Below are 92,032 nucleotides of genomic sequence, written 5' to 3' on the forward strand. Positions count from 1 at the left end.
TAACTTAAGAATCTTTTGTCGAATTTGATGCTAAACTAGGTAGTGTAAGCCTAGAAATTCAGTATTTTTGCACGGATTTTTAAAATTTTGTTTCTATGTTATCTGTTTCTAATCTTTCTGTTCAATTTGGAAAACGAGTATTGTTTGATGAAGTAAATGTTGCTTTTACGCAAGGTAATTGCTACGGTATTATTGGTGCCAATGGTGCAGGTAAATCTACTTTTTTGAAAATTCTTGCTGGTCAAATGGATCCAACCTCTGGTCATGTTCATTTAGAACCAGGTAAGAGAATGTCTATATTAGAACAGAATCATAACTCAGCTGATGACTTTACTGTATTAGAGGCGGTGGTAATGGGTAACAAACCGTTATATGAGATAAAAAAAGAAATCGATGCTCTTTATGCTGATTATGATGATAAAAATGCAGATAGAATAGGGGAGTTACAGGTAAAATTTGAGGAGATGAATGGTTGGAATGCAGATAGTAACGCTGCTGCATTACTTTCTAACCTGGGTATAAGTGCCGATTTGCATTCTACTTTAATGTCTGAGTTAGACTCTAAATTAAAAGTACGTGTACTTTTAGCGCAAGCATTATTCGGTAATCCTGATGTTTTGATTATGGATGAACCTACCAACGACCTGGATTATGAAACAATCAGTTGGTTAGAGAACTTCTTGGCAGATTATGAAAATACGGTGATTGTAGTAAGTCATGACCGTCACTTTTTAGATACGGTTTGTACTGATATAGGTGATATTGATTTCGGAAAATTGAATTTATATTCTGGTAACTATACGTTTTGGTACGAAAGTAGTCAGTTAGCGGCTCGTCAACGTGCACAACAAAACAAGAAGGCAGAAGAAAAAGCAAAAGAACTGCAAGAATTTATTGCTCGTTTTAGTGCAAACGTTGCAAAAAGTAAACAAGCAACTTCTCGTAAAAAAATGCTTTCAAAATTAAAGATTGATGACATTAAACCATCAAGCCGTAGGTATCCTGCAATTATTTTTGACAGAGAGCGTGAGGCTGGGGATCAGATTTTAAACGTTGAAGGACTTTCTGCTTCTACAGATGAGGGCGAGCTATTATTCAGCAATGTAAACATCAACTTGGCAAAAGGAGATAAAATTGCCATAATATCAAGAGACTCTAGAGCTACTTCAGCATTCTATGAAATCATAAACGGTAACAAAAAAGCAGATAAAGGTACTTTTCAGTGGGGTATCACTACTACACAATCTTACTTGCCAGCAGATAATTCAGGTTTCTTTACCGGTAATATCAACTTGGTAGATTGGTTACGTCAATACGCTAAAACAGAAGAAGAACGTGAGGAAGTATACATTCGTGGTTTTTTAGGTAAAATGTTATTTAGTGGAGAAGAAGCACTTAAAAAATGCACTGTTCTTTCTGGTGGAGAAAAAGTACGTTGTATGTTAAGTAGAATGATGTTAATGCGTGCCAATGTATTAATGTTAGATGAACCAACAAACCACTTAGATCTAGAAAGTATTACGGCATTTAATAATTCTCTTAAGAATTTTAAGGGTACTGTAATGTTAACTACACATGATCATGAGTTTGCGCAAACTGTTGCAAATAGAATCATAGAATTAACGCCTAAAGGCAACATTGATAGGTATTCAACGTTTGATGAATATATGTCTGACAAGACATTGAAAGATCAGCGTAACAAAATGTACGCTAATTAAGCATAGAATAGATTAACCCAAATCGATGTTTTATGAAAACCTACAAATATGTGGCTTGCTTTGTGCTAGCCTTTAGTTTCTTCGCATGCGAAAAATCTTCAGATCAAGTTGATGAAGAAATAGCTACTAATGTACAAGTTGACTACACCGTTTTTTTACAAGATAACAATCAGTTAAATGGTATTGTTGTGGGGTCTGCTAATGATGAATTTGCTGTAAAAAGCACTGTAAACTCATTTAGTAACATTCCATCGAATGCTATAAAATATCGTACTACAACCGATATAGGGTATTATTCCACTACTAATTGTCAGGCAACATTTCAAAGGTTTAATGCAGAAGGTTCTTCTTCAGGGTCAGTATCATTATTTAGTGATATAGATGTATGTTCTATAAATGTATTTGCAATGGCATATTCAAGTGAACTTGCCGCTGTTGCTTATGAAAGAGAGCTATTGGGTAAAGACAAGCAATTTGTAGTTCGCATAAATTCAACTAATGATGCAACAGTTAGTGCTGTAGAAATTTCTTTGGATAAGAAGCCGGTGGATATGGTTATTTCATCAAATCGTTTGTTTGTGTTAACGTTAAATGAGTTTGTAAGTGATGAATTTCATTTATCGGTAATTGATTTGGATGATAATGAAGTTTTAATGGAATTAGATTTAGGATTAGATGCCCAGCGTCTATTTACCAATAACAGTGGTAATGTGATAATTAGCTATCCAGAGTTACATACTACTTTAGATCCCTTTACTTTAGAAAAAACGTACACCACATATGGTGAGAATACAGAGCCTGGATTTGTTACAACACAAGATTTTTTCTTAGATAGCGCAGGTAAATTTTACTTTCAAAAAAATATACCAAGTGCAGAAATTGAAGAAGTACCAGCGATATATGATTTTGAAAAGAATAGCACTGTAGTATATCTATTTGAAAATTTCTTAACTGAAACTGAACTGAATATGAAGTACAGTATAGACCAAACCACATCAATAGCATACGATGAAAAGAACAATTATGTTTTAATAGGATATCAGAAAAAAGGACAAGTAGATAAAGGTGGAATTTTGAGAATAACTCCTTCACCCGATTTCAAGCTTATTGATAATATTGATTTAGAGGGCGTTCCAAAAACCATATTTGTAAAGTAGCACTAATAACTAGCTATTGAAATATTTGCTGTTCCAAATAGCAGGGTTAAAGTTTTTGCCCATTGCAAATCCGTAGAAAATTACCACAGAAGCAATACACTTGAACATAAAAAAGTTTAGAATCCAAAATTGAGCATTTGAATTGGTTTTTGAGAATAGTCCGTCTGGTATCAACATCGTTGTAATGAAACTCATCAATAAAACTAAAATAGCAAGGTTTACGATGCTTTTAAAAGGCCACATTAACAACTTTCGTAATGGGTGAAGGTCATTTCCCCATTGATGTATTAAATAATGATATCCATTTTCGATAGGGGCAAATAGCAAAGGATCATCTTTATCTTCAAGTTTAAAGAGTTTAGAAGGGGCTATTATTTTAAATCCCTGTATTTCTAAGTTATGTTCTTTTTCTAAACTTTTAATTTTTGACAACGCTTCTGTTGGTATTGTTCCTTTAAAATATTTGGTATCTAAAAAGCGTAAACGATAATCTATACAAATTTGCTTGATTTCATCTATGTGATAAATTTTAGAACTTTCTAATTTATCTACGTTAAAATTATTGTTAGGTATACTCTTACTTGTCGTAACGTTTTGCTCAATTCTATTAAATTCATCATCTACATTTGAAAGAATATTATAAACCTCTTTCATTCTCGCGTCTTCCGTTGAATTCTGCTTGTTTCTAGCTTTAGAGAGTTTTTGTTCAATGTTTGTTTTAGATAACAGCATATTCTTTTTTTAGCAATACACTCAAAGTTAGTTAATTAGTTATTTTATCAAAATCTTGTTTAACTTAATTAAAAGTTAATAAAATGTTAAAATCGTTCTACTACCTAATTCACACTAGGTGTCAAAGACATCTAATTGTATATTGACGACGAAATCGAGCCGTTTATCGATTTTAAGAACATTTGCCCCTTAATAACCACCTATTATGAAAAAATGGACATCCCTCATGTCCTTGTGCACCCTATTTTTAGGGGTTCAGACCTATGCACAGGACAACGCGATTGATTTTAAATTTGAAAACCTAATATCAACTATTCAATCGGAAAAATCTATTATAGAACGCACGGCAACCTTCGAAAATCATTCTTCATTGTTAAATGCCCTCAGAGCCACAAATTTAGATAAGGTTTTAGATTATACCGGAGAATTTACTGTTTTTGCACCATCTAACCTTGCATTTGATAAGCTGTCAAAAGCGACAATCGATAAATTATTTGATCCTGAAAATAAAAAGGCATTAAAAGCGATGCTTTCTTATCATATAATTGCAGATAAATTATCGGCTTCTAGTATTTTAAAAGCGATGTGCAGAGGTAATGGGATCGCAAAATTTACTACCATACAAGGAGATAAAATAACAGCGACTATGAAAGGTATAGACATTGTTCTTACAGATAAATCTGGTAATAGTGCTATAATCACAATTGCAGATACTAATCAATCTAACGGCATCATTCACGAAGTTGATACCGTTTTTGTTCCAGAAAAAATGTTTTAATTAACGCAATATTGCTCCTAAATTACGTTCGTAAGTACTTTGTAATTGAGACATAATCTTTTCTATTTGCTTTTCTGTCAATGTGCTTTTATCATCTTGCAAAGTAAAGCTCACTGCATATGATTTCTTGCCTTCTGGTAAATTTTCACCTTCATACACATCAAAAAGAGTCATGTCTTTTAAATATTTACGCTCTGCACCAAAAGCAAGGTCATGAAGTTCACGATACGTAGCTTTATTATCTAACAGTAACGCAAAATCTCTTTTTACTTCTGGGTGCTTAGGTATTCCTTTAAAGGTGACAGGTGTTGTTGTAATTTGTTTTAAAACAGCTCCCCAATCAAAATCAGCATATAATATATCTTGTTTTATATCAAAATGCTTTTGAATAGACTTTTTAATCAACCCGAAAGAAACCAATTCTTTTTTCTTGTTTGTAAATGTTAAGCCTTCTGAGAAAATTGTAGAAGTGGTAGGTTCGCTTTTTAAATCAGACAAACCAAGTCTTAATAATACCGATTTAACAATAGACTTTAATTCAAAAAAGTTCGTAGGCACAGCTTTTGTTGTCCAGCTATCTTGAACAGAGTCTCCTGTTAATAAAATACTCAGGTATTTTGGTTCTATTCGTTTGTCACCTTTGGCGTAATATGTTTTACCAAATTCGAACAATTTTAGATTACCTCTTCTTCGGTTAATATTATAACTAGCAGTTTCTAAAGCAGAGAACAAAGAAGTTCTACGTAATACAGAAAGATCACCACTTAATGGGTTAATAATTTCAATAGACTGACGTTCTTCATCCTCATCTTTTAATAATGATGTATAGTCAGGATTCGTTAGACTATTGGTTAAAATTTCATAGTAACCTTTTGCTGCCAATGCATTGCCAATGGTGTTTTGAATGGTGTGGTCTGCAGTTGCCTCTGTAGTGGCTATAGAAGCATTCAATTTTTGACTAAAAGCAACATTGTTATAGCCATAAACCCTTAATATTTCTTCTATAACATCCACCTGACGCTGCACATCAACTCGGTACGATGGTACTTCAAGACCCATACCGGCTTCAGTAACATTTTTAACTTTAATATCAAGAGATGCCAATATAGATTTAATGGTGTCTTGTGGAATTTCTTGACCTATAAGCTTGTTGATTTTTTCAAATGCAAGAAAAACTTCAAAATTAAGGTGCTTTTTCGGGTATAGATCATAAACGTCAGATGTTATCTCACCACCTGCTATTTCTTTAATCAATAAGGCAGCACGTTTTAAACTGTATTCTACATTTTCAATATCGATACCACGTTCAAATCTAAATGAAGCATCTGTATTTAAACCATGCCTTTTGGCCGATTTTCTAATAGAGACCGGATTAAAGTAAGCACTTTCTAAAAATATAGATGTAGTTTCTTCTGTTACTCCTGAACCTAGTCCGCCAAATACACCAGCTAAACACAAAGGTTTTTCGGCATCACAAATCATTAAGTCATCTTCATGCAAGGTTCTCTCAACTCCGTCAAGCGTAGTAAATTTTGTGTCTTTTGGTAATGTCTTAACTATAATCTTATTACCCTTTATTTTTGCGGCATCGAAAGCGTGTAACGGCTGCCCAAGTTCGTGTAGCACATAATTAGTAGCATCTACAACATTGTTCTTCGGTGTAAGACCTATAGACTTAAGTTTATTTTGAAGCCAGGTAGGCGAGGGCTGAACAATTAAATTGCTTAATGTAATACCACAATAACGTGGAGCTAATTCAGTTTTTATTACGTCAACATCAATTTTTAGTGATCTATCGTTTATATTAAAATGACTTGTAGAAGGGGTAATCAGTTCTTTGGTGATTTCCTTTTGTTTAAGTCCTGCTTTTAAATCTCTTGCTATACCAAAATGACTCATGGCGTCAGCACGGTTTGGTGTTAGGCCAATTTCAAAAACTTCATCCTCTTCAATATCAAAAACTTCTGAACAAGGAGTTCCGACTTTTAGATTTTTATCAAGTACCATTATACCATCGTGACTACTACCAAGACCTAATTCGTCTTCAGCGCAAATCATACCAAAGCTTTCTTCTCCTCTTATCTTTCCTTTCTTAATTGTCCAGGCTTCACCTTCAGCGGTATAAAGAGTTGTACCAATTGTAGCTACAGGTACTTTTTGACCGGCAGCAACATTCTTAGCTCCACAAACAATTTGTACAGGTGCTTCTATGCCAATATCTACCATAGTGACATTTAGCTTATCGGCATTGGTGTGTTTTTCGCAACTTAATACGTGTCCCACAACAATACCTTTTAATCCGCCTTTAACAGATTCAAATTTCTCAACGCCTTCAACTTCTAAACCTAGATCGGTTAAAAGTTCTCCGGTTTTTTGTGATTCCCATTCTATTTGTATGAACTGTTTAAGCCAGTTATATGATATTTTCATTCAAAAAATTTATAGGTTGCAAAGATAAAACAATGCCCTAATACATTCAATAAGCTATGAAGTCTTTATTTTAATTTTTAATTCTGCAATTTTAATTGTTTATTAGAAGTTAAATTAAAAAAAAAGTATGAGATATAGTTTTGCTTTACTATTTGTTTTATTGTTTTTGGTTGGGTGTAAGCAGAATACACAGAAAGTGATTTTGTCTGAAGGTATTTGGCTTGTAGAATTAGATGTTATGGATAATCAAGTATTACCTTTTGATTTAAAAGTGAATAAAAATGAAGATGGAGGTTATGCAATGCAAATTATTAATGCGAAAGAGGTTATTGATATAGATGAAATTGAAATTAATGGTGATTCTATATTTATACAGATACCAGTCTTTGAAGGGTATTTGGCGGGTACTTTTACTGAAAATTCAATACAAGGTCAGTTTATAAAAGAAAGTTTAGATAGAATAGTGTCGTTCAAAGCTATGTATGGTTCTAAAGAAAGGTTTAAAGTTAAGAAAGAACGTACTGACCTTAATGTAACGGGTATCTGGGAAACCTATTTTAGTCCAGATTTAAAAGAGGAATATGTTGGTAAAGGTATTTTCTTGCAAGAAGATAAACGAGTTACGGGTACTTTTAGAACTACAACAGGAGATTATAGATATTTAGAAGGCATACTTGATGGAGATTTGTTAAAATTATCTGCTTTTGATGGTGCCCATGCCTTTCTTTTTAATGCAAAAGTTACCGATTCTACCATGAATGGAGTTTTTTACTCAGGTAATCATTTTAAAGAGCCTTTTGTTGCTAAAAGAAATGACGGATTTGATTTACCTGATCCTGATTCTTTGACTTTTTTGAATAAAGGATATGATAAATTAGCATTTACTTTCCCTGATGTAAAAGGGAATATGGTTTCTTTAAGCGATAAAACTTATCAAGATAAAGTGGTGGTCGTTCAGTTAATGGGTACATGGTGCCCAAATTGCTTGGATGAAACTAAATTTTTGGTAGATTATCTTGAAGGTAATAATGAGATTGAAGTAATTGGTTTAGCTTTTGAATCGGCAAAAACCAAAGAAATAGCAATAAAAGGTATAGAAAGATTAAAAAATAGAATAGGAGTAGACTATCCTATTTTATTGGCGCAGTATGGTACTTATGATAAACAAAAAGCACAAGAAAAATTGCCTATGTTGAATCATGTACTTTCATACCCAACCACTATTTTTATTGATAAAAAGGGGGGTGTTCGAAAAATTCACACAGGGTTTAATGGTCCCGCTACAGGTGAGAAATTTGTGGAATTCAAAAAGAATTTCAATGAATTAATTACCGAGTTGGTTAGTGAATAATTTAAATAATAGTAGATTTTCCTAAGCCGATGTTTTCATCGTTTATACTAAAATTACCATCTAATTCCATGATATTGTCGGCTATAAAATCGCCAACATAGTTAGTGCCATATTTTGAGCTTCCTAAAATATCTGGAGTTACTATTTTTTTAGAAAATGATTTTAAAACTGCAGCTACAACGGCATCAGACTCTTCATTCATTTTAAAATGTTGCAATAACATGGCCATACTTAGGATAGAAGCTACTGGGTTTGCAATGTTTTTACCTGCTGCATCGGGGTAAGAACCGTGAATTGGTTCGAACATAGCATGTTCAAGTCCGACAGAGGCTGAAGGTAAGAGTCCTATTGAACCTGCAATTACACTACCTTGATCAGACAGAATATCTCCGAACATATTGTCTGTTAAAATGACATCAAATTGAGCCGGATTTAAAACCATCTGTACGGCAGCATTGTCTATCAATTGATAGTTAAGCTCTACATCTGGATAGCTCTCGGATATTTGCGTTACAACACGTCTCCATAATCGCGAAGTTTCAAGTACATTGGCTTTGTCAACCAAGGTTACTTTCTTTTTTCTGGAACGTGCAGATTTGAACGCTAAATGTGCAATTCTACTAATTTCAAATTCACTATAGGAACATATATCAGTTGCAATATTTTTTTCCTCGTCAAAAGTTTTTTCGCCGTAGTAAATTCCTCCAGATAATTCTCTAAAAATTACTAAGTCTGTATCTTTTACTTGAGCTTTTGATAACGGGGATTGCTTAACTAAAGAAGGAAATACTTTAACAGGTCTAATATTTGCAAATAGACCTAATTTCTTACGTAATTTCAATAGACCTTGTTCTGGCCAAACTTTTGCTTTGGGGTTGTTATCAAATTCGGGTAAACCCAAAGCACCAAATAAGGTAGCATCGGTACTTTTACAAAGTTTAAGAGTTTCTTTTGGTAATGGACTGCCGGTCTTCTTAATCGCAGAAGCACCAATGAGTCCTTTTTGAAAAGTAAAACTATGACCAAAAGTTTCTTCAACAGAACGCAAGCACTTAATAGATTGTGCTAGGACCTCTGGTCCAATTCCGTCTCCTTCTAAAACAGCAATGTTTAAATGCATAATTAGCTAATACTTTGTAAATCTATATTTGAAGTTTCTATAATTTGATGAATATCATCATCTTTTACTTCTTTTCTAGTGTCGGCATACTTTAAAAACTCTTGATAAACATCGTCAAGTTGAACTTTAGATAACTCGTAACCTACAATTTTAGCTCTATAAGCTAGTGCAGCTCTACCACTTCTAGCGGTTAAAACAATAGATGATTCAGTGACGCCAACATCTGCAGGATCTATGATTTCATAAGTTTCTCTATTTTTTATAACACCATCTTGGTGTATACCAGAACTATGTGCAAATGCGTTGGCACCAACAATTGCCTTATTTGGTTGTACCATCATACCCATTTTACTAGATACCATCAAACTGGTATCATATAGTAATTTGCTGTTTATGTTAGTGTCATAATTTAAATCTGGGTGTTGACGTAAAATCATTACAACTTCTTCTAAAGATGTGTTGCCTGCACGTTCACCAATTCCGTTAATAGTACATTCAATTTGTCTTGCACCATTAATGACACCAGAAATTGAATTTGCTGTAGCCAAGCCTAAATCATTATGACAGTGACAAGATAAAATTGCTTTTTCTATGCCTTTTACATTTTCACGTAAATATTTTATTTTGGCACCATATTCGTCTGGTAAGCAATAGCCAGTAGTATCTGGTATATTTAAAACGGTAGCACCTGCCTTTATGACCGCTTCACAAACACGAGCTAAAAACTCGTTATCTGTACGACCGGCATCTTCGGCGTAAAATTCAACATCTTCTACGAAAGTCTTTGCGTATTTAACAGCATCGATTGCACGCTCTATAATAGCATCTCTGTTAGAATTGAATTTAAATTTAATATGAGAGTCAGATGTACCAATACCAGTATGAATTCTTGGCATTTTAGCATATTTAAGAGCTTGGGCCGCAACTTCAATATCGTTTTTGACCGCACGGGTCAATCCACAGACTGTAGCATTTTTAACGAGCTTGGCTATGGCTTCGACAGATTGAAAATCTCCCGGGCTAGAAACAGGAAAACCGGCTTCGATCACATTAACACCTAATAAATCTAGGCGTTCAGCGATGACCAATTTTTGTTCCCGGTCTAATTTACAGCCCGGTACTTGCTCTCCATCTCTTAAAGTAGTGTCAAATATTTGTACTATCTCTTTACTCATTATATTTACGTAGTTTTACTCGTCAAACGAATATATAACCTAAAATATAAGTTACTTTAATGTTGTTAACTTGTTTACAACGTTAAGTCAGTTTTTTAGGTATGTAAAAAACTGATTAGCAACTATTTAAACTCTTATTATTACGATGACAAATGCGCATAAAGATGCTTTGTTCGTTTTGGTTAAGTCACTTTCTAAATCTGAAAAGCGTCAGTTTAAGCTTTATGTGGGTCGATTAGGTGTAAACACAGATGCCAAATTTTTGGCGCTCTTTAATCTATTAGATAAAATTAAGCAATACGACGAGAAAACTATTTTGGAAAGTGGTATTGTTAAGAAGGCCCAACTTTCTAATCTTAAAGCACACTTATATAAACAGATTTTAGTGAGTCTAAGGCTAAATCCTGTGAACCAAAACATAAGGGTTCAGATACGTGAACAGTTAGATTTTGCTACAATATTATATCAAAAAGGACTCTATAAACAAAGTTTAAAAATTTTAGATAAGGTAAAGGGTATAGCTATAGAGAATGAAGAGAAGAATATAGCTTATGAAATTGTTGAGCTCGAAAAGATAATTGAAACTCAGTACATTACAAGAAGTATACCCGATCGTGCCGATGAACTTGCTATACAGGCAAAAGAATTATCTGGACATAATGTAATGACCAGTAAGCTGTCAAATCTTTCTTTACAGCTTTATGGAATGATGTTAAAAGTTGGGTATGTAAGAAGTGATGAGGATTATCAAAAAGTGAAAACTTATTTTAATAATCATTTGCCGTTATATAATATTGAGGACTTAGGTTTTCGAGAAAAATTATGGTTATATAAAGCCTATTTGTGGTATAGTTTTCTTACTCAAGATTTCTTATCGTGTTTTAAATACGCCAGTAAATGGGTCGATCTATTTTATGATCATAAAGACATGATTTATTTAAATCCTGTTTTCTTTTTAAAAGGGAATCACTATTTGCTAGAATCTCTTTTTTATGTGCAATACAGTTCACAGTTTAAAGAAGTTTTAGAACGTTTAGAAACGACTATTAAAGAGAAAGAATTTCCTGATAATGATAACATCAACTCCTTGGTATTTATGTATTTAAATGCCAATAAATTGAACTTGCATTTTCTTGAAGGTACCTTTGAAAAAGGCTTGTACTTGGTGAAGATTATTGAATATGGTATAAATAAACATAGAGATCGAATTGATGTGCACCACGTCATGGTGCTCTATTATAAAATAGCCTGCCTGTACTTCGGTATTGGAGATAATAAAACCTGTATTCAATATCTTAAAAAGATTATTGATAATAAGAATTTAAAGATGCGTGAAGACTTAATGTGTTTTGCACGTGTTTTGAGTTTAGTTGCTCATTATGAGGCGGGTATGGACTATCATTTAGAAGTTCAATTAAAAAGTACATATAAGTTTCTTTTAAAAATGGACGATATGCATGCAGTACAAAAAGAGATGATTAAGTTTCTTAGAAGTCTAGGTGGTATCTATCCTAACCAGTTAAAAGCAGAATTTCAGAAGTTATATAACGAACTTAAAAAGTACGAAGATCATCCGTACGAAAAGAGGGCTTTCTTGTATTTAGATATATTATCATGGTTAGAGAGTCATTTACAGAATAAACCAGTTTCTCAAATTATGAGAGAAAAAGCGCTGGCTAAAATACGCTAAGCGTAATTTGTGTAGATGAAAAGTAATCACGTTCAGCATTTATTAGAAATTAACCTTGCTATGCTCTTTGTAGCTACTTCTGGGGCATTAGGGCGTTATGTTCAGCTACCAGTGCCAGTTGCTATTGGTTCAAGGGCGCTATTAGCTTTTGTAGCGCTGTTTCTTTATTGTAAATGGAAGGGTTTCAATTTAAAAGTTGATAAAAAAGATATTCCGGTAATATTGCTCAGTGGAATATTAATGGGTGTACATTGGGTCACTTATTTTTATGCTTTAAAACTGTCTAATGTCGCAATTGGTATGCTTTCTATATTTACATATCCTGTAATAACGGCGTTTTTAGAACCCATTCTTTTAAAGACAAAGTTTGAATTAATGCATTTACTACTAGCATTTTTGGTGCTTACTGGTATGTATTTTTTGAGCCCTACATTAGATTTTGAAAATTCATATACCATAGCCATTGGTTTCGGTGTATTTTCAGCTTTTGCATATGCACTTAGAAATATACTTTTGAAAAAGAAAGTGGCGAAATATAATGGGTCTATGCTAATGACTTACCAAACGGCAATTGTCGGGGTTATTTTATTCCCCTTTTTATTTTCTGTTTCAGCAGATACAATTATAAGTCAATGGGAAGTTCTTGTTGCGCTTGCCGTTTTAACTACAGCCATTGGTCACACGATGTTTTTAATGACCTTCAAGCATTTTAATATTACGACAGTAAGCATTTTAAGCAGTGTACAACCTGTTTATGGTATCATAATCGGAGCGCTTTTTTTGTCGGAAATACCAAAGGGAACTACTATTTTAGGAGGAATACTAATTTTAAGTTCCGTGGTAATAGAAAGCATCCGTTCTAAAAAACCAACTTAAAGATTCGTTTTAATTTTGAGAATTGATTCCTGGCGTACTAGCTCCAAACTGACTGATTATATTATCTCCGAATTTAGTAAACTGTTCGTTTTTAGCCATCTCTCTAACTTTTGCAGGGTCAAAATCACCATTGAAATATAAAAAAGAACCTGTTTGACTGTTGTTATTATAGATCAGAATTTCTTTGACTAGATTTTTTTTCTCTCTTACTGAAACAACATTGCGTTTTAAATCATCGTTCTTTCGAAAAACTTCAATAAATGAGTTTCCGGTAATACCGTTCATTTGTTGATTCAAAAACTGAGTTTTACTCGCTGTAGCACTCGGAAACTGCATATACCGCAAATCTTTGGCATTACCGACCATAGCCTTCATCTCTAGTGAAATTTCGCTGATCATTGACAGCATAAATTTCGGAACTCGAACAGCGGTTACTTGGTTGTCATTTTTATGGGCGTTATAAAAGGTGTCAATAGAGTTATAGCTGCCGCACGAAGTAATTAATAGTAATGCGCTTAGTGCGTAAATTTTCTTTAACATGGTTATAGTGTTTCTTTAAAAGTAGTGAAATTAAAGACACGCATTCCAAATAGGGTCATTTGGAGGTGGAGCAATAATTTCTAAAGGTTCTTTTTTTACCGGATGCATCAAACGTAGTTTTCGTGCATGTAAATGTATACTTCCGTCAGCATTGCTTCTGTCAAATCCGTATTTTAAGTCGCCTTTAATAGGGCTGCCAATGGCAGTAAGCTGTGACCTTATTTGATGGTGACGACCAGTTTCCAAATCAACTTCCAAAAGGAAATAGCGGTCTAATTTCTTTATGATGCGGTACATTAAAATTGCCTTTTTGCTATCTGTAACCTCTTTAATATGGGCATAAGATTTGTTTTGTTTCGTATTGCGCTTCATATAATGAACCAATCTTTTCTCAGCTTCGTTCGGACAATTTTTCACCACTGCCCAATAGGTTTTTTTTGCATCTTTCTCTGCAAACATTTTATTTAGCCTAGGTAAAGCTTTAGAGGTCTTTGCAAATACCACGATACCCGATGTTGGGCGATCTAGGCGGTGCACAACACCTAAATAGACATTGCCGGGTTTGTTATACTTTTTCTTTAGAAATGCTTTTACGGTGTCACTTAACGGTCTATCGCCAGTTTTATCACCTTGTACGATATCACCAGGGCGTTTGTTTATTACTATTAAGTGATTGTCTTCAAATAGTACTTGAAGATTATCTACGGTTGAATGTTGTTTTTTCGACAAATTTCAGTCTTATCTTATTAATTATTGTACTGCCTAAATTGCCAGTTTTTTTCCTCTTATGATTAAAAATATAAACATAAGAACGCCGATAGTAACAGCAACGTCTGCGATATTGAATATTCCCGTTCTCAATACGCCTAATCTAATCTGAAAGAAATCGTTTACGGACCCATAAGCAATTCGGTCTATTAAATTTCCTAATCCGCCACCTATGACCAAAGCAAAAGCAACAATCAATAAAAGATTTAAATTGGGTTTGCTCATAATTCTATAGAGCATTATCAATAGTAATAACATTGGTAATGCCTGTAGCAGAAATCTCTTTAAAATAGGAGGGAAGTCCAGTCCAAAGCCAAGCATAGCACCTGTATTCTCCACATTTGTAAGAATCAAATGATTTTTTATTACGGGAATAAAAACTTCTGGCTCTACTTTTTGGCGTGTTAGTTCTTTAGATACTTGATCGCAACCAACCGTCATTAAAACAATGATTAGAATCAAAAATTTACTAAAATATTTAGAACGCTTCAAAAGTGTTTGTTAATTAATACTGCTCATCATCATTCGGGAAATCTTGACTTTTTACATCGCTAACATAGTTAGATATAGCTTTACCCATTTCTTCATAAAGATTCATATACCTACGTAAAAAACGAGGGTTGAATTCATGCGTCATTCCTAATAAATCGTGAACTACAAGTACTTGACCATCAGCATGTTTTCCGCCGCCAATACCTATAGTGGGTATGGTTAGACTTTCAGAAACTTTTTTGGTAAGCTCAGCTGGTATTTTTTCAAGAACCAAACCGAAGCATCCTAGTTTTTCTAGAAGTTTAGCGTCTTCCATTAATTGTTCAGCTTCTTCCTCTTCTTTTGCACGAACGGTATATGTTCCGAATTTATATATAGACTGCGGCGTCAAACCCAAATGACCCATAACAGGTATGCCGGCAGCAAGAATTCTTTTTACCGATTCTTTTATCTCTGCGCCTCCTTCTAGCTTTACGGCATGTGCACCACTTTCTTTCATGATTCTTATTGCAGAACGAAGAGCTTCTTTTGGGTCACTTTGGTAGCTTCCAAAAGGTAAATCAACAACAACCAATGCTCTGTCAATAGCTCTAATAACAGAAGATGCATGATAAATCATTTGATCCAAAGTTATAGGTAATGTGGTCTCATGACCTGCCATGACATTACTAGCAGAATCACCTACCAAAATAACATCAACCTTAGCGGCATCTACAATTTTGGCCATTGAATAGTCGTATGCAGTAAGCATAGAGATTTTCTCTCCATTCTTCTTCATATCCACTAGTGATTTTACAGTGACCCTTTTATATTCTTTTTTAGCTACAGACATATTCTAATATTGATTAAGAACTATAAAAGTAAGGAGTTTTAATGAGATTAAGCATTCACTATATCATCCATTTAAAAGTGAGCATTTAAAATTTATCTATTTTTATGCTTAGTACTTTAAAGAAGTTGAAATATGAAATATAGCTATGTCCTATTTGCTTTATTTGCATGTAGTATGGTCATGCGCAATTAGAAGAAAAAGTGAGGGTTAGGGTTGCGGTAGAGCGATTCTTTTATGCTTTCAACAATCGAAATGAGCTTGCGATAAAGAAACTTGTTAGTCCTGATGTTTTGATACAGACCATCGGTCAAAACGTACAAAACAATATGATAGTTAGAACCGAAAATTTTAATGATTTAATAAACTTCATAATAACCACACCCGATTCTATAAGTTTTAAGGAAAAGATACTAGATTATAACATACAAATAGATGGTGGTATGGCGCACGTTTGGGCACCATATGAATTTTGGTATAATGAAGAATTTAGTCACTGTGGGGTTAATTCTTTTCAGCTATTTAAAGATGATGATACTTGGAAAATTATATACTTAATTGATACCAGAAGAAAAGAAGAATGTAATCAAGTTTCAGATAAAAACTAATATTCTATTTCCAAGATCTTGAATTTGAAGCATCCGCAGAAGGAAAATCTTTAGGCACCGTTTGTGTAACCTCTCCTGTGGCTGCCCATTCTGTACCTCGCTGTAAAGTTGTAATAAAACCTACACATTCCATTGAATAATCGAAATGACCTAGCGTAGAATGAAAAACACGACCTTTTCCATAATTAATTGCCATAAGTTGAGGCACGTTCTGTCCTAAACCTGTTACATTAGGATCCCATGGTGGAGCATTTTTTTCTACATCGGCATAAGCTGTTGTTAATATTGTAGCATTTTCAAACGGTCCCCTCATGCGTTCGTACATTTCGTCTGGTGTGTGCAACCATTTCTCAGGTATGCCTTTCATTATAGGATGCTCCGGAGCTCTAGTTGTTAATTGAAACTCATATTCAGGTCCGTGAGAACCACAAACTCCTTCAGAAGAATCTTTTATTAGTTCACCAGCATCATTGTAATATACGTAAGGTCCAGATTTTTCATCTCGACCTCCCCAAGCACCTAATCCGATCATTTTATTAAATTCGTCCCAATCACCCCAGGCATTGTTTGCGGCATGCACTACTACTAAACCACCACCATTGTTCATATATGTTTCAAAATCATCTCTGGTTTTCTCAGGCCATAAGGGAGAATCAGCGCCAAGGTTAGAAATAACAACATCGTAATCATTGAAATTAAATGTAAATTCTGATGTCTGAATTGGACTCTCAGATATATAATAGGTCTTATCTTTTAATGGGTAAGTTTCTATAAATGAAAGGTACGCTTCTGGTCTATCTTTATTGTATTTAATACCCAACCACATTGAATCCATTCTTTGAATATCTACCGTAAATAGCTCGGTCTGTTCTAGGTAATCTTTCATCATCATGGTCGTTTTTGGCCATATGTAATGATTGTTTTGTCCGTCAATAATCAAGGCTTTTAGTTTCGCTGTAGGTTGAACTTGTTCGGCTACTTCTTTCTTTTTTTCTCCGCAAGACGTTAGCGCTAAACTTAATAATACAACTATCATTAAATTTTTCATGCTGAAGGTTTCATATAAATGTTGACTTTAAATGTACATGAACTAGATAAGATGACAAAAACCAAATTAAAAATAAGTTAGATGTAAAAAATGTAATTCTTGTTGCGGATGAAAAAAACTGCTATTAAATTAGCGTAAAACAAAAGATAGCATAAAATGAAATTATTAGGAATAGGGTCTAGAATTCTACATAAAGAATTAGGTAAAGGTGTAATTACAAATGTTTCTAGTACCATGTATTGGGTTACATTCATGGATAATGGTCTAGAAACCATCGACATAGATTCTGAATATGAGGTGATAGATGCTATTGAAAATGAGGTAGATACCGTAAGTTTTTTCGATGTAGAAAGTTCTTTGGTTGCTATTCTTCAAAAGTGGAGCGACACTACGCAACGTGTTGCCATTGCAGATAAATGGAAAGGTGGAAATATAGTTTTAGAGCCTGGTGAAAGCGGCGGTAGTAATAAAGAAATACCAATAAATACTTTCTTTCATAAAATAGTGATCGTACGTGATCGCATACGTGTTATGGAGCAAAAAATAAACTCGAGTAAGAATTTAGATGATCAGGAAAAAATAGACCTACAGCAATATATTACCCGTATTTACGGAAGTTTAACAACGTTTAATGTACTGTTTAAAACCAAAGGAGATCAGTTTATTGGAGAAAAAGGAGGGAAGTAGTTTCGTTTTTAATTTTGAACGCTAAGCGCTTTAACAATTTCGTATTGTTTATCAATTATAGCTTCGTTAAAACCATGGGCTGCATTAGAAACAGTGTAATATTCTTTTCTTGGAGCCCTAATTTTTTCAAAATAAGGCTTGTTAAGTTCCGTAGAACATATTATATCATGCTTGCCTTGAATCATAAAAACGGGTAATCGAAAGACAACTGCGGTATTATTAAGGTTAATATCACTAACCATTGATTTTACTCTAATACGTTGGTCTCCAACAAGGTTTAGAAATGAGTAATCATCACCATTATATCGATCTCTACTATCTTTATTATTTTCGTATTCGGAGGCAATTTTCCACCAGTTAGAAGGTGCAGGTTTAGAATGTTCTTTTTCAAACTGTTTTACTACACGTAAAAGCTGACCGTAGTTTTTGGCAATTTGGTATGGCGGTGGACCTAAATCTTTAAGTTTTAAAAGCACTTGTTTGTCCTCATTTTCTTCAGCTAATTTGTATGCTTCTAAATAGGCATTTTTTATGTTTTTAGAAAAATTCACAAATTGGGCATGACCAACATAGGCATGAAATAAATCTGGATTCTTTTGTGCCATCTGTGTAGCTAGAATAGAACCCCAAGAAGTGCCCATTAATATTACTTTTCTTTTGTCTAAACGTTTCAGTAAATATTCGGTGACAGCAATGCCATCATTAGTCATATCTGCTACAGATAGCAGGTTATTAGCATAAAATTCATCATTAATTTCTTTAGGACAATTTCTGCCAAATGTTCTGCCGGCACCTCTCTGATCCCAATGAACAATAGTAAACTCTTTCATCCATTCAGCATATACATCATCTTTATAATGACTCATAGTGCTACCTGGTCCGCCATGTATCAGTAGAACAACTGGGTTGCTGGTGTCATTACCGTTAATGGTAATCCACTGTTCAATACCACCTATGCTTATGAACTTATTTTCTGCAATTTTATTTTGACTAAAAGATGTATTAGCTGTCAATAATAGAAAAAGAAAAAGCGAGGTTTTTAACTGCATTTTATAGATGATTTGAAGATGAATAAATAAGATACTAAGATATCTTTCATTATTCTATTTATAGTTATAAGGTGTCCGTCTTAACTTTTATTTTACTTTATGATATATTGCATAAATTTTTATACCTCTAATAGAAAACGTAAAACGGTTTTTAGTTTTTCTTCAGCAACATTTCTAAAATCAGATAAATAAATTTCTTTATGAACTTTAGACTTTCTTTTTAGATTTTTTGACATGGCAAAAGCTTCCATTTTTTCAAAGGTTTCAATTTCATTGTCATAACTGCCAATATGTAGCATTTGAATACATGGGCCTTCGGTAATTTCTGTAAACTGTATACGTTCTAAAAGTCTTTGTGGTTTCTTTTTTTTAGTATGCTCAAGCATTTCATTAAAAAAATCAATAGATATAAATGCCGGTTGCCTAATCATTAAATTATAAACCAGTTCATCTTTATTTAGTACGCCTTTATAGTTCTTTTTTGCTCTTTCAGAAATATCCCATTCGCCTTCTAATGGGTAAACCGTCCAATCAATATAGTTTTCAGGTACAACTGTCTTTTTTTTCAATGTCATTTTTATTGCATAGGCGACACTGTATAAAGCTTGAATATGTTCTGTGAAAAGTGGACTATTTGGATTTCCCTCTCCGTGTATGCTCAAATATTTAAACTTTGGAATGGTAATTAGTTCGGGTGTAATCTTGGGCATATAAATACCTTTTTCCGTTTTTCTCCATTCATGTTTTACAATCGGCTTCATATAAACAAAGTAAATAAATAAGACAGAAGGTTGCACCTATTGCATAAGTATTGTACAAAATGTAGTATTTCAATATAGTTTTGTTGCATAGTAATCATTCATTTAACTCTTGTTTTGATATATTTTTTAACAACCATGGTTATTAATTGTGCATTAGTTATTTTAGGATAAAATTTATAATATGGGTCAGGTCATAACATTCGGTGAAGTATTAATGCGAATTTCACCAAGAGGTAACAAGAAGTTTGTTCAATCTAATATTGTAGAATTTTATTTTGGAGGAACAGAATTGAATGTAGGTATCTCCATCTCTAATTTTGGGGGCAGCGTAAAACATATTAGTGCAATTTCTGATGACTTTATTGGAGATACTGCAATGACTTATATTCAAAAGTTTGGTGTAGATACTTCGGCAGTGGTAAAATCAAGAAGACCTTTGGGAGTCTATTTTCTGGAAGTAGGCGCAGTTATTAGACCAAGTATGATATCTTATAACCGATCACATTCGGCATTCTCTGAAATTGAACCTTCAAAGGTGAATTGGGAAAATGCATTAGACGATGGAGAATGGATGCATTGGACAGGAATAACGCCAGCCTTATCTCAAGGAGCTTTTGATGTTTTAAAGGACGGTTTAAAATTAGCAAGACAAAAAGGACTTACCGTTTCTGCAGATCCCACGTACCGCAGTGGACTATGGAAATATGGTCAAGACCCAAAAGTAGCGCTCATAGAACTATTACATTATTCTACAATATTTATTGGCGGTGTAAATGAGATCAATGAGGTGTTGGGCACAGATTTTAGCTACAGTAATGAAGATTTTATTGAAGCTAGTAAGCAGCTAATAGCAGAGTTTCCATCCATAGAAAAAGTATTCGATAAAATAAGAACTTCTTTAAACTCTTCATGGCATAAAATTAGAGCTAGAATGTGGAATGGTATTGAATTTAGAGAAACTGAAGATATTGATATTACCCATGTTGTTGACCGTATTGGTACAGGTGATGCATTTGCGGCAGGTTTAATTTATGGATTGCAACAATATGATGATTATAAAGCAATGGAGTTTGCAAGTGCCGCATGTGCTTTGAAACATACTTATGAAGGTGATGTAAACTTTGCTACCGTTAATGAGGTCAACAATATTATTGCAGGAAATATTACCGGTAGATTAATGCGTTAAATTATTATTAGAATTATTTCCACTTACGTAACCTTAGTATCGCTTTTAGTTTATGAATACTTTTAGAAAAACCAAATGAAAAAGCAAAGGTGGTTAACAGCGCAATAAATGCTAGAGCACCAAGAGCACCACCAAAGCCTTGAAATAAATTATTCTTATTAATATATATAATACTAAATAGACAGCCTGCTATTGCTAAATGAATATAACTTCTTCTGGTCGTTGTTGAAATCATACCTATAAAAGAAGTTCCTATAAATACAACAGGTATATTTTTTGTTAGGTAAGTATTTAGCAAATCAGGGAAACAGTAAAAAAACAAGCCTATTAATAATGATAATAGTGCAGATGCTCTTACTGCACCTTGATTGTGATGATGACTAACGTAAAAAGTCATTGTTGCACCTAAAATGCCGATTACTATTATGATGAAATTATTCATTACGCCATGAGGTTAATTAGATATACAATAAATACACCTAGAAAAGCCATGGTGCCTAACTTACCACCAATACCTATAAATAGGTTTTTTGATAGTAGAAAGAATAATCCGGCGATGATACCTGCAGATAATACAAAGCCTATTGTTGGTGTAATGGTATTACTTGACATACCAACAAATACTCCACAATAAATGGCTCCTGGGAGTTTTTTTAAGTAGCTAGATTGCTTATTGAATATAGGAACTAGCGAACCTAATGTCCCAATAATTCCTGCAGATAAAACACTGCCTAATTCATAATTTACATTTAGTAAATGGCAAGCAATAGCTCCTACTGGTACCCAAATAACAACAGATAATTTCTCATAATCATATTTGCTATGATGTAGGTCTAAGTAGCTATGCCCAAACAATACCGTAGCAGAAATAAAAAGTATCGTTATAATGGCAAAATAGTTACTAGTGTCGTAATTACTTTTTAAAATTAAAAATAGAAATACAATTTGTATAATTAAAACAGTAGCTAACGTAAACGTACGGATTGCTTTGTTTTTCTTCATCAGGTAATTTATATTTTACTATTACGGTAAAATGTTTCTAAGCTCTCTTGCAAAGTTTATAAATAACTTTTAATTCAACTATTCGTAGTTTCATTTATTTTAATAAAACATTTGTTTTATACAATCTTCTCATCTTTTTAGATAACTTATAGGTTTAAATATGGAAGATCAGAGTTGTTGAAGTTTAGATTATTGATATTAAAGCTATTAAAACAACATTTTTTAATTAGTCATTTATAGTTCTTGTAATAGTACCATTTATAGTACATATCTGTTTTACCGTATTGTAAATAGTCCCGTGCTTTTCAATATTTTTTTGAAGTAAATCTATGTTTAGTTTAGTATCATTACTATAAATGTTTAAGTTGTACAGAATGTTATCCATTCTTGGTGGGTTATCTAACCTTTCAGCTTTTACCTCTAATGTAGTATGGTTATATTTAAATTTCATCAACAAAGAAAAGCGCTCTACATTTTTTAGCATACACGAAGCAAAAGAGCCTAAAAATAACTCAGCAGGATTTGGTAGTGACTCTGAAGTCTTACTGGTAGAGCCAAAGACAATATTAGATTCCTTTATATGTATTTCGCCATCATTATTGAAATCTGAGATAGCATTTATTTTATAATTCATAATTGAATTTATTTTAAAATAAAAATTAAAGAAATTCAGTAGTACCCATTAAAAAAGGAAATGAATTAGTAAATGCAAAATGATACATCGAGCTTATAGCTATGCACCCGAAGCAAATCTTTTCATTACGTTATTTTCACCTAAAAATAGATATGGTCTAAATCTCATTTAAAAACAATGCTAAAAGTACAATGCGAGGTTTATTAAATTTATGATTTAAGTCAGCTACAGTAAAACTAAATTAAACCGCTTCCTTTTTTTCGGACAAGTATTTCCAATAACGCTTTGGTACATGTTGAACATGTAACTTATTATTGATCCGAGATTTGATAGTTGTACTTTTAAAGTAGTTGTTCCAAAGGTCTTGATATTCATATTCCACTTCTGTAAATGCAGAACTTTTTTCAATACTATTTGAGTGAATATCTGTTAAGTCAAGTGATATAATTTCAACAGTGTTCAAATCATAGAACAATCCGTATTTACGCTTTAGATCATAAATTATCCATTGTTGGTCGGCGTAACGATTTCTAAAATGCTTAGAGATTAACGGCAATACATCAAAATCTGGTTCTATGTTCGCAAAATAAACATCGTCTTTTGTTAATTGAAATCTTACAAAAGCTTCCATGCGATGCTTTTCTCTCCCGACCTTATGTGCAAGTTGATTTATCTTTAAAACTCCATCATCACTAAAATCAGTTGCTCCCTTATATTTACTTCCCATTAACTTTTGAATATAACGGTAGATTAAAGCTTCCATATTATTCTGTTCGCTCAAGAAGGCAAAATAAATATTTTTAATAGCAGTATTACTTTTGTTCCGTACTCCGTTCCAAACCCGTTGTGCTTTTTCAATATTTGTAAAAATAGTTTCTGTTTCAGCAAAAAGTCCGCTTTGTAATTGCCCTTGTTTTTGAATATCGGCATGTGTAAGCTTTTGTTCAAAGCCTATAAATACAGCAGTTAAAAAACCATTAAAACTACCATCGTAAACTAAAGTTTTTGAAGCATTCATAATAACCAGTTTTAGAAGTTGAAGAAAAAGATTCGTGATACAATTTTTAGTCTTTTTTTAATCTTAGTTTTTAATAATACCATTTGGTATCCTATTGCTAATATTTGACTCTGACTACGGTCAATTATAGTATTTAAAATTGAAATATTTGTCGAGTTCAATGTGTTATTAATATTTTCCATAGTCATTTGGTTTAATTAAATTATTAGTTTAGTTAAATAAGGATAATTGATTTTTGAATTTGCTATTTTGAGATTGAAGAATCATTCCTTTTATGGTAACTGCGTCTAAATCTCTTCGTTCCCAATCAGAAGAGTTACAGATAATAAAATACTTTGCTCGATTGAGTGCAATTCCCATTTTTTTTAGATGCTCCCAACTTAATCGGCGGTATTTTCTTCCGCTTATAATTTTATGAACAGAGCCCATACCTATACCCGGAATTCTTGCTAATATTCGTGGTTCTGCCTTATTAATATCTACAGGAAAATGATTTAGATTTCTAAGTGCCCACATCAATTTGGGATCGATATCCATATCTAAATTTGGATTATCTCTATCTAAAATTTCATTGACACTAAAGTCGTAAAATCGAAGTAACCAATCTGTCTGATATAATCGGTTTTCTCTAAGCATGGGTACTTCAGAACCCAAAGAAGGTAATCTGCTGTCTGTAGAGATAGGAACATAACCAGAATAGTAAACCCGCTTCATCTGATAGTTTTTATAAAAGTGAGTGGCAGAATACATAATATCTTTATCACTTTCACCTGTAGCACCTACAATCATTTGCGTGCTTTGCCCTGCAGGAGCATATTTTGCAGTGCTTTTAATAATTTTACTTTCTTCCTTATAACGTATAATTTCATTCTTCACCTTCAGCATTGGTTTAATGAAATCTTCATGTTTTTTATCTGGAGCTAAAAGTTTAAGGCCGGAGATAGTGGGGATTTCAATGTTAACCGATAAACGATCAGCATATAAACCGGCCTCATACATTAATCCATCACTTGCACCAGGTATTGATTTAAGGTGAATATACCCGTTGAAGTTTTCTTCTTTGCGAAGTTTTTTTGCAACAGCTATCAAACGTTCCATAGTATGATCTGCGCTTTTAAAGATGCCTGAACTTAAGAATAGCCCTTCTATATAATTTCTCCTATAAAAATTAATGGTAAGATCTACTACTTCCTGAATTTTAAATGCAGCTCGTTGAATATCATTGCTTTTACGGGTAACACAATAGGCGCAATCAAAAATGCAATGATTAGTCAGCAAAATCTTTAAAAGCGAAACACAACGACCATCTTCTGTATAGGTATGGCAGATGCCATTACCAGTATCACCTAAGCCATTATCCTTGTTTTTGCGGTTGCTGCCACTACTTGAGCAGGACACATCATATTTAGCGGCATCGGCGAGAATATTTAATTTTTCTTTTATTCTATTAAAATCCATAGTAATTGGTAATTAATCCAAAATTATGGAAATATTCCTAATTATGGAAATAATCCAAATAATATTTTGGATATAATCCATAATCACTATATTTGAAGTATAAAGAAGTTTAAAAATCTTTATTGAAGCGGAAAAGATTATGGAAAACGAATTGACATTAAAGCGATTTACTGATTTAAGAAGAGAGCTAGGCTATACTCAAGCAGATTTTGCTACACTAATTGGTGTTTCTAATACAACAGCAGATATAGAGCGAGGTAGAACTAAACTTTCTGGTAAAGTTGTTTTAGAGTTGTTGAAGCAATTTAAAATTAATCCGCTTTGGTTGTTTGGTGAAAGTGAAGAACAGTATTTAGAGACTTCAAGAACTAGTGTTATACCTAAAGTGGTAACGGTTGATTCTGCAAATCGCGAAAATATGGTTTTGGTGAATGCAAAAGCAGCAGCCGGTTATCCTCAGAATATATCAGATACTAGTTGGTATCAACAATTACCTGCATTCGATTTACCTATTCCTGAATTTAGAAATGCAACCTATAGAGGATTTCAAGTAGAAGGTGATAGTATGTTACCTAATTTACATCCAGGTGAATGGGTTTTAGCAAGGGCAATTGAACATATAGATTATGTGAGTGCAAATAAAATGTATGTTGTTGTACTTCAAGATTCCATTATGGTTAAGAAAGTAGAAAAACGACCGAACTCAAATAATATTACCTTAATCTCTTTAAATGAAACCTACCCGCCTTATGATATTAAACCATTTCAGATTCAAGAAATATGGGAGGTTAGTAGTAAAATTACTTTTAATGTAGATGCTACTACAGATAATAGTCTTTTACGTCAGTTACAAGAATCAATGAAGGAGTTAAAAGATCAATTACAACACGTTAAGAAGGTTAACTAAAAGTAAAGCTTTAATATTTTTTAATATACATTCCGCTCTCTTTTAATTTAAAACCTAAACTTTTATAAAGAGAAATTGCTGCGGTTCTGTGGTGACCACTGAATAAAAGAACGTCGTCAAGTTTTGATATTTCTGCCTGTTCTAAAAGTTTTTCCATTAGCTTTCTCCCAATACCTTGACCTCTGTATTCAGAAGAAACGACTACATCTTCAATCATTCCTTTGTGTCCAGATACCACTTTATATTTTGCCATCATAGCAATACCAACTAATTTATCATCGTCCAAACAAATTACAACATCTGTAGTGTTGTAATCAGAAAGTACGGTTGCCAAATCTAATTGCGTTAACTCAGCATTTAATTGTTTATAGAGTTCAGTAAGTTGAGATTGTAGGTCTGCTGTAACTTCGTTGAAAGTGATTAGTTTAATATCCATATGCCAGGTTGCTTTAAGAGCCTAAAATTACTTCATTTTAGGTGAATAGGTTAATCTGTCAATACTTTCTAAAATGATTATATTTAAAAGAATGTAAACCCCACCATTTTATGAGAATTCTTCTATTAGTCATCGTGTTATTTATTTCAATCTCGGCAAGTAGTCAAGTTGATGGTGAAAAATTACGTATTGGTTATACCGCTGCTGCACCTTTTATAATTGAGAACGGAGAGGATGTGGAGGGACTTAATGTCTGGTTATGGAAAAGGGTGGCTAGTGATTTAAATATTGAATATGAGATGATACCAATGGAGTTTTCATCTTTGTTAGATTCTCTTCGCACTGGTGGAATTGATTTAAGTATTAATCCGCTAACCATTACTAGTCAGCGTAGTAAAGAGATGGAGTTTACACATTCTTTTTATGCTTCTAATGCCACTATAGCTATTGCCGAAGTTTCTTCTTTTGATAGATTGAAGTCATATTTAAGTGGTTTTTTAAATGTCGGCTTTCTAAGCGGCTTACTGATTTTGCTATTTATTATCTTTTTATTTGGGGTGCTAGGGTGGTTGTTTGAGCGTAAAAAGAATCCGGAGGCATTTAGACCTGGAAGAAGCGGACTATGGGATGGCATGTGGTGGTCTGCTGTAACTCTGACTACTGTAGGCTATGGTGATAAGGCACCGGTCACCAAATTTGGTAAGATAACCGCCTTGGTTCTAATGTTTGGTGGACTCCTATTTATTTCAGGATTAACAGCGAGTATAGCATCGAGTTTAACCGTAAATCAACTTACTACGAATCCTGATGGTTTTAATGAATTTAAGGGCAGGGCAGTGGGCACTATAACTAACTCTGGTACTGAAAATTTCTTATCAGAGCATTTTTTTAAAGATATTCATACATATTCAAATGTACCAACTGGTTTAAGAAATTTGGACCAAGGTAAAATCAAGGCTTTCATATACGATGAGCCTATTTTAAAATATGCCATTCAAAGAGATTCTACATTACATGAATTAGAGTTACTACCGATTAAATTTGATATTCAGTTCTATGCCTTTGCACTCCCAAAAACACATGTAGAATTAGAGCAACGAATTACTCAGCGAATTCTTGAAATAATAGAAACCGAAGAATGGGATATTGTTTTAAATGAATATGGCTTGGCTGAATTTTAGCCTTTACGGCGTTCTAGTAATACCATCATCATTAAGCTTAATATGATAATATCATCATCATTACCGTTCAGTTTTTTTACTTCACTAACCTTAAAGCGACGACCAACTAATGATTTCTCTTTAGACAATCGAACTACGGTTTCATTGTTACCATTGATTACCAAATAAGCTGGGTTTAGAAATAGTCCTGTAAATAGGTTAATAATAGGTATTTGCCCTACTAAACCATCCATCACTTTTACCCATGCATTCTCTTCTCTAATAGTATACTTCAATTGCTTGTTTTCGTCAAAAACTTCGTAATGTGCTTTCCATAAAGAAGCCCATCCCTTGCGACCGATTTTTCCAAACTCTTTACCTGCCGTATCTGAGAAAGAATAGCATGCAGAAAAGTCGATCCACCTATCTGCTTTGATGTTGTAAAGTAAATTAGTTTTACTGTCATTTTGATAAACACCAACGTTTTCTTTAAACTTGAAAAGCTTTTGTTTTACATAAGCTACCATTTTACCATTGGCATCTACAGCTGAAAAATCGTTCGACAGTGTGCCGATATGGAAAGTAAAATCTAATGGAAATTTATAATCTTGCATAAAATGGTTTTTTAGGTAAAATGGTTAAACTTTAATGGAGTAATTATATGTTAATAGGTAGCTTTAACTTCTCCCATTGATATGGAAAACGGACCAAGTTTATGTTGGGTAGGTAAGAAAACGCCGCTATCTGTTTCAATCCAATCTTGCCATGTCGCTTCAACACCACCAATTGGGATAATTTTTGTCCAAAGTTTAAAACTCTTAGGTCTTCCGCTAGGTTCTATTAACCATAGATATGAATCGCCAGGTGTATCGCCACCTTGGGTGTAAGTTACAAGAAGCGCTTCAGAACCATCTTCCATATCTACTAAATAGCGCTCGGTGCCGCGGTCAAAAGCTTTAAAGGGTGCTACTAGCCAAAAAGAATCATTATTGAAATAGCTTTGGGCATCTTCAATAAGGTCTTGTGTTTCTTCATAAGACGCAAGTTTATTATTAATCGTAGCAGTACTTGAATGCGGAGTGATTAAGTCTAAGTTTACAACGATGTCATCATAACTTACTATTACAATTTGCTTTTCTCTATCCCATTTATAGGTGTGGTCACCTCGAAAAGACCATTCTAATACTTTAGTTTTATTGAAATTTTTGTAATTAAGTGCGTCAAACATTCTGTACGCCAAAGCATCAGCTTCGGGTCCAGATTCACCAGTAGGTACAGGTTCATTATAGAGGTAATATAAGAAGCTGTAGCCTATTATCGCAAGTAAAATAACTATACCAATAAACTTAAATAATTTCTTTAGCATAATGTATTCAAATAATTCATTAATAATAAATTGTGACTAAAATGTAATCGATTAAAATTAGATTTATTTAAGACTAAAATCCTATTGCGGCATCATCTCCACGTTTATCGGCACCCCCTTCAAGTTTCCCATTTGCTAAAACGCGAATAGCATCAACTTTACCTATAATAGGGGTTCTTTCTTCATTAATAATATATCCTTTAGATTTCATTTCTTCTTTTAATTCTGCAGAAAATCCGTCTGGTTCAAAGATGACCATATCTGGTAACCATTGATGATGAAACCGAGGAGCGTTAACGGCATCTTGCATGCTCATTTTAAACTCATATCCATTTAAAATAGTTTGTGCTACAGCGGTAATAATTGTGGATCCACCCGGTGTGCCAACAACCATCCATAACTTACCATCACGTTCAACGATGGTTGGGGTCATGCTACTTAGCATTCTTTTTTCAGCAGCAATACTGTTAGCTTCTGCGCCAACTAGACCGAACATATTCGGTACACCGGCTTTAGCGCTAAAATCATCCATTTCGTTGTTTAAGAAGAAGCCAAGCTCATCTGAATATAACTTAGAGCCATACGCGCCGTTTAATGTAGTTGTTACAGAAACAGCATTACCTTCTTGATCAACAATAGAGTAGTGGGTAGTTTCCATACTTTCTACAATCTCAATATTGCCATGTTCCACTTCAGAAGACTTAGTGGCCTTGTCAAAAGAAAAGCTTGCCATTCTTTCAGCGAGGTATTCATCACTTAATAATTTGTCATATGGTATTTCAACAAAATCAGGATCACCTAAAAAGTAGTTTCTGTCGGCATAGGCTCTTCTTGATGCTTCAGTAAACAATTGTACCATTTTAGGAGAATTGTGACCGAGTTTGGCAACATCATATTGCTCTATCATTTTAAATATCTGATTGATGGTTACGCCACCACTACTAGGCGGACTCATAGAAATTATATGCAAGTCTTTGTAGTTGAAAGTGATAGGATCTCTCCATACTGCTTGGTATTTTTCTAAATCTTCTTCTGTTACGTACCCTCCTTTTTCTTGAATAAATGCAGCAAGTTTTTGTGCTACTTCACCTTTATAGAATCCGTCTCTACCATGCTTTGCAATACTTCTAAAAGTATTTGCCAAAGCAGGATATTTAATGGTATCGTTCAATTTATATTCGGTCGCAAACTTGGTACTGTCGCTGTTTACCTCAATAAATTTATCGCGTTGGCTTGCTAGTCTTTTTTCTTGATTGGCGGTTACCACTACGCCACGCTCTGCTAGAGCAATAACAGGAGCCATAATTTCTTCAAGTGGGAGAGAACCAAATTTTTTGTGCACCTCAATTATACCGGCAACAGTACCTGGAACACCAACTGCCGTAGCCCCTAATGTGCTTTTACCTGGTATTACATTACCCAATGAATCTAGGTACATGTATTTGTGCGCAGATAATGGTGCTTTTTCGCGGTAGTCTAAAGATCCTGCTTCACCATTTGCTTTTCTGTATACCATAAAGCCGCCACCTCCTAAATTACCTGCAAAAGGATAAACGACAACTAAAGCCATTTCGGTTGCAACCATAGCGTCAAAAGCGTTACCACCTTGTTGCATAATATCACTGCCTATTTTAGAAGCTTCTTCACGAGCTGATACTACCATTGCTTTTTCTGTAACCGTACCCGTTGGTACTGCAGGATTCTCTTTGCAACTGCTGAAAATTACGAATGCGGTAAGCATTAATACTAATTTTAGTTGGTTCATAGTTAGTTAAATTTATAGTTTAAATAATTGAGTTTAAAATATTGGTTAATAGATTTTAATAATTATTTTTTATTTGTAAGTGAAGTATATTTTTGTTTTGAAAAAGTAATAAGTTCTTCGAAGAACTCGGTAAATTCAGCCTCAAAGGCATCATAGTGTTCTTCGAGGTCTAGAATGGCAAAATTCATTTTAGATTTATTATTCGTTCTACGATTCATACCATTTAGTACACGAGCGATTCCGTCCATTTTAGAATAGTTGAATATCCAATTATCGCTAATCATATAAGGCATCATTTTTTTGACACCGATAGGTAGAATTTCGTAATTATCTTCTAAAAGGTCATAGAAATTATCCACAAAAACATCCAACGGTACATCAGAATACTTAGACCAATTTTTAGCTAAGAAGTGATCGTAGTAGATATCAACGATAACTCGGCTGTAATGACTGTAATTTGCATGAAGCCTTTTGCTGCTAATTTTTGGTATCGCATGGCTATCGGTATACGTGTCTATATGACGGTGAAGTTTTATGCCTTTCTGTACTTTTATCGGAAGGTGGTCAAATTTATTGGCACGAATGCTATCGGCTATAAAGTTGCCTATGGTAATATCTTTGTCATTAAAAGACAGGTAAATATGAGCTAAAAAATTCATTCGCCTAAATTATGCTTAGTAGTTCGAATTTACAAAGATGGGCAATAGTGATAAGTATGATACGTTTATATTTGCAAAAAACTTATTAAGATTATATGACACTAATAAAATCTATTTCAGGAATACGAGGAACAATTGGAGGTAAACCAGGAGACAATCTTACACCTATTGATGCAGTAAAATTTGCTGCTTCGTACGGAATCTGGTTGAAAGACTATTCTAAAAAAGATAAATTAAAAGTTGTTATTGGTCGTGATGCCCGCTTATCTGGCGAGATGATGCAGAACCTTGTAGTGTCTACTTTGGTAGGTTTAGGTATTGATGTTGTTGATTTAGATTTATCTACAACACCAACTGTAGAGATTGCTGTACCAATGGAGAACGCCGATGGGGGAATTATATTAACAGCAAGTCATAATCCAAAACAATGGAATGCCTTAAAGTTGTTAAACGAAAAAGGAGAATTCTTAGATGCTGCTCAAGGTGCTAAAATTCTTGAAATTGCAGAAAAAGAAGATTTCAATTTTTCTGATGTTGATGATTTAGGAGTTATAAATAAGAACGACAGTTATATTGACATACATATAGATGAAGTTTTAAACCTTTCTTTGGTTGATGCCGAGGTGGTTAAAAAAGCGAAATTCAAAGTTGTGGTTGATGGGGTGAATTCTACAGGTGGTATTGCAATACCAAAGCTTTTAAAGGAATTTGGAGTAGAAGTGGTAGAATTGTATTGCAAACCAACAGGTCATTTTCCACATAATCCAGAGCCATTAAAAGAGCATTTAAAAGATATTTGCGATTTAGTTATTAAAGAAAAAGCTGATTTCGGTATTGTAGTAGATCCAGATGTAGATCGCTTGGCATTCATTAGTAATGATGGTGAAATGTTCGGTGAAGAATATACGTTGGTCGCTTGTGCTGATTATGTTTTAGGTAAAACAAAAGGCAATACGGTTTCTAACCTATCGTCTTCTCGTGCATTGCGTGATATTACCCAAAAACATGGTGGTACATATGAAGCTGCTGCAGTAGGTGAAGTAAACGTAGTTACGAAAATGAAGGCTAATAACGCTATAATTGGTGGCGAGGGTAATGGAGGTATTATTTATCCTGAAAGTCACTATGGTAGAGATTCATTAGTAGGTACAGCTTTATTTTTAATGCTGATGGCTGAAAAAGGAGGTACAGTAGCAGAATTAAGAGCTAGCTACCCAAGCTACTTTATGAGCAAAAAGAAAATTCAATTAACACCTGGGTTAGATGTTGATGGAATTTTAAAATCTATGGCTGAAAAGTATGCAAATGAAGAGTTGTCTACTATTGATGGTGTAAAGATTGATTTTGCAGAAAACTGGGTTCATTTAAGAAAATCGAATACCGAGCCAATAATAAGAATTTATACAGAAGCTAAAAGTCAGACAGAGGCTGATGGATTAGCAGATAGAATTATTGGTGAGATAAAATCTATAGCCGGTTTATAAAAATCATATTTGCCGATAAAAAAACCGGAAGCAGTTCAACTGCTTCCGGTTTTTATTTTCAATAGTCTTAACTAACATCAGCAAAAGCTGCAGGTTTTTTACCTCTATGTTTCCAACGTTTGTGGGTCCATAGGTAGTATTCAGGTTTTTCCCGAATTTGCTCTTCGGTGAGTCTTAAGAATTTGTCCGTGATTTCATGTTCTTTGGTCTCTTTGCTATTTATAGAGATAGGGGTGAATTCTGCTTTGTAGTGTCCGCGTTTTACTTTGCTTACTTTTAAGAATACCGTTGCTAATCCTGTCTTTCGTGCTAGCGCTTCACCACCATTAAATATTGGAACAGTAATGCCCATGAAATCTGTCCAATAATGTGCTCTATGCGCTTGTGGTGACTGGTCACTTACCATACCGTACGTAGCACGGACATTATTTCTAAAATTATGAATGACTGTTTTGGCGGTCTGTGCTTGGGTTATTAAAGTAGTATTCCATCTAGCTCTAGTTTTTCTAATAAAATTATCAAAATAAGAGTTGTTTATTTTCTGGTAAACGGCATACCCCTTAGAGTTTACGTAGTTATTGATGCTTACGTTCCATTCCCAATTGGCATAATGTGCACATAAAATAATAATACTTCGTTCTTTTTCGATTTCCAGTAAAACTTCAGGATTTACAAGGTGGTATTTTTTAGCGACAGCCTCTTTACTAAGGTTCATGGTTTTGACCATTTCTAAAAACATATCACAAAGGTGTTTGTAGAATTCCTTTTCAATACGATGAATTTCATCAGCAGACTTATCTGGAAAGACCAAATTCAAATTCTCTTGCACCACTTTTCTTCTATAACCGAATACGCGATATATGAAGAAACAGGCAATATCAGATAAACCATAAAATAAGCGATGTGGCAAAATAGAAACAACCCATAAAAAGGGATAGATCAAAACAAAGGCCAGTAGTTGCATTTTCAAAAAAAATTATGGGCAAATATAGTTATATTTGACGCCAAATAAAGGGCAGATAATGTACAACATTGATATAGCGACCATAGCAATAATAGCGGCAAATGTATTAGTGTCAATGAAGGGATTCAATGATACTACTTTTTTTGAACGCTACAAATTTAGTATTGGGGCAATTAAAGCGGGTCAGAAAGAACGTATGGCAACATCGGGATTTCTGCATGTAGATATTTCACATTTATTGTTTAATATGCTTACGCTTTATTTCTTTGCAGGCGTAGTCATCAATTGGTTTGGAACAACTCAGTTTTTAATCATTTATGCCGTAAGTCTTATTGGTGGTAGCTTGTTGGCATTAAGTTTTCATAAAGACGAACCTTATTATTCTGCGGTTGGTGCAAGTGGTGCGGTAACGGGTATATTGTATTCGGCGATTCTCTTACAACCAAACATGCAATTGGGTATTATGTTTATTCCAATTCCGGTTCCTGCGTATGTTGTGGGTATTGGTTATTTGCTTTATTCTATTTATGGTATGAAAAAGCGATTAGGCAATATTGGACATACTGCTCATTTTGGAGGAGCGATTGGAGGGTATGCCTGTACCTTATTATTCATGCCTAGCTTATTGCAGACAGAAACTCTAATGGTAGGTTTGCTGGCATTGCCAATACTACTATTATTGGTACTTGAGAAAATGGGTAAGATTTAGATTACTTTCCTGTTTTTTAACCGATAAAGTGTATTATTAACCCTAATAAAGTGTATTTCATCGTATTTCTCTGTGTATAGACAACAAGAGGGCAATTCGGGGCGTTAGTGCAAAAAACCCGATTAAAATGAAATCAAACCTATCTGTAAGAAAAGTATGGCTAATGGCTATAACCGCTTCGCTTTTTATAGCAAGTTGTAGTGATGAAACCACCATTTTTGAAAACCCAGAAGATAATTTAGTAAGTGAAACCGATCAATCTAAGCTAGATAATAGTGTAAACTTTGATCGAGCCGGTGTTTTAGACATTTTTGAAGATCCTATCGCCAGCGCAAAAAGGTCGAGTATAACAGGCAAAGATGCAGAAGCTGGTGATTATCCACTTTCTTTAGTTGCTCAAATTGCCCCTCCATCATTTACAAATGGAGAAAATTTAGCTGCTACCCATGTTGCCTTAGATGGTGATTATGGTTATGTGTCTTACAATACTGTAGGTCAAGATTATGTTGGTGCTATTGATGTCATCGATATTAGTGATCCTACCAACCCAAGAGTTACATCAAGAGTGTACTATACAAATGCAGATTTGAATTCTATAGCTTATGATAATGGTTATATATATGTCGCAGGTGGCGTAGATGCTGAGCAATCTGTTACCGCAACGGCAAATTCATTAGTAGCTAAAATTGCTGTTAGCGGAGGTAGAATGAATACTTCTAATATCGCTTACGGTTTTCAAGAGGGCTTTAATGCAACAGATGTTAGAATTATAGATAACAACGTCGTGGTAACTAGTGGTCAAGATGGCTTGGTGGTTGTTTATGATAAAAATAATTTAACTACTTTAAGTGAAGCGCCTTTTTCAGATTTACGTGCTGTAGCGTATAGTGGTAATGAAATCGCTGTTTTAGATGCTGCACAAGGTGTAAGCTTCTTGGATCAGAATTTAAATACCCTTCGTAGCATAGCTATAGAATCTGATTTCGGTATAGATGCCAAACGTACTTTAGATTATTTAAATGAAAATATAGTTGTTTCGGAAGGAACAAAAGGAGCTGGAGTATATAATGCAACATCAGGAAGCTTTGTAGAATACTTGCCTATTTTAACTAGTCCGGAAAATGCAGAGCCAGGTGAAATTGTAACCAATGGCGTTGCAGTGAACGAAAATGTTCTTTTGATGGCTAACGGTGCTGGCGGATTAAGTCTTTCAGAAACTAATGATAATAGTACTGTTGGTGTTGGTGTAATTGAGCTAACTGGTTCGATAAATTATGTAGCAACAAAAGATGATTATATTTTTGCTGCATCAGGTAAATCAGGATTTCAGATTATTAAACTTAATAGACCTAGCGATAGCTTAACAGATCGTTGTTCAGATTTAGAAAGTTATTCTGGCAGTGCAAATTTAAATGTAAATAGCGGAGACGATTTTGCATATAGAGGGTCAAAAAGATTCAATAGTATAAACATTGGTGGCAATTTGTTGCTATGTGGCTCTTGGACCGTAAAAGAAGGTGTTAATATCAATTCAGATGGCTTGTTTGAAATGAATGGAACTATAGTAGTTGGAAGGAATAATAAAAGAAGAAATATAACTGTAAACTCAGGGGCAACCTTAAGAGTTGAAGGTAATCTAACTATATATGGTGATTTAACTCTTAATGAAGGAGCGACTATAGAGTTTCTAGGTGATGATTCTGTAGTAAACATCTTTGGTAGTGTTACTAGAGGAGCAAATACTACGGTTGAAGGTACTTATAGAGATGTTAGAGATGTATTTTAATTAATCGATAAAGACATAAAAAAAGCCCGAACATTTAATATTCGGGCTTTTTTGCGTTATGTTTCGAAATCTAGTTCAGTAACTCTGCAACCTTAGCTTCTAGTTCAGGACCTCTTAGATTTTTAGCAACTATTATTCCGTTTTCGTCCAATAAGAATGCTGCAGGTATTGCATCAACATTGTATAGTTTAGCGATTTTATCATCGAAATAAGCGATGTTAGAAATATGGTTCCAAACCAATCCGTCTTCCGCGATGGCTTTTTTCCATGCTTCATCGGTTCTATCTAAAGAAACACCCAGAACATTTAATCCTTTGTCGTGGTATTTATTATAAACAGCAACGATATTAGGGTTCTCAGCTCTACAAGGTCTACACCATCCAGCCCAGAAATCAATTAAAGTTACTTTTCCCATTACATCTTTTAATGCAAGTTCAGTTCCATCAGGACTTGGACCTGAGAATTCAGGAGCCTTTACGCCAATACTAGAATTTTTACCAGCAGCTTCAGAAGTCTTTAGTTTTTCAATGCCTTCTAAAATTTGCTTTCCTGGTTTAGAACTTTTAATTTCTTCTGAAAGCGTTTTGTAAATTTCTTCTGCTTCTTCTAATTCAACTGCTTTTGTAGCAACAGCTCTATCTAATACTAAAGCAGATATTAATGCTTTAGGATGACTTTTTACATAATCAAGCTCAAATGTTTTATACTCTTCTTGAAGTTCTTTCATTTCATCTTGTAAAGCCAATGCCGACTCACCAGATGCAGCTTTCATATCTTGTTGAATAGATTGCGCTTGCATAGAAATTTCTCTCGATTGCTCCATATAATCAGCGAAGGTGTCATTTTGAAAAGTTCCGCTTATATCGGCGAAGCCCATACTGTCTCTTTGTGCGCTAAACTGTATTTCTCCGTTTTCAAGAATTACAGCGGTATAGCCAGGTAGTTGTTCAACAAAGATGTAGTGAAGTTCAGGAATATCAGATTTTCCGGTAAAAGTAAACTCACCATTTGTTGTGGTAGCGGTATCAACTTCCATCGGTTGATTGTTTTCTCCTATTTTCTTCAAGAAAACACGAGTGCCATCAGTCATTTCACCTCTAAGCTTTCCGTTAAGGGTAAAGCTTTCTGGCTTTGAGTTGCAGCTAAACAATAAGACTCCTGCAAGCAGTATTAAAATACTATGTTTCATATATTTCACTTAGGTTAAGTTGCAAATGTACTTATATATAGGATATAAAAAAAGACCTCTAACGCAATGGTCAGAGGTCTTTATTATATTGGTTTAATTGAGGTTAAAACTGGTAACGAATACCGAGTCCGATATCAAAATCAAAATTATCAGAGAATCCGTCATAACCGACGACTCCTAACTCTGGTCTAAAATCTAACGATAATATTAATGGAATGTCAAAATTGTACTCTATACCAATGTCACCAGCTGCAAAAACGAATAGACCGCCATCATCACCGGGAAAATCAACATTTCCTAATCCGCCACCAACGCCGTAGTACCATTGAAAATCACCTTCAATTGGGCGTACCCATTGGTAAAGACCCGCTATTTTAAATGCATTAAAATTTCTACTATCTCTCCATCCAAGATCAAATTCAACCCTTGTGTCGCGTGTTAGAGATTTTTGATAGCTGATTTCAGCACCGAATCCGTCACTGTCTCCTAATCGTAATCCTAATGCATGATTCGATATTTCTTGTGCAGAAAGTGAGCAAGTTGCCATAAATATCAATACGGTAATTCCTTTTAAAATCTTCATATAGTTATTCTTTTTTGTGATGAAAAATGAGCCAATTTGTAATGTAGCTCACACAATAAAACTTAATTTAGCAATCAAAATTGTGTTAAGTTGGATAATAATTCGCTGTCAAAGTTACGACAAGATATAGAGGGAGAAGTACGATTTGATAATCTTACCAAGACTATTTATGCTACAGATGCTTCTGTATATAGAAAAATACCTTTAGGGGCTGCTTTTCCAAAAAGTGTTGATGACATTAAAAAAATTATACGATTTGCCAATGATGAAAATATTGGTCTTATCCCAAGAACTGCAGGTACATCTCTGGCAGGGCAATGTGTAGGTGATGGTTTGGTTGTTGATGTATCAAAGCACTTTACAGAAATCATAAGCCTCGATCAAGAAAAGAAGCAGGTAACCGTTGAGCCAGGTGTTATTAGAGATGAGTTGAATCAATATCTAAAACCCTTCGGATTGTTTTTTGGTCCTAATACATCAACTTCGAACAGATGTATGATTGGTGGTATGGTGGGTAATAATTCATCGGGAACCACATCAATACAATATGGGGTGACAAGGGATAAGGTTATCTCAATGAAAACCATTCTGTCAGACGGGAGTGAGGCTGAATTTGGAAGAATTACAGCGTCAGAATTTAAGAAAAAGCAACAAGAAAATACACTTGAAGCATCACTTTATAATAATATATTTAAAGAACTCGATAATAATGATATAGCCTCTGAAATAATTGAACATTTTCCAAAGCCAGAAATACATAGAAGAAATACAGGTTATGCCGTAGACGAGTTATTGAAGTCCGATTTATTTGGTGGTGGTTTACCTTACTTTAATATGGCAGAATTGCTATGTGGTAGTGAAGGCACTTTAGCTTTTACAACAGAAATTACGGTTCAATTAAATGATTTGCCACCAGCATTATCGGCAATGGTCGTTTCGCATTATACGTCTTTAGAAGATTGTTTAATGGATGTAGTTCCTGTTATGAAACACCCTTTGCAATTGTGCGAAATGATGGATAAAGTCATTTTAGATTGCACAAAGAATAACCGCGCGCAATTAGAGAATAGATTTTTTGTAGAAGGTGATCCGGCAGCATTATTAATGCTACAAGTATCAGCACATACAGAAGCTGAGTTGAAAGAAGCTGTTGCTTCATTACAAAAGACGATAGCCCAATCAGGCCTCAGTTATGCCAATCCTGTACTATTTGGAGCCCAAATACCAAAAGCGATAGAGTTGCGTAAGGCAGGCTTGGGTTTGCTAGGTAATATAGTAGGTGATATGAAAGCTGTAGCCTGTATAGAAGACACTGCAGTAGCTTTACCAGATCTAAAAGATTTTATAGCAGAATTTTCTGTGATTATGAAGGGTTATGGTCAAAGTGCGGTGTATTATGCACATGCAGGTGCAGGCGAATTGCATTTGCGCCCTATTCTAAACCTAAAGAAATCAACCGATGTTGGGTTGTTTAGAGATATTACTACCGATGTTGCTAAGCTAACTAAAAAGTATAAAGGTTCATTTAGTGGAGAGCATGGCGATGGTATTGTACGTGCCGAGTTTATACCTATAATGATAGGCGATAAGAACTATGAACTTTTAAGAAGAATTAAATCTTATTTTGATCCTAAGGGCATATTCAACCCAGGTAAAATTGTAGATGCCTACCCAATGGATAAGTCATTTCGATATGAGGTAGACCGCAAAGAACCAGAGATTAAAACATTGATGGATTTTTCTGATAGTGAAGGTATCCTGAAGGCCGCAGAAAAATGTAATGGTAGTGGTGATTGTAGAAAGACCCATCATATGAACGGTGGTATGTGCCCTAGTTATCATGCAACCAAAAATGAAAAAGATACGACTAGAGGTAGAGCGAATACCTTAAGAGAGTTTTTGACGAATCCTGATAGTGCGGCAAAGAATAGTTTCGATAGTCCTGAGATTAAAGAGGCTTTTGACCTTTGTTTAAGTTGTAAAGCCTGTGCAAGTGAGTGTCCTAGTAATGTAGATGTAGCAACTTTGAAAGCAGAGTTTTTATATCAATATCAAGAAGCAAATGGCTATTCTTTACGAGGAAAATTGTTTGCATATAACACCAAGCTAAATGGGTTAGGAAGTAAGGTTTCTAGTTTGACAAATGCTATTTATGACTCCAAATTTCTAGGCAGTTTGTTGAAAAAAACGAGCGGAGTAGCCAAAGAACGTACTTTACCTAAGGTATATAGCTTTAATTTCGATAAACATCTTCAAGAATATGGTAATCAAAATATTAAGTCTAAGAAAAAAGTAGTTTTGTTTATCGATGAATTCACTAAATACTTAGATATTGAGGTTGGTAAAGATGCTATTGAGCTATTAACGAAACTTGGCTACGATGTTAAATTGTATTATGCGGAAAGTGGGAGAACATTTCTTTCTAAAGGATTTTTAAAACAAGCTCAAAAGCTAGCGATTAAGAATACTCAAGAGTTAAAAAAGTTTGCAGAAGTTGGTTTGCCAGTTTTAGGTTTAGAGCCTTCGGCAATCTTATCTTTTAGAGATGAATACAAACGTATGACATCAGATAAAGACACGGCTCAGAAAATAGCTGATAATTCATTTTTAATAGAAGAGTTTCTAGCAAAAGAAATAGCAGAAGATAATTTAAATTCGTCTGATTTTACAGAAGAAGCTAGAGATATAAAAATTCATAATCATTGTCATCAAAAAGCATTGAGTAATCAAAAAGTAACTTTTGATGTATTGAATCTGCCAAGAAATTATAAGGTGACCATTATAGCATCTGGTTGTTGTGGTATGGCTGGTTCTTTTGGGTATGAAGAAGAGCATTATGAAACCAGTATGAAAATTGGCGGATTAAAATTATTCCCTGCGGTTAATAAATCAACTCCAGAAACAATTATCGCTGCCAATGGTACAAGTTGTAGACACCAAATATTTGATGGTACAAAGCGAATAGCACAACATCCGGTAAGTATATTGAAAGAAGCCTTGGTGTGATAATTAATCTGAAAGTCCGTCTCGCTCTTTTTGATTATTCAATTCTCTTGTCTTGCGTTGTGTAATTGTTTCGATAAGCTCGTTTATGTTCATAGACTTAAGTTCTTCATCCATATAGAATGTAGCTAGCTTATCATTTTCGTAGCGGTAGATTTTCCAACGTTTAAAAGAATATTCAAGGGCGGTCATGTGCTTTACCCAATCTCCAGAATTTAGGTAAAGACATTCTCCTTTTCTAGTTTCAAATAGCTGTTTGTTCGGTGCGTGGCTATGTCCGCAAACTACATGGTCAAAATGTTGTTTAATAGCCATTTTGGCTACGTTTTTCTCGAAAAGTGCAATTTGTTTGGGGTCACGTTCTCCATATTCTAATTCCGGATTTGAAAAAGGTTTGTTTTTTTTTCCGAAAAGATTAAACGTTTTTGTTTTCAACTTGGCAAGTTTTAAAAGCAAGTCAAAACCTGTACCCCCAAAATTCAATAGCCATTGCGAGTGCCGAAATGAAAAATCAAAAATATCTCCATGGAAAAAGAGTGTGTTTTTCCCGTTCAGTTTCAATGTTAATCTATTAGAAACTTGTATTGCTCCCATGTAAATCTCATCAATTTTACGAAAAGGTTCGTCACGGTTACCGGTGATATAATGTACATCAGTACCTTTAGAAGCTAACGAAAATATTTTCTTAACTACTTTTAGATGGGAGGGAGGAAAGTAATTGTTACGCATTTTCTTTGCGTCTAAAATATCGCCATTCAGAATTAAGATTTTTGGATCAATACTAGATAGGTATGTTAGTAATTCTTCTGCATGGCATGCATAAGAACCTAAGTGAATATCAGAAAGCACAACAATTTCAAGACGTCGCTTTTTCAAAGGGATGATTTTTAAGGCAAAATTAAACCCAATGGTATAGGCAACAACTACTTGCTAGGTCAACAATTTTTAATCATAAGGTTAAATAATCATTATCACAAATCCATAAGGTTAAGCTAATATTATGCGCTTTTAAAATTTTTCTTTCCAGCATTTAACATTTACCTTTGAAGTCGGTTGATTTGTAAGTATTACAATCAGTATTACATCATTAAGAACGCATTTATTATGGCTGGAAATACCTTCGGAAACATATTTAGGGTAAGCACTTTTGGAGAATCTCACGGAAAAGCAATTGGAGGGGTTATAGATGGCTGTCCATCAGAAATAGAATTAGATTTTGATGCCATACAGAATGACCTTAATCGTCGTAAACCAGGGCAATCAGCCATTGTTACTCAGAGAAAAGAGCCAGATGAAGTAGAGTTTTATTCAGGAATATTTGAAGGTAAAACTACGGGGACACCAATAGGTTTTGCAATTCATAATACAAATCAAAAATCTAAAGATTACGGACATATAAAAGATTCGTACAGGCCATCGCATGCAGATTACGTGTATGATAAGAAATATGGTTTTAGAGATTACCGTGGTGGCGGTAGAAGTTCTGCGCGTGAAACGGCAAGTAGAGTAGTGGCAGGTGCTATTGCTAAGCAGTTTTTGAAAGGTGTAGAAATTCAAGCTTTTGTTTCTCAAGTAGGAGATATGAATTTAGGTAAGCACTATACTGAATTAGATTTATCGTTGACGGAAACTAATGACGTGCGTTGTCCTGATCCAGAAATGGCAGCAAAGATGGAAGAATATATCAAGTCTATTAAAAAAGACGGCGATACCATTGGCGGTATTATTACATGTGTAGCCAAAAATGTACCGATTGGTTTAGGAGAACCCGTTTTTGATAAGCTCCACGCTGAATTGGGAAAGGCAATGTTATCTATAAATGCTGTAAAAGGCTTTGAGTATGGTAGCGGTTTTGAAGGTGTTAAGATGAAAGGCAGTGAACACAACGATCAATTTAATAATGACGGTTCTACAAAAACTAACTATAGTGGTGGTATTCAGGGCGGAATAAGTAACGGAATGGATATCTATTTCAATGTAGCTTTTAAGCCTGTCGCAACCGTAATTCAAGGCTACGAAACAATTGATAAAGAGGGTAATACCATTAAAACTCAGGGTAAGGGAAGACATGATCCTTGTGTAGTACCTAGAGCAGTACCAATAGTTGAGGCTATGACCGCATTGGTTTTAGCAGATTATACCTTATTGAACAGGACCATCAAATTATAGGTTCCGTTTTTAGCACTTTTCCTTGCAAAATACTATCTTACTTCCCTAAACTAATTTATATATGAGGAAGCTTGAGTTGCATTGGCAAATTCTAATAGGAATGTTAGCGGGAGTTTTATTTGCTTTAGCCATGGTTCAATTAGATTGGGGACCAAAATTGATTTCAGATTGGATTAAGCCTTTTGGTAATATTTTCATCAACTCATTAAAGTTAATTGCCGTTCCTCTTATTTTAGGTTCACTGATAAAAGGAGTATCTGATCTTAAGGATATCTCTAAACTTTCTCAAATGGGTGGTCGTACTATTGGTATCTATATCGCTACCACGGTTATTGCCGTTACTATTGGTTTAGGTGTCGTAAACATTGTAAAACCAGGTTCTTCAATAAGTGAAGCAACACGTACCGAACTAGTTGAAAATTACAAAGGTGATGCAGATGCAATTAAAAGTAAAGCAGATAAACAAAAAGAAGCCGGACCATTACAGGCTTTAGAAGACTTGGTGCCCAGTAATATTTTTGCTGCAGCTTCTGACAACGGTAATATGTTACAGGTTATATTCTTCGCTATTTTCTTTGGAATTGGATTAATACTTATACCTGAAGAACAAGCCACGCCCGTAAAAAAATTCTTTGACGGTTTCAATGAGGTAATTCTAAAAATGATTGACCTTATCATGTTAGCGGCACCATTTGGTGTTTTTGCATTATTAGCAGCTTTAGTAGTAGAGTCGCCTAGTCTAGATTTGTTTAAAGCATTGGCATGGTATGCTTTCTGTGTTGTCTTGGGGCTATCGTTAATGTTAGGTGTATATCTACTTTTGGTTTGGGTTTTTACAAAAACGTCACCAAGTACATTTATGAAGGGGATGTCACCAGCTCAACTCTTAGCATTTTCAACAAGTTCAAGCGCAGCTACCTTACCAGTAACAATGGAGAGGGTAGAGGAGCATTTGGGCGTAGATGAAGAAGTGACAAGTTTTGTATTACCAATAGGTGCAACTATAAATATGGATGGTACTAGCTTATATCAAGCCATTGCTGCAGTATTTATTGCGCAGGCATTTGGTATGGATTTAAGTTTGTCGGCACAGTTGGGAATTATCGTTACCGCTACCTTGGCTTCAATTGGTAGTGCTGCCGTACCAGGAGCTGGTATGGTAATGCTAGTTATAGTACTCGCTCAAGCAGGTATACCTGAAGCTGGTTTAGCATTAATATTTGCTGTAGATAGACCATTAGATATGTGCAGAACGGTTATAAACGTATCAGGAGATGCAACTGTCTCCATGATGGTAGCGAAATCTGTAGGTAAGTTACATGAACCTAAAGTCAAGAATTGGGATGACAATTATAAAAAGTAAAGCTATTTCTTTTTAGTTTTTTTGTTATTTAACTTATCGGCACCTTCAGTGGCATCTTGATAATTAAGATCGTCATCTACAACGTCATTATAAGCCTGAATCCATGCATTTCTGAATATTCTAGTTACTGTTGGCCAAATCTTTGTTTTCACATTGTTTAGGTTTCCTTCTACTGGTATTTTAGTAGCAAGGGTATCTTTCTTATGATTTTTTAGAACAAACTTAAAAAAGCCTACAAATCCTTCCCAAAGGGTCTGTAGAAATCCGTCGTCTTTGCCTATGAGTTTTGCATTCTTTAAAATAGGTTTAAAAGAGCCTTTCATGTAACCATCTGCAATTGCTAATTCCCCGAATAAATCGAAAGAGCCCTCATCAAAATCAATACCTGCGTAATAGTTGGTAAAATCATTAAGAGCCTTCGCATTTGCGTTTTCAAGACTAAAAGAGGCGTCCATATCGGGAATCTGCTTAACCAAGTTCATATCCCCGTCCAATATGACGTCTCCATTTCCAATTGATGTGGCTGTAGCATGTATGTTAGAAGGTAGCGTTCTTGTTTTCTCTACAACGTTTCTAAGATTGGATGCTGATAACTCTACGTTAGATAAGTGTAAATCAATATTTGGATCAGCTTGTAATTGTAAAAATGCAAATTTTCCATTCTTAATCGTAAATTGGTTAATGTCAATTGGAACTAAATCGGTTAGCGCTTTAGACCAGTCCTCAGTATCGGCAACTCCTGTGGTGTCCTGTTGATCTTCAAATACATATAATATGGTAGGATCTGTCATTTCAATTTCACTAACTATTTTTCCATGAAAAAGTGCATTCCATTCTACTGAAATGTCGGTTTTTTTGAAGTCTAAAAAAGGAAGTTCAGTATTACCATCGACTGTATTTAAGTACATGCCGTTTATAGTATAAGCTCCGCGAATAATAGATAAATCAATATCTTCTACTTGACCGTAGTAACCGGGTATGTCAGCAAGGACTTTATTTACGTAATTTTTTACAAAATAGGGGAGGGATAAACGATTTACAACGAGAAGTATAATTAATACTACCGGTATCAAATATCTTTTTTTCTTATAATGTTTCCTATGTATATCATTCATATAACTCAATCTTTATTTCAAACATTGATAAGATAAATGATTGAAATTAAAAGTTTTGCGTTACGAAGTAATAGGGATAAAAGTTTTGATATTAGGATTAAAAGTAGCTTTAAGGGGCTATTAAAGTAGTATTTAAATGAATTTGCTCTTTAATTCTTCTGTAGGTATCATGCAAGCCTCCTTTTTACCGTACCATTTGTATCGATTTGCAGCAACAAAATCGTATACGATATTTCTAAAGGATTCTGGTAGCCATAGTAAAATAGAAGATACGGTACTAAGTCCTTTCAAATCCTTGCCAATTTCGAGGGCAGCTGTTGATTTGGTGTAGTAAGCAATGTTAAGCTCTATTAGAATAATGGAATCGATTTCATTAGTATCAATATTACGTTCGTCTAATAACTTTTTTCCTGTTTCGCTTTGTATGGCAGCATATCTGAAAATGTCATTTTCATCTCGCTTTATAGCAAACTGAACACTGCTGTTGCATAAGTTGCAAACACCATCAAAAAGAATGATTTTTTTATTTGAATTCACATTGTAAAATTAAAACAATTTTTAACCAACATCTCACAATATTTATATAATAAAAACCTCATTGAATATTCCAAAATATGTTGCAATGAATACTATGGTTAGTTTTAAAAGTTTCGTTTAAATCGTATACGATTTTATATAACTACCTGTAATAGAGCGTTATTTCTTCCTTTCAACCATTTCAAGCTGGTCTACACTTACGTTGGTAGTAAATATGCCGTAATTAACAATAGCCTTACCTTTTTCAAGAGAATCTATACTGCCCACGGCCTTACCGTCTAACATGCGAACACGGTCACCTATATTAAAAACTGGTCTTGGTTTGTTTCTTTCCTTAAATATGGCTTTCTTCTTTTCTACCTTCTTTTTCTCTCGAATAACCTTTACCTCTTTTTGAACTTCTTCAGCGACTTTGGCTTTTTTAACACGCTCTGCCTTGGCTTGATTAGCGGTTTTCTTCTTTCTTTTACTATTCTCGGTTTCAACGATTCTCAATAGTTCAGAAACTAAAGGACGTTTCTTGTTATCTTGAAAATACTTATCGGCAGCAACATTTACTTTGTTGCCCAATTGTATCATACGTTGGTCATGGTCGTAAAGCTCTTGATAGTTTTCGAGTTTAGATTTGATTTTAGCGTTCAGCTTTTCTAATCTTTCGTTTTCTTCTCTTGCTTTTGTTTCCTCTTCTTTTAACCTTGACCCAGTTTCAGCCATTTTACTACGCTCCTTCTGTAATTTGGCAATGGTAGCATCGAAACGAACCTTGCCACGTTCTATTTTCTTCTTCGCTTTATTGATAAGCGAGTAGGGGATTCCGTTCTTCTGCGCTACCTCAAATGTAAATGAACTACCGGCTTGCCCTAAAATCAGTTGAAATGTAGGTTCTAATGTTTTACCATCAAATAGCATATTGGCATTGGTGACATGTGGTAATTCATTGGCCAAGGCTTTTAGATTTGCATAGTGTGTGGTAATAACGCCATATGAGCCTCTTTCGTAAAAGACTTCTAAAAAGGCTTCAGCCAGGGCACCACCTAATTCGGGATCACTACCGGTACCAAATTCATCGATTAGAAAAAGGGTGTTATGATCACAGCGCTTTAGAAACTGGTTCATGTTCTTTAAGCGGTAACTGTATGTACTTAAATGATTTTCAATACTTTGGTTATCACCAATATCCGTTAAAATCTTTTTAAAGAAGCAAACTTCACTTCTTTCATGTACCGGAATCAGCATTCCGCTTTGAAGCATTACTTGAAGTAAACCAATGGTTTTCAACGTAATACTTTTACCACCTGCATTGGGTCCAGAAATAACTATAATTCTGTTTTCTTGATGCAATTCTATTGTTTGCGGATAGGTCTTTTCATTCTTGCGCTTATTATTCAAAAACAATAGCGGATGATAAGCATCTCGCAAAAACAACCTGTTATTTGAATTGATTTTCGGTAATAGAGCGTCAATATCTTCTGCGTGCTTGGCTTTTGCAGCGATAACATCCACTTGCTTTAAAAAATCTTGATAATCGCTTAAAAGCGCTCTAAATGGTCTTATCTGATTTGTTAGTTGCTTAAGAATACGTTGAACTTCTTCTTTTTCATCAAATTCTAGATTATTAAGCTCTCTACTATATTTCAAAGCTGCTTCAGGCTCTATATAAACAATGCTTCCAGTTTTTGATGTACCCATAACGGCACCCTTAACTTTCTTGCGATACATGGCTTTTACTGCTAAAACACGTCTATTCTCTACTACAGATTCCCTGATTTCATCTAAATAATCAGATACTTGATAAGTGTTCAGGGCAGAGCCAAAGCTTTGACTGATTTTACCGCGAACCATATTTATTTGCCTTCTAATGCTAAATAACTCATCTGATGCGTTGTCTTTTACTTCACCAATGCGGTCAATGACATTATTGATCAAAATCGGAATTTCAGCGTTCCGCTCCAGTTTCAAGGCGAAATCATGGAATAACGGATAATACTCCTTGAACTTTTTAAAGAATTTTTGGTGTTGTGCAACAGTTGTGCAAATGCTTGCAATTCTTTTAAATCCCTGTAATTCTAAGGTTGTATTTTCAATCTTAAGAAGCTTTAGGTCAGCATTTATTGCATCGAAACCATGATTGGGAATTCGGTTTTCACTAATGAGAGAAGATAGGTATTCAGCTGTTTTGCCAAGTTCTACTTTAATAACTTCGTCAGTGATAAATGGTGCAATTTCTAATGCAGCTTCTTTACCTAATTCTGTATGACAACGCGCAGAAACTTGTTTTAATACAGAAGGAAATTCTAAGTCTTGTAATGTTTTGGAATGTATGTTAGCCACGTTATGTTTTAATGAGGTGCAAAGGTACGCATTGACAATGAAATTTTATAAATGAGAAAGTGCCGGACTCATAAAATGCAGTGCAAACACAAATTACTAATTTATGTTGGGTGAAATTAAACATAGTTCTAGGAATTTGGGTATTGTCTTACAGCAGGGTTAACAGTAACTTTGATATATAAAAAGAATGAGCATCATGGATATTGATTTGGTTAAGAGTTGGAAAGATCAGTTGCAGCCAGAATTTGACAAGCCCTATTTTAAAGATTTAATGCAATTCGTTGAACGTGAATATGAGGAGCATACGTGTTATCCAGAGTATGCTGATATATTTTCTGCTTTTAATCACTGTGAATTTGAAGACGCAAAAGTGGTTATCATTGGTCAAGACCCTTATCATGGTCCTAATCAAGCAAACGGTTTATGTTTTTCGGTCAAAGATGGTATCAAACATCCACCTTCGTTAATCAATATTTTTAAAGAAATTGAAAGTGATTTAGGTATTCCTTACCCAGAAAGTGGAAATCTTGAACGTTGGGCTAAACAGGGCGTTCTATTAATAAATGCTACGCTTACGGTAAGAGCCCATGAAGCTGGAAGTCATCAAAAACATGGTTGGGAAGTATTTACGGATGCCTTAATTTCAAAACTATCAGAAAATAGCGAGCATATTGTTTTTATGCTTTGGGGTGGTTATGCTAAGAAAAAGGCAAAACTTATTGATGCAGAGCAACATTATTTATTAACATCAGGTCATCCATCGCCATTAAGTGCCAATAGGGGATATTGGTTTGGAAACAGGCATTTTTCATCTTGCAATAAAATACTAGGTGATTTAGGCAATAAAAGTATAGTATGGTAAGTTAGATACTTATTATATGGTTTAAATTTTAGATTGTACTTTAGGGTACAATAGTGGCTAACAACTTAAATAACAGCTCAAATGAATAACTTAGAAAGGTTAAATACTATTTTACTGGTAGACGATGATGATGCAAGTAACTTCTTACATTCCATCTTTATCAATAAATTAGATATGGATGTGAATATCAATTCTGCTCTTAATGGTCAAGAAGCTATTGATTTTATTCTTGGTAAAGGTCAAGAGAAATTAGAATTGCCATGTATGGTCATGTTAGACTTAAGAATGCCTGTTATGGATGGGTGGCAGTTTATGGGTGCTTATGAAGAGTTGGTGCCTAAAAAACTAAAGGAACAGATTACTATTGTACTAGTTACAATTAGTGATAACAAAGAAGATAAAGAACATGCAATTGCTAACCAGTATATTGCTGATTTTGCTCAGAAACCTTTATCTGACGAAACTTTTAAAGCATTGATTCAAAAACATTACAGCCTAGCTGCAATCTAACATTATTTTAGAATTTCGGATACGGGAATTACTTTTTCAATTAGATTAAGTTCCTTCAGCGTATTTTGTACTTTAATTAATGTAGTTTCCGGTAGTTGTTTTTGGCTCCATTCGGTTATTTCTAGCCATTCTTGTATATCTTCTAACTTTTGATGGTATCTATTTGCTAACGTAGAATCAATACGGGGAATTTGTTTGAATTCAACCGTATACATGTTGATAATTTCAAGAATATGCTTTAAAATTCCCTCGTTTTCTTTCAAAAATGAATTTGTTCCGACCAATACAAAACATGGCCAAGGTGTAGGGCAGTTTCCTAAGTGCTTAAATACACCGCTATCTACTAATGGTTTTGTAGTAAAACGCTCCCACATAAAGTAATCTGCAGTTCCAGAAGACAAACCTTCAACAGCTCCATCAAGATTATTAATTAAATTGAATTTTAAATTTTCAGTGTCCCAGCCCATATTTGTAGCTTGAACGTAAGACATTAGGTGGCTACCGCTACCGTAACGGCTAATAGCAGCTGTAGTGTCCTTTAAATCATTTAGAGCGCTATATGAACTATTGGCGTCCACATGAATTCCCCATAGTAGGGACGAGGCAATGTATTCTTGAATAATTTTCACCTCATTACCTTCGGTTATACTTTTTACGATTCCCTCAGTTAAGATGATGGCTAAGTCAGTATCCTTATTTTTAAGCATTTCGCTCATTCTGCCAGTACCTTCAGGCACTTCTGTCCATGCTAAGTTTATCCCTCTTTCTTTAAAAGCACCTTCTTCGATGGCTAAATGCCAAGGAAGATTAAAATGTTCGGGTACACCAATAATCTTAACGGTTTTCATCTAATTTATTTTTAAGGTAATTGTAAATGGCATACTGAGAGCGTATATTTTCTTGACCAGGAGCTTGAGCAACCTTTTTATTAGAGTTTTCTAAATCTAATACACGTGCTTTTTGGTTATCATTTAGCTGTAGTGTTAGAATATGTTTTAACTCATCAAAAATATCTGGGTCTATTATAGGGGTCAGCACTTCAATTCTTCTATCTAAGTTTCGGGTCATCCAATCTGCAGAACCAATATACATAAGTTCGTCTCCACCATTTTCAAAATGGTAAATTCTACCATGTTCTAAATAACGATCCACAATATTAGTGATGTAAATATTATCTTTCATTCCTTTACTAGGGTCATCGTTAGCAGTTAAGTAACAGCAAAAGCCTCTAATTATAAGGCGAACATCAACACCGGCGTTAACTGCTCTGTATAAAGCCCTAATCATATCAGAGTCTTCAAGACTGTTCATTTTAGCGGTGATAGCAGCTTTTCTACCTTCGCGAGCAGCATTGATTTCGTTCTGAATAAGATTTAGAAAGGTAATTCTAGTGGTAAAAGGTGAAACCAATAAGCTTTTCAACTTTGGGACTATAATTTTTCTTTCTAAAACTTGAAACACCTGACCTAAGTCTTTCGTAATTTTTTTATCAGCAGTAAAGAGTCCGTGGTCACAATATATTTTAGAGGTTTTGGCATTGAAATTACCAGTACCTATGTAGGCATAACGTTTTACTTTATCTTCTTCGTTTCGGTAGACCATTGCTATTTTAGAATGCACTTTTACTTGTGGTATACTAAAAATCACTTTGGCTCCTTTCTCTTCAAAAATACGTCCCCATTTAATATTATTGGCCTCATCGAATCGAGCTTGGGCTTCAACAAATAGAGTAACTTTTTTGTTGTTATCTAATGCTGTTAAAATAGCGTCTGCAAGCGAAGACGACTTTGCAATGCGATAAATAGTCATTTTTATAGCACTTACCTGGGGGTCTGTAGCTGCTGTAGTCAAAAATTCTTCGACTACTTTAAAGTCCTGATACGGAAAATGTACCAATTGGTCTTTTTTTGAAATACTTTCAAAGATATTTTTGGTATAAGATAATTCTGGATGTGGTAATGCCGGTTTTTCGTGGTATTGTAAATGTTCCGTGCCTTTTGGAAGTGGAAAAGAAAAGAAGTCGGATAAATTGTGATACGCCCCACCGGGAGACAAATCTACCGAACCCAATTTGAAATCCGATTTTAAAGCATCTATTAGCCAGCTAGGCATAGTTTCATCGTAAAGAAGCCTTGTGGCTTGTCCTGATAAGCGTTTATCTAGAGAATTGTATATTTTTTCTACCAATTCAATATCAGAGTAGTCGTCTTCTAAATACAATTCAGCATCCCTAGAAAGTTTGATAGAGTAGCAGGCATCAATTTCTTTATTGGGCAATAACTTTTGAATGTTCAACCTAATAGCATCATCTAAATAGCAGAATTGATGACCATCGCCTGGTAAAACTATAAAGCGATCTTGGTTTTCTGTAGGTATCTCGACAATACTGTATTTATGGTCAGAATGTGTAACCGCTAGATAAAGAGCCCCATCGGTTAATTCTAAGTTTTCTTTATGTACTGAACAAAATTCTTTAATACTTTCATCAAAAAGCGATTCTAAGAATTGTTTTTGTTCGTTTGTAAAATTAGATGTGTTGCGAACATAAATATTATGTTCTTCAAGTTCAGAAATGGTCGCTTTAATTGCTTTACCGAACTCAACTTTTTGCTCATTGATAGTTTTTAAAATATGTTGTAACGTGCTATTAGCTTTAAACATTAGTTTCTTTCGAAATTTTTTGTCTAGATGCTTGATTTGGCGAAGTTGAGCAACACGTACTTTAAAGTACTCATCTAAGTTAGAAGAAAAAATGGCCAAGAACTTTAATCGCTCTAATAATGGCGTGTCGGTACTTTTAGCTTCAAACAAAACGCGTTCATTGAAATAGAGCCAATTAATATCTCTGTGCTTCAGGTTGTCTTTTTTCATGATAAGATTTGCGTAAAAATAAGAAGTACAATAGTAAAATACTGTAAATGTATGTTAAGCCAATCGTTTCAAGCAAAATTCAATGAGTTTATCTACAGATTCGGTAGGTGTAATGGAAAATTCCCCAGTCGATCTATTGGCTAAAATACAATTTAGAGATACGGCTTCATGACCAAGAAGTTGGGCCAGGGCATAAATACCCGAAGTTTCCATTTCTAGATTGGTCAATTTTAGATCATTGTAACTAAAGGTGGATAATTTCTCCATCAATTCCATTTGACTGGGCTTTATTCTCAATTGACGCTGTTGTGGTCCGTAAAAGCCCGTATTTGTTGCAGTAAAACCTAATCGTATACGATTATCGCTAAACAATTCTCCTAACTTTTCAGAATAAGAGAGTACATATGGTCTTGCTTTATAGGTGTCCCAAGAAGTATGGTTGATAAATTCATCTTCTATCTTAGGATAGTTAATTTCATCATGCTCGTAGAAATGTAAAAGTCCGTCAAAACCGATAGAATATTTACTAATCAAGAAAGAATCAATCGGAATATCTGGCTGTATGGCACCTGTAGTTCCAATTCTAATGATATTTAAAGAAGTATGATGTTCTTTAAGCGTTCTTGTCTTGAAGTCGATATTTACCAAAGCATCTAACTCGTTTAAAACGATATCGATGTTGTCCGTTCCGATTCCTGTAGAAATCACTGAAATACGTTTACAATTTAAATGACCAGTATGTGTATGAAATTCACGCTTGCCCTTTTTAACCTCAATAGTATCAAAATGTCTAGATACTTGATGCACCCTATCTGGGTCGCCAACGGTTATAATGGTGGTTGCAATATCTTCTGGTAATAAATTAAGATGGTAGATACTACCATCATCATTGATGATAAGCTCAGCAGGCTTTAGTTGCATGCTATAATTTTAAAATTCGGTTTGTACTAGTATTATAAAGGAAATTGTACTTCAAAGCGCCTCCTAAATACACATCATTGTCTTGTATGCAAGAATAATAGCTGGTTTGACCATCTAAAATCTCTTTGCCTTTTTTAGAAATACGCACAGGGTTTAAACTAGTTATTAATGGTTTTAACCTCGTTAAAGCACGATCATACTGTGTATTAGAAAAACCTAAGTTGCCTTGATTTTTAAGTAAAACATCGATGTACTCAGTTTTAGATTTTGGTTTCCTGTCTATAGCAAGCTGTAAAATGGTATTTTCCATTTCATTTAAACCGTTGTTAATACTAGGAAAACGTTTTAGATGCGATTTTACAGCATCACCAAGATAATCGAATTGGTAATCGTTAAAATCAGTAAGGTTTTCTAAACGAATCGGATTATTACTGCAGTATAATTGCCAAACATAATCAGCATACTCGGTATCATCTTGTGTTAATACCTTTTTATTCTTGTATAGACCTAATAATTGGTCATCGGTAAGCTCATTAAGGCTGTACATTTTATCTGTACCATCTTCTTTGCCACTGCACACTAAAGATATTTGAGCATATTTTCTGTGTGTTAATAGCCAGCTAATAACGGCAAGCATATTCACCTGACAAAAAAGATCATACTCGAACCAAAGAACGATATGATCTTGTTGTTTGTGGTTACAAAGAGACCTATATTCTTTAAGGGTCTTTTCGATAAACCAAGATTTTGAAACTTTATAGTTTTTATGGAGAAACTCAAAACGAGCTTTCCAAAAGGTTTCTGAACCAACATTAGGTGGTGTTTGTCCTTCACATAGCATTTCACGCCAAGTGATGACGTCGCCATCTAAGTTTAATTTTTGAAGACGTTCGGTGAAAACATCTCCATTGGTAATGTGCAAGAGAGAACTCATACCAGGTTTGATTTTAGTTTGATTAGATTAAAAATAATACTAATAACAACGTTAAAAAATTATTTAACAGAAAACAAATGGAACTTTTAATGTAGTGTTTTTTGCTAAATTATCCACCTACACGTTTGACAGAGAAGCCTTTGTCTTTCAATATGCTCATAATTTTGTCTCTGTAATCTCCCTGAATTATTATTTTGCCATCTTTAAAACTACCACCAACACTCAATTTTGTCTTTAATTCTTTAGCTAATTTCTTAAAATCTTCATCGGCACCAGTGTACCCTTCCAGAATTGTAATGGGTTTGCCTTTTCGTTTTTCGTACTTGCAAATGATAGGGTCATCTTGAAGCCAAATAGGATTATCCGCTGTTTTTTCGATAGGAGTTTCCTCTGGTTCGTGCTCTGGAAATAGATTTTTTAACTGGTCTTTAAGATCCATATAGACTATTTTTTGATTAATCCTAAATCGATTAATCTTTCATGTAAAAATTCACCTGCAGTTATATCTGTATACAGTTTAGGGTGTTCATCATCAATACAGTTGTCTAAACAATTTAAAGACATTTCACTCACCGGATGCATGAAAAATGGCACAGAATATCTTGAAGTCCCCCATAATTCTCTTGGCGGGTTCACTACTTGATGTATGGTAGATAATAATTTATTATTGGTTAGTCGAGAGAGCATGTCGCCAACATTTATCATCAATTGATCAGGTCTCGCGATAGCATCAACCCATTCGCCATCATGGTTTTGAACTTGAAGTCCTTTACCATGAGCACCCATTAACAAGGTAATTAAGTTAATATCGCCATGCGCTGCAGCTCGTACTGCATTTTTAGGTTCTGAGGTAATAGGTGGGTAATGTATAGGACGTAAAATTGAATTTCCATTTTTAATATAATTATCAAAATAGAATTCATCTAAATTTAAATGCAAAGCCAACGCACGTAATACGTATCTCGCTGTTTTCTCTAGCATTTTATAGGTTTCCTTACCTACTTTATTAAATTCAGGTAGTTCTTTGACCATTACATTGGCAGGATATTCTTTTTCCAGTTCATCATTATCCTCAACATATTGGCCAAAATGCCAAAACTCTTTTAAATCGCCCTCTTTTCTTCCTTTGGCATGTTCTTTACCGAATGAGGTATAACCACGTTGCCCGCCTATACCTTCAATCTGGTAACCGTCTTTTACATCTTCGGGTAAATCAAAGAATTCTTTAATTTCACTATATAATGTATCCACTAATTCTTCAGACAAAAAGTGACCGCTTAAAGCAACAAATCCGATTTCTTCAAAGGCTTTTCCAATTTCATTAATAAATTTCTGTTTTCTTTTTGGGTCTTCCGAAAGAAAATCCGACAAATCAACACTAGGTACTAAGCTCATATTAAAAAGATTTTACGTAAAATTAATAATTATTGTCGATTTAATAGCGTTGTTGTATTCTATACTTTCTAGATACATTTTTGTTACATTTATAATTTAATATCCAAAACTGACCTAATCAATGAATTATACCGATTTTAAAGTAGCTAAAGATGTTAAGTTAAAGCTTTATAAATCAATGCTTAAACCTCGAATGGTAGAGGAGAAAATGTTGATTCTATTACGACAAGGTAAAATCTCTAAATGGTTTAGTGGTATTGGTCAAGAGGCAATATCTGTTGGTGTTACTTCTGCCTTAAACAGCGATGAGTACATATTACCTATGCATAGAAACTTAGGTGTTTTTACAACAAGAGATTTACCGTTGTATCGATTATTTACGCAATGGCAAGGAAAAGCAAGCGGATTCACCCAAGGTCGCGATCGTAGCTTTCATTTTGGTACTCAAGAGTTTAAGATTGTAGGTATGATATCTCATTTGGGTCCGCAATTAGGTGTTGCAGATGGTATAGCCCTAGCACATAAATTAAAAAATGAAAAGAAGGTAACCGCTGTTTTTACAGGAGAAGGAGCTACAAGTGAAGGTGATTTTCATGAAGCTTTGAATGTAGCTTCGGTTTGGAGTTTACCCGTACTTTTCTGTGTTGAGAACAATGGCTACGGATTATCAACACCTACTAACGAACAGTTTAGATGTGAGAACATCGCGGACAAGGGAGTTGGCTACGGAATGGAATCTCATATCATTGATGGCAATAATATTCTCGAAGTGTATTTCAAAGTAGCTCATTTAGTTAGGGATATGAGAATTAACCCGAGACCGATCTTGTTAGAATTTAAGACTTTTCGCATGCGCGGGCACGAAGAAGCTAGTGGTACAAAATATGTGCCTCAAGAGCTTTTAGATACCTGGGCAGAGAAAGATCCATTAGAGAATTTTACTCAATATTTATTAGGTAAGAACATATTGACAGATGAAAGTATAGCAAAGTATAAAGCAGATATTCAATCTGAAATCGATGAACATTTAAAAATCGCATTTGCTGAAGAGGCAATTACACCTGATCAAAGCAAAGAATTAAGTGAGGTTTATCAAAAATTTGATTTAAAAGAAGTTGAACCTAGTAAATTTATCACAAATATTCGATTAGTAGATGCTATCTCGGAAGGATTAAGGCAGTCGATGAAGAAATTTGACAACCTCGTTATCATGGGTCAAGATGTTGCCGAGTATGGTGGTGTCTTCAAAATTACCGATGGCTTTGTAAATGATTTCGGTAAAGAGCGTGTTCGTAATACGCCTATATGTGAATCGGCAATTGTATCTGCTGCAATGGGCTTATCTATAAACGGAATGAAGGCGGTTATGGAAATGCAATTTGCAGATTTTGCAAGTAGTGGCTTTAATCCAATAGTAAATTATTTAGCTAAAAGTTTTTATAGATGGGGAGAGAATGCAGATGTTGTAATTCGTATGCCTTGCGGTGGCGGAGTATCTGCTGGTCCGTTTCACTCACAGACAAATGAGGCGTGGTTTACCAAAACTCCCGGTTTAAAAGTAGTATACCCAGCATTCCCGTATGATGCAAAAGGATTGTTGGCAACTTCGATAGAAGATCCAAATCCAGTTTTGTTTTTTGAACATAAAGGTTTGTATAGAAGTTTGTATCAAGAAGTGCCCGTTGATTATTACACCTTGCCATTAGGTAAAGCTAGTCTTTTAAGAAAAGGTGATCAAATAACCATTGTTACTTATGGCGCAGGCGTTCATTGGGCTATAGAAACATTAAAAAAGAATACAGAAATACGTGCAGATCTATTGGATCTACGAACGTTACAACCATTAGATGTGAAAGCAATTTACGATTCGGTAAAGCGAACGGGTAAGCTAATTATATTACAAGAAGACAGTCTATTTGGTGGCATCGCCAGTGATATTTCAGCAATGGTAATGGAAAATTGTTTTGAGTATTTAGATGGCCCTATAAAAAGAGTGGGTAGTTTAGAGACTCCGATCCCTTTTAACACAAAGCTAGAAGAGCAATATCTGGCAAAGTCTAGGTTTGAATCTGATTTAAAAGAACTTATCGCGTATTAAGTAAATCCGTTAAGAAATATGTTAAAAGAGGTAATAGGTATTTATATTTAGCAGCATCTTTGCAATGTTATTTGGTCGAATAAATAGAATTAATCCATCCAAAAAATGACAAACAACGTATATAAATCAAACCTAAATTTTTTATTTATGAAAAAAATAATTTTACTATTTAGTATTGTACTTTTTATAACCTCATGTTCAGTGTCTAAAGATGCTCGAGGAAAAAGAAATTTACTAAGTGGCACATGGGCTTTAAATGATGTTTCCTTTGAAGGTAATACTGGTAATGTAAAAGCGGTATTATTCAATGACGTAGAAGATATATGTCTAGAAGGCAGCGAGTGGTTCTTTCGTGATAACAATAGCACTGGTAGATACACAATAAACCAATCTACATTTTGTACTGGTGGTGACCGTTATATTAGATGGTCGGTTGTAGAGCGTGAAGAAAACTACACAAGCCAGTTACAATTCAAATTTATCAACGAAAAAAATCAAGATATTTCTGGAGGTGCAGGTTATAGATTAAATATCGAAAACCTTACCGAATCGGCTATGACGTTAAAATCTAATGTCATGGTAGAAGGTGCTCCAATTAATGTTGTTTACCAATTCATTAAAAAATAAACCTACTTAAAATTTAAAATAAGCATATGAAAACAATGATATTACGTAGAACTAGTTACATTATCGCTCTTGCCTTGGTAATGAGCTGTAGTACTGTAAAAAACGCAAATAAAACACAAAAAGGAGCGGTTATAGGTGCTTCAGGAGGTGCTGTAATTGGTGGAATCTTGGGGAACAATGTTGGTAGCGGTAATAATACGGCTCTTGGTGCTATTTTAGGTGCTGCAATAGGTGGTGCTGCCGGTGGTTATATTGGAAATAGAATGGATCGTCAAGCAGAACGTATTGAAGAAGAAATACCTGGTGCAGAAGTAAAGCGTGTTGGTGAAGGTATCAACGTAACGTTCAATGAAGAAGCTGGTGTGTATTTTGATACCAACAAATCTAATGTTCAAGGAACATCTGCAGTGACACTAGATAAACTAGTAGGTATTTTCAAAGAATATCCTCAATCTAATATTTTAGTAGAAGGTCATACCGATAGTGCTGGTGCGGATGAGTATAATTTGAACTTATCTAAGCAAAGAGCAGAATCTGTAACGAACTATTTAATCAGTCAAGGTATCGACGCTAGTCGTTTTGATACGAAATGGTATGGTGAAACACAACCAGTAGGTGATAATACAACTACAGCCGGTAAAGCTAAGAACAGACGTGTTGAGTTAGCGATTGTAGCTAGTGAGTCTTTAAAACAAGAAGCACAAACACAAACGAACTAAGAGATACAAATTTTAGTATTGAGTTAAAATAAAAGCCCTGCACTTGCAGGGCTTTTTTGTTTTTGGTGTAACTTCCATGCAGTGAAAGAACACGGCATACTTATTATAGGAGGTGGACTAGCGGGATTAACAGCTGCTATTCATTTGGCTTCGGAAGGATTGGATGTCGCTGTGATTGAAATGCAGCAATATCCGCATCATAAAGTATGTGGCGAATATGTATCTAAAGAAATTGATCCGTATTTAAAACGGTTAGGAGTAGACCTAAAGGCAGAAGGGGCCAAAGATATTTCACAATTTCAAATAAGTACAGAAGACGGATTTATCGTTGAGACCGATTTGCCCTTGGGCGGATTTGGCATAAGTAGATATACGCTTGACAATTTGCTTTTTGAACGTGCAAAAGAGCTTGGGGTCATTTTTTACTTGGAGAAGGTCATAGCGACAGTATTTAAGAATGATATTTTCACTATTACTACCAAGTTTAATGCCTATTCTTCTAAAATTGCCATAGGAGCTTATGGTAAACGATCGGTCTTAGATAAGGATTTAGATAGGGCTTTCAGTAAGAAAAAGCAATCATGGTTGGCGGTAAAAGGACATTATGAACTTGAAGATTTTCAGGAAGATGTAGTTGCGCTGCACAATTTTAATGGCGGTTACGGCGGACTCTCAAAAACGGAAACCGGTGCGGTGAATTTTTGTTATCTAGTTAGTTATGAAAGCTTTAAAGGATATAAGGATATTCAAAGTTTCAATACTGAAGTAGTTGCAGAGAACCCGTTTTTAAAAGAGTTTCTATCAAATGCAATTCCTGTTTTTGAGAAACCTATGACCATTGCTCAAATAGCCTTTGACGAAAAAGATAACGTAGTCGATCATATGTTGATGTGTGGAGATACTGCTGGACTTATACATCCACTTTGTGGTAATGGTATGGCAATGGCTATTCATAGCGCTAAGATTGTATCTGAATTAATATCAAAATATGTTAATGAATCAGATTATAAACGTAATGACTTAGAAATTGATTACAAAAAGGCATGGTCAAAAGCTTTTAGTAAACGTTTATGGTTCGGTAGAAAATTACAGTCCGTCTTAATGAATAAAAGATTAGTTTCAATGGGAATTAAATCTGTCGGAAAATCAAAATCAATATTGAAGTTTATTATTTCTAAAACCCATGGAGAATTAATATCGTAATGGTAGATTTTACACAAAGAAGTTGTGAGGTAGAGATAATGGATACCTTTTCTGGTACGACTAATGAGCTAGAAACGATACTGCAAGATATTAATAGGGTAAATAGGTTGCTTGGGGGTTATAGTATAACCTTAGGTGCTGTTTTTGAGTTACTTGAGAAAAACAATAAAGAATCGTATACGATTTTAGATATGGGTTGTGCCGAAGGAACCATGCTTAGAAAGCTGGCATTAGCTGCAAGAAAGAAGAATGTAAAACTTAAATTGATTGGAGTTGATTTTAATGAACAAGGATTGCAATTAGCAAAGCAATACTCATCTGATTATCCTGAGATTAGTTACCTAAATACCGATATTTTAAAAACTGATTTTTCTGAATGGAATGTAGATGTGGTTATGACGACATTAACCTTGCATCATTTTACAGATCAAGGAGTAGTTGAGTTTGTAAATCGCTTTGTAGAAATAGCAAAGTTAGGAGTGGTTATAAATGATTTGGAAAGGAGTCCCGTTGCATATTATTTATTCAAGGCATTTAGTCTATTTTTTATTAGAACAGAAATAGCAAAGAAAGACGGACTGTTATCTATACGTAGAGCATTTAAAAAGGAGGAGTTACAGCATTTTGCCAGTCAGGTTAGCAACGTATCACACTATATAAAATGGAAATGGGCTTTTAGATATGTATGGGTCTTAAAAAAGAAATAAGTAGATTGAAGTTTAAGAATAGCTATGAATTATACAAGAATTGTTAGTGTTACAAAAGAGTTACCACCGTATTCTAGAAATACAAAAGATATTATTCCCCTTGTAGAGTTTTGGCTAAGTGGTCAAGAGGAACGCTTTTCTCGTAAGGTCGTTAAGATTTTTGAAGGTGCTGCAGTAGACAAAAGGTTCTCTATTATGCCACCTGAAGATGTATTTGTAACTACTTCTTTTGAAGATAAGAACAAAATTTATAGTGAAGAAGCCAAGCGAATGGGTACTAACGTACTTAGAAATGCACTTCAGAAAAGCAATTGGGAAGCTTCATCCATTGATTATATTATTACGGTAAGTTGCACAGGTATTATGATTCCGTCTTTAGATGCGTATTTGATAAATGAATTAGGGTTGCGTCAAGATGTGGTGAGACTTCCTGTAACAGAAATGGGTTGCGCTGCTGGAGTATCTGGGCTCATATATGCCCATAACTTCTTAAAATCCAATCCTGGTAAGCGTATTGCTTTGGTTTCTGTTGAGAGTCCGACGGCAACATTTCAACTAGAAGATTATTCTATGGCAAATATGGTAAGTGCGGCTATTTTTGGTGATGGCGCGGCTTGTGTACTATTATCATCCGAAGAAGATGCTGTAGGACCAAAAATAATAGGAGAAGAAATGTATCACTTTAAAGATGCTACGCAAATGATGGGTTTCGATTTAACCAATCATGGTTTAAAAATGATTCTTGATCCGGCAGTACCTGAAACGATATCGAATCATTTTGCCGATATCGTACATCCATTCTTAGAAAAGTATGGCAGTGATATTCAAAAGGTGGACCATTTAATTTTTCATCCCGGAGGAAAGAAAATAGTACAAACTGTAGAATCGCTTTTTGGTGCTTTAGGTAAAAATATTGATGATACCCGAGAAGTATTACGACTTTATGGAAACATGAGCAGTGCTACTGTTTTATACGTGTTAGAGCGTTTTTTAGAAAAGGATATAACAGCCGGTGAGCAAGGGCTGATATTAAGTTTTGGTCCCGGTTTCTCTGCACAACGCGTATTGATAGAATGGTAGCAAACTAAATAAAAATTATGAAAAATACCTATTGGGCTTTAATATTAGGCGGAAGTAGCGGACTCGGACTCGCTACGGCAAAGAAATTAGCTAGTCACGGTTACCATATTTTAATTATGCACCGAGATCGACGTGCAGCCATGGATGAGATTGAAAAAGGATTCGATGAAATTCGTGCCTTTGGAAATGAATTGATAGCAATGAATGTAGATGTATTGAATGCTGAAAAACGCGTAGATATCATTTCTAATATTCAGCAACAGTTACCAGAAGGGCATCAAATAAAAGTAATGATACATAGTGTCGCTAAAGGAACGCTTAAGCCCATGTATTCTGAAAGTAGACCAACCTTGGTCGATACCGATTTTAGAATCACTTTCGATGCCATGGCGTTGAGTTTGTACGATTGGACAAAAGCACTGGTTACCGCAAATTTATTTTCAGATGATACGCGTATAGTTTCTTTTACAAGTGAAGGAAATACGAAAGCATTACCAAATTATAGTGCTGTTTCGGTGGCTAAAGTAGCTTTAGAAGCACTAACCAGAAGTATTGCGTTAGAGTTTGCACCTATTGGTATAAAAGCAAACTGTATACAAGCAGGTATTACTATGACCAAATCGTTATCAATGATTCCCGGTTACGAGCGAATTAAAGAAAATGCCTTAAAAAGAAATCCGCAGAACCGTTTAACAACTCCCGAAGACGTCGCAAATGCAGTGTATTTGTTAACTATGGATGAAGCAAAATGGATTACGGGAACCGTCATAAAAGTTGATGGCGGCGAAAGTTTGATATAATATTTATCAGCTGATGAAAGAATCTTTTAATTGGATATTGAATAGATTGCCTTACACGGAACCATTTCTTTTTGTAAATGAGATTTCGCATGTAGATGATAAAGGTGCTGAGGGTACTTATAGGTTTTCATCCGATGCAGATTTTTATAAAGGTCATTTTAAAAACAATCCCGTTACGCCAGGTGTGATTTTGACAGAATGTTGCGCGCAAATTGGCTTGGTTTGTTTGGGTATTTTTTTATTGGGTGAAAAAACTAAATTGGAAAATATAAGTATAGGAATGAGTAGTTCTGAAATGGAATTTCTATTACCGGTATTTCCTGGAGAACGTGTCAAGGTGGTTTCAGAATTGGTGTATTTCAGGTTTCAAAAGCTTAAATGTGAAATAAAAATGTATAACGAAGATGATAAATTGGTCTGTAAAGGGATTCTAGCAGGCATGATAGGTGTAGCGAATGAGTAGACGTGTAGTTATTACGGGCTTAGGAGTATGTGCACCAAATGGTGTAGCTCTTACTGATTTTACAAATGCATTGTTAGAAGGTAAAAGCGGACTTCGGCATCAGCCAAATCTAGAAAAGCTAGGTTTTGGGTGTCAGGTTGCTGGTGAGCCATTGGTGAAAGACAACCTCATTGACAATTATTTTACCCCATTAGAGCGCAGAGGATTAAATGCAACGGGAATTGTATACGGAGTAATTGCAGGAATAGATGCTTGGAAAGATGCAGGATTAGAAAAGAATACGACCAACGAACCAAGTTGGGATTGCGGAATCATTTTTGGCACCGGTATTTTAGGGGTAGATAAGTTTAGGGAAGCCATTCATTTAATAGATGAAGGAAATGTACGTAGACTTGGTAGTACTTCGGTGATTCAGACTATGGCAAGCGGTATAAGTGCCTATTTAGGCGGATTATTAGGTTGCGGAAATCAAGTCACTACTAATTCCGCAGCTTGTACAACGGGTACTGAAGGTATACTAATGGCTTATGAGCGTATTAGTCAGGGAAAAGCAGAAATTATGTTGACCGGTAGTTGTAGTGATAGTGGACCGTATGTATGGGGAGGCTTTGATGCCATGCGAATTTTACCTCGCGGATATAACGACAATCCAACCAAGGCAAGTAGACCTATGAGTGCCACTGCAGCAGGATTCATTCCTGGTAGTGGAGCAGGAGCATTGGTGTTAGAGTCCTTGGAAAGTGCCCAAAAACGAGGTGCACATATTTATGCAGAAGTGTTGGGAGGTGAAATTAATAGCGGCGGACAATTAGGAGAAGGATCCATGACCGCGCCAAATAGTATTGCGGTGCAACGTTGCATACGAAATGCGGTGACTAATGCGGGTATTGATGCTTCAGATATTGATGTAATTAATGGGCATTTAACTGCAACTACGAAAGACGGGCTAGAAATAGAAAACTGGAGTAAAGCACTTGGGAGAAAGCATGACGATTTTCCGTATATCAATTCATTCAAGGGTTCGGTGGGTCATTGTTTGGCAGCAGCTGGTAGTATTGAAAGTGTCGCCACGGTATTACAGTTTGAAGAGCAGGTAGTGTTTAAGAATGTGAATTGTGATGATATACACCCAGAGATCTTAAAGCTGATATCTGATACCTGTATTCCGAGGGAAACAAAAAATCATGCTCCGAAAGTTATCGCAAAAGCAAGTTTTGGATTCGGAGATGTAAATGCTTGTGTTATATTTAAAGCGTTTTCAAAAGAAGAATCAAATTCAAAATAATACCAAAAGGTATTTTAATTAAACTTAAATATGCTTAAAGAAGAAAAATACCAGAAATTAAAAGATATTATTAAAATTTATCTTCCCGAAGACGTAGCGGTTACTGACATTGAGCAAGATAGTCACTTCATGAATAATCTAAATATCAATTCTGCAAATCTTGTAGATATTGTATTAGATGTAGAAGATGCTTTCGACATTCGCTTAGAAAATGATGATATGGATCAAATGCAAACTGTCAATGATGCCATGGCGATTATCGACGCCAAGCTAGCAGAAAAGTAACATCTCAAAATAGCTTTTAAAAGAACTATTCTTTATCCTTAATTAACATTGACGCTAAAATTCCCGATACTAAGGCAACTGAAATAACTGTTAAAGACACCCATTCTGGTAAATGTATGTAATGGGAGAATAACATCTTTAGTCCCACAAAGGCAAGAATAACGACCAAGCTGTAATTGATATACTTAAATTTTTCTAGCATTCTAGAAATTAGAAAATACATAGAACGCAAACCTAAAATAGCTAAGATATTCGAAGTAAATACGATAAATGGATCAGCCGTAATTGCTAGAATCGCAGGTATACTATCTAAAGCGAAAAGAATATCGGTAAGTTCAATTACAATAAGGGCAACAAATAGGGGAGTAGCAGCATTAATACCCATCCGTTTTACGAAAAAATTATGACCGTGCAGTGTCGATGTAACGGGGTATATTTTTTTAATCTGTTTAAAAACAAAAGAATTTTGAGGATCAAAATCATCGTCATCACCTTTCAGCATATTAAATGCAGTATATAAAAGGAATACACCGAAAACATAAATAATCCATTCAAACTTGGTAATTAGCGCAACTCCAAAAAATATCATTAATGCTCTAAATACAATCGCACCAAGAATTCCCCAAAATAATACACGATGTTGATATAATGGCGGAATTTTAAATGATGAGAATATAACTGCAATTACAAAAACGTTGTCAACACTTAGCGAAAGTTCAATAAGGTAACCGGTAATATACTTTAAAACCGCATCGTTAGGTGTTAGTCCTGTTGGGTTGGCAATAATTTCTGAACTGAACAACCAATATATAACACCACTAAAGGCAAATGCAACCGTTACAAAAATAGCAGTCCAGATTCCTGCTTCTTTAGATTTAATAACATGTTCATCTTTATGAAAAACACCTAAATCTAAGGCAAGGAATATTAGAACGAAGGAAATAAAGACAATCCAGACTATCATATATAAAATTTCAAGATGCAAAGGTATTAAAAATTGACTTTAACTATTTCAATTCTTTATAATGTTGGTGAATTAGCAATCGATTTACAAGTTCATCCTATTATATTACAAATTTGAATTATTATCACTTCATAGATCGATGTTTTAATTCAAAATTGTAACCTAAAAAAATTGAATCTAAAATTAGCGCGTATCCCTGTTAAAAAACAGAGGTTAGCAACTTTATTCAAATTAATAACATTGAAGTGTAATTGAATATTTTTATTTTTAAGTTATTGAAAATCAAATGTTTAAAATGGGTAATTCAGGATTATTGTATAAATTGGATTAACTAACTTCTTTATTCGATTAACTACTATTTTATTTCATATTCAAAGGAATATCGGATTTTTTATCTTAATTTTAAAGTAGAACAAGCTTTTAAAATGAAAAAACTAACCATTTTTTGTGGTTTTTTGCTATGCGGTATTTTAAGCATGCAAACTGCCCAGGCACAAGACTCTTTACACTCAAATGCTAGAGTAAAACAACGTATGTTATTAAATCAATTTGAGTCTGATTATGTACTGACCGCTTCTGAGCGTGTGGCATTAAAACAGAGTCGTATTGCATATCAATTGCGAATGAAAGAAATATTAGATACTATTAATATATCTGATTCAAGAAGAAAACGCTTACTACAAGAGTTGAAGAAAAACCCATTTTCTGAACGGGTTCAAACCGTGATCGCCAATCACACGGTTTCTGATGATACTATAAAACAATAAAAAAAATGCAGTCTAATAAGACTGCATTTTTGCTTTTCTTTTTTCCAATTGTCGTTGTAAATCTTCTATAGATGAAGCAATTGCAGCTTCAAAACTAGCAGAAGACGACTGTGCGAACAGGCGAGGACCTGGTGCACTCAAGCGTATATTACATACCATACCTGAATCGGGGGAAGAGGTATTCTCCTTTTTAAAGAAAACATCAGATCTTACGATAAAATCGAATTTATCCAATAATTTCTCTAATTTCTCAGCAGCCATTATTTCTAATCGGTTGCTTGCTTTTACATCGTCGTATTCAAAATTGATATTCATAAGCTAAAAGTTTAGTTTAAGGTACTCATTTCAATGATGCATTGCAATTAAAAAAATCTTAATAATTTCATTAATTAAGTTAAGAATTCCTAATCCTTTTGTTTCTATAAAGTTAGCAAAACCGGTACCAATTTAAAATTAAGTTAAACTTACACAAACATAATTTAAATATGCAGTCTTTATCTTAAATTGAAGTAGTTTTCCCACAATTATGTTTTTAAATCTACGGCTATGGAGAATGTACAGAATAAATCTATGTGTTTAGGTAAATTAGAGCGTTGTTACAATACCATACAGCAATTTAAGGTAAGAGTAGATTCTTATTTATATGAACCAAAAACTGTGGCCCTTTTTGAGGCGAAAACATATTTAAAGAATAAGATTTCAAAGCTTTCTGATGCTAATGAAAAGTTATTGAAATATATGAAGTCTTCTAAAGAATTAGTACCAGAGCAATATAAGCTGGTCAATCATCATATTAAGGAAACTTTTGAGCTCGAATTTGATTTTTTAGAGTATACCATGAGATTTAGACAACCCGTTTAACTACCTATATTTTAGTTTATTGGTCATATTTAATTTAATTTCCTGTTAAGTTTTCTGTTTTAAAGCGATTTAAAGAAAATGTCACTAATTTAGACGTAGAACACTAATGTTATTGATATGAAAATTTTTATGCGGCTAGCTATATGCTGCACATTTTTCTGTATAGGTATTTCGTACTCACAAGCGAACGATTCTACAAAAGTAAACTCGAAAGAAGAAGACGAAGGTCCGGTTATGTTTCAATTTGAACCTAATTATGAAACAGCTGTAATGCTTCATAGAGCTGCACTACAAGAAAAAATTAGAGGATTGGATACCTTAGATATTTCTGACCGTAAACGTCAACGATTAATCAAGGCATTATATAAAGAATCTCGAAACTTTAATTTTAAAAAGTCAGTTTTAGTAAATACTGAATTTGAAGAAGAAGAGTTTGAAGATTAAAACTTTGGTTTCTTGAAAATATTCTTTATTTTAAAAACTAAAACAATTATATGAGAACTTCGCTAATTTTAATCGCTACTTTCATAGTTTTATTGGGTTGTAAATCCTCTAAAACAGCAATTGATGACACACATCCTATTCATAGTTTGGTGGCGTCTAAGAATATAGAATTCATTGCAAAGTCCGCTAGTCCGACAGTAACAAGAGGTGTAAATGCTGCTGCTAATAGGGGACTCCTACCTCCTGGAAGCAACGTTTCGCGAATAGACTTAAATGGTACAAGTAATTATTTGAAGATATTTGGCGATAGTGTTTCTGCTAATTTACCTTTTTATGGGGAACGCCAATTTGGAGGTGGTTATGGATCAGCTACTGGAGTTGAGTTTAATGGTGTTGCTGATAACTACAAACAAGACTTTAATAATGATAAGCAAAAGTATAGTATTAGCTTTCAAGTGTCTGATAAGTCGGATAGCTACTCCATTCTTATGGAAATTTTCCCAAACAATTCTAGTAGCGTTTCGGTAAATATGAGCAATAGAAGTAGAATACAATACAATGGTACAATTAAAGCAATAGAAGAAGATAAATAGAAAATTCGTTCTATTATATCCAATTTTTTAGATGTTATTTTTCTTTCAACGAGCTGTTTAACTGTGTTTTTTAACTAATAATGTTAAGAAGAGCCCAAAAACGGAAGGTTTTGTCATAATCTTCGTTATTCCCTATTAAGAATAATACCTTTGCACCTCAATTAAGTTAAATAGTAGAATTTAATAGTATGAGTAAAGTAAAAGCAGATAGTCAGGTAAAAGTACATTACACAGGTAAACTAAGTAACGGTCAAACATTTGATAGTTCAGAAGGTAGAGAGCCATTAGATGTAAAATTAGGGCAAGGTAGCTTAATACCAGGTTTTGAAAAAGGATTGCTTGATATGGAGGTTAATGATAAGAAAACTATCGTAATCGCTAAAGAAGATGCATACGGTGAAAAGCAAAAAGAGCTTTTTCAAACTGTTCAAAAATCAGATTTACCACAAGATATGGAGCCAAAAGTAGATATGGCACTTATGGCAACAAATGCAGATGGTAGCGAAAGACAATTACGTGTTGCAGAAGTAAACGAAAATGATATCGTTGTAGATGCAAATCACCCATTAGCTGGTGAAGATTTAACCTTCGAATTAGAATTGGTTGAAGTACAATAATACGTATCGTATATTATAAGAAAAACCGCCTAATAGGCGGTTTTTTTTGTTTCTAAGCATATCGGTTTCATAGTCCTAAATAGTATATTTGAATATGCATTTAAGAATAGTATGTTTTTTAGTTTTAGGGGTTGTATTGGTTAGCTGTAAAGAAGAAAAAACCAAGATCGTTGAACCCGAAGCAATAGAAGTTGTAGTCGAAAAGGTCTCCACTTCAACCTATGAAGATTTAGAAGGTAATCCTATAGAATTAAGCGATTACAAGGGTAAACGAGTGTTATTGAATTATTGGGCAACCTGGTGCAGACCTTGCATTGAAGAAATGCCAGATATGGAGAAAGCGCAGACTATTCTTGAAAAAGATAATTATGTATTTCTATTTGCATCTGATCAGTCCATAGATAAGATAAACAAGTTTAAAGAAGCACGCGGATTTCAATTAGATTTTATAAAATTCAACGGAATCTATGCAGAAGAAAATGTGAGTGCCTTGCCGGCAACTTTTATATATAATGAAGTAGGGGGGCAGGTGCTGCGTTTTGATGGCGGATTGAAATGGGATAGTCCTGAAATGATAGAAAAACTTAGAGCAGTACAGTAATGCGTAACCTAACGAATACCTTTTTTCTTTTATTAGCATTCAGTTTGATACTAAGTTGTAAAGAAGAACCTAAAAATATACAACCAAAAGCTTCAGTAAGTACGATTTTAGAAATGATTTCTCCTGCTGGTAATACTAGTGCTTTGCCACACTTAATGTCGAATAAAGACGTTGCCTTGCTTTCATGGGTAGAAATTTCTAATGATACTGTTGCGACCATGCGTTATTCAGAATTAATCGATGGGGAGTGGCGAGAAGCGCAAAATATATGTAGCGGCACAGATTGGTTCGTGAACTGGGCAGATTACCCTATGATTACTGAAAACAATGGTAATTTATGGTCTCACGTTTTAAAGAAATCCACAGAAGGTACGTATTCATATGATATAAAAATGAATGTAAAGCCAAAGGGAGCAACAGATTGGGAGACCGATTTAGACCTGCATACCGATGGCACACCCACCGAACATGGCTTTGTAAGCGTAGTACCTTATAATAACAATTTCTTCGTCAATTGGCTTGATGGTAGAAATACCGTAGAAAATAAAGCAGGAAAACGCGGAGCGATGACCTTACGTGGTGGATTAGTTTCTACTACAGGTGAATTGTTAGAAGAATATGAATTGGATAGCGGAACATGCGATTGCTGCCAAACGACTGCTACAATAACAGATAACGGTCCAATTGTGGTCTATCGTGATCGCTCAGACGATGAAATTCGTGATATTAGTATTGTGCGTCAGGTGAAAGGGGAGTGGACGGTACCTAAAGTAATACATGAAGATGATTGGCAGATAAAAGGGTGTCCGGTAAACGGACCAAAAGTAGATGCCTTGGGTAATAATTTGGTAGTAGCATGGTTTACGGGAGCTTCGAATAAACAAAAAGTACAAATCGCTTTTTCTACGGATGGTGGCGCCGAATTTGCAGAACCGATTTCCGTTGCAGAAGGTTCAATAATGGGTAGGGTAGATGTGCTTTGGATGGATGAAGATCAAGCCGTTGTAAGTTGGATGGAAGCCAATGACAAAACTGCATTATTTAATGCTATGATGGTACATAAAGACGGAACAACTTCTAAAAAACAATTGATTACGGTGATGGCAGACTCTCGTAAATCGGGATTTCCTCAAATGGAAATAGTGGAAGAAACCCTATATTTTGCTTGGACCGAGCAAGTTGGTGCAGTTACACAAGTGCGTACAGCAAAGATGTCTGTTGATGGTTTTTCGTTTAATTAACCGAAATCAATTCAATATCAAATACCAATACAGAACCACCAGGTATCCCATTATAATCAAAACTACCGTAGGCTAAGTGAGATGGCACTAACAGTACGCCGTTACCACCTTCGTTAAATAAGGGAATACCTTCTGTCCACCCTGCAATTACTTGATTAAGACCTATAGATAATCCTTCTACGCTTTGGTCAAAAACTTCACCATCAAGAAAATATCCTTTATAAGCAACGGTTACATTAGAAGACGCAGATGGTTTTGCACCATCGCCAGGGTTTTCTATAATATAATGTAAACCAGAAGCAGTAGTTTCCGATACTAGATCATTAGCGCTTAAATACACGTTTATTTCCTTTTCATTGATATCTGTATAATCAATAGGTTCAAGCGGAGTAGGACTGTTATCATCAGAAGATCCACAAGAAATCATAGTAGTTACTAGTAGAAGTATAGCAAAGTATTTCATTTTATATCTATTTTTTGGAATGTAGTTGTTTCTTAAGTAAGAGGTGTTGAATTGTAATGGTCTAAACCATTATAGAGAATAGTAGGGTAAAGCAGTTATGCAATAAAGGTGTTCACCGAAAAACGGACGCTGCAATTTTTGTACAGGTATTTTTGAAACTTTATAGCATGAGATTGCGAATCAAAAATAACGGCTTCGGTAATACTGTTCGCTAGAACAAGATGCCCAATAAGGTATTCTACGTAGTAGGTGTTGTTTTCAGAAAGAAGAACAAAATTTGGCTTTGTTGTCACACTATTTATTTTACGATACTAAAATAAAGCATTTATTTATGTGATCCTAATTTTTTTGAAATTCCTTGTAAAATGGTTGTTCTAGTAGGGTTAGGGTGGCAAGTATTTTATTCAATCTGCTACATGCATTAATTCATATGAAGATGGTACTAAAAAATAAAATTTATATAAATTTCAATTTTTGGCATCATAGTTGCATCTCATCTAGTAATTATTAATATCAAATTATATTACATTTATGAGTACAGGAACAGTAAAATTCTTCAACGATGCTAAAGGCTTCGGATTTATTACAGAAGAAGGTTCAAACGAAGAACATTTCGTTCACATTTCAGGATTAGTTGATGAGATTCGCGAAGGCGATGAAGTTGAATTCGAACTAACCCAAGGGAAAAAAGGATTAAACGCAGTTAACGTAAAAGTTATAGATTAAACTTCAGAAAGTCCGTCAGCAATGACGGACTTTCTTTTTTGGAGCATTATCCAAATGCGGCGTGTAGACAGCCGAGCCTATAAAATGTCTATAATCAACCTCGTGTATTCAAGGTCTTTACAATCTTGTAACACTTTGTTCAAAAATGAATTATACCATTATTAACTATAAATTTTAAACACAAATGTTAGAACAATTAAAGCAAATGGCAATTGAAAAATTGCAAGAAACAATGAGCGCGAATTCTTTAAATTCTGAAGCAACTAGCGGAGCTGCAGAAGAAGGAGCATCTTCACTTATCAACAGCCTTATGGAGAAAGTAGGTGCGGGAGATTTAAGTGCGGTAACAAGCTTATTTTCAAATGACGGTAATGCAACTGAAGACAGTGGTATTGTTGAAAACTTAAAAGGCAAACTAGCTGAAATACTAGAGAGCAAAGGTATGAATGCTGCAGATGCTCAGGCAGAAGCTAGTAATGTTGCACCAGGTCTAGTAGATAGCCTTAAAGAGAAGTTCGTATCGAACGAAGCTTCAGATTCCGCTTTCAGCTTAGAAAGTCTTAGCGGTTTAGTTGGTGGCGATGCCGGCAGCTTACTTGATAAGGCGAAAGGACTTTTCTAAAAGAAATTACTTTTCATATAGTACATATGAAACCGTTCAGCAATGAGCGGTTTTTTTATTTAAGAGCTATATATGGTTTTTTGTGTATTAGGTCTAATTTTTGAGGAAAATTCATTTTTTAACACAATCAATTGTAAAATGACACGTTAATTCAATAAAATAATTGGTTTATGAAAATTTCATTGAGTTCCCAAAAAGTAGCTGTTTTATCCGAATTGGAAAGAAAAAGAAAATCGGTCGAAGAATTGTTATTGAAGATGGAATCTTATTTATATGAACCGCAAACCCATAGTCGCTTTCAGAAAAAAGAAAGCTTAAAAGGTAACATAAGTCGTACTGCTGATAATACCGATGCATTGTTAGAAGTATTAAAAATGAACGATATTTCTATTATGGAAAGTATAGACGATATAGAGCGCCAAATAGAAGAATGTTACGCCCTAGAACTAGAAGTGGCAAAGTATGTGTTAAACAGATAAACAAACCGTATATATTTAGAAAAACCGCTCAGAAATGAGCGGTTTTTTTGTGTCTATAGTTTTTGAAAATAGATTGGTATTTAGATATTAAAAGCATTGAAGTATGTTAAAATTAGTGGGGTATTTAAAATTCTATTTTACATAATATAAATTATAGTACAAATGTATCGTTTAGTTAATAAGAGTGGTTTATCCATTTGATAGCTATAATGTAGTATTATGTAAAATATCCCAGAAGCATTCGTTTTAATAAGAATAATTGGAACTTGGGTCATTAAACTAATATGTCAAACTTCAATTAAAATCTAAACCGACATTATTTAAAATCTAAACTATTTTTCATAAAAATATTATTAAGTTATTGATATATAGTATTTTAGGTTTATTTGTTTTGTGAATTTTCTGTGAAAATGTGATTTTGAAATATAGATTTTAAATAAATTTGTGATTTTTTATTACTCTTAAAAGTAAAATTTTCTCAATACAATTAATATGTACTAAACCTGAAAATAATTTTCATGAAATAATTCCATGTTCAATTCGTCCAAGTTCATCTTTTACTAATTGGATACCTTCAAATGTCTTCAAAAAAGATTTTGGCTCTACATTGCCTAAGGTAATAGATTTAGAGTTTAACCATTTTTCAAAATTGGTATTATCTCCAAATACCTCATTTCCAAATTTATTTAGCTTTTGTATTTCAAAGTTTATATTATTCATATTCACTTAAAGTTAATGAATTGATCTTTAACAATTAATACACTAAAATAAATTGTATTAAACTAATTAAGTTTTAATAACTTCTTGCTTATAAAGTTCTTGAACAATTAAATTAAATGTGTCATTCTCAGTTAAAGAATTTCCTTCTATTGAACACGAGTGATAAGTCATTCTAGTAGCTTGATGTATCTCGAATTTTCTTTTTTCTGGTAAAGATTCAAACCAAATTTTTACTTTTTTTAAGTCTAATTTTGGTTGATTGTCCATAGTCCTTTCTTCAATTTAAATATTCAGAAATTAATTTGCCAACTGCTAATTAATAATGAGGAAAATATTGACTGTATGTAATATTCAAATCAAGAAGCACTTCCCTCCTACTAATTTAAAAAAAAATTACATTACCGGTATCTGTATTGAATATTTATAAAGTTTGAGATATCGTTTATCCTCTTGTGATAAAAGTTCATCTATAACTATGTCACTATTCTTGGAATTATTACTTGTATAAATGATAAGCGTATCTGTAAGCAAATTATCATTTTCAATTTTTAATTCTTTTCTAATGGATTTTAATCTGCCATAACCACTTACTTGTGCGGCGTCTTTATGAGAAATTTTACCTTCTTCATACCTGGGTTTATATTTGGCGTCAATAACAACTTTAAAATTACCACACTTAGAATTCAACAATATATCTGGTTCTAATGAATGAAACTTCTTATGATAGATTACTTCATTCCTTAATGGAAATACTTCTTTCAACTTTTTAAATAAATACAATTCAAAAAGCTTGGGCATATCTATCCAAAAAGGTGGCGTTTTATACTTGGTTTCACTTACTTGAGATATATTATAAGAGAATCGTTTTAAAATAATTTTAGAAATTTGAACAGCAGATTTATACTCTTTAAAAAAGGGGTTGTGTTTCAGATTAGTGACTTCCTTTAAGCTAATTTCAGAGGACACATTGGTAAAAGCGGGACTTATATAGTTAATAAGATATTTGACGCTTTCTGTAGATAAGGTTTTATGATTTGAAATTACAGCTTTAGCAAATTCTAGAGTTCTTTTTAAAAGTCTATTTTCAATAGAATTATAACCAAACTCCTGATATTTACAGTAGTTAAAATGCATTTTACTTTTTGTATGATTCTTTTTTACAGAAGCATTTACTAAAACTTTACCTTTTACCCTTGTATTTAAGTTCTGAGTAACATCGTAATACGATTTTTTAAGCCCTTTTTTTACAATCTGTTTTAAAATAGTTAAGAACTCTAAAATCAGCAAAGGACTCAGTATATCTTGTTGCTGTTCAATTTGGATTAAAGGTGCATTAAAGTCTATGGAATATAAATTATCTAAATGCTTTATGTTTTCGGTCTCTTTTAAAGCCTCAAAAAGCATTAATAAATAGTTTACCTCCGAGATATCATTATTTAACTTTGGCTTGATGTAAATTGGTAATTTGCCTTTTACAATCCAGTTTACACCTACTATGTAACTTGAATTTAATCTATAGACTTCATCTTCTTCATTAAACTGAATATCAAAACAAAGCTCATTGGTGTTTTTTGAACGCTGAAAGTGTTGTGAAAAGTTTTGTTGTTGCAACATTACCTTTTGCTCTTCACTTAATTCAAGTAAAGAGTTTTCATAATTATAACCGTAGTGCTCATTTACAACAATCATGTTATAAATTTTCAATTATAGGTAATGCACTAATTTTCAATAAACCGTCAGTAACATATTCTCTCAAAATAGGCTTAATCTCATAGTTTAAATTATAATTGAAATTATTTTCAGTATATATAAAATAGCTATGACCTAATTGAACGTCTTTCGCTTCAAACTCATCGGATAAGTGTTTAGATTTTTCATAATTATCATCTAAAAACAAGGATTTTACTTTTAAAAATACATCCTCTTTAAAAAATAATTCTGGATCCCCCTCTTTTCTATTTACGTTTAATTCGGTTTCAGTCAATATTTCTGGTAATACTTCTACAAATGCAAAACGTCGTCTAATAGCATAATCTATTTGACCTACACTCCTATCTGCAGTATTCATAGTACCAATAATAAAAAGATTAGGCGGCAGTGTTATTTTTCTATCTCCTTTAATTCCATACATGCTATCTACAGCTTCGCCCCTATACTCTAATGCGTAGATTAGTTCACCTAACACGCTAGATAAGTTTGCCCTGTTAATTTCATCTATGATTAAGACGTAGTTGTTTAAGGGGTCTTTTTGTATTTCATGATCATTGAAGGTTAAGTTTTCATCTTTTAGAAATTGTTGAAATAAATTTAGTACTCTCACAAAATAACTTGCGTGTTGTTTCGCAAGACCCGATAAATTTTCATTTCTCTTCAAATCTTGTCTTTCTACATTACCATCTAAAAATGCTTTTTTAATATCATTGAAAAGCATTCTATCCCCTCTTTGATTCCAACCAGCTGCTGGACTTTTATATCTGAAAGCATCTTCGTCTGTGTTAATTAAACCAACACTTTTTGTTAATCTATAGAAACCTTCATTATTTTCTATTTCTTCGTTAATCTTATCGACAAATAAGCTGAAGTATTCTTCCAACAATACCTCTTTAGAAAAGGTGGTTTCGTCTTTATAAAAATCATTATAATTTTTCAGAGCTTTGAAGGCATAATCTGCTAAAATTCTATTCTCTGTTTTGTACTCTATTTTCCCAGCCTCGTTGTTCTCTACAGTTATTCCTCTGACAAAATCTTCATATGTATAAGATGGATGGAATTGAATAATCTTATAATAATCTGCTATTTTCTTTTTTGCAACAATAGGTTGCTCAATATCCTTATTTTTATAGAGATGTTTAGCTATGGCTGCGTCATAAGAATCAAAGCCGTTTTTTTGTCCTCCAAGCCATAATTTTTCATTATAAGCTCTTTTAATACCAGCGTATGGAATATCATAAGTGCTTCCAGAATCAAGTGTAACGGTGCATCTATCGCTCTGTACATTTGAAATACCGTAACTTTTTCTACCTGATGAGCTAGGAATCTGTCTTACATTTTTAAGTTGCTCTCTGATGTAAGAATCTGATAAGAATAGAAATGAATCAGAATTTGTCTCATCTTTTACCTGACTATTATCTTTAGTTATTACTTCGGCAATTAATTTTGCCAATCTAGTCTTACCTGTTCCTGGAGGACCTTGAAGTATAATTTGCTTTTTATGATGAAGTAAATCTATATATTGTTTCATGCTTGAAGATGATTCATTAGTAGTGGAATTCTCGCCTATGCTATTTGGGTTCTTGAAATATTCGAAGGTCTGCCAGGGATAAGAAATTAAATCCATAAAATTTCGAGATGGATTATGTTCTTTATAAAAGCTATTTATAACATGACTATCCTTGAACCAATTGTTTTGATATTCAGGAAGCTCTTCTTCAATGTTATTATGGATGTAGTAAAAAAGTTCTTTAAGGCTATCATCCTTAACAATTGTGGATAAATTATTTGGTTGTAGCCCAGCAATTACCCTATACGTAGCAGCTCTTCTATCTTGTGCTGTAAAATTTCTAATGAAATTTTTAACTTGTTCGTATGTCTCCCATTGAGGTTCATCTTGGTTATCTGCAATAATTTTCAGCAAAGGACCTAGTTCTGCCCAATTATTTTTTATTTTAGATTGTTCCTCTTTTGTAAAATACCCTTGTTTTAAAGAAGATACACATTGATTATTCGATTTCTCAAAGAATTCAAAAAACACTTCAGAATCCCAATCTTCCCAATTCTCCTTGGTTGAAGCTTCTACTATAAATTTTGGAACATATTCTTTATAAGCGTTTACCCACTCACTCCAAACTTCAATCTTTTTTATTAATCCTATTAGTTTCATTTTTAATCGTATAGCTTTACTGGATTTTAATTTCTTTTATATTGCCTGCGCTAAATTTATATTACAAAAGGTATAAAGCATATACTCATTTCCAACAGCACATATAAATTCAAGGTAGGCTTTGTTTATTAATACTCCAGTCTTTCTTCTAGGATTTCCCAATTGATTTCTAAAGGCATTTACAATTACTCTTAAGGTGGTTATATTATTGCTTAATTTAATCTCAGGATGGTCTGGTAAATAATCCTCATGAAAGTCATCTTTCACTTGTTTATTGTGTGAGCTTAAGTAGCTGTTAAACCGTGTCTCAATTTTAAATACTGATTTCCATGTTTCCACTTTTTCAGCCTCAGTTAAATCTTGTTGCACTACATCAAGTTTATAATAACCGTAAGGATATTTTTCCTTTTCTTCATCAGAAAGAGAACCAACATCAGAAAAATTATTTACTGATAAAATTACTCCCTGATTTGATTCATATGGATAGAACGATTCTCTTCTAGTACCATCATCATTGTGAAGAACATCAGCAGTTCCTTTTACACCACCTTGGTTACATTTATCACACATAGGCACCAAATTGGAAAAATTTACAGCATATAATGGGTACTTAGATTTATACAACCAATGGTCATAATCATCTTTAGCTTCTCCATCTATTAGAGCATATTCATGCAAACCACAGAATGGACAAACACGTCCAGAATTATTTAAAGTTTTAAAAGTGGTATAATGATTTCTTAAAGTAGTTCCAAGTTTATCTTGAATGGTTTTATTCGTTGCTAGTGCTGTGCCATAAAAATGATCTTTAAGAACCGCTTTTAGTGCTGTATGCAGCTCTTCAGCATAATCTTGTGATAGAATTACAGGCTTTGTCTTTTCATTACAAAGACTTCTAATATCTAGACCTGCCTCAAAGGAATCAAATAAAGACTGACGATTAACTATGGTAAGTTTTTGGTATTCCGTATGCAAATCAATAAATCTATCCTCAAAGCTTTTGTTTCCTGCTTGAGCTCTGGAATTCGCCATAACATCTCGAAACCATTCAGGAAATAAATTTCTAGAATATGCACAAGCAGGAATTGAGTTTTTTAGAAATTCATAAACGACTTGATTTACCCTCTCCATGGGATGTGAAATATATTTTAAAGTATAAATCATTCTCCTTTATCTTTTTCAATAATTAGCTTATTCAATTTTTGAAGTATCATTGCTTTTTCATGAGAATCCCCGTACTTTGATAAAGCATCATTTAAATCATTTATGTTGTCAGATTTTAAATCTTCCAACATATCGTTCCAAGATAAGTCAGCAATCTGACGTTGCTTTCCGAAAAATTCATTGGTAAGATTGTTTACGGAAGTACCGTAAGTATTAATTAAAACTTCCTCCGGACCGTCTTTCTTTTCTGATTTTAACCAAACTACATTTCTCTTTTTAGAGTCTGAAATCATAAATGGTGAATGTGTGGTTATTACAATTTCTTGTTCACGATTGTTTTCCGTAGTGTTTGCTTTCATACACTCATTTATTAACCAAATAAACTTTGATTTCCATTCAGGATTAAAATGTGTTTCCGGTTCATCTAATAGAAATAAGCTACTTGTACTGTCTAAAAGAATAATGCTTCCTAAAATCTGTAATAACTGATGTTCACCATCCGATAAATGCTTGTAGTGTATAGGATTTTCGACACCTTCTTTTTTAAACGAAATATTGCCTAAATGAAAAAGCTGCTTTTCAATTTCATATTTAGGTATTAAATCAGAAAGGCTTTCATTTGTGCCTGCTTTTGCCGATTTAACTGTTTTTCCAATGTTTCTACTAATCTTTTCAATATTAAGTGTTTGAAAAAAATATAACGCCCTGAATAGATTATCTGCAGAATTGAATTTTTCTCTGAAGCCTTTTAACGAAGCATTATTCATTTTAAAATTGAACGACAGATTTAAAAAATGATATATTTTGTTAGTCCTCTTTGAAATTTCAAAAAAAGGATCAATATCCATAAAAGCCTTAATTGCTGTTATTAATTCATTTGGTGCATAACCTTCTAAGTTTTCTAATTCTTCAATTTCGTCTTTTAATAATCTTTTTAGGTTAGTATTGTCTTCGCGTTCTATGTAGCGAGCTTTTTGTCTATGAATCGTATTAATTTTTTTTAATGATAAATGAATAGAAAATTCATTCAATTCTTTTACCTCAATCTCTTTTTTTAATATATCTAAATTCTTTGTATCTCCTATTTGGGAGAGTTCTATATCAAATATAAAATTAGAAACAGTTATCAGCTTTGAAACATTGTAATCCAAGAATTGAAATCGATTCATTTCTAACTTTGATTCAACAGCCTTATTCTTTTTTCTTTTTAAATCTTCATAGTATTCGAAATTCAGTTTTACGAAAGGATTGCTAATCAATTCGTTTAAACCAGAAGAATAACCAATTATATGTTTTGGTAATACTTTACTTAAGCCGTAGTTGTAAAAATCCTTTATTTCAATTTCTTTATCATTGAATGATAGGTTCACTGTAGGAAGTTCATTAACTGGCTTAGAAACATGAATTAGTTGGTTTTGATCTAGGTCATTAAAAGTAAGGTCACCTAACTCATCCCAAGTGAAACCAGCACCTGCTAGAGTGAGTTTTGGGAGATAATAATCTAATTCAAACCCGAAAAGGGTTTTAAAATTATCTAAATCCTTCTTTGACGAACGATTAAAATTCTCGAGATAATAAAACATCTCTCCAACCACTTCTAAAGCATTCGATTTCCCTGATCCATTTAATCCAACAAAACAAATAGGCTCAATCTGCTCGTTTGCAATTAAAGAGCGATTAAAGTTAATTTCAAAACCAGCAGGCAAACCACGAAAGGTGGAAAGTAATTTTATTCGCTTTAGTTTCATTTGTTGTTCTTGAAAATTACTTGGTGAGTTGATCCGCTATATTCTGTTCTAATTTTTTCTTGGGATAAAAGTTCCTTTATAAAGCTTTTTACCAACGAAGTATTATAATCAATATCTTGTTTACCCAAAATCTCTTCAATTTGGGATATAGAAAATTCTTGATATTCAAACCGGCTTTTAATTATTTGCTCAAGTTTCTCTATAGTTATTGGCTCTGATGCTTTTTTGTTATTTACCTCTTCAGAGATTGTTGAAGGCCTTAATGATTCTTCAATTTGAGAAATGTCCACTTTACATAAGTCTAATTCTCCCTTGAAGGCTTTTTGACTGATACTGTCGTACGTGTACTGCAATTCTATCAGGCTTTTTTCAGACTTATTTTTTAGATCTTTAACATTAAGTATTATTTTTGCAAATCTATTTTGTAGCTCTAATGGAGGTAGCAAAATTTTCATTTTTGCTATCCGTTTAAGTCCAAGATCTTTATTCGCGACTCCTCGGGTTAATTTTTGAGATTGATAATACCCATAATTAGAGTTGAAGAAATACTCCAAATATATTGGATTGATATTATTGGCTGGTCTGATTGCTGCAATATGCACCCAAATACAGAAATCCCAATCAAAATCAACTAATTTGGCGTATCCTGTGGTTCCTCCTTTAGTTAATAAAACATCATTTTTTTGAGGTCTGAAACGTTTTGTTAGGTCATTATACGATTCTTCTGAGACGTATCTCATCTTTTCTAGGATTAGCTTTCCCGGACGTATATTCCGTGTTGACAAAATAGGGATGCCTTTATCACTATATTTTGGGGAAACGTGAGGCCCATCTTTTATTTCGATGCTAACATCTGAAATATTAACAACTTGGAAGTTTAAAATGTTAGAATGTATGCTTCCGAACATTTCATAAAAGGTAGAAGCCTCGTAGCTGTTCCATAAGTCTAATATTTGATTCTTTTTTTTAATTAAAGAATTACAATCATTTAGGGTTTTAACGATTTTCATTTGCTCCTCAATAGTGAGTAAAGGAAGTTTTATTTTACATAGGCTTTTATAAGAAAGAGTTTGTCTGACGGCTCCTTTTGTATTTGCCATTATTCTGATTAAGCCTAATGGGCTTTTCAAAAAGTATTTCAAGAATGGCGGGTACAAATTAGCTTTACATTCGAATACCACATATAAGGGACTAATTATAACTTCGTCATCAATACTTAGGTAATCTATGGACCCTACATTAATTCTTGATGGATTGTACGCAAACTGGTTATGTCTAACCAACTTGTAATTTGATAAGTCTTTACTAAATACTTGCTTATCAAAATATTCATCGGATCTAATAAAACCTTCAGAATTAGTAACAGAATAAACATTTTTATTAGACAGACTTTTGTTCCTGCCTTTAACCTCTTTTATTAACTCCGATAATAAAACCTCTTTCATAACACAACACTCTTTAGGTTTTCTATGTCTTTCTGAATCTCCCTTTCAAGCTTCTCGATTTTACTTATTGTTTCGCTCAATGGAGCGTATTTCGGTTCTATATAGCTTTCTTTTTTGTACCTAGAAAAGGACAGGTCATAATCCTCGGCTACAAGCTCTTCTTTTGATACAAGAAAGAAGTCTTGTTTTCTATTAGGGTCGTCTGATTTTAATTTGTAATTGGATATTATATTTTGCAAATCTCCAGAGTCTTTCAATTTGGTTCTCTTATCATCTAATGTATAGCCATCTGATTTTAAATCACAGAACCAAACTTTATCAGTTTCTCCTCCTTTTGTGAAAACTAATAGAGCAGTGCTAACTCCTGCATAGGGTTTGAAAACTCCACTAGGCATACTAATCACCGCTTTTAATTGGGAATTTTCAATCATTAACTTACGGGCATCTTGAAAGGCTTTACCAGCACTGAATAAAACACCTTGTGGGATAATAATACCAGCTGTTCCTCCCATTTTAAGCATGTTGTAGATACGTTCAATGAAAAGCAGTTCCGTTTTTGTTGTTTTTAGGTTTAACTCTTCATTTATATCTCCTTTATCAATACTGCCAGTAAAGGGAGGGTTTGCCAATACAATATCATATTCTGCAGTCTCATGATAACCTTTACTCAAAGTGTCTTTGTAATCTACTTTTGGGCTTTCAATGCCATGCATCATTAAGTTCATTAAACCCAAACGAACCATGGTCTGATCGATGTCATAACCTTGGAGGCTATCATCTAGAATTCCTTTAACATCTTTCGTTAAAAGGGCACTTCTACTGCTTCTAATAAATCCATCTTCATCAGGCTCTTTGTGAGCTTTATCCTTATCTAATTGAGTTACCATATACTGATATGCACCTAATAGGAATCCGCCTGTTCCACAAGCAGGATCAGCCACTTTTTGACCCAACTTTGGATTCACCAATTCCACCAATAATTTTATGATATGTCTAGGTGTTCGAAATTGTCCATTTTTACCAGCAGCGGCTATTTCACTCAATAACATTTCATATACATCACCTTGTATGTCTTGAAAATCTTGACCTTTTTCATTAGCATCTTTTTCCATCTCCTCATAGATCTCGTCTATGCTTTTTATAGCTTCTAGAAGTAGAGAAGGTTTTGGAATGATAAAAACAGCATTTGCCATATGCTTTGTAAAAGGAGAGTCTTCCTTGTCCAGTTGTTTTAAAAACGGAAAGACAAAACGCTGAATATGGTTAAGCATTTCATCTGATGGCATTCGCTTGAATTCACTCCATCTTAACTTTTGCTTATCAATACCGTTTTGTTTTTTCTCTTTATCTTCTGAAGTCAGATAAAAAGTGCCTGAAAACATAGATTTAAAATCATCACCAGTAAATTCAGCATTGGCTAATGATTCTAAGTCGTTTTCATCTAACTTTTTCATAAAAAGCAAATAGGTGATTTGCTCAATAGCAGTAAGTGGATTTGAAATCCCACCACTCCAGAACTTGTTCCAGAGGTCGTCTATTTTTGATTTTATTTGCGAATTGTTACTTAGTAAACTCATGCTATGCTGCGAATTTTTCTGTTAATGCTAATATTTCTTTTATCTCAGAAGGAGTGAATACACCACGAATTCCTTTTGGATGAATAATCGTAAATGGAGATGAGATTAAATCTCGTTTTTCAATTTCTCCTCTTTCAATAATGTAATCTTTTAATAAGTTCAAGAACTCAATCTGTCGGGTAGACAAATTGCTGTGTTCTTTAATAAATGCTTGAACCAGTCTGCTAACCTCTGCATCAAAACTTTCCAAAATTTCTATACCTAGAATATGCTTAATGAACTGAATAAATTTAGCCTTTTGATGGTTGTAAACTTTACGTAATAATTGCTCCGTGATATGTGGATCTTCTTCATGAAGCTCTTCTGCCAGTTGTTCCGCTTCACTATCAGTAACCTGTTCACCAGACTTAATCTTTTGAAGAATTGGATTCTTTTCGATTAACTCTGCAATTTTGGCTTCAACCATTTCACGATATTTTGAAATACTTACCGCTTCATTCTTTGGTCCAAATTCAACCATTTCTTTTGTTTGAATTACATCTTGCAAATTCAACTTTGAAGGTCCGTCAAGAGGTCCTTTTTGCTCTCTGTATTTAATTAAAGGAGACAAAGTTTCGGCTAACTCATCAAACCCTTCATCTAGAACCGTAGACCAGAAATTGTTTGTCAAAACCTTTTTGATGTATTTCTCATACTTTGCGACTATGTTTATGGACATAGGTAATTCACTAACCACAGTAATTATATTCTCTTTTAAAGTGTCGTATTTCTCTGTCTCTTCTGATAAATGTGCAAGGGATATTTCCAAAACATCTTTATTGAATCGCATGGATTTGAAATCCGATTGGGAAATGGTTCTGAAAAGTGGTTTTATGGTATGACTTAAAAACTCAATCTTTTCAGGTGTTAAATGATTCCAAAAAGCTTCATCTTCGACTTTTGCTAAATCTGGTTTTGAATCTTGAATAACAACCGATTTTTTGGGCAATTCTGAGATTTGAATTCTTAATTTTTCAATTTCCTTTTGAGCAATATCAGGTTCTTCCTTTTCAAGAGCTGTTTCAATTTTGTCAATTCTAATTCCAACAAAACGAACAGGTAAAGGGATTTGACCTTTAAGTTCTTTTCCTTTTGGATTTAGTTTGAAGTATTCAAAATTATCCCAGCAATCTAAGATTAGGAAAGCATCTTTTTCGGCACACCAAGGTTTCATCTTGGTTGGTTCGAGAAGTCTCGTTCCTCTTCCAATCATCTGCCAGAATTTGGTATAGGAATAAACTGGTTTTACAAAAACAAGATTTACCAATTCACGTACATCAATCCCTGTGTCGAGCATGTCTACACTTACAGCAACTCTTGGCATATCGTTATGTGTAAATTGATGAAGTAAACCACCTTTACCATAGACACGTGGATCGTCAGACACAATTACTTTTGCTAATTCTCCTGTATATTCAGGGTATAGTGAATCAAAAATCTTTTCAACTCTTCTTGCGTGAGCTTTTGTAGAACAGAAGAAAATTGTTTTACCAGGAAGCACTCCATTAGGATCTTTTATGGATTCTTCCATGAATTCTTTAACAATGGTAACGTTGGTTCCTTTGTTGATTACTGACTTTTCTAAATCTGTTCCTTCAAAATTTATTTCGGCAACTTCCTTTCCTTGAAGAATCAAGTTTTTCTGATCTTCTAGACTTATTGTTCGTTTACTAATTCCATCCTCTTGAAACTTAGTTTTAATCTTCATTACCTGAAAATCACATAGGTATGGAGGGATATTGTTTACAGCTTCCTCATAAGAATATGCGAAAGAAGGTAAGCCGTCTTCACATTCAAAAAGCTTGAATGTATTGTGGTCTATAACATCTGTAGGAGTTGCTGTTAGACCAAGTGTTGTTGTGTTAAAATAATCTAGAACTTCCTGATAAGTGTTGTAAATAGATCTATGACTTTCGTCAATTACGATTAAATCAAAAAAGTGAGGAGACAAAGAATATTCTTCATCCCTAATAATGTTTAGCATCGTAGGATAAGTAGATGTATAAATCCTTCTATCCTTAGCTATTTCTTTTTCTCCAACCTTTGGCCATCTAGGTTCATTTGGAAGAAATTCTTTAAAAGCTTCTAAAGCTTGGTTCCTTAATGCTATTCTGTCAACCAAGAATAGAACTCTCTCTGCCCATCCAGATCTCATAAGAGCATCTACCATAGCAATTGTAGTTCTTGTTTTTCCAGTTCCTGTTGCCATGACTAAAAGAAACTTCTGTCTCTTTTTTTCTATGCCTTCCATTACAGAACGGATAGCATGAATTTGATAATCACGCCCTGCTATGTCCGTGTTTATTAACTCTTGAGCTAAAGGTTTTCTATTTCTTCTGATATAGGAGTATCGTTCAAGATCGTCTCTTGTTGGAAAACCAATAACTTTTTTAGGTGGATAGTTTCCTAAATCCCAATAGTATATTTCATGTCCGTTAGTGTAAAAACAAAAAGGTAATTCACCACCAGATTCACTTTGAATATTTTGACAATACTGTTTCGCTTGTTCTCTTCCTATTTCAGCGTTCACAGAAGTTTTCTTTGCCTCAACTACCGCAAGAACTTTTCCATCTTTACCGTATAAAACATAATCTGAATATTGATATCCTTGATAAGGTGTTTGAGGTTCATTAACACCCTCAGGTAAACCAACATTTATATTGTATTCAATACCAACTTGCGTTTGGTCAGTAATATTCCACCCCGCTTGTTGAAGCTGCTTATCGATTAAGTCCTTTCTTGTTTTTGCCTCATTCATATCAATTCTTATTTGAGACAATTAAATCTTTAATATCCACATTTAAAATATCAGCAATTTCATTAAGTATTTCTAAGCTTGGTTGTCTCCTATTTTGAACATAAGAATTGACCATGTTATAGCTCTTGCTTAACTTTTCCGACAGCCAAACTTGCTTAATCCCTTTCTCTTCAAGTACCTCTTTAATGCGATTCATTATTTATAGGATTTTCAAAAATAAAAATAGCATTATTAACTGGTTATATATCATATTTTGAGATAAAAAGAAATCATCTTCATAGTATTCGAAACCGTTAACGAACATATAGTAATCTATTTTTAGAATCTCTATTAAACCAAGTAATCTTAAATACAGCCTAAGTGATAATCTTTTTTTCTAAATGAAACACAACAATTTCTATATAGTATTTCGAATGTATTGAAAACATTTCGAACAACTTTACGGATAACCGTAAAGTTGTTCGAAATGATACTCTTAAATTACTCTAATGTTTTCAAAACACTCAAGAATCTAAATTGCTTTTATGAAATATAAGAACGACCAAATTACTTATAGCGCCTCCGATTTATCTTCTCATAGCAGTTGTAAACACCTTACTCAGCTAAACAAGCAGCATGTTAGAGGAGAAATTTCAGATCCAGAAATATATACGAATCGTGTCCTTCAAATGTTACAAGAAAAAGGGCTTAATTTTGAAGAAGATTACCTGCTTGAGCTTAAGAACCAAGGAAAATCTGTTGTAGAAATTAGTGTTGATGATCTACATGCGGAGAAGCACACCATTGAAGCTATGCAAAAAGGTGTAGATGTAATTTATCAGGCAAGGTTAAAAGAAGATAGTAAATGGAGCGGCTGGGCTGATTTTTTAAAAAAGGTTGACAGACCCAGTACTCTTGGTAATTGGTCGTATGAAGTTTGGGATACCAAATTAGCGAACGAAACTAAAGTCGGTACAATACTGCAAATAGGTCTCTACTCTGAACGTGTAGCTAAAATACAAGGTCTGACCCCAGAGTATATGGGTGTAATCAAGCCTGAAGGAGAAGAGCGATATCGATATGATGAATATGCTGCATACATAAGATTGGTTAAACGAAACCTTGAAGATGCAATTCTAAAAGATGAAGTTACCTACCCTAACCCTGTAAGTCATTGCGATATTTGTAAATGGTGGAAAAATTGTAATACGGTTAGAAGAAAAGATGATCATTTGACTTTCGTTGCAGGATTAGGAACTTCCCAAGCAAAAGAATTAAAACTAAATGATGTTAATACCCTTGAAAAACTAGCCAATTTAAATCTGCCTGTACCTTTTAATCCCTCAAAAGGCGTAAAGGAAACTTATAACAAACTTCGAGAACAGGCACGTCTACAAAATACGAGTAGGCAAAATGGAAATGAACCCATCTACGAAACCTTAGATATTGAAGAAGGCAAAGGATTGAACAAATTGCCAAAACCCTCTGCAAATGATATTTACCTCGATTTTGAAGGAGATAGAATGGTTGAGCCAGATGGACTTGAGTATATGATTGGCTACGTATATAAAGATGAATATCATGCTCTTTGGGCTAAATATGAAAAAGAAGAGAAAGAGATTTTTGAGCAATTTATTGACTTTGCTTTCAAACAGAAACAAGAAGATCCTTCACTTCATATTTATCATTATGCACCTTACGAAGTCACTGCTTTTAAAAGATTAATGGGTAAGTATGCATCGCGCGAAACTGAGATTGATATCTTTTTAAGATCACACACATTTGTTGATCTCTATACTATTGTTCGTCAGTCAGTACGAGCAAGTGTAGAGAAGTACTCGATTAAAGATTTGGAAGTGTTTTTTGGTTATAAACGTAAGATGGATTTGCGACAGCTATCAAGTCATAAATCACAATTAGAACTTCTTTTACAAACAAATAACATTGATAAATTAACAGAGGAAACGAAAGATGCCGTTCAGCTTTACAACCAAGATGATTGCCAATCACTAACGCTACTTCAGATATGGTTGGAGAATATACGTATAGGTCTTATAGAAAAAGGTGAAGACATACCAAGACCAGAGGATGATGATGGAGCTGCGAGTGATAATGTTACTGCGCATCAAGAACGGATAGAACCTATTATGAATTCTTTACTTTACAGTATACCCACAATAAGAGCAGAACGAAATGAAATTGAGCAGGCTAGATATATACTGGCTCATATGCTAGATTGGTATCGCAGAGAAATGAAGTCATTTTGGTGGGAGTTTTTCCGTTTGAAAGAATTACCTGAAGACCAACTTTTAGAAGAGCGTAAAGCGATTTCATTTCTTGAATTTTCAGGCAATCGAAAGCCTGAAAAAAGAAGTGTCGTAGATGAATATAAGTTTCCGCCACAAGAATGTGATTTGCGTCAAGGTCAAGCCTTAGAGGACCAAGAAAATAATAAAATAGGTGCTATTCATGAGATTGATGTTGAAGCAGGTATACTCAGAATTAAAAAAGGTCCATCTAAAATTGATTTACCGCACCCAATGTCGGTCATCAGTTTGGAAAGCGTTAATTCTAGTGTAAAAGAAGAATCTATTATAAAACTTGCAGAATGGGTAGTTGATAATGGAATGGATTGCGATGATGAGACATACCGGGCAGCTAGGCAATTGCTGATGAATAGTCCTCAGAGCATAATTGAAGCTAGAACACATTTTGAAGAACTTATTGAAAAAACATATGATTTTGCATCTAAGCTAGACCATAGTTATCTGCCTGTTCAAGGTCCTCCAGGTACCGGCAAAAGTTTTACTGGAAGCCACCTTGTTGTTAGATTGATTAAAAATGGTAAGAAGATTGGTGTTACAGCTCTTAGTCACAAGGTCATCTCAAACTTGCTATCCAAAATATGGGATGCAGCTCAAGAGGAAGGTATCAGTATTAAAATGATGCAAAAAGTTAAAATGGATTCTGAAGAAAGTAGACCATGGACATTGGTCAAAGATGAAAGTCCTATCCAAAAAGCAATTGGCAATTTTGACGTTATAGCTGGAACATCTTTCATGTGGAGCAAACCAACTTATCAAAACAGTGTGGATTATCTTATTGTTGATGAAGCAGGTCAATTATCTTTGATTGATACATTAGCTGTTTCTCATAGCTGCTTCAATCTTGTTTTGTTAGGGGATCCACAACAGCTAAAACAGCCACAGCAAGGTGTGCATCCAGACGGTACAGAGGTATCTGCGCTTGAAAATGTATTACAGGGCGAAAAAACTATTTCTGATGATCAAGGAGTATTCTTGGCAGAAACCTGGCGCATGCATTCATCAATCAACACTTTCGTATCTGAACTCTTTTATGAGAGTAAATTAAAATCAAAAAAACATCTTGATGCACAGCAAATAATAGGCTCACGGTATGCCGGAGCGGGAATGTATCTTGAAGAAGTTGAACATGATGGAAATATTAATTCATCTTCGGAAGAGGTTGAGAAGGTAATCGAAATTGTATCACACCTGACAAACGGAGAAGTTACTTTTATTAATGAAAGGAATGAAGAAGCTATATTGAAATCGGCTGATATAAAAATAATTACACCTTATAATGCACAAGTTCAAGCTATTAAAAAACACCTACCAAATATGGAAGTTGGTACTGTAGATAAGTTTCAAGGTCAGGAAGCTCCAGTGATTATTTTTTCAGTTGCAACATCTAGCATGGAAGATGCCCCTCGTGGAATGGATTTTCTATTTAGCCCAAATCGATTTAATGTAGCAGTTTCTAGGGCTCGAACATGTTTTATTATGGTAGCGAACCCATCTATTTTTGAAGTTGAGTGTAAAAACCCATATCAAATAAAATTGGCAAATGCATTTTGTAGATTTAAAGAGCTTTCAAAGAAAACCATCCAAAAATAATTTAATACTTATAAAATTAGCCCCAAAGTTTTTCAAACCTACTACTAACTACTCTAGTGTAATGCGCAGTATGCTTAGGGTCTCTATGCCCTAAGTAATCTTGTATTAATCTTAAATCGTAGCCTTTGTTAGCCAAATAAAAACCGCAAGAATGCCTTAAAGTATGGGGGTGAACACTTGGTAAATCTGCCTTCTCCCCTACTGATGTTGTAATGTAATTTACAGCTTGTCTAGTTAATGGTAATCCTCGTTCATTTACAAACAACCAGGGTAGATTATCTTTTCTAGAGTTTAAATATCGTTTTATTGCTCTTAGTTCGTCACCTGAAATTGGATGCTCTACAGAAAGTCCGTTTTTCAACCTATTTATCCAAACTCTAGACTCCTTTAAATTTACATCTGATTTTTTCAAGTTTACAGCTTCACTTACTCTTAATCCATGTCGATAAATCATAAGTAACAAAATGTAATTCCTTTTTGGATATCGGGTCTTTTTTGAAGCTTGAAGAAGTAACCTCATTTCTGAGTCACTCAAATAGTCTTTGGTCCTTTCATGTGCATCGGCAGTTACATTTTTCATACTCTTTACATTTCGCCCGTTGGTAGATATTTTTTATTATTTGGTAATCCCAATGTAATATAAGCTTAAATTTCAAAACTCTTTACAAAATACAGATTTTGTAAAGAGTTTTTTCAATTACGGGCGTATATGCGAAAGTTTATTTCTTTTGTTGGTATATGGCTTAAATTAAGTTTTTTGGCAATTACTAAAAAAGCTAGATATAGAAATGTCAAAATATGTACATAAAATATCTAATGTGCTTACAGTAATATTGACCTTACTTGTTTCTATACGAGAGATATGTACGCCTGTGTCATTATATACATCTTCTTGAGTTAATCCTTTTTTCTCACGAAGAAGTTTCAATTGAGTTGAAATCTGTTGTAGTAGTTTATCGTTTCTAAAATGACCTCCCATATAGTTTGAAAAGTCTTAAGAATTTAGGATATTTATAATGACATATATGTCATTA

At 34.1% G+C, this 92,032-nt stretch carries 89 protein-coding genes; 40 read left to right on the plus strand and 49 right to left on the minus strand.

The window, feature by feature from the left end:
* Nucleotides 1-95: 95 nt before the first annotated feature.
* Nucleotides 96-1,718, plus strand: coding sequence for an ABC-F family ATP-binding cassette domain-containing protein (locus Q4500_RS09995; protein ID WP_303599529.1), 1,623 nt, complete (start codon nt 96-98; stop codon nt 1,716-1,718).
* Nucleotides 1,719-1,750: 32 nt separating this feature from the next.
* Nucleotides 1,751-2,875, plus strand: coding sequence for a hypothetical protein (locus tag Q4500_RS10000; protein ID WP_303599530.1), 1,125 nt, complete (start codon nt 1,751-1,753; stop codon nt 2,873-2,875).
* 9 nt (nt 2,876-2,884) lie between these two features.
* Here the strand turns inward: Q4500_RS10000 and Q4500_RS10005 are convergent, their stop codons facing one another.
* Nucleotides 2,885-3,607: a hypothetical protein gene (locus tag Q4500_RS10005; protein ID WP_303599531.1), complete on the minus strand. Its 723-nt coding sequence runs from the start codon at nt 3,605-3,607 to the stop codon at nt 2,885-2,887.
* 205 nt (nt 3,608-3,812) lie between these two features.
* On the opposite strand from Q4500_RS10005, the gene Q4500_RS10010 reads away from it, so the two are divergent.
* Complete coding sequence (locus Q4500_RS10010) at nt 3,813-4,385, plus strand: fasciclin domain-containing protein (protein ID WP_303599532.1); 573 nt, start codon at nt 3,813-3,815, stop codon at nt 4,383-4,385.
* Here Q4500_RS10010 and pheT read toward each other — a convergent pair whose 3' ends face one another.
* Entirely contained in the window at nt 4,386-6,815 is a 2,430-nt protein-coding gene (gene pheT / locus Q4500_RS10015) for a phenylalanine--tRNA ligase subunit beta (RefSeq protein WP_303599533.1), read from the minus strand.
* A gap of 127 nt (nt 6,816-6,942) precedes the next feature.
* On the opposite strand from pheT, the gene Q4500_RS10020 reads away from it, so the two are divergent.
* Nucleotides 6,943-8,166: a peroxiredoxin gene (locus Q4500_RS10020; RefSeq protein WP_303599534.1), complete on the plus strand. Its 1,224-nt coding sequence runs from the start codon at nt 6,943-6,945 to the stop codon at nt 8,164-8,166.
* A gap of 1 nt (nt 8,167) precedes the next feature.
* On the opposite strand, the gene leuB is transcribed toward Q4500_RS10020, so the two are convergent.
* Nucleotides 8,168-9,286 carry a 3-isopropylmalate dehydrogenase gene (gene leuB, locus Q4500_RS10025; protein ID WP_303599535.1) on the minus strand — a complete coding sequence of 373 codons (1,119 nt, stop codon included), beginning with the start codon at nt 9,284-9,286 and terminating at the stop codon, nt 8,168-8,170.
* A gap of 2 nt (nt 9,287-9,288) precedes the next feature.
* Nucleotides 9,289-10,461, minus strand: a complete 1,173-nt coding sequence (locus tag Q4500_RS10030; RefSeq protein ID WP_303599536.1) for a 2-isopropylmalate synthase — start codon at nt 10,459-10,461, stop codon at nt 9,289-9,291.
* 145 nt (nt 10,462-10,606) lie between these two features.
* On the opposite strand from Q4500_RS10030, the gene Q4500_RS10035 reads away from it, so the two are divergent.
* Together Q4500_RS10035 and Q4500_RS10040 are read left to right on the plus strand one after the other, a co-directional pair.
* Nucleotides 10,607-12,151 (plus strand): hypothetical protein, encoded by a 1,545-nt coding sequence (locus Q4500_RS10035; RefSeq protein ID WP_303599537.1) that lies wholly within the window; start codon nt 10,607-10,609, stop codon nt 12,149-12,151.
* A 15-nt stretch (nt 12,152-12,166) separates the two neighbouring features.
* Nucleotides 12,167-13,027 carry a DMT family transporter gene (locus tag Q4500_RS10040; protein WP_303599538.1) on the plus strand — a complete coding sequence of 287 codons (861 nt, stop codon included), beginning with the start codon at nt 12,167-12,169 and terminating at the stop codon, nt 13,025-13,027.
* A gap of 9 nt (nt 13,028-13,036) precedes the next feature.
* On the opposite strand, the gene Q4500_RS10045 is transcribed toward Q4500_RS10040, so the two are convergent.
* Genes Q4500_RS10045 through panB form a run of 4 tightly spaced genes read right to left on the minus strand, consistent with a single transcriptional unit; the run spans nt 13,037 to nt 15,659 of the window.
* Nucleotides 13,037-13,567 carry a DUF4252 domain-containing protein gene (locus tag Q4500_RS10045; RefSeq protein ID WP_303599539.1) on the minus strand — a complete coding sequence of 177 codons (531 nt, stop codon included), beginning with the start codon at nt 13,565-13,567 and terminating at the stop codon, nt 13,037-13,039.
* A gap of 30 nt (nt 13,568-13,597) precedes the next feature.
* Nucleotides 13,598-14,296, minus strand: a complete 699-nt coding sequence (locus Q4500_RS10050) for an RluA family pseudouridine synthase (RefSeq protein WP_303599540.1) — start codon at nt 14,294-14,296, stop codon at nt 13,598-13,600.
* 33 nt (nt 14,297-14,329) lie between these two features.
* The gene (gene lspA, locus Q4500_RS10055; RefSeq protein ID WP_303599541.1) at nt 14,330-14,797 is read right to left on the minus strand and encodes a signal peptidase II; all 468 of its coding nucleotides are present in this window, start codon (nt 14,795-14,797) and stop codon (nt 14,330-14,332) included.
* A gap of 43 nt (nt 14,798-14,840) precedes the next feature.
* Nucleotides 14,841-15,659, minus strand: a complete 819-nt coding sequence (panB, locus tag Q4500_RS10060; protein ID WP_299317464.1) for a 3-methyl-2-oxobutanoate hydroxymethyltransferase — start codon at nt 15,657-15,659, stop codon at nt 14,841-14,843.
* A gap of 326 nt (nt 15,660-15,985) precedes the next feature.
* Here panB and Q4500_RS10065 point away from each other — a divergent pair, with 326 nt between their 5' ends.
* Complete coding sequence (locus tag Q4500_RS10065; RefSeq protein WP_303599542.1) at nt 15,986-16,264, plus strand: hypothetical protein; 279 nt, start codon at nt 15,986-15,988, stop codon at nt 16,262-16,264.
* A 4-nt stretch (nt 16,265-16,268) separates the two neighbouring features.
* Here the strand turns inward: Q4500_RS10065 and Q4500_RS10070 are convergent, their stop codons facing one another.
* On the minus strand, nt 16,269-17,312 hold the full coding sequence (locus tag Q4500_RS10070) for a ThuA domain-containing protein (RefSeq protein ID WP_303599543.1): 1,044 nt from the start codon (nt 17,310-17,312) through the stop codon (nt 16,269-16,271).
* Between the two features lie 156 nt (nt 17,313-17,468).
* Between Q4500_RS10070 and Q4500_RS10075 the strand changes: the two genes are divergently transcribed.
* Nucleotides 17,469-17,999: a hypothetical protein gene (locus tag Q4500_RS10075; RefSeq protein ID WP_303599544.1), complete on the plus strand. Its 531-nt coding sequence runs from the start codon at nt 17,469-17,471 to the stop codon at nt 17,997-17,999.
* Between the two features lie 8 nt (nt 18,000-18,007).
* On the opposite strand, the gene Q4500_RS10080 is transcribed toward Q4500_RS10075, so the two are convergent.
* Both Q4500_RS10080 and Q4500_RS10085 read right to left on the minus strand, forming a co-directional pair.
* Nucleotides 18,008-19,048: an alpha/beta hydrolase gene (locus tag Q4500_RS10080; RefSeq protein WP_303599545.1), complete on the minus strand. Its 1,041-nt coding sequence runs from the start codon at nt 19,046-19,048 to the stop codon at nt 18,008-18,010.
* Nucleotides 19,049-19,167: 119 nt separating this feature from the next.
* Entirely contained in the window at nt 19,168-19,809 is a 642-nt protein-coding gene (locus Q4500_RS10085) for a GyrI-like domain-containing protein (RefSeq protein WP_303599546.1), read from the minus strand.
* Nucleotides 19,810-19,990: 181 nt separating this feature from the next.
* Here Q4500_RS10085 and Q4500_RS10090 point away from each other — a divergent pair, with 181 nt between their 5' ends.
* Nucleotides 19,991-20,995, plus strand: a complete 1,005-nt coding sequence (locus Q4500_RS10090) for a sugar kinase (RefSeq protein ID WP_303599547.1) — start codon at nt 19,991-19,993, stop codon at nt 20,993-20,995.
* Nucleotides 20,996-21,008: 13 nt separating this feature from the next.
* Here Q4500_RS10090 and Q4500_RS10095 read toward each other — a convergent pair whose 3' ends face one another.
* From Q4500_RS10095 to Q4500_RS10115, 5 genes are all read right to left on the minus strand, one after another.
* A complete protein-coding gene (locus Q4500_RS10095; protein ID WP_303599548.1) occupies nt 21,009-21,437 on the minus strand; it encodes a hypothetical protein in 429 nt (142 codons plus the stop codon).
* Nucleotides 21,437-21,997, minus strand: a complete 561-nt coding sequence (locus tag Q4500_RS10100; protein WP_303599549.1) for a hypothetical protein — start codon at nt 21,995-21,997, stop codon at nt 21,437-21,439. Before Q4500_RS10100 ends, Q4500_RS10095 begins: the two co-directional genes overlap by 1 nt.
* A 226-nt stretch (nt 21,998-22,223) precedes the next feature.
* Nucleotides 22,224-22,631, minus strand: coding sequence for an OsmC family protein (locus Q4500_RS10105; RefSeq protein WP_303599550.1), 408 nt, complete (start codon nt 22,629-22,631; stop codon nt 22,224-22,226).
* A 241-nt stretch (nt 22,632-22,872) separates the two neighbouring features.
* On the minus strand, nt 22,873-23,649 hold the full coding sequence (locus tag Q4500_RS10110; protein WP_303599551.1) for a TIGR03915 family putative DNA repair protein: 777 nt from the start codon (nt 23,647-23,649) through the stop codon (nt 22,873-22,875).
* A 210-nt stretch (nt 23,650-23,859) separates the two neighbouring features.
* On the minus strand, nt 23,860-25,107 hold the full coding sequence (locus Q4500_RS10115; protein ID WP_303599552.1) for a putative DNA modification/repair radical SAM protein: 1,248 nt from the start codon (nt 25,105-25,107) through the stop codon (nt 23,860-23,862).
* A 139-nt stretch (nt 25,108-25,246) separates the two neighbouring features.
* On the opposite strand from Q4500_RS10115, the gene Q4500_RS10120 reads away from it, so the two are divergent.
* The gene (locus Q4500_RS10120) at nt 25,247-26,014 is read left to right on the plus strand and encodes a LexA family transcriptional regulator (RefSeq protein ID WP_303599553.1); all 768 of its coding nucleotides are present in this window, start codon (nt 25,247-25,249) and stop codon (nt 26,012-26,014) included.
* A 10-nt stretch (nt 26,015-26,024) separates the two neighbouring features.
* Here Q4500_RS10120 and Q4500_RS10125 read toward each other — a convergent pair whose 3' ends face one another.
* Entirely contained in the window at nt 26,025-26,450 is a 426-nt protein-coding gene (locus Q4500_RS10125) for a GNAT family N-acetyltransferase (RefSeq protein WP_303599554.1), read from the minus strand.
* A gap of 110 nt (nt 26,451-26,560) precedes the next feature.
* Here Q4500_RS10125 and Q4500_RS10130 point away from each other — a divergent pair, with 110 nt between their 5' ends.
* Nucleotides 26,561-27,631 (plus strand): transporter substrate-binding domain-containing protein, encoded by a 1,071-nt coding sequence (locus tag Q4500_RS10130; protein WP_303599555.1) that lies wholly within the window; start codon nt 26,561-26,563, stop codon nt 27,629-27,631.
* Here Q4500_RS10130 and Q4500_RS10135 read toward each other — a convergent pair.
* The 4 genes from Q4500_RS10135 to Q4500_RS10150 form a co-directional block, all read right to left on the minus strand.
* Entirely contained in the window at nt 27,628-28,224 is a 597-nt protein-coding gene (locus Q4500_RS10135) for a hypothetical protein (RefSeq protein WP_299799868.1), read from the minus strand. The genes Q4500_RS10130 and Q4500_RS10135 overlap by 4 nt on opposite strands.
* Before the next feature lie 50 nt (nt 28,225-28,274).
* Complete coding sequence (locus Q4500_RS10140; protein ID WP_303599556.1) at nt 28,275-28,976, minus strand: hypothetical protein; 702 nt, start codon at nt 28,974-28,976, stop codon at nt 28,275-28,277.
* A gap of 73 nt (nt 28,977-29,049) precedes the next feature.
* Nucleotides 29,050-30,741, minus strand: coding sequence for a gamma-glutamyltransferase (ggt, locus tag Q4500_RS10145; protein WP_303599557.1), 1,692 nt, complete (start codon nt 30,739-30,741; stop codon nt 29,050-29,052).
* A gap of 62 nt (nt 30,742-30,803) precedes the next feature.
* The gene (locus Q4500_RS10150; RefSeq protein WP_303599558.1) at nt 30,804-31,400 is read right to left on the minus strand and encodes an acyl carrier protein phosphodiesterase; all 597 of its coding nucleotides are present in this window, start codon (nt 31,398-31,400) and stop codon (nt 30,804-30,806) included.
* A gap of 95 nt (nt 31,401-31,495) precedes the next feature.
* Between Q4500_RS10150 and glmM the strand changes: the two genes are divergently transcribed.
* Nucleotides 31,496-32,884, plus strand: coding sequence for a phosphoglucosamine mutase (gene glmM, locus Q4500_RS10155; RefSeq protein ID WP_303599559.1), 1,389 nt, complete (start codon nt 31,496-31,498; stop codon nt 32,882-32,884).
* 67 nt (nt 32,885-32,951) lie between these two features.
* Here glmM and Q4500_RS10160 read toward each other — a convergent pair whose 3' ends face one another.
* A complete protein-coding gene (locus tag Q4500_RS10160) occupies nt 32,952-33,848 on the minus strand; it encodes a lysophospholipid acyltransferase family protein (protein ID WP_303599560.1) in 897 nt (298 codons plus the stop codon).
* Nucleotides 33,849-33,906: 58 nt separating this feature from the next.
* On the opposite strand from Q4500_RS10160, the gene Q4500_RS10165 reads away from it, so the two are divergent.
* On the plus strand, nt 33,907-34,557 hold the full coding sequence (locus Q4500_RS10165; RefSeq protein WP_133672838.1) for a rhomboid family intramembrane serine protease: 651 nt from the start codon (nt 33,907-33,909) through the stop codon (nt 34,555-34,557).
* Between the two features lie 127 nt (nt 34,558-34,684).
* Nucleotides 34,685-36,343, plus strand: coding sequence for a hypothetical protein (locus Q4500_RS10170; protein ID WP_303599561.1), 1,659 nt, complete (start codon nt 34,685-34,687; stop codon nt 36,341-36,343).
* 70 nt (nt 36,344-36,413) lie between these two features.
* Here Q4500_RS10170 and Q4500_RS10175 read toward each other — a convergent pair whose 3' ends face one another.
* Nucleotides 36,414-37,532 (minus strand): AhpC/TSA family protein, encoded by a 1,119-nt coding sequence (locus Q4500_RS10175; RefSeq protein WP_303599562.1) that lies wholly within the window; start codon nt 37,530-37,532, stop codon nt 36,414-36,416.
* 103 nt (nt 37,533-37,635) lie between these two features.
* On the minus strand, nt 37,636-38,115 hold the full coding sequence (locus tag Q4500_RS10180; protein ID WP_303599563.1) for a hypothetical protein: 480 nt from the start codon (nt 38,113-38,115) through the stop codon (nt 37,636-37,638).
* Nucleotides 38,116-38,205: 90 nt separating this feature from the next.
* On the opposite strand from Q4500_RS10180, the gene Q4500_RS10185 reads away from it, so the two are divergent.
* Nucleotides 38,206-41,121, plus strand: coding sequence for an FAD-binding and (Fe-S)-binding domain-containing protein (locus Q4500_RS10185; protein ID WP_303599564.1), 2,916 nt, complete (start codon nt 38,206-38,208; stop codon nt 41,119-41,121).
* Nucleotides 41,122-41,124: 3 nt separating this feature from the next.
* Here the strand turns inward: Q4500_RS10185 and Q4500_RS10190 are convergent, their stop codons facing one another.
* Nucleotides 41,125-41,994 (minus strand): UDP-2,3-diacylglucosamine diphosphatase, encoded by an 870-nt coding sequence (locus Q4500_RS10190; protein ID WP_303599565.1) that lies wholly within the window; start codon nt 41,992-41,994, stop codon nt 41,125-41,127.
* Between the two features lie 228 nt (nt 41,995-42,222).
* Between Q4500_RS10190 and aroC the strand changes: the two genes are divergently transcribed.
* Together aroC and Q4500_RS10200 are read left to right on the plus strand one after the other, a co-directional pair.
* Nucleotides 42,223-43,287, plus strand: coding sequence for a chorismate synthase (aroC, locus tag Q4500_RS10195; protein ID WP_073244629.1), 1,065 nt, complete (start codon nt 42,223-42,225; stop codon nt 43,285-43,287).
* A 61-nt stretch (nt 43,288-43,348) separates the two neighbouring features.
* Nucleotides 43,349-44,650: a dicarboxylate/amino acid:cation symporter gene (locus Q4500_RS10200; protein ID WP_299799857.1), complete on the plus strand. Its 1,302-nt coding sequence runs from the start codon at nt 43,349-43,351 to the stop codon at nt 44,648-44,650.
* 2 nt (nt 44,651-44,652) lie between these two features.
* On the opposite strand, the gene Q4500_RS10205 is transcribed toward Q4500_RS10200, so the two are convergent.
* The 3 genes from Q4500_RS10205 to Q4500_RS10215 all read right to left on the minus strand — a co-directional run bounded on the left by Q4500_RS10205 (nt 44,653) and on the right by Q4500_RS10215 (nt 48,633).
* Entirely contained in the window at nt 44,653-45,765 is a 1,113-nt protein-coding gene (locus tag Q4500_RS10205; RefSeq protein WP_303599566.1) for a DUF748 domain-containing protein, read from the minus strand.
* 132 nt (nt 45,766-45,897) lie between these two features.
* On the minus strand, nt 45,898-46,302 hold the full coding sequence (locus tag Q4500_RS10210; RefSeq protein ID WP_303599567.1) for a thiol-disulfide oxidoreductase DCC family protein: 405 nt from the start codon (nt 46,300-46,302) through the stop codon (nt 45,898-45,900).
* A 159-nt stretch (nt 46,303-46,461) separates the two neighbouring features.
* Complete coding sequence (locus tag Q4500_RS10215; RefSeq protein WP_303599568.1) at nt 46,462-48,633, minus strand: DNA mismatch repair protein MutS; 2,172 nt, start codon at nt 48,631-48,633, stop codon at nt 46,462-46,464.
* A 196-nt stretch (nt 48,634-48,829) separates the two neighbouring features.
* Between Q4500_RS10215 and Q4500_RS10220 the strand changes: the two genes are divergently transcribed.
* Nucleotides 48,830-49,495, plus strand: a complete 666-nt coding sequence (locus tag Q4500_RS10220) for a uracil-DNA glycosylase (protein ID WP_303599611.1) — start codon at nt 48,830-48,832, stop codon at nt 49,493-49,495.
* 81 nt (nt 49,496-49,576) lie between these two features.
* Nucleotides 49,577-50,005 carry a two-component system response regulator gene (locus Q4500_RS10225; RefSeq protein WP_303599569.1) on the plus strand — a complete coding sequence of 143 codons (429 nt, stop codon included), beginning with the start codon at nt 49,577-49,579 and terminating at the stop codon, nt 50,003-50,005.
* Nucleotides 50,006-50,007: 2 nt separating this feature from the next.
* On the opposite strand, the gene Q4500_RS10230 is transcribed toward Q4500_RS10225, so the two are convergent.
* The 6 genes from Q4500_RS10230 to Q4500_RS10255 all read right to left on the minus strand — a co-directional run bounded on the left by Q4500_RS10230 (nt 50,008) and on the right by Q4500_RS10255 (nt 56,126).
* Nucleotides 50,008-50,853, minus strand: a complete 846-nt coding sequence (locus Q4500_RS10230; RefSeq protein WP_303599570.1) for a substrate-binding domain-containing protein — start codon at nt 50,851-50,853, stop codon at nt 50,008-50,010.
* The gene (gene ppk1, locus Q4500_RS10235; RefSeq protein ID WP_303599571.1) at nt 50,840-52,876 is read right to left on the minus strand and encodes a polyphosphate kinase 1; all 2,037 of its coding nucleotides are present in this window, start codon (nt 52,874-52,876) and stop codon (nt 50,840-50,842) included. Before ppk1 ends, Q4500_RS10230 begins: the two co-directional genes overlap by 14 nt.
* 54 nt (nt 52,877-52,930) lie before the next feature.
* Complete coding sequence (locus Q4500_RS10240) at nt 52,931-53,797, minus strand: nucleoside phosphorylase (protein ID WP_303599572.1); 867 nt, start codon at nt 53,795-53,797, stop codon at nt 52,931-52,933.
* Between the two features lies 1 nt (nt 53,798).
* Entirely contained in the window at nt 53,799-54,731 is a 933-nt protein-coding gene (locus Q4500_RS10245; RefSeq protein WP_303599573.1) for a DUF1835 domain-containing protein, read from the minus strand.
* A 109-nt stretch (nt 54,732-54,840) separates the two neighbouring features.
* Entirely contained in the window at nt 54,841-55,170 is a 330-nt protein-coding gene (locus Q4500_RS10250) for a translation initiation factor (RefSeq protein ID WP_303599574.1), read from the minus strand.
* Between the two features lie 5 nt (nt 55,171-55,175).
* Nucleotides 55,176-56,126: an isopenicillin N synthase family oxygenase gene (locus Q4500_RS10255; protein WP_303599575.1), complete on the minus strand. Its 951-nt coding sequence runs from the start codon at nt 56,124-56,126 to the stop codon at nt 55,176-55,178.
* Nucleotides 56,127-56,247: 121 nt separating this feature from the next.
* Between Q4500_RS10255 and Q4500_RS10260 the strand changes: the two genes are divergently transcribed.
* The 10 genes from Q4500_RS10260 (at nt 56,248) to Q4500_RS10305 (ending at nt 65,393) form a co-directional block, all read left to right on the plus strand.
* Entirely contained in the window at nt 56,248-58,224 is a 1,977-nt protein-coding gene (locus tag Q4500_RS10260) for a thiamine pyrophosphate-dependent enzyme (RefSeq protein ID WP_303599576.1), read from the plus strand.
* Nucleotides 58,225-58,371: 147 nt separating this feature from the next.
* Complete coding sequence (locus Q4500_RS10265) at nt 58,372-58,851, plus strand: lipocalin family protein (RefSeq protein WP_303599577.1); 480 nt, start codon at nt 58,372-58,374, stop codon at nt 58,849-58,851.
* 26 nt (nt 58,852-58,877) lie between these two features.
* Nucleotides 58,878-59,570, plus strand: coding sequence for an OmpA family protein (locus Q4500_RS10270; RefSeq protein WP_303599578.1), 693 nt, complete (start codon nt 58,878-58,880; stop codon nt 59,568-59,570).
* A gap of 81 nt (nt 59,571-59,651) precedes the next feature.
* Complete coding sequence (locus Q4500_RS10275; protein ID WP_303599579.1) at nt 59,652-60,773, plus strand: NAD(P)/FAD-dependent oxidoreductase; 1,122 nt, start codon at nt 59,652-59,654, stop codon at nt 60,771-60,773.
* Nucleotides 60,773-61,480 carry a methyltransferase domain-containing protein gene (locus tag Q4500_RS10280; protein ID WP_303599580.1) on the plus strand — a complete coding sequence of 236 codons (708 nt, stop codon included), beginning with the start codon at nt 60,773-60,775 and terminating at the stop codon, nt 61,478-61,480. The genes Q4500_RS10275 and Q4500_RS10280 overlap by 1 nt, the downstream gene beginning before the upstream one ends.
* A gap of 24 nt (nt 61,481-61,504) precedes the next feature.
* Entirely contained in the window at nt 61,505-62,560 is a 1,056-nt protein-coding gene (locus tag Q4500_RS10285; RefSeq protein WP_303599581.1) for a type III polyketide synthase, read from the plus strand.
* Between the two features lie 17 nt (nt 62,561-62,577).
* Entirely contained in the window at nt 62,578-63,360 is a 783-nt protein-coding gene (locus tag Q4500_RS10290) for an SDR family oxidoreductase (protein WP_303599582.1), read from the plus strand.
* Between the two features lie 13 nt (nt 63,361-63,373).
* Complete coding sequence (locus Q4500_RS10295) at nt 63,374-63,823, plus strand: 3-hydroxyacyl-ACP dehydratase FabZ family protein (protein WP_303599583.1); 450 nt, start codon at nt 63,374-63,376, stop codon at nt 63,821-63,823.
* A complete protein-coding gene (locus Q4500_RS10300) occupies nt 63,816-65,108 on the plus strand; it encodes a beta-ketoacyl synthase (protein ID WP_303599584.1) in 1,293 nt (430 codons plus the stop codon). The genes Q4500_RS10295 and Q4500_RS10300 overlap by 8 nt, the downstream gene beginning before the upstream one ends.
* Before the next feature lie 30 nt (nt 65,109-65,138).
* On the plus strand, nt 65,139-65,393 hold the full coding sequence (locus tag Q4500_RS10305) for an acyl carrier protein (protein ID WP_282049944.1): 255 nt from the start codon (nt 65,139-65,141) through the stop codon (nt 65,391-65,393).
* A 25-nt stretch (nt 65,394-65,418) separates the two neighbouring features.
* Here the strand turns inward: Q4500_RS10305 and Q4500_RS10310 are convergent, their stop codons facing one another.
* Nucleotides 65,419-66,357, minus strand: a complete 939-nt coding sequence (locus Q4500_RS10310) for a TerC family protein (protein ID WP_303599585.1) — start codon at nt 66,355-66,357, stop codon at nt 65,419-65,421.
* Between the two features lie 425 nt (nt 66,358-66,782).
* Between Q4500_RS10310 and Q4500_RS10315 the strand changes: the two genes are divergently transcribed.
* Entirely contained in the window at nt 66,783-67,124 is a 342-nt protein-coding gene (locus tag Q4500_RS10315) for a hypothetical protein (protein ID WP_303599586.1), read from the plus strand.
* A 12-nt stretch (nt 67,125-67,136) separates the two neighbouring features.
* On the opposite strand, the gene raiA is transcribed toward Q4500_RS10315, so the two are convergent.
* On the minus strand, nt 67,137-67,439 hold the full coding sequence (gene raiA, locus Q4500_RS10320) for a ribosome-associated translation inhibitor RaiA (protein ID WP_303599587.1): 303 nt from the start codon (nt 67,437-67,439) through the stop codon (nt 67,137-67,139).
* Nucleotides 67,440-67,670: 231 nt separating this feature from the next.
* Here raiA and Q4500_RS10325 point away from each other — a divergent pair, with 231 nt between their 5' ends.
* From Q4500_RS10325 to Q4500_RS10350, 6 genes are all read left to right on the plus strand, one after another.
* Nucleotides 67,671-67,985 carry a hypothetical protein gene (locus tag Q4500_RS10325; protein WP_303599588.1) on the plus strand — a complete coding sequence of 105 codons (315 nt, stop codon included), beginning with the start codon at nt 67,671-67,673 and terminating at the stop codon, nt 67,983-67,985.
* 129 nt (nt 67,986-68,114) lie between these two features.
* Nucleotides 68,115-68,429 carry a hypothetical protein gene (locus Q4500_RS10330; RefSeq protein ID WP_303599589.1) on the plus strand — a complete coding sequence of 105 codons (315 nt, stop codon included), beginning with the start codon at nt 68,115-68,117 and terminating at the stop codon, nt 68,427-68,429.
* Between the two features lie 50 nt (nt 68,430-68,479).
* A complete protein-coding gene (locus Q4500_RS10335; protein WP_303599590.1) occupies nt 68,480-69,022 on the plus strand; it encodes a DUF4251 domain-containing protein in 543 nt (180 codons plus the stop codon).
* 188 nt (nt 69,023-69,210) lie between these two features.
* Nucleotides 69,211-69,639, plus strand: coding sequence for a peptidylprolyl isomerase (locus Q4500_RS10340; protein ID WP_303599591.1), 429 nt, complete (start codon nt 69,211-69,213; stop codon nt 69,637-69,639).
* A 94-nt stretch (nt 69,640-69,733) separates the two neighbouring features.
* Nucleotides 69,734-70,240, plus strand: a complete 507-nt coding sequence (locus tag Q4500_RS10345; RefSeq protein WP_303599592.1) for a TlpA disulfide reductase family protein — start codon at nt 69,734-69,736, stop codon at nt 70,238-70,240.
* On the plus strand, nt 70,240-71,481 hold the full coding sequence (locus Q4500_RS10350; protein ID WP_303599593.1) for a hypothetical protein: 1,242 nt from the start codon (nt 70,240-70,242) through the stop codon (nt 71,479-71,481). The genes Q4500_RS10345 and Q4500_RS10350 overlap by 1 nt, the downstream gene beginning before the upstream one ends.
* Here Q4500_RS10350 and Q4500_RS10355 read toward each other — a convergent pair.
* Complete coding sequence (locus Q4500_RS10355; protein ID WP_303599594.1) at nt 71,474-71,944, minus strand: FKBP-type peptidyl-prolyl cis-trans isomerase; 471 nt, start codon at nt 71,942-71,944, stop codon at nt 71,474-71,476. The genes Q4500_RS10350 and Q4500_RS10355 overlap by 8 nt on opposite strands.
* Nucleotides 71,945-72,475: 531 nt before the next feature.
* On the opposite strand from Q4500_RS10355, the gene Q4500_RS10360 reads away from it, so the two are divergent.
* From Q4500_RS10360 to Q4500_RS10370, 3 genes are all read left to right on the plus strand, one after another.
* Nucleotides 72,476-72,670 (plus strand): cold-shock protein, encoded by a 195-nt coding sequence (locus Q4500_RS10360; protein WP_073244563.1) that lies wholly within the window; start codon nt 72,476-72,478, stop codon nt 72,668-72,670.
* A gap of 184 nt (nt 72,671-72,854) precedes the next feature.
* Nucleotides 72,855-73,292 (plus strand): hypothetical protein, encoded by a 438-nt coding sequence (locus Q4500_RS10365; RefSeq protein ID WP_303599595.1) that lies wholly within the window; start codon nt 72,855-72,857, stop codon nt 73,290-73,292.
* Nucleotides 73,293-73,462: 170 nt separating this feature from the next.
* Nucleotides 73,463-73,771 carry a hypothetical protein gene (locus Q4500_RS10370; RefSeq protein ID WP_303599596.1) on the plus strand — a complete coding sequence of 103 codons (309 nt, stop codon included), beginning with the start codon at nt 73,463-73,465 and terminating at the stop codon, nt 73,769-73,771.
* Between the two features lie 516 nt (nt 73,772-74,287).
* Here Q4500_RS10370 and Q4500_RS10375 read toward each other — a convergent pair.
* The 10 genes from Q4500_RS10375 to Q4500_RS10420 form a co-directional block, all read right to left on the minus strand.
* On the minus strand, nt 74,288-74,491 hold the full coding sequence (locus tag Q4500_RS10375) for an MbcA/ParS/Xre antitoxin family protein (RefSeq protein ID WP_303599597.1): 204 nt from the start codon (nt 74,489-74,491) through the stop codon (nt 74,288-74,290).
* Between the two features lie 66 nt (nt 74,492-74,557).
* Nucleotides 74,558-74,758 carry a hypothetical protein gene (locus Q4500_RS10380; RefSeq protein WP_303599598.1) on the minus strand — a complete coding sequence of 67 codons (201 nt, stop codon included), beginning with the start codon at nt 74,756-74,758 and terminating at the stop codon, nt 74,558-74,560.
* Nucleotides 74,759-74,884: 126 nt separating this feature from the next.
* The gene (locus Q4500_RS10385) at nt 74,885-76,180 is read right to left on the minus strand and encodes a restriction endonuclease (protein ID WP_303599599.1); all 1,296 of its coding nucleotides are present in this window, start codon (nt 76,178-76,180) and stop codon (nt 74,885-74,887) included.
* A gap of 1 nt (nt 76,181) precedes the next feature.
* Nucleotides 76,182-78,371, minus strand: coding sequence for an AAA family ATPase (locus Q4500_RS10390; protein ID WP_303599600.1), 2,190 nt, complete (start codon nt 78,369-78,371; stop codon nt 76,182-76,184).
* A gap of 36 nt (nt 78,372-78,407) precedes the next feature.
* Nucleotides 78,408-79,535 (minus strand): hypothetical protein, encoded by a 1,128-nt coding sequence (locus tag Q4500_RS10395; protein ID WP_303599601.1) that lies wholly within the window; start codon nt 79,533-79,535, stop codon nt 78,408-78,410.
* The gene (locus Q4500_RS10400; protein WP_303599602.1) at nt 79,532-81,283 is read right to left on the minus strand and encodes a restriction system-associated AAA family ATPase; all 1,752 of its coding nucleotides are present in this window, start codon (nt 81,281-81,283) and stop codon (nt 79,532-79,534) included. The genes Q4500_RS10395 and Q4500_RS10400 overlap by 4 nt, the downstream gene beginning before the upstream one ends.
* Nucleotides 81,280-82,728, minus strand: coding sequence for a restriction endonuclease subunit S (locus Q4500_RS10405; protein WP_303599603.1), 1,449 nt, complete (start codon nt 82,726-82,728; stop codon nt 81,280-81,282). The genes Q4500_RS10400 and Q4500_RS10405 overlap by 4 nt, the downstream gene beginning before the upstream one ends.
* Entirely contained in the window at nt 82,725-84,305 is a 1,581-nt protein-coding gene (locus Q4500_RS10410) for a type I restriction-modification system subunit M (RefSeq protein ID WP_303599604.1), read from the minus strand. Before Q4500_RS10410 ends, Q4500_RS10405 begins: the two co-directional genes overlap by 4 nt.
* A 1-nt stretch (nt 84,306) precedes the next feature.
* A complete protein-coding gene (locus Q4500_RS10415) occupies nt 84,307-87,102 on the minus strand; it encodes a DEAD/DEAH box helicase family protein (RefSeq protein WP_303599605.1) in 2,796 nt (931 codons plus the stop codon).
* Nucleotide 87,103: 1 nt separating this feature from the next.
* Nucleotides 87,104-87,298, minus strand: a complete 195-nt coding sequence (locus Q4500_RS10420; RefSeq protein WP_109651623.1) for a helix-turn-helix domain-containing protein — start codon at nt 87,296-87,298, stop codon at nt 87,104-87,106.
* A 328-nt stretch (nt 87,299-87,626) separates the two neighbouring features.
* Between Q4500_RS10420 and Q4500_RS10425 the strand changes: the two genes are divergently transcribed.
* Nucleotides 87,627-90,998, plus strand: a complete 3,372-nt coding sequence (locus Q4500_RS10425; protein ID WP_303599606.1) for a TM0106 family RecB-like putative nuclease — start codon at nt 87,627-87,629, stop codon at nt 90,996-90,998.
* A gap of 16 nt (nt 90,999-91,014) precedes the next feature.
* On the opposite strand, the gene Q4500_RS10430 is transcribed toward Q4500_RS10425, so the two are convergent.
* The gene (locus Q4500_RS10430) at nt 91,015-91,578 is read right to left on the minus strand and encodes a tyrosine-type recombinase/integrase (protein WP_303599607.1); all 564 of its coding nucleotides are present in this window, start codon (nt 91,576-91,578) and stop codon (nt 91,015-91,017) included.
* 168 nt (nt 91,579-91,746) lie between these two features.
* Nucleotides 91,747-91,977 carry a helix-turn-helix domain-containing protein gene (locus Q4500_RS10435; RefSeq protein ID WP_303599608.1) on the minus strand — a complete coding sequence of 77 codons (231 nt, stop codon included), beginning with the start codon at nt 91,975-91,977 and terminating at the stop codon, nt 91,747-91,749.
* Nucleotides 91,978-92,032: the final 55 nt, after the last annotated feature.

The organism is Maribacter sp. 1_MG-2023 (assembly GCF_030547005.1).
GTDB lineage: Bacteria > Bacteroidota > Bacteroidia > Flavobacteriales > Flavobacteriaceae > Maribacter.

Coding starts and splice junctions, on each gene's coding strand:
- Q4500_RS09995 (WP_303599529.1), top strand. CDS start 96: ATGTTATCTGTTTCTAATCTTTCTGTTCAATTTGGAAAACGAGTATTG.
- Q4500_RS10000 (WP_303599530.1), top strand. CDS start 1,751: ATGAAAACCTACAAATATGTGGCTTGCTTTGTGCTAGCCTTTAGTTTC.
- Q4500_RS10005 (WP_303599531.1), bottom strand. CDS start 3,607: ATGCTGTTATCTAAAACAAACATTGAACAAAAACTCTCTAAAGCTAGA.
- Q4500_RS10010 (WP_303599532.1), top strand. CDS start 3,813: ATGAAAAAATGGACATCCCTCATGTCCTTGTGCACCCTATTTTTAGGG.
- pheT (WP_303599533.1), bottom strand. CDS start 6,815: ATGAAAATATCATATAACTGGCTTAAACAGTTCATACAAATAGAATGG.
- Q4500_RS10020 (WP_303599534.1), top strand. CDS start 6,943: ATGAGATATAGTTTTGCTTTACTATTTGTTTTATTGTTTTTGGTTGGG.
- leuB (WP_303599535.1), bottom strand. CDS start 9,286: ATGCATTTAAACATTGCTGTTTTAGAAGGAGACGGAATTGGACCAGAG.
- Q4500_RS10030 (WP_303599536.1), bottom strand. CDS start 10,461: ATGAGTAAAGAGATAGTACAAATATTTGACACTACTTTAAGAGATGGA.
- Q4500_RS10035 (WP_303599537.1), top strand. CDS start 10,607: ATGACAAATGCGCATAAAGATGCTTTGTTCGTTTTGGTTAAGTCACTT.
- Q4500_RS10040 (WP_303599538.1), top strand. CDS start 12,167: ATGAAAAGTAATCACGTTCAGCATTTATTAGAAATTAACCTTGCTATG.
- Q4500_RS10045 (WP_303599539.1), bottom strand. CDS start 13,567: ATGTTAAAGAAAATTTACGCACTAAGCGCATTACTATTAATTACTTCG.
- panB (WP_299317464.1), bottom strand. CDS start 15,659: ATGTCTGTAGCTAAAAAAGAATATAAAAGGGTCACTGTAAAATCACTA.
- Q4500_RS10065 (WP_303599542.1), top strand. CDS start 15,986: ATGATAGTTAGAACCGAAAATTTTAATGATTTAATAAACTTCATAATA.
- Q4500_RS10070 (WP_303599543.1), bottom strand. CDS start 17,312: ATGAAAAATTTAATGATAGTTGTATTATTAAGTTTAGCGCTAACGTCT.
- Q4500_RS10075 (WP_303599544.1), top strand. CDS start 17,469: ATGAAATTATTAGGAATAGGGTCTAGAATTCTACATAAAGAATTAGGT.
- Q4500_RS10080 (WP_303599545.1), bottom strand. CDS start 19,048: ATGCAGTTAAAAACCTCGCTTTTTCTTTTTCTATTATTGACAGCTAAT.
- Q4500_RS10085 (WP_303599546.1), bottom strand. CDS start 19,809: ATGAAGCCGATTGTAAAACATGAATGGAGAAAAACGGAAAAAGGTATT.
- Q4500_RS10090 (WP_303599547.1), top strand. CDS start 19,991: ATGGGTCAGGTCATAACATTCGGTGAAGTATTAATGCGAATTTCACCA.
- Q4500_RS10095 (WP_303599548.1), bottom strand. CDS start 21,437: ATGAATAATTTCATCATAATAGTAATCGGCATTTTAGGTGCAACAATG.
- Q4500_RS10100 (WP_303599549.1), bottom strand. CDS start 21,997: ATGAAGAAAAACAAAGCAATCCGTACGTTTACGTTAGCTACTGTTTTA.
- Q4500_RS10105 (WP_303599550.1), bottom strand. CDS start 22,631: ATGAATTATAAAATAAATGCTATCTCAGATTTCAATAATGATGGCGAA.
- Q4500_RS10110 (WP_303599551.1), bottom strand. CDS start 23,649: ATGAATGCTTCAAAAACTTTAGTTTACGATGGTAGTTTTAATGGTTTT.
- Q4500_RS10115 (WP_303599552.1), bottom strand. CDS start 25,107: ATGGATTTTAATAGAATAAAAGAAAAATTAAATATTCTCGCCGATGCC.
- Q4500_RS10120 (WP_303599553.1), top strand. CDS start 25,247: ATGGAAAACGAATTGACATTAAAGCGATTTACTGATTTAAGAAGAGAG.
- Q4500_RS10125 (WP_303599554.1), bottom strand. CDS start 26,450: ATGGATATTAAACTAATCACTTTCAACGAAGTTACAGCAGACCTACAA.
- Q4500_RS10130 (WP_303599555.1), top strand. CDS start 26,561: ATGAGAATTCTTCTATTAGTCATCGTGTTATTTATTTCAATCTCGGCA.
- Q4500_RS10135 (WP_299799868.1), bottom strand. CDS start 28,224: ATGCAAGATTATAAATTTCCATTAGATTTTACTTTCCATATCGGCACA.
- Q4500_RS10140 (WP_303599556.1), bottom strand. CDS start 28,976: ATGCTAAAGAAATTATTTAAGTTTATTGGTATAGTTATTTTACTTGCG.
- ggt (WP_303599557.1), bottom strand. CDS start 30,741: ATGAACCAACTAAAATTAGTATTAATGCTTACCGCATTCGTAATTTTC.
- Q4500_RS10150 (WP_303599558.1), bottom strand. CDS start 31,400: ATGAATTTTTTAGCTCATATTTACCTGTCTTTTAATGACAAAGATATT.
- glmM (WP_303599559.1), top strand. CDS start 31,496: ATGACACTAATAAAATCTATTTCAGGAATACGAGGAACAATTGGAGGT.
- Q4500_RS10160 (WP_303599560.1), bottom strand. CDS start 33,848: ATGCAACTACTGGCCTTTGTTTTGATCTATCCCTTTTTATGGGTTGTT.
- Q4500_RS10165 (WP_133672838.1), top strand. CDS start 33,907: ATGTACAACATTGATATAGCGACCATAGCAATAATAGCGGCAAATGTA.
- Q4500_RS10170 (WP_303599561.1), top strand. CDS start 34,685: ATGAAATCAAACCTATCTGTAAGAAAAGTATGGCTAATGGCTATAACC.
- Q4500_RS10175 (WP_303599562.1), bottom strand. CDS start 37,532: ATGAAACATAGTATTTTAATACTGCTTGCAGGAGTCTTATTGTTTAGC.
- Q4500_RS10180 (WP_303599563.1), bottom strand. CDS start 38,115: ATGAAGATTTTAAAAGGAATTACCGTATTGATATTTATGGCAACTTGC.
- aroC (WP_073244629.1), top strand. CDS start 42,223: ATGGCTGGAAATACCTTCGGAAACATATTTAGGGTAAGCACTTTTGGA.
- Q4500_RS10200 (WP_299799857.1), top strand. CDS start 43,349: ATGAGGAAGCTTGAGTTGCATTGGCAAATTCTAATAGGAATGTTAGCG.
- Q4500_RS10205 (WP_303599566.1), bottom strand. CDS start 45,765: ATGAATGATATACATAGGAAACATTATAAGAAAAAAAGATATTTGATA.
- Q4500_RS10220 (WP_303599611.1), top strand. CDS start 48,830: ATGGATATTGATTTGGTTAAGAGTTGGAAAGATCAGTTGCAGCCAGAA.
- Q4500_RS10225 (WP_303599569.1), top strand. CDS start 49,577: ATGAATAACTTAGAAAGGTTAAATACTATTTTACTGGTAGACGATGAT.
- Q4500_RS10230 (WP_303599570.1), bottom strand. CDS start 50,853: ATGAAAACCGTTAAGATTATTGGTGTACCCGAACATTTTAATCTTCCT.
- ppk1 (WP_303599571.1), bottom strand. CDS start 52,876: ATGAAAAAAGACAACCTGAAGCACAGAGATATTAATTGGCTCTATTTC.
- Q4500_RS10240 (WP_303599572.1), bottom strand. CDS start 53,797: ATGCAACTAAAGCCTGCTGAGCTTATCATCAATGATGATGGTAGTATC.
- Q4500_RS10245 (WP_303599573.1), bottom strand. CDS start 54,731: ATGAGTTCTCTCTTGCACATTACCAATGGAGATGTTTTCACCGAACGT.
- Q4500_RS10250 (WP_303599574.1), bottom strand. CDS start 55,170: ATGGATCTTAAAGACCAGTTAAAAAATCTATTTCCAGAGCACGAACCA.
- Q4500_RS10255 (WP_303599575.1), bottom strand. CDS start 56,126: ATGAGCTTAGTACCTAGTGTTGATTTGTCGGATTTTCTTTCGGAAGAC.
- Q4500_RS10260 (WP_303599576.1), top strand. CDS start 56,248: ATGAATTATACCGATTTTAAAGTAGCTAAAGATGTTAAGTTAAAGCTT.
- Q4500_RS10265 (WP_303599577.1), top strand. CDS start 58,372: ATGAAAAAAATAATTTTACTATTTAGTATTGTACTTTTTATAACCTCA.
- Q4500_RS10270 (WP_303599578.1), top strand. CDS start 58,878: ATGAAAACAATGATATTACGTAGAACTAGTTACATTATCGCTCTTGCC.
- Q4500_RS10280 (WP_303599580.1), top strand. CDS start 60,773: ATGGTAGATTTTACACAAAGAAGTTGTGAGGTAGAGATAATGGATACC.
- Q4500_RS10285 (WP_303599581.1), top strand. CDS start 61,505: ATGAATTATACAAGAATTGTTAGTGTTACAAAAGAGTTACCACCGTAT.
- Q4500_RS10290 (WP_303599582.1), top strand. CDS start 62,578: ATGAAAAATACCTATTGGGCTTTAATATTAGGCGGAAGTAGCGGACTC.
- Q4500_RS10295 (WP_303599583.1), top strand. CDS start 63,374: ATGAAAGAATCTTTTAATTGGATATTGAATAGATTGCCTTACACGGAA.
- Q4500_RS10300 (WP_303599584.1), top strand. CDS start 63,816: ATGAGTAGACGTGTAGTTATTACGGGCTTAGGAGTATGTGCACCAAAT.
- Q4500_RS10305 (WP_282049944.1), top strand. CDS start 65,139: ATGCTTAAAGAAGAAAAATACCAGAAATTAAAAGATATTATTAAAATT.
- Q4500_RS10310 (WP_303599585.1), bottom strand. CDS start 66,357: ATGATAGTCTGGATTGTCTTTATTTCCTTCGTTCTAATATTCCTTGCC.
- Q4500_RS10315 (WP_303599586.1), top strand. CDS start 66,783: ATGAAAAAACTAACCATTTTTTGTGGTTTTTTGCTATGCGGTATTTTA.
- raiA (WP_303599587.1), bottom strand. CDS start 67,439: ATGAATATCAATTTTGAATACGACGATGTAAAAGCAAGCAACCGATTA.
- Q4500_RS10325 (WP_303599588.1), top strand. CDS start 67,671: ATGGAGAATGTACAGAATAAATCTATGTGTTTAGGTAAATTAGAGCGT.
- Q4500_RS10330 (WP_303599589.1), top strand. CDS start 68,115: ATGCGGCTAGCTATATGCTGCACATTTTTCTGTATAGGTATTTCGTAC.
- Q4500_RS10335 (WP_303599590.1), top strand. CDS start 68,480: ATGAGAACTTCGCTAATTTTAATCGCTACTTTCATAGTTTTATTGGGT.
- Q4500_RS10340 (WP_303599591.1), top strand. CDS start 69,211: ATGAGTAAAGTAAAAGCAGATAGTCAGGTAAAAGTACATTACACAGGT.
- Q4500_RS10345 (WP_303599592.1), top strand. CDS start 69,734: ATGCATTTAAGAATAGTATGTTTTTTAGTTTTAGGGGTTGTATTGGTT.
- Q4500_RS10350 (WP_303599593.1), top strand. CDS start 70,240: ATGCGTAACCTAACGAATACCTTTTTTCTTTTATTAGCATTCAGTTTG.
- Q4500_RS10355 (WP_303599594.1), bottom strand. CDS start 71,944: ATGAAATACTTTGCTATACTTCTACTAGTAACTACTATGATTTCTTGT.
- Q4500_RS10360 (WP_073244563.1), top strand. CDS start 72,476: ATGAGTACAGGAACAGTAAAATTCTTCAACGATGCTAAAGGCTTCGGA.
- Q4500_RS10365 (WP_303599595.1), top strand. CDS start 72,855: ATGTTAGAACAATTAAAGCAAATGGCAATTGAAAAATTGCAAGAAACA.
- Q4500_RS10370 (WP_303599596.1), top strand. CDS start 73,463: ATGAAAATTTCATTGAGTTCCCAAAAAGTAGCTGTTTTATCCGAATTG.
- Q4500_RS10375 (WP_303599597.1), bottom strand. CDS start 74,491: ATGAATAATATAAACTTTGAAATACAAAAGCTAAATAAATTTGGAAAT.
- Q4500_RS10380 (WP_303599598.1), bottom strand. CDS start 74,758: ATGGACAATCAACCAAAATTAGACTTAAAAAAAGTAAAAATTTGGTTT.
- Q4500_RS10385 (WP_303599599.1), bottom strand. CDS start 76,180: ATGATTGTTGTAAATGAGCACTACGGTTATAATTATGAAAACTCTTTA.
- Q4500_RS10390 (WP_303599600.1), bottom strand. CDS start 78,371: ATGAAACTAATAGGATTAATAAAAAAGATTGAAGTTTGGAGTGAGTGG.
- Q4500_RS10395 (WP_303599601.1), bottom strand. CDS start 79,535: ATGATTTATACTTTAAAATATATTTCACATCCCATGGAGAGGGTAAAT.
- Q4500_RS10400 (WP_303599602.1), bottom strand. CDS start 81,283: ATGAAACTAAAGCGAATAAAATTACTTTCCACCTTTCGTGGTTTGCCT.
- Q4500_RS10405 (WP_303599603.1), bottom strand. CDS start 82,728: ATGAAAGAGGTTTTATTATCGGAGTTAATAAAAGAGGTTAAAGGCAGG.
- Q4500_RS10410 (WP_303599604.1), bottom strand. CDS start 84,305: ATGAGTTTACTAAGTAACAATTCGCAAATAAAATCAAAAATAGACGAC.
- Q4500_RS10415 (WP_303599605.1), bottom strand. CDS start 87,102: ATGAATGAGGCAAAAACAAGAAAGGACTTAATCGATAAGCAGCTTCAA.
- Q4500_RS10420 (WP_109651623.1), bottom strand. CDS start 87,298: ATGAATCGCATTAAAGAGGTACTTGAAGAGAAAGGGATTAAGCAAGTT.
- Q4500_RS10425 (WP_303599606.1), top strand. CDS start 87,627: ATGAAATATAAGAACGACCAAATTACTTATAGCGCCTCCGATTTATCT.
- Q4500_RS10430 (WP_303599607.1), bottom strand. CDS start 91,578: ATGAAAAATGTAACTGCCGATGCACATGAAAGGACCAAAGACTATTTG.
- Q4500_RS10435 (WP_303599608.1), bottom strand. CDS start 91,977: ATGGGAGGTCATTTTAGAAACGATAAACTACTACAACAGATTTCAACT.